This is a genomic window from Pseudomonas sp. A6 (assembly GCF_052367875.1).
GTDB lineage: Bacteria > Pseudomonadota > Gammaproteobacteria > Pseudomonadales > Pseudomonadaceae > Pseudomonas > Pseudomonas citronellolis.
Genome location: NZ_CP198970.1, coordinates 4442882 through 4556198 on the forward strand (window position 1 = coordinate 4442882; position 113317 = coordinate 4556198).

Sequence of the window (113317 nt, forward strand, 5' to 3'; positions counted from 1 at the left end):
ATCGTCCAGGGCGCGCAGAAGGTCCGCGTCGGCCAGCAGGTCAAGACCCTGGACGCGCAGCTGACCGCGCAGAACGACGCGCGCGACTGAGGACCCGCCATGGCACGCTTCTTCATCGACCGGCCCATCTTCGCCTGGGTGCTCGCCATCCTGGTGATGCTCGGCGGCACCCTGGCCATCTTCCAGCTGCCGCTGGCCCAGTACCCCAGCATCGCGCCGCCGCAGATCCGCCTCAGCGCCACCTACACCGGCGCCTCGGCCAAGACCATGGAAGACTCGGTGACCCAGGTCATCGAGCAGCAGATGACCGGCCTGGACGGCCTCACCTACATGTCCTCCAGCAGCAGTTCGGCGGGCAGCGCCAGCATCACCCTGACCTTCGACGCCGGCACCGACATCAACACCGCGCAGATGCAGGTGCAGACCAAGCTGGAGCAGGCCAAGGCGCGGCTGCCCGACGAGGTGCAACAGCAGGGCATCGAGATCCGCAATTCCTCCAGCGACTTCCTGATCATCCTCTCGCTGGTCTCGGACAACCCCGAGGTCGGCGCCACCGACATCAGCGACTTCATCGCCAGCACCCTGTACGACCAGGTCAGCCGCGTCAGCGGCGTCGGCGAGGTGACCACCCTGGGTTCCAGCTACGCCATGCGCATCTGGCTGGACCCGGACAAGCTCAAGCAATACTCGTTGATGCCCTCGGACATCAGCAGCGCCCTGCAGGCGCAGAACGTCGACACCTCCGCCGGCCAGCTCGGCGCCCTACCGGCGCGCCCGGGGCAGCAGCTCAACGCCAGCATCAACGCGCGCAGCAAGCTCAAGACCGCGGCGCAGTTCCGCGAGGTGGTGCTCAAGTACGCCAGCAACGGCGCCGTGGTGAGCCTCGGCGACGTGGCGCGGGTGGAGCTGGGCAGCGAGAGCTACGACGTGGTCGCCGAGCACGGCGGGCGCCCCTCCGGCGGCCTGGCCATCAGCCTGGCCACCGGCGCCAACGCCCTGGACGTGGCCGAGGCGGTGCAGGCCAAGGTGGCCGAGCTGCAGCAGTTCTTCCCCAGCCGGCTGCAGCTGCGCGCCGAGGTGGCCTACAACACCGCGCCCTTCGTGAAGATTTCCATCGAGGAGGTGGTCAAGACGCTGTTCGAGGCCATCGCCCTGGTGGTGCTGATCATGTACCTGTTCCTGCAGAACCTGCGCGCCACGCTGATCCCGGCGATCGCCGTGCCGGTGGTGCTGCTGGGCACCTTCGGCGTGCTGGCGCTGATGGGCTACTCGATCAACACCCTGACCATGTTCGCCATGGTCCTGGCCATCGGCCTGCTGGTGGACGACGCCATCGTGGTGGTGGAGAACGTCGAGCGGATCATCGCCGAGCGCGGCCTGTCGCCACGGGAGGCCACGCGCGAGTCGATGGGCGAGATCAGCGGCGCGCTGGTGGGCATCGCCGTGGTGCTCTCGGCGGTGTTCGTGCCCATGGCCTTCTTCGGCGGCTCCACCGGGGTGATCTACCGGCAGTTCTCGGTGACCATGGTCGCCGCCATGACGCTGTCGGTGCTGGTGGCCATGACCCTCACCCCGGCGCTGTGCGCCACCCTGCTCAAGCCTGGCCACGGCCAGCCGCGGCACGGCTTCTTCGGCTGGTTCAACCGCAACTTCGAGGCCGGCTCGCGGCGCTACCAGCGCGGCGTCGGCAACCTGCTGGCGCGGCCCGTGCACGCGCTGGCGGTCTACGCGCTGGTACTGGCCGGCGTCGGGCTGATGTTCCACAAGCTGCCCACCGCGTTCCTCCCCGAGGAGGACCAGGGCATGCTGATGATGCAGATGACCCTGCCGGTGGGCGGCACCGACGAGCGCCTGCAGGCGGTCACCCGCCAGGTGACGGACTACCTGCTGCAGCAGCCGGAGGTGGACTCGGTGCTCACCGTGCGCGGCCTGGGCAACGGCGGCAACGCGCAGAACAGCGGCCGCGGCTTCATCAAGCTCAAGGACTGGAGCCAGCGCCAGGGCGAGGCGCACAGCGCGGCGGCGGTGGCGCGGCGGGCCAACCGGGCGCTGGCCGGGATCATCGATGCCGACGTCTTCGTCATCGCCCCGCCGGCCATCCAGGGCCTGGGCGAAAGCTCCGGCTTCGACGTCGAGCTGCAGGACCTCGCCGGCCTCGGCCACGCCGAGCTGCTGGCGGCGCGCAACCGCTTCATCGAACTGGCCCGCCAGGACCCGCGCCTGGCCAACGTGCGCGCCCAGGGCCTGGAAGACACCCCGCAGCTGGACCTGCACATCGACGACCGCAAGGCCGGCGCGCTGGGCGTGGCCGCCAGCGACATCAACGACACCCTGAGCGTGGCCCTGGGCGGCAGCTACGTGAACGACTTCCTCGACGCCGGGCGGGTGAAGAAGGTCTACCTGCAGGGCGACGCCGACAAGCGCATGCAGGCCGAGGACATCGGCGACTGGTACGTGCGCAACGACCAGGATGCCATGGTGCCGCTGGCCACCTTCGTCAGCACCGGCTGGAGCACCGCCTCGCCGCTGCTGGAGCGCTACAACGGCTTCGGCGCCTACGAGATCGTCGGCGAGCCGGCCGCCGGCGTCAGCTCCGGCGACGCCATGGCCGCGGTGCAGGCGATCATGGCGCAGCTGCCCGAGGGCATCGGCTACGCCTGGACCGGGCAGTCCTACCAGGAACGCCTGGCCGGCAACCAGGCGCCGCTGCTCTACGCCATTTCCATCCTCTTCGTGTTCCTTTGCCTGGCGGCGCTCTACGAGAGCTGGTCGGTGCCCTTCGCGGTGATGCTGGTGGTGCCCCTGGGCATCCTCGGCGCCCTGGCCCTGACCGGCCTGCGCGGGCTGTCCAACGACGTCTACTTCCAGGTCGGGCTGCTGACCACCGTGGGGCTGGCGGCGAAGAACGCCATCCTCATCGTCGAGTTCGCCAAGGAAGGCTACGACCGCGGCCAGGACCTGCTCGCCGCGACCCTGGAAGCGGTGCGCATCCGCCTGCGCCCGGTGCTGATGACCTCGCTGGCCTTCATGCTCGGCGTGCTGCCCCTGGCGCTGAGCCAGGGCGCCGGCGCCGGCGGGCGCCAGGCGATCGGCACCGGCGTGCTCGGCGGCATGCTCGCGGCGACCCTGCTGGGCCTGTTCTTCATTCCCCTGTTCTACGTGCTGGTGCAGCGCCTGGTTGCGCGCCGTGCCCCAGCCACCGTCGAAGGAGACGCCTGATGCGCACCTCCCCTCTTCCCTTGCTGCTGGCCCTGCTGCTGGGCGGCTGCGTCAACCTGGCGCCGGACTACCAGCGCCCCGCCGCGCCGGTGGCGGCGCAATGGCCCGGCGCCGCGCCGGCCGGCGCCAGCCAGGCCGACGTCGACTGGCGCGAGTTCTTCGTCGACGCCCGCCTGCGCGACACCGTGGCCCGCGCCCTGGCCAACAACCGCGACCTGCGGGTGGCGGCGCTGAACGTCGAGTACCAGCGCGCGCAGTACCGCATCCAGCGCGCCGAGCTGTTCCCGGCGGTCTCGGCCAGCGCCGAGGGCACCCGCCAGCGCGCCCTCTCCGACGGCACCACGGCGGTCAGCAGCCAGTACAGCGTCGGCCTGGGCGTAAGCAGCTACGAGCTGGACCTGTTCGGCCGCCTGCGCAACCTCAAGGACGCCGCCCTGGAGGACTACCTGGCCCTGGAGCAGACCCGCCGCAGCACGCAGATCAGCCTGGTGGCCGAGGTGGCCAGCGCCTGGATGACCCTGGCCGCCGACCAGCAGTTGCTCAAGCTGGCCAGCGACACCCACGCCAGCCAGCAGAAGACCTACGAGCTGGTGCAGCGCAGTCACGGCCTGGGCGGCGAGTCCGGGCTGAGCCTGGCGCAGGCGCGCAGCACGGTGGAATCGGCGCGCGCCGAGGTGGCCAGCTACGCCAGCCAGGTCGAGCAGGACCGCAACGCCCTGGAACTGCTGGTGGGCGAACGCCTGGCCGACAGCCTGCTGCCGGGCGACACCGGCCTGGACGCCGCGCTGCTGGTGACGGTGCCGGCGGGCCTGCCGTCGAGCCTGCTGCAACGCCGCCCCGACGTGCTCGCCGCCGAGCACACGCTCAAGGCGGCCAACGCCGACATAGGCGCGGCACGCGCGGCCTTCTTCCCCAGCGTGAGCCTGACCGCCAGCGGCGGCAGCGCCAGCGGCGAGCTGTCCGGGCTGTTCAAGTCCGGCAGCCGCGCCTGGAGCTTCGCCCCCTCGATCAGCCTGCCGATCTTCGACGCCGGCAGCAACCAGGCCGGCCTGGACGCCGCGAAGATCACCCGCGACATCGACGTGGCCAACTACGAGAAGGCCCTGCAGACCGCCTTCAGCGAAGTGGCCGACGCCCTTTCCGTGCGCAGCCACATCAACGAGCGCCTGGACGCCCAGCGCGAACTGACGGCGGCCACCGACAAGAGCTACGACCTGTCGCTGGCGCTGTACAAGCAGGGTTCGGACAGCTTCCTGGAAGTGCTGGACGCACAGCGCTCGCTGTATTCCGCGCAGCAGACGCTGATCAGCCTGGAGCTGGCCGAGCAGGTCAACCGTGTCACCCTCTATAAAGTCCTGGGCGGCGGCTGGCAGGGCTAACGATCTGCTGCGCGTCGGCATAACTGCGTTAGAAACAGGCGAGGAATGCTCATTCAGCGGCCTGGACTCCGCTTCCTCGCCTGTTTCTGCCTTGTTCTGCTCTAGCTCGCGAGATCGTGAGTAGCTCTCTTAAAACAGGCGCGGCAACTCGATGCGCACCAACAGCCCGCCGCCCTCGGCGGGCTCGGCGCTGATCCGCCCGTGGTGCAGTTGCACCGCGCGGCTGGCGATGGCCAGGCCCAGGCCGAAGCCGTCGGGGCCGGCGTCGGGGCCGCGCTCGAAGGGTTCGAAGATGCGCCCCAGGCGGCTCTCGTCGACGCCCGGGCCGTGGTCGCTGATGCACACCACCAGGCGTTCGCCGCCCTCCACCAGGCTCGCGCCCACGCGCACCGCGGTGCCCGCCGCGGTGTAGCGCACGGCGTTGCGGATGACGTTCTCGAAGGCCCGGTAGAGCAGCTCCTCGTGGGCGCGGCCGAGGAACGGCTGCTCGGCTACAAGGCGCACCTGGCAGCCCTTGCCCGCCGCCTCGAAGCGGGCGTCCTCGACGATCTGCGCCAGCAGCTCGACGACGTCCAGCAGGCGGTATTCGCCACTGTCCTGGCGCGACTGGGCCCGCGCCAGGGTGAGCAGTTGCTCGATCAGCTCGTCCATGCGCCGCGACTCGCGCTCGATGCGCTCCAGCATGCCGGGCTGCCCCGGCGCCTGCCGCAGCAGGCCGATGGCGGCGCTCATCCGCGTCAGCGGCGACCGCAGCTCGTGGGAGATGTCGTGCAGCAGGTGCTGCTGCGCCTCCACCAGCGCCTTGAGCTGCCCGGCCATGCGGTCGCAGTCCTCGGCCAGGTCGACGATCTCGTCGCGACGGCGCCCCAGGCGCGGCTTGACGCGCACCTCGAAGCGGCCCTGGGCGACCTGGCCCATGGCCTGGCGCAACCAGGCCAGCGGCCGCGCCAGGTACTGGCTGAGCAGCAGGGCGAAGAGCGCGCTCATCAGCATGCCGGTGAACAATGGGCCCAGGCTGCGCGGCGGCGGCGCCTGGTCGAGGGTGGTGGCGGCCGAGGCGCGCAGTAGCAGGCGATGGCCGTCCTGGCTGGTGACCGCCTGCTCGAAGCGCACCTGGGCCACGGCGCGCCCGGCCAATAGAGCGCCCTGGGCGTCGTAGAGGCCGACCTGGACGTCCGGCTGCTGCGGCGACACCTCCAGCAGCTGGCGCCCCGCCGCTTCGCCGAAGCGCTGCAGCAGGCGCACCTCGGTGGCCAGCAGCGAGCGCAGCGCCGGGGTGTCGCCGCGCAGCTCGTCGAACATGAAGGCGCCGGCGCCCACCAGGAAGGTCAGGCTGTTGGCCAGCCAGAAGGCCAGGAACAGCTTCCAGAACAGCCGCCCGCGCTTCATTCGACGATCAGCAGGTAGCCCATGCCACGCACGCTCTGGATCCAGCTGCTGCCGTCGGCGCGCGGGCCGAGCTTCTGGCGGATGCTGCTGACGTGCACGTCGATGCGCCGGTCGTAGCGGGTCAGCGGGCGGCCCAGGGCGTCCAGCGACAGGTCCTGCTTGCTGACCAGTTGCCCGGCCCGGCGCACCAGCACCTCCAGCAGGCTGAACTCGGTGCCGGTCAGCTCCAGCGGCTGGCCGTGCCACAACGCCTGGCGCTTGCCGGGCCAGAGCGCCAGGGCGCCGCTGCCGACGGCCTCCGGCGCGCTGCCGAGCGGCACCTGGGGCTGCACCCGGCGCAGGATGGCGCGTAGCCGCGCGACCAGCTCGCCGGGCGAACTGGGCTTGGGCACGTAGTCGTCGGCGCCCAGTTCCAGGCCGGCAATGCGGTCGATGTTGTCGCCCCGCGCGGTCAGCAGCAGGACCGGCACCTGGCTGCGCACGCGAATGCGCCGCAGCACCTCGATGCCGGACAGGCCCGGCAGCATCACGTCCAGCACCACCAGGGCGTAGGCGCCGCCCAGGGCCTCGGCCTCGGCCTCCTCGCCAGTGCCCACCGCGGTGGCCTGGAAACCCTCGCGGGCCAGGTACTGGCTGAGCATCTCGGTGAGTTCGCGGTCGTCGTCGACCAGCAGTACGGGAATCATGCAGGGCACGCGGTTCAAGGCCTGGAGGGCGCAATGATCCCTTCCGCGGGGGCGCCCTGTCACCGCCGCATGGGCAAACTTTACACATCTTTACCCTGGGTTAACCGCGCCGAACACAGCCCGCTCTTATCCTCATCGGCCGCCAACCCGGGCCGGGCGGCAGCGCCCGGACGATCGCCGTGCGAACCGTCCGCGCCCCCTGCCACCGCCTGTCTGGAAGTCACGATGCGCCCTACCCGCCTGCTGTTCCCGATCCTGCTGTTCAACGCCGCCCTGGCCCACGCCGCAGGCTTCAAGATCGCCGACATCCGCGTCAACGGCCTGCAGCGCGTCTCCGCCGGCAGCGTGTTCGCCGCCCTGCCGCTGAACGTCGGCGACCAGGCCGACGACCACGCCCTGGTGGAAGCCTCGCGCTCGCTGTTCCGTACCGGTTTCTTCCAGGACATCCACCTCGGCCGCGACGGCAACGTGCTGGTCATCGACGTGGTCGAGCGCCCGTCCATCTCCGGCATCGAGATCGAAGGCAACAAGGCCATCAGCACCGAGGACCTGATGAAGGGCCTCAAGCAATCGGGCCTGGCCGAAGGCGAGATCTTCCAGCGCGCCACCCTCGAAGGCGTGCGCAACGAGCTGCAGCGCCAGTACGTGGCCCAGGGCCGCTACTCGGCCACCATCGAGACCCAGGTGACCCCGCAGCCGCGCAACCGCGTGGCGCTGAAGATCACTGTCAACGAAGGCACGGTGGCGGCCATCGCCCACGTCAACGTGGTCGGCAACACCGTGTTCTCCGACGAGGACCTGACCGGCCTGTTCGAGCTGAAGGAAAGCAACTGGCTGTCGTTCTTCAAGAACGACGACAAGTATTCCCGCGAGAAGCTCTCCGGCGACCTGGAACGCCTGCGCTCCTACTACCTGGACCGCGGCTACATCCACATGGACATCGCTTCCACCCAGGTGTCCATCACGCCGGACAAGAAGCACGTCTACATCACCGTCAACATCAACGAGGGTGAGAAGTACAAGGTCCGCGAAGTGAAGCTGACCGGCGACCTCAAGGTGCCGGAAGAGGAAATCAGGAAGCTGATGCTGGTCGAGCCGGGCCAGGTGTTCTCGCGCAAGGTGATGACCTCCACCTCCGACCTGATCACCCGCCGCCTGGGTAACGAGGGCTACACCTTCGCCAACGTCAACGGCGTGCCGGAAGCCCATGACGACGACAAGACCGTGTCCATCACCTACGGGGTCGACCCGGGCAAGCGCGCCTACGTCAACCGCATCAACTTCCGCGGCAACACCAAGACCGAAGACCCGGTGCTGCGCCGCGAGATGCGCCAGATGGAAGGCGGCTGGGCCAGCACCTACCTGATCGACCAGTCCAAGCAGCGCCTGGAGCGCCTGGGCTACTTCAAGACGGTCAACGTCGAGACCCCGGCCGTTCCGGGCACCGACGACCAGGTGGACGTCAACTACAGCGTCGAGGAGCAGGCCTCCGGCTCGCTCAGCGCCAGCGTCGGCTTCTCCCAGAGCGCCGGGCTGATCCTCGGCGGCTCCATCAGCCAGAGCAACTTCCTCGGCACCGGCAACTACACCAGCATCGGCCTGACCCGCTCGGAGTACCAGACCAAGTACAACTTCGGCTTCACCAACCCCTACTTCACCACCGACGGCGTGAGCCTGGGCTACAACCTGTTCTACAGCAGCACCGACTACAGCAAGTACTACGACGACGATGACGAGGTGTCATACTACTCCCTCGACAGCTTCGGCGCCGGCGTCAGCATCGGCTACCCGATCAGCGAGACCTCGCGCCTGACCTACGGCCTGACCCTGCAGCACGACGCCGTCAGCCCCGGCACCTACAGCGCCGACGAGATCTACGACTTCATCGAGCGCGAGGGCAAGAGCTTCAACAACCTCAAGGCCTCCATCGGCTGGTCCGAATCCACCCTGAACAAGGGCGTGCTGGCCACCCGCGGGCATTCCCAGAGCCTGACGCTGATGGCTACGGTGCCCGGCAGCGACCTGTCGTTCTACAAGCTCGACTACAGCGCCCAGCGCTTCGTCCCGGTCACCGACCGCACTTCGCTGCGCCTGCACACCAGCCTGGGCTACGGCAACGGCTACGGCTCCACCGACGGCCTGCCCTTCTACGAGAACTACACCGCCGGCGGCCTGGGCTCGGTGCGCGGCTTCAAGGACGGCACCCTGGGCCCGCGCAGCACCCCGGCCACCGGCAACTACTCCAGCGCCGGCCAGGCCTACTACTCCGACCGCGACGCCGAGGTGTTCGGCGGCAACATCCTCATCGCCGGCGGCGTCGAGTACCTGTTCCCGCTGCCCTTCGTCAAGGACCAGAGCCAGCTGCGCAGCACGCTGTTCTGGGATGCCGGCAGCGTCTTCGCCGACAAGTGCTACCTGTCCACCACCCAGGGCTGCGGCAACGTCAGCCTCGACCAGATGGCCATGTCTGTGGGCGTCGGCCTGACCTGGTACAGCCCGCTGGGCCCGCTGAGCTTCAGCCTGGCGACGCCGCTGAAGAAGCCCGACGGCGCCGAGACCGAAGTGTTCCAGTTCTCCCTCGGGCAGACCTTCTGAGGCGCGCAATTACCCGCCTTTACCCCGGCTTAACCCAAGTTCACAGTCGCCTTCCCTATGCTGGCGGCACCTGTTCCGGCGGCCGCCCCGGCCGCCGCCCTGCCACTCAGAACCCGGGACGACCATGGGCCAGACCGACCCCACCGCGCTGCTGGAAGAAGTGCCGCAGCAACTGCTGCACGACGTGCAGCGGCAACTGGCGCGCATCCTCGGCGCGCACTTCACCGCCACCCTCGCCGGCAGCGGCGGGCGCAACGGCGCCAGCCACTACCACCTGGCCATCCGCCACGCGCCCAGCGGCCTGTCGGTGGAACACCAGGGCACGGTGGCGCCGCCCTTCATCGAGGAGCTGTTCGCCCTCGCCTGGCGCATGAAGGCCATGCTCGAATCCGCCGAACTGCAACGCCTGGACAAACCCGGCCCGGTACGCCGCCTGGCGTGGATCAGCGAACTGGTCTGCCCGGCGGAACTGCAAAAGGTAGCCGCCAGCCTCTACCCCTCGGCCCGGGTGCTGCTGCCCCAGGGCTGAGCGACAGCGAAACCCATCACCACAACCGCACGGGCGAGCACGGCTCCTCGTAGGAGCGAGCTTGCTCGCGAACGGTGCTTACCGGCGGCAGCTGTGTTTCGGGTTGACCCCGCCCCCTCACCCCAGCCCTCTCCCGGAGGGAGAGGGAGCTGTCCGGCGCGAGGGGGAAGTTTGGAGTCATCCTGATACTCCTCACTCCCCCGTCGTTCCTGCGCGGGAGCGTAGGGCGTATAACCGTTCGCGGTTATACGCCGTTGGCTGGGGCACCGATGCCATCGTGACTGTAGGAGCGAGCTTGCTCGCGAACGGAGTTTCCTGGTGGCGTAGGTGCTAGGGTTAAGAGCGCCCTCTCCCCAGCCCTCTCCCTGAAGGGAGAGGGGGCGTTTGGAGTGAAGGGAGAATCCTGAGTCAGCCTGAAACTCCTCCCCCCGTCATTCCCGCGAACGCGGGACGCGGCTCCATCGCGAACAGCGCTTGCGCTGGCCCGAAGGGGAATAACCCAGAGACTGCTAGGTTCGCGAGCAAGCTCGCTCCTACGAAGAACCATTCCGGGCGACTTCGAAGTGGGCGCGGAAGACGGTTTCCACAATCAGCCATTGACCATCGATGCGCCGGTAGCGGTCCTGATAGAACCCACCCAACTGCCGCGTAGCGCCGGTCTCGCCGTCGCAGTTCTGATAGTGCAGCGCCCAGCGCGCGCAGGCGTTGTCTTCATCTTCCAGCTCGATTTCCGGATTGGCCGCATGGTGCAGGTCGATCACCCGCGGCACGCAGGCCAGTTCGCGGTACAGCGCCAGGAACGGCTCACGACCATGGAAGGTGCCCAGCGGGCCGTAGTCGATCAGCACCGCACCGCTGGCGAAGCAGGCGCGGATGGCGTCCACGTCCTTCAGGTCGCAGGCGTTGAGGTAGCGGTGCTTCAACAGGCGGATGGCCTCCAGCGCCTCCAGGCGCGCGACGCGTTGCTCCAGGCTCATTCCGGCCTCCGCTCCAGGTTCATCTCGCCCCAGTAGGCCTTCATCGAACGGATGCGGCCCTGGGCGTCGAATTCCATCACGTCGATCACATGGATGCTGCACGGCTCGCCGTTCCAGTTCAGATCGACGCGGAACGGCATGGCGCCGCAGCCGTTGCCGGTGACGCGCACCGGCCCGGTGAGCTGGGCGCTGGCCTCGGCGCGGCCCAGGCCCTCGCGGTAGAAGCGGGCGATGGCCTGCAGGCCCTGCAGCGGCGGCGACCCCACCGGGTCCTCCACCACCGCGTCGTCGGCGTACAGCGCGAGGATGCCGTCGATGTCGCCGGCGTCCACCAGTTCCACGTAGCGCGCCATGCGCCGGCGGATCAGCTGCGCGTCCATCAGGCCACCTCGAACAGCGCCGCGGCGCCCATGCCGCCGCCGATGCACATGGTCACCACCACGTAGCGCACGCCGCGTCGGCGGCCCTCGATCAGCGCGTGGCCGACCATGCGCGCGCCGGACATGCCGAACGGGTGGCCAATGGCGATGGCGCCGCCGTTGACGTTCAGGCGCTCGTCGGGAATGCCCAGCTTGTCCTGGCAGAACAGCACCTGGCAGGCGAAGGCCTCGTTGAGTTCCCACAGGCCGATGTCGTCCACCTTCAGCCCGTGGCGCTTGAGTAGCTTGGGCACGGCGAACACCGGGCCGATGCCCATCTCGTCGGCATTGCAGCCGGCCACCGCCAGGCCGCGGTAGATGCCCAATGGGCGCAGGCCGCGGCGCTCGGCCTCGCGGGCTTCCATCAGCAGCGACACCGAAGCGCCGTCGGACAGCTGCGAAGCGTTGCCGGCGGTGACGAAGCGCCCCTCCCCGCTCCACTGGCCGCCCTGCCACACCGGCTCCAGGGCCGCCAGGCTCTGCAGGCTGGTGTCGGCGCGGTTGCATTCGTCGCGCTCGATCAGCACCGATTCGTGGCGGCTTTCGCCGGTTGCCTTGTCGACCACCAGGCGCTGCACCTGCAGCGGCAGTATCTCGTCGGCGAACAGACCGTCGCGCTGGGCGGCGGCGGTGCGCTGCTGGCTGCGCAGGGCGTAGGCGTCCTGGGCCTCGCGGCTGATGCCGTAGCGCGCCGCGACTATCTCGGCGGTCTCGATCATCGGGATGTAGGCCGCCGGGTCGCGCTCCAGCACCGCGCGGGATTGGTTGCGGTAGGCGTTCTTGTGCTTGTTCTGCACCAGCGAGATGGACTCCAGGCCGCCGGCCACGGCGATGTCCAGCTCGTTGCAGGCGATGGATTTCGCCGCCAGGGCGATGCTCATCAGCCCCGACGCGCACTGGCGCTCCACGGCCATGCCGGCCACGCTCGACGGCAGGCCACCGGCGATGGCACACAGGCGCCCGAGGTTGTAGGCCTGGGTGCCCTGCTGGGCGGCGGCGCCGATGATCACATCCTCCACCTCGCCCGGCTCGACGCCGGCGCGGCGCACCGCCTCGGCCACCACCGCGCCGCCCATGAGGGGCGCCTCGGTGTCGTTGAAGGCGCCGCGGAAGGCCTTGCCGATGGCGGTGCGGGCGGTGGAGACGATGACGGCTTCTCTCATGTGCGATTCCTCGGGTTGTTGTAGGAGCGAGCTTGCTCGCGAACCGTTGCCGCTGCGGGGCCGGGGTTCGCGAGCAAGCTCGCTCCTACGAAGAGCCCCTTACGCGGGGTAGTAGCGGCTGATGGTGTCCACCACGCAGCCGGGGCGGTCTTCGCCGTCGATCTCGACGCTGACGCGGATGGTCGCCTGCACCGCGCCCTTCACCGCCTCGGCGGCGACCAGCTCGGCGCGGCCGCGGACCCGCGCGCCGGCCTTCACCACGTTGGGGAAGCGCACGCGGTCGCAGCCATAGTTGACGCCCATGGCGATGCCGCGCACCTCGACTATCTGCGGCAGGAACAGGTTGACCAGCGCCAGCGTCAGGTAGCCGTGGGCGATGCAGGCGCCGTAGGGGCCGCTCGCCGCGCGCACGGGGTCGACGTGGATCCACTGGTGGTCGCCGGTGGCCTCGGCGAACCGGTCGATGCGCGACTGTTCGACGCGCAGCCACTCGCTCTCGCCCAGGGTTTCGCCGACGCAGGCCAGCAATTGTTCGGGGTGTTCGAAGACGCGTGGCACGTCAGGCCCTCTGGCTGGAGACCGAGAGCACTTCGCCGGTCATGTAGGAGCTGTAGTCGCTGGCCAGGAACATCATCACGTTGGCGATCTCCCAGACTTCCGCGGCGCGGCCGAAGGCCTCGGTGGAGGCCAGCTTGTCCAGCAGTTCCTGGGGCGCGGATTTGCGCAGGAAGTCGTGCAGGGCGATGCTCGGGCTAACCGCGTTGATGCGGATGCCGTGTTCCGCCGCCTCCAGCGCGGCGCAGCGGGTCAGCGCCATCACTCCGGCCTTGGCGGCGGCGTAGTGGCTCTGCTCCTTCTGCGCGCGCCAGCCGAGCACCGAGGCGTTGTTCACGATCACCCCGGCGCGGCGTTCCATCATGTGCGGGAGCATGGCGCGGGTCATGCGCATGGTGCCGGTGAGGGTCACGTCGAGCACGCGATTCCACTCTTCATCGGTCATCTCCACCAGCGTGCGGGAACCGCCGAGGCCGGCGTTGTTGATCAGCACGTCGACGCCGCCCAGGCGCTCTTCGGCGGCGGCCACCAGGGCGCGCACCTGGGCCTCGTCGGTGACGTTGCAGACCTGCCCGTGGACCGCCTGCAGCCCGCAGGCCTGGCGGATGCGCTGCACCGCCTCGGCCAGGCGGCCTTCGTGGATGTCACTGACCATCAGCGCCCGGCAGCCTTCCTCGGCGGCGCGCAGGGCGGCGGAGAAGCCGATGCCGGCGCCGGCGGCGGCGGTGATCAGCACCGACTTGCCGCGCAGCAGGCCACGGCCGGATACGTATTCGGGTTTGAGCATCGTTGTCACTCCTGGCGGGGCGTCTTGGGTTCGCGGGGCAGGCCGAGGGCGCGCTCGGCGATGAGGTTGCGCTGGATCTCGTTGCTGCCGCCGTAGATCGTGTCCGAGCGACTGAACAGGAACAGGCCCTGCAGGCGGTTCAGCGCGTAGGGCGCGCCGTCGAGGATTTCCGCCTCGGCGCCGAGCGCGTCCATGGCCAGCTTGCCCAGGCGCGCGTGCCAGTCGGCCCAGCACAGCTTGTAGATCAGCGCCTCGCGGCGCAGGCTGCCGTCCTGGGCGCCGGAGAGCATGCGCAGCGAGTTGTAGCGCAGCACCTTGAGCCCGCCCCAGGCCTCGGCCAGGCGCTGGCGCAGCAGCGGGTCGCGGGCGGCGCCGTTGGCGCGGGCGACGCGGATGACCTCGTCCAGTTCATTCTGGAACTGCATCTGCTGGCCGAGGGTGGAAACCCCGCGCTCGAAGCCCAGCAGCGCCATGGCGATCTTCCAGCCGTCGCCCGGCGCGCCGAGCAGGTTGTCGGCGGCGGTCTCGGCGTCGTCGAAGAACACCTCGTTGAACTCCGAGGTGCCGGTCAGCTGCTCGATGGGCCTCACCGTGATGCCCGCCTGGCGCATGGGCACCAGCAGGAAGGCCAGGCCCTGGTGGCCGACGCTGCCCGGCTCGCAGCGGGCGATGACGAAGCACCAGTCGGATTCGTGGGCCAGGGAGGTCCAGACCTTCTGCCCGTTGATCTTCCAGACGTTGCGTGCGGCGTCGAAGGTGGCGCGGGTCTTCACCGCCGCCAGGTCGGAGCCGGCGCCCGGTTCGGAATAGCCCTGGCACCAGAACTCGCGGCCGCTGACGATGCCCGGCAGCAGGCGGCGCTTCTGTTCGTCGCTGCCGAAGGCGGCGATGGTCGGTCCGGCCAGGCCTTCGCCGATGTGGCCCATGCGCCCGGGGCCGCCGGCGCGGGCGTATTCCTCGTGGAAGATCACCTGCCGATTGATCGACAGGCCGCGCCCGCCGTGCTCCTTCGCCCAGCCGACGCAGGTCCAGCCGCCCTCGGCAAGCTTGCGTTCCCAGGCCTTGCGCTCCTCGGGGAACGAGTGTTCGTCGCCGGGCCCGCCGCGAAAGCGCAGCGGCTCGAATTCGCCGCGCAGGTTGTCCGCCAGCCAGGCGGCCACTTCGGCGCGGAAGGCTTCGTCGGCGGCATCGAATCCGATCTTCATGGGCGTTCCTCCAGGATGGCCGCGGCGATGCGCTCGCGGTGCCAGGCCGGGCTGCCGAACAGGCCCTCGCCGGCGCGGGCGCGCTTGAAATACAGGTGCGGGTCGTACTCCCAGGTGAAGCCGACGCCGCCGTGCAGCTGGATGGATTCGGCGGCGCAGTGGAAGAAGGCTTCCGAGGCGTGGGACTTGGCCACTGCGGCGGCCAGCGGCAGTTCGGCGGCCAGCGCCGGATCGTCCTCCTCCAGCACGGCCTGGGCCACGCAGGCGGCGTAGTAGAGCGCCGAGCGGGCGCATTCCACCTGCAGCATCATGTCCGCCATGCGGTGCTTGAGCGCCTGGAAGCCGCCCACCGGGCGGCCGAACTGGCGGCGCTCCTGGGTGTAGGCGACGGTGAGATCGAGGGCCTGCTGAGCGCCGCCGACCTGCTCGGCGGCCAGGGCCACGGCGGCCAGTTGCAGGACCTTGTCCAGCCGCGGCCAGGCGCCGCCGGCCTCGCCCAGCAGGGCGTCGGCGGGCAGGTACAGGCCGCTCAGTTCGATTTCCGCCAGTTGGCGGGTCTGGTCCAGGGTCGGCAAGGCGCGGCGTTGCAGGCCGGCGCTGGCGGCGGGCACGGCGAACAGGCTGACGCCCTCCTCGCCCTGGCTGCCCGGTCGGCGTGCGGGAATCAGCAGCAGGTCGGCGCTGTGGCCGTCGAGCACCGGGCGCAGGCGGCCGTCGAGGACGAAGCCGTCGCCTTCGGCACGCGCCTGCACCTGCACGGCACCGGCCGCGGGCGCGCCTTCGGCGCCCAGGGCCAGGGTGGCGCCCAGGCTGCCTTCGGCCAAGCCGGGCAGCCAGCGTGCCTGTTGCGCATCATTGCCGAGCACGCGCAAGGCGCACACGGCCAGGGCGCAGGCGAAGAACGGCAGCGGCGCCAGGCGCCGGCCCAGTTGTTCCTGGACGATGGCCAGCTCGACGAAGCCCAGCCCCAGGCCGCCATGGGCCTCGGGCACCAGCAGGGCCTGCCAGCCGAGTTCGTCGCGAACGCGCTGCCAGAGCGCCAGGTCATGCCCGCCGGCGGCCATGGCCGCGCGCACGGCGCTGGAGGGTGAAGCATCGGCGAGGAAGCTCTCCGCGCTGTCGCGGATCATCTGCTGCTCGTCGGTGAAGGCGAATTCCATGGGAAGCGGCCCTGTCGGTTCGGATGGCCGCAGTCTGGCGGGAGTCGGTGCGAGGGGAATCGTCCGAATGGACGTGGGCAGGAAAAGCCAGGGAACAACGGTACCTGTAGGAGCGAGCTTGCTCGCGAACCGGCCTCGCAGCGGGGCTGTTCGCGAGCAAGCTCGCTCCTACGAAAAGCGGCAGCGGCGCCGGAGTCAGGCGCCGTAGACCTTCTGGGGCGGGGTGGCGCGGTCGATGAGGGCGTCGACCGCCTCGCCGATTTCTTCCGGCAGCCAGCGCGCGCCCTTGTCGCGTTCCGGGCCGCGGCGCCAGCCGTCGGCGATGGAGAGCTTGCCGCCTTCCACTTCGAACAGCCTGCCGGTGACGTGCTGCGAGGCTTCGCTGACCAGCCAGGCCACCAGCGGCGCGACGTTTTCCGGGGCGAAGTGGTCGAAGCCCGCTTCGGGCTTTTTCATCACCTCGGCGAACACCTGCTCGGTCATGCCGGTGCGCGCCGCCGGGGCCAGGGCGTTGGCGGTGATGCCGTAGCGCGCCAGCTCCGCCGCCTGCACCAGGGTCAGGGCAGCGATGCCGCCCTTGGCCGCCGAGTAGTTGGACTGGCCGATGCTGCCCTGCAAGCCGGCGCCGGAGCTGGTGTTGATCAGGCGGGCCTGGACCTTGGCGTCGGCCTTGACCTGCTCGCGCCAGTGGCGCACGGCGTGGCTGGCGATGCAGAAGTGGCCTTTGAGGTGCACGTTCATCACCGCGTCCCAGTCGGCCTCGGTGAGGCTGGCGAACATGCGGTCGCGGCAGATGCCGGCGTTGTTCACCACCGCGTGCAGGTCGCCGAAGGCGGCGATGGCGGCCTGGACGATCTCGCCGGCCTCGGCGTAGTCGGTGATGTCGTGGCAGTCGCCGATGGCGTTGCCGCCCTGGTCGCGGATCAGCGCCACCACGCCGGCGACGGCTTCGCGGTTGATGTCGTTGACCACGACGTTGGCGCCTTCGGCGGCCAGGGCCAGGGCGTAGGCGCGGCCGAGGCCGCCTCCGGCGCCGGTGATGATGACGGTGCGGGATTTGCAGAGGGGCATGGGGTGTACTCCTGGAATCAATGCGGTAAGTCTCTGGGTTCCCGCGTTCGCGGGAATGACGGGGGAACCAATATCCGGGCGTCATTCCCGCGAACGCGGGAACCCAGTGAACCGCTACAGCCGTTCGATAATGGTCACGTTGGCCTGGCCGCCGCCTTCGCACATGGTCTGCAGGCCGTAGCGGCCGCCGCTGCGTTCCAGTTCGTGGAGCAGCGTGGTCATCAGCCTGGCGCCGGTGGCGCCCAGAGGGTGGCCGAGGGCGATGGCGCCGCCGTTGACGTTGGTGCGCTCGTGGGGGTAGCCGGTCTCGCGCAGCCAGGCCAGGACCACCGAGGCGAAGGCCTCGTTGATCTCCACCCGGTCGATGTCGTCCAGGCGCATGCCGGCCTTCTTCAGCGCGTATTCGGTGGCCGGGATGGGCGCGGTGAGCATCCACACGGGGTCATCCGCGCGCACGCTGAGATGGTGGATGCGCGCGCGTGGCGTCAGGCCGTAGCGCCTAAGGGCGCGTTCGGAGACGATCAGCAGCGCGCTGGCGGCGTCGCAGGTCTGGCTCGACACGCCGGCGGTGACGCGATCGCAGCCGAACAGGCTTTCCAGCTCGGCCATCTTCGCCAGGCTGGTATGGCGCGGCGTCTCGTCATGCTGCACACCGGCCAGCGGGACTATCTCGCGGGCAAAGCGGCCTGCCTCGATGGCGCGCAGCGCGCGCTGGTGCGACTCCAGCGCGTAGGCTTCCAGCGCTTCGCGCCCAAGGCCCCACTTCTCGGCGATCATCTGCGCCGAGCGGAACTGGCTCGGCGGCGTGGCGCCGTAGCGCTTCACCCAGCCCTCGGAGCCGCTGAAGGGGTCGCCGAAGCCCAGCGGCTCGGCAGCGGTCATGGCCGAGGAAATCGGAATCTGCGTCATGGTCTGCACGCCGCCGGCCACCACCACGTCCTGGGTGCCGCTCATCACCGCCTGGGCGGCGAAGTGCACGGCCTGCTGCGAGGAGCCGCACTGGCGGTCCACGGTGGTGCCGGGCACGCCCTGGTCGAGGCCGGCGGCCAGCCAGCAGGTGCGGGCGATGTCGCCGGCCAGCGGGCCGATGGTGTCGACGCAGCCGAAGATGACGTCGTCGTAGTCCGCGTCGGGGATGCCGTTGCGCTGCACCAGTTCGCGCAGCACGTGGGCGCCCAGGTCGGCGGCATGGATGTGCGCCAGGCCGCCCTTGCGCTTGCCGGTGGGCGTGCGCAGGGCGTCGACTATGTAGGCTTCTGCCATTTCGCTCTCCTCAGCGGCCGAAGGTGTGGCCGGCGCCGGCCTGGACAGCACCGGCGAACAGCGCCTGGCACAGCCGCGCCTTGTGCAGGCTGCGGTCGCCCCAGACCTTGTCCAGGGCCCAGGCGCGCTTCATGTACAGCTGCAGGTCGACCTCCCAGGTGTAACCCATGGCGCCGTGCACCTGGATGGCGTTCTTCGCCGCCAGCTGCGAGGCCTCGGCACAGGCCAGGCGCGCCTGGGACACGTGCAGCGCGGCCAGCCGGTGGCCCTCGGCGAGGGACTGCGCGGCGCGGTACAGCGGACCCTTGGCGAATTCGATGAGCACCGCGACGTTGGCCATCAGGTGCTTGACCGCCTGGAAGCTGCCGATCGGCTTGCCGAACTGCTTGCGCTCGAAGCTGTAGTCCACCGCCAGGTCGACCATGCGCCGCGCCAGGCCCAGCTGCTGCGCGGCGCAGGCCAGGGCGCCGCGCTCGAAGGCCGCGCTCCACAGGGCGCGGGCCTGCTCGCCACGGGCGACGCAGGTGGCGGCGGATGGCGTCCAGGCCACGGCGAACAGGCGCCGCGCCGGGTCCAGCACCGCGTTGCCGGTGAGCTGCACGGCCTCGCGCGGCACGGCGTGCACTTCATCATGGCTGCCGAGGATCAGCAGGTCGGCGACGTGGGCATCGGCCACCAGCAGGTTGTCCGGGTGCCCCACCGCCAGGCGCGCGCGGCCTTCGGCGATGCGCCCCAGCCAGTCGGCCTTGAGCGCCTCGTGCTCGTCGCCCAGGGCGGCCAGCAGCGGCGCGCCGACCAGCACGGTGTCCAGCAGCGGTTCGGCCAACGCCGCGTAGCCGCATTCCTGGGCCGGCAGGACCCAGTCGGTTTCGTCCAGGCCCAGGCCGCCGTAGGCCTCGGGCAGGTTGAGGGCGGTCAGGCCCAGCTCGGCCAGTTGCGCCCAGAGTTCGTCGCTGCGCCCGCTGTCGCCGGCCCACAGCTCGCGCTGGCGCTCGGGGGGCACCTGGTTGGTGAGGAAGGCGCGCACGCTGTCGTGGAAGCGCAGCTGGTCGTCGTTGAAGGTGAAGTCCATGGCCATGCTCCTCAGGCGCGCGGCATGCCGAGCATGCGTTCGGCGATGATGTTGCGCTGGATTTCGTTGGTGCCGGCGTAGATCGGCCCGGCCAGGGAGAACAGGAAGCCGTCCAGCCAGCGCCCCACCTCGCCCGCGGCGGGCGCGCCGGGCAGCAGTTCGGCGCGGGCGCCGAGGATGCTCAGGGCGGTGTCGTGCATGCGCTGGTCCAGCTCCGACCAGAAGATCTTGTTGGTCGAGGACTCCGCGCCGATGCGCCCGCCCTGCTGTAGGCGCGAGGCGGTCATGTAGGTGCTCAGGGTGTAGGCCTCGGCGTCGAGCCAGGCGCGCATCACCGCCTCGCCGATGGCCGGGTCGCGGTCGGCCGCCTCGCGGTTGTCCAGGTACAGCTGCAGCAGGCGCCGCGCGGTTTCCTGGAAGCGCGCCGGCGAGCGCAGCATCAACCCGCGCTCGAAGCCGGCGGTGGACATCGCCACGTGCCAGCCCTGGCCTTCGCCGCCCAGCACGTTCTCCACCGGCACCCGCACGTCGTCGAAGAAGATTTCGGCGAAGCCCGGCAGGCCGTCGAGCTGGGCGATGGGGCGGATGGTGATGCCGGGGCTGTCCAGCGGCACCAGGATGAAGGTCAGGCCGTGGTGGCGGCTGGAGGCCGGGTCGGTGCGGAACAGGCCGAACAGCCAGTCGGCCCAGACCGCGCGGGTGGACCAGGTCTTCTGGCCGTTGATGACGAAGTGCTCGCCGTCGCGCTCGGCGCGCGAGCGGATGGCCGCCATGTCGGAGCCGGCGCCCGGTTCCGACCAGCCCTGGGCCCAGACGTCCTCGCCGCGCGCCATGCGCGGCAGGAAGCGGGCCTTCTGCGCCTCGCTGCCGAACTCCATCAGCGTCGGGCCGAGCAGGAAGATACCGTTCTGGTTGACCCGCCCGGGCGCGCCGGCGCGGTAGTACTCCTCCTCGAAGATCAGCCACTGGATCAGGTCGCAGCCGCGCCCGCCATAAGCCTCCGGCCAGGTGACCATGCCCCAGTGGCCGTCGTGCAGGCGTGCCTCCCATTCGCGGTGCAGGCGGAAGCCTTCCTCGGTGTCGTAGGAGGGCAAGGGGCGCTTCGGCACGTTGGCCGCGAGCCAGCTGCGGACCTCTTCGCGGAAGGCCTGTTGTTCGTTGTTGTAGTTCAGGTCCATGGGCTGTCGCCTGCGGTCAGTTGAATTGCGCTTCGCGCTTTTCCACGAAGGAGTCGCGCGCTTCCTGGGAGTCCAGCGAGCGGTAGGCCTCGAGGGTGAAGCCCTGCTCCCAGCGGTACTTGTCTTCGAGGTTGCCGTCCTCGATGCCGGTCAGCGCTTCCTTGGCCAGGGCGATCATCCGCGGGCTCTTGGCGGCGATCCTGCGCGCCACCTCCAGCGCCGCCTCGCGCAGTTTCTCGCGCGGCACCACGCGCTCCACCGCACCCAGGCGGTAGGCCTCGTAGGCGTCGATGGGCTCGCCGGTGAAGTACATGTGGCGCACCTTCTGCACCGGGAACAGGCGCTGCAGGTGGGCGCCGCCGCCCATGGCGCCGCGGTCCACCTCGGGCACGCCGAAGCTGGCGCATTCGCTGGCGACGACGATGTCCGCCGCGCCGCACAGGCCGATGCCGCCGCCGAGGACGAAGCCGTGCACGGCGGCGATCACCGGCTTGGGATTGCGGTGCACGGCCTTGAAGCTGTCGTAGTTGCCCTTGTTCACCGCCACGATCAGGTTGCCGTCGGCGGCCAGTTCCTTGATGTCGACGCCGGCGCAGAAGCCGCGGCCCTCGGCGCGGATGACGATGACCCGCACCGCGTCGTCGCGGCCCAGGCGTTCCAGCGCCTCGGCGATGGCCGCCCAGCCGGCGCAGTCGAAGGCGTTCACCGGCGGGCGGTCGAACACCAGCTCGGCGATGTGCTCGTGGATGTCAACGCGAAACGGTGGCATGGCGGTTCTCCTGGGACAGTTGCGGGTCTACCCGGCGGGCCAGCTCGGCGAGCCGCGCCCCGGCCTGGGCGACGATGGTCTGGATGATCTCGGCGCACGGCGGGCGGGCGGCGAGCAACGCGGCGACCTGCCCGGCCGGCAGCACGCCGTCCTGCGGCTGGCCGTCGACCATGGCCTTCTGGATCACCATGGGCGCGTTGGCCGCCAGCAGCGCCTGGCTCAGGCTCAGCTCGCCGCGCTCGCGCAGGGCCTGGAGCATCTGCCCCCAGCCGATGCCGGACAGGCGCCGGTAGGCCAGCGCGCAGTGCAGCGCCAGGCGCAGGCGGCGCAGCGGGCCGGCGGCCTCCAGGGCATTGAGCAGTTCGTTGCGGATCATCCGCTGCGGCAGGCCGTCGAGGGCGCGGCTGACGATCACCGCCGCCGGGTCCTTCACGCCCAGGTAGCGCGCCAGGGTGGCCTCGGGCACCGGGCTCTCGCGGCTCATCAGAAAGCGCGTGCCCATGGCCACGCCCTCGGCGCCCAGGGCCAGCGCAGCCACCAGGCCGGCGCCGTCGTGGAAGCCGCCGGCGGCCACCACCGGCACCTGCACGGCCTCGCGCACCTGGGCCAGCAGCAGCGAGGTCGGCACCGAGCCGGTGTGCCCTCCGCCCTCCCCGCCCTGTACGGTGACGATGTCGGCGCCCAGCTCCACGGCCTTCCGCGCGTGCTTGAGGGCGCCCACGGTGGGCATGCAGACCACCCCGGCCTCCTTCAGCCGGGCGATCAGCTTCGGCCCCGGCGAGCGGCTGTAGCTGACCGCGCGCACGCCGTGGCGCAGCACCAGCTCGACGATCTCGCCGGCGTTGGGCTGGTACATGTGGAAGTTGACGCCGAACGGCTGTGCGCTCAGCGCCTTGGTTTCGAGAATCGCCGCCTCCATGCGCTGCGGCTCGATGGTCGCCCCGGCGAGGAAGCCGAAGCCGCCGGCGTTGCCGGTGGCCGCCACCAGGCGCGGGTCGGCCACCCAGCCCATGGCGGTCTGGATGATCGGGTAGCGGCAGCCGAGCAGGCGGCTGACGCGGGTGCTCAGGTCCGCGCTCATCGGCCGCCCTCCGCCGGCTCGCGCTGGGAGCTGGCCATGGCGCGGGCGTCGTAGCCGCCCAGGCGGTCGCCGGAGACCAGCTCGTTGTGGGCGTGGGCGAAGTGGTGCAGGCCGAACACCATGTCCATGGTGGCGCGCTTGCCCATCAGGTCCTCGGCGTTGTTCACCGCCTGCTTGGCCAGCTGCAGGCCCAGGCGCGGCATTTCGGCGATGCGCCGGGCCATGTCGAGGGTCACGTCCGGCAGCACGTCGCGCGGCACCACCTTGTTGACCATGCCCAACTGCCAGGCGCGCTCGGCCGGCATGCGCTCGCCGAGGAAGAGGAATTCCTTGGCGATGCGCGGGTTCAGTTCATGCACGTGGGCGAAGTACTCCACCCCGGGGATGCCCATGCGCACCACCGGGTCGCGGAAGTAGGCATCGTCGCTGGCGACGATCAGGTCGCACACCCAGGCCAGCATCAGCCCGCCGGCGATGCACGCGCCCTGCACCATGGCCACGGTCGGCTTGGGCATCTCGCGCCAGCGCCGGCACATGCCCAGGTACACCTCCTGCTCGCGGGCGTAGAGGAACTCGCCGCCGGGCTTGTTGACGTGGTCGTACCACAGGCTGGCGCGCTCGAAGCTCTGGTCGACGTCGCGCCCCGGGGTGCCGATGTCGTGGCCGGCGGAGAAGTGCTTGCCGGCCCCGCGCAGGACGATGACCTTGACCGCGTCGTCGTCGCAGGCGCGGCGGAAGGCCGCGTCCAGCGCGTAGGTCATGCGCGAGTTCTGCGCGTTGTGGTACTCGGGGCGATTCATGGTGACCAGGGCCAGCGGGCCCTGCACCTCGTAGAGCACGACTTCCTCGTTCATGGCCGTGCTCCTGCGGCGCGGCGGTCGCCCGGCGGGTCGTCCTTGAGCTGGCGGGCGCGCAGGTTGTGCGGGTCGAGGCGGCGGATGAGTTCCAGCTGCTGCGCCGTGGGCGCTGCGGTGGTCGGAATCCGTGCCGGCAGCGCCAGGTCGAAGCCGGTGTTGTCCAGCACCTGGGCCAGCTCCACGCCGGGGTGCAGCGAGCGCACGCGCATCTGCCGCTGCGGGCCCTGGAAGTCGAGCACGCAGAGGTCGGTGACGACCAGGCGGATGTCGATGTCGTCCAGCGTCCAGCCACGGGCCAGGCGCGCCGGGTTGTAGCCCACCGAGGCGACCATGTCGACCTCGCCCTCGACGAACACCCGGCGGCTGTGCGCCGGCACGAAGAAGGAGTTGGCGTGGCTGATGGAGTTGCCGGGGAAGCCGCGCACCCCGAGCATCTGCGCCTTGGGCCGGGCGTAGTCGCCGATGCAGGAGATGTTCGCCTGGCCGAAGCGGTCGACCTGGGTCGGCCCCACCAGCGCGTGGCGGCGCCCGCCCCAGACGTTGTCGAAGATGCGCGAGAAGCCCATCCAGCTGTCGAACTTGGGCACATAGCCGTTGCGCGCGCCCAGCGGCACCGGCTCGCCGACCATGAAGGCCTCGGAGTCGGTCATCAGCAGGTCGCGGTTGCAGCTCTGCATGGCCAGGGAAGCGGCCAGCCGGGGGATCACCCCGATGCCGCTGGCGAGCACCTCGCCGTCGTCGCGCCAGCACTCGCTGGCGGCGCTGATCAGCAGTTCGGCGAGGCTGTAGGAAGCGTTTGCGTCAGTCATGGTTCGGCCTCGTCAGAACACCGGCAGGGGCAGCTTGCGGAGCGCGTCGAGCCCGCCGACCTTGTCCAGGTAGGCCGCCTCGCCGTCGCGGATGAATTCGTCGTAGTAGCGCTGCCAGCCGCCCTCCTCCTGGGCCGAGGCGTTGTAGCGCTGCAGGTGCGCCACGTCGAAGCCGTACAGCGGCGCGCAGGCGCTGGGGTGGGCGCCGCCGGGGATGTGCGCCACGCCGCGGGTGAGGTTGCGCTCCCAGAACACCTGGCGCGCGGCCTGCGGGTTGGCGTGGAAGTATTCGGGCTCGACCAGCTCGTCGCAGCTCGCGTAGGTGTTGGCGGCGGCGCGGGCGAAGAGGTCGTCCATGTAGTGGTCCGGCCCCTCGATCTGGCAGACGCCGCGGGCGTCGGCGCGGTCGACGTGGAGCAGCGCGGCGTCCAGCTTCAGCGCCGGCATGGCGACCCAGTCGCGGCCGTCGGCGTAGGGCGAGGCCACCAGTTTGATCTGCGGGTTGTGCGTCAGCACGTCGGTGCCCAGGCCCACCGCGGTGGGGATGAAGGGCACGTGCATGGCCGCGGCGCGCAGGCCCAGCAGCAGCATGCCTTCGTCGATCTCCATCACCTCCAGCTCGCCGGCCTGGCGCGCCTTGCGGAAGTACGGCTCGAGCGGGATGAAATCCAGCGAGACGAAGGCGAACACCAGCTTCCTGACCTTGCCAGCGGCGCAGAGCATGCCGACGTCGGCGCCGCCGTAGGCGACGATGGTGAGGTCCTTGAGGCCTGAGCGGAGAATCTCGCGGACCAGGGCCATGGGCTTGCGCCGCGGGCCCCAGCCGCCGATGCCGATCGTCATGCCGTCGCGCAGCTGGGCGACCACCTCGGTGGCCGTCATGCGTTTGTCCATGCTGCGCTCCTTACTGCCGGCCGACGCTGAAATCGTGGCCCCAATGGCTGACCACGGTGCTTTCGAAGGGGGTGTGCGCCTGCCAGTCCACCTCCAGCCCGCCGTGGCCGTACTCGATGTCGAAGCCGCCGGGGCTGCGCATGTAGAAGGACACCATCTGGTCGTTGGTGTGCTTGCCGAGGGTGGCCGACAGCTGCACGCCCTGGGCGTGCATGCGGTCCAGCGCGCGGCCGACGTCGTCGAGCGCGGCGGTTTCCAGCATCAGGTGCACGCAGCCGCTGGGGATCGGGCATTCGAAGATCGCCAGGGAATGGTGGCGGGCGTTGTTGCAGTGCATGAAGTGGATGCGCTTCTCCGGCTCCTGCGGGTCGGGGGTGAAGCGCACCTTCATCAGGTCGGACAGGCCGAAGCCCAGCACCTGCTCGTAGAAGTCGCGGCAGCGCTCGAAGGCCGGCGCCGGCAGCACCACGTGGCCCATGCCCATGGCGCCGGTGACGAAGCCGCTGACGCCCACCGGCGAGACGAAGGGCCTGAAGTCCTGGCAGGGGCCCCAGAACAGCTCGTGGCGGTTGCCGTCGGGGTCGCGGAACAGGGCGACTTCCTGCACCTTGCGCAGCGCGCAGTCGGCGGCGCTGCCGCGCTCGACCTCCACGTCGGTGCGCTGCAGCTCGGCGATGGCCTGCTCGAAGGCGGCCTTGCCGGCCACCTCCCAGCCGCTGGCGCCGTAGCCGTCACGCTCGTCGCGCAGCACCAGCACGCGGTAGCGGCGCTCGTCCATCTTCAGGTACAGCGCGTCCTCGGGGGCGGCGTCGTCCACCATCATGCCCAGCACCTGGCCGGCGTAGCTGCGCCAGCGCTCCAGGTCGCTGGCCAGGACGGTCACGTAGCCCAGTCCTCGGATATCCATGGGTGCTCTCCTCATCGTTGTCGCGGGCCCGCCGCAGGGGCCACTGGTGATGGGGATTCAAACAGCGCCGGGCAGGCCCAACATCGTCCGATGGGACTAGCGCGAAAGCGGCGCCCGGCGGGGCCTGCGCGCGCCCGTCCGGCGCAGCGCCGGACACACCGCGTAGGCCCCTGGCCATCTAGGCCGAACGGACGATTCGATGCCCCGGCGGCGCGTCCATGCTCGCCCGCAAACAACAACGAGCAGCCCCGAGGCGCCCATGAACGCAGCCACCTCCCCGGCCCGGGATCCGTTCGCCCGCGCCGGCATCAGCGCCGCCGCACTGAGCGAACTGCTCGACCTGGTCTACCGCGGCCCCCTGGAAAGCACGCCCTGGGCCAGCCTGCTGGAAGCCCTGCGCCAGCGCTGCAGTGCCAGCTTCGTCACCCTGGTGCTGCGCAACCCCGACCACCAGCGCCCAGGGCTGATCGTCAACGCCTCCGCGCACGGCCCGCACCTGCCCGGCGAGCCCTCCTACAGCGAGCACTACTACGCCATCTGCCCCTTCCTCGACTGGCCCGCCGGGCAGGTCGCCAGCGCCGACCGGGTGCTGGGCACGCCGCAGTGGCTGGGCCACGACTTCTACCGCCACTACCTGGCGCCGCTGGACCTGCGCTACGTGCTGGTGGCGCGGATGCTCAGCGCCGGCGGCATGCACTGCGCGCTGTTCGCCTGCCGCGACCACGCCGGCGAGGATTTCAGCGAGGCCGACCTGGCCCTGGTAGAACTGCTGCTGCCGCACCTGCAGCAGGCGGTGGACCTGCACTCCACGGTGGACCAGCTGGAATCCGAACGGCGCCTCTACGCCCTGACCATCGACCGCCTGCTGGTGGGCACCGCCATCCTCGACACCCACGGCCGCCTGCTACGCTGCAACGGCGCCGCCCAGAGCCTGCTGGACAGCCGCGACGGCCTGGAATGCCGGCAGGAGCGCCTGCAGGCCTTCGCCCGCCAGGACAACCGCAACCTGCAGAGCGCCATCCAGACCGTGCTGCAGCGCCGCGAGCGCGACGACGAGGTGGAAGTCCTGGCCCTCACCCGACCCAGCGGCGGCATGCCGCTGAACTTGCTGCTGCGGCCCATCGCCCTGCACCACGAAAGCCGCGGCGACGCCCGCCAGCCGGCGGTGGCGGTGTTCATCCGCAACCCCGCCGACTCGCCCCAGGCCTCGCGCACCCTGCTGCGCAGCCTGTTCCAGCTGACCCGCAGCGAAACCGAAGTGGCCATGCAGATGATGGACGGCCTGACCCTCGACGAAACCGCCGACGCCCTGGGCGTATCGCGCAACACGGTGCGCGCGCACCTGCGCGGGGTGTTCGCCAAGACCGGCGTGACGCGCCAGGCGGAGCTGGTCAAGACGCTGCTCAACAGCGTCGCCTCGCTGGCCTGAACGGGCGGTTCAGAAGATCGACAGGTCGTAGCCGGCGATCAGGCGCACCTCGTCCACGTCCCGCGCCCGCCGCACCGCCAGTCAGAGGTCGCCGATCCGCGCCAGCTCGCGCTGCAGCCCGTCGCGCTCCAGGCTGGCGAAGGGCAAGGCGAAGAAGGCCCGGCAGCGTCGCTCGATGTGCGCCAGGGTGGCGCGGAAGGCGTCGTCCAGCTGCGCTTCGTCGCCCTGCGCCGTGGAAGGGTCCTCCAGGCCCCAGTGGGCTTTCAGCGCCGGGCCGAAGTACAGCGGGCAGGCTTCGCCCGCGGCCTTGTCGCAGACGGTGATGACGATGTCCGGTGGGTTGTCCGCGAAGGCGTCGTTGCCCTTGCTGCTCAGGCCTTCGGTGGCGATGCCGGCACGCTCCAGCGTCGCCAGGCTGCGCGGCAGCACCTGTCCGCCGGGAAAACTGCCGGCGCTCACCGCCTCGAAGCCTTCCGGGGCCAGGTGGTTGAACAGCGCTTCGGAAAGGATGCTGCGGCAGCTGTTGGCCGTGCACATGAACAGGACTCGCATGCAGAACTCCTCCGCTTCGTGGCGGACGTCAGAGGCTCAGGCGCAGCGCCAGGGCCGAGAGGGTGACGAGCAGGACCGGCAGGGTCAGCAGGATGCCGACCCTGAAGTAGTAGCCCCAGGTGATGCGGATGCCCTTGCGCGCCAGCACGTGCAGCCAGAGCAGCGTGGCCAGGCTGCCGATGGGGGTGATCTTCGGCCCCAGGTCGCAGCCGATGACGTTGGCGTAGATCATCGCCTCGCGGACCACGCCCTCGGCGGCGCTGGCCTGGATCGCCAATGCGCCCACCAGCACGCTGGGCATGTTGTTCATCAGCGACGACAGCGCCGCCGACAGCAGGCCGGCGCCCAGGGCCGTGGCCCACACGCCCTGCCCCGCCAGGCCGTCCAGCAGGCGGGTGAGGAAGTCGGTGAGGCCGGCGTTCTTCAGGCCGTAGACCACCAGGTACATGCCCAGGGAGAACACCACCACCTGCCAGGGCGCCTCGCGCAGCACCCGCCGGGTGGAGATCACATGGCCGCGGGCGGCGACGGCGAAGAGCACCGCCGCGCACAGCGCCGCCACCGCGCTGACCGGGATGCCCAGCGGCTCCAGGGCGAACAGCCCGAGCAGCAGCGCCAGCAGCATCCAGGCACCGACCGCGAAGGTGGCCGGGTCGCGGATCGCCTCCCGCGGCGCCGGCAGTTGGTCCACGGCATAGCGCTGCGGCAGGTCGCGGCGGAAGAACAGGTACAGCGCCAGCAGCGTCGCGGCGACGCTGGCCAGGTTCACCGGCACCATCACCGCGGCGTACTCGGCGAAGCCCAGGCCGAAATAGTCGGCGGAAACGATGTTCACCAGGTTCGACACCACCAGCGGCAGGCTGGCGGTGTCGGCGATGAAGCCGGCGGCCATGACGAAGGCCAGGGTCGCCGCCGGCGAGAAGCGCAGCGCCAGCAGCATGGAGATGACGATGGGGGTGAGGATCAGCGCCGCCCCGTCGTTGGCGAACAGCGCGGAAACGGCGGCGCCCAGCAGCACGCAGAAGGCGAACAGGCGCCGACCGCTGCCGCCCGCCCAGCGCGCCACGTGCAGCGCCGCCCAGGCGAAGAAGCCGGCCTCGTCCAGCAGCAGGCTGATGACGATGACCGCGATGAAGGTGGCGGTGGCGTTCCAGACGATGGCCCAGACGGTGGGGATGTCGTGCAGCGACACCACGCCCAGGGCCAGGGCGACCAGCGCGCCGGCGCTGGCGCTCCAGCCGACGCCCAGCCCCCTGGGCTGCCAGATGACGAGGACGAGGGTGAACAGGAAGACGGCAGCGGCGAGCAGCATCGAGGCGGGTTCCGGGAGGGGTTCAGCAGCAGCTGGCGCGCACGGGGCGGCCATCCATGTCGCGCAGGCGGGCGGCGCTTTCCTTCAGCCAGTCGGCGTTGGCCTGCAGGGTGACGCGCAGCACCTCGTGGACCCAGGCGGGCAGCGCCGGGTTGAGGCGGTAGTACACCCACTGCCCCTGGCGGCGGTCGAGCAGCAGCCCGGCAGCGCGCAGCTGCGCCAGGTGGCGGCTGACCTTGGGCTGGCTGTCGCCCAGCGCGCACATCAGCTCGCAGACGCACAGCTCGCCCTGCTCGGCGATCAGCAGGGTGGCGCGGGCGCGGGTCTCGTCGGCCAGGCACTTGAAGACTTCGGGGGGCGCGATCATCGGGGGCACCAGAACATATGGAAAGTCGAATATACGGATTTCCATATGTGAAAGACAACTCCGGGCGCGCCTTCAAACGCCCCCGGCGGTTGCCGCCGAGGGCCCCCGCCTTATGTCAGGCCAGCAGGTCTTCGTAGAAGGCCCCGTAGGGCTTGTGCGGGTGGGCGATCTGGATTTCCAGGATCCACAACCCGCCGTTGGGGTGCTCGGCGTAGTCGCCCAGGTCGCCGGCGCGGTAGATGGCGTGGGGGAAGTCGCTGACGCGGTGGCCCTTGATGTCCAGGTTGAGCTTCCAGCCCAGCGCCTCGGCCTGGGCATGGGCGAAGTCGTACAGCGCCACGCCGCTGCAGCGGGTGTCGCGCCAGTGCGCCTCGACGCGCTGGAACAGCTCCTTGGCCGCCGCCGCGCAGGCCGCCATCTCGGCGTCGTCGCCGACCACGAAGGTAGCCCCGGCATCGCCTTCGTGGCCGCGCCAGACCACGCCCATGTCGATGAAGAAGATGTCGTTCGCGCCCAGCAGCGGGTCGCCGTCGGAGCGCTGCTTGAAGGTCTTCAGGGTGTTGGCGCCGAAGCGGATCAGCAGCGGGTGCCAGATGCGCTGCATGCCCAGCTCGGCCAGCACCTGCTTGCCGATGGCGGTGGCCTCGGACTCGCTCATCCCCGGGCGGATGGCCGCGGCGATGGCGTCCACGGCCTCCCAGGTGCGGGCCTGGGCGTATTTCATCAGTTCCGGCGCATAGTTCGCGCCCACGGCTTCCTTGGCGTACACGGCGGTATTCATTCGGGCAGTCTCTGCGGAGTCCTCGGGATTTCGGCGTATAGAGTTCTACATAGCGATAGCCGAATGCAACTGTCGTCGCGGGTGCCGGATTTCCAGCCGATCGGAGATTGCCTGCAGGGACAGGCGCCTGTAGGGCGTATAACGCTCCGCGTTATACGCCGCTTGGCCGTGGCTCCGGGGCGCTTCGAATCCGGCCCCGGAGCGGACGGTGGGTCGTGGTGTGGCGGCGTACAACCGCGAACGGTTGTACGCCCTACGGTGCCATGGGTATCGCTCCGGCAGGTGGTTGGCGTCGCTGGGGACTCCTGTAGGGCGTATAACGCTCCGCGTTATACGCCGCTTGGCCGTGGCTCCAGGGCGCTTCGAGTCCAGCCCCGGAGCGGACGGTGGGTCGTGGTGTGGCGGCGTACAACCGCGAACGGTTGTACGCCCTACGGTGCCACGGGTATGGCTCCGGCAGGTGGTTGGCGTCGCTGGGACTCCTGTAGGGCGTATAACGCTCCGCGTTATACGCCGCTTGGCCGTGGCTCCGGGGCGCTTCTAATCCAGCCCCGGAGCGGGCGGTGGGTCATGGTGTGGCGGCGTACAACCGCGAACGGTTGTACGCCCTACGGTGCCGTGGGGTATCGCTCCAGCAACTGGTTGGCGAGGTGTTCCAGGTGTTCGTCGTCGAGGTGGTTGATGCCGGCTGCGCGGGCCCGTCCGCCGCCGGTGGGGAACGCGCGGCAGAAGGCGTCGGCCGGCAGTTCGGCGGCGGCCGGCACGCGCAGGCTGAACAGCCAGCCGCCGCCGGCCTTGGCGCTGAGCAGGCCGATGGCATGGCCCGGCGCGCGGCTGGCCAGCTGGTTGGCCAGCACCCCGCTCACCCGCCGCGCCCAGGCCTCGCCCGGCAGGCGGTAGAGCAATGCGCCCGGGCCTTCGCGCCAGGGGCGCTGGCCTTGCGCCAGGGCCATGTCGGCGGCGTAGCCGGCGCGCAGGGTGGCGAAGCTCGCGCTGTGGCGCACGAAGTCCAGCGGCTCGGCGTAGGGCCGCAGTTCCTCGGCCAGGGCCAGGGGCTCGAAGTGCAGGTCGGCCAGGCTTTCGCCGTAGGCGTTGTAGTTGAGCAGCAGGCCCAGTTCCTCCAGTGCCGCCACCTCCTCCGCCGCCAGGCCGTGGCGCTGCGCCAGGGCCCGCGCCGGGCCGGCCAGGCCGTCGCCGAAGGCTGCGGCCACCGCCCAGCGGTGGTGGCGGCCCTGCAAGTGGCGGTCGACCAGGATGCTGGTGCAGACGTCGGCGGCGGTATCGATGAAGGACTCGAAGGCCGGGTGCGCGGGCAGCTCGCCGGCGTGGTGATGGTCGAAGTAGCGCACGCGGGCGCCGGCCTGCAGCAGGCGCAGGGCGGGCTCGTGGTTCTGCGAGTGAGAAATGTCCAGCACGGTGACGCGCTCGCCGGGGCCGGCCTGCACCCGCTGCAGCAGGGCGATGTCGCGCTTCACCCCGCTGACCAGGCGCGGCGCCGCGCCCAGCTCGCCGGCCAGGCGCAGTTGCTGCAGGGCGCAGAGGCCGTCGGCGTCGCCATTGAAGGCGCAATGTTCGAGCATGCCGGCGCCCTCAGGCCATCAGCTCGCCGCCATTGGCGTCGAGCTGCGCGCCGTTGATCGCGCTGGCGTAGTCCGAGGCCAGGAACAGCGCGGCACGGGCGCATTCCTCGTCGCTGCGCATACGCCCGCCGGGGATGCCGGCGCTGAATTCGGCGCGCACCTGCTCCTCGCTCACGCCACGCGCGGCCGCCGTCTGGCGCACTACCGCCTGCACCGGCTCGCCCCACATCCAGCCGCAGGCCAGGGCGTTGACGCGCAGGCCGTGCACCGCCTGTTCGCTGGCGAGGTAGCGCACGCTCGCCGCCAGCGCGCCCTTGGAGGCGGAATAGGCGGCGCCGCCCTGGTAGGGCTTGCGCACGCCCAGGGTGTTGATCATGACGATGGCCCCGGCGCGCTGCGCCTGCATCGGCGGCAGCACCGCGCGGGTCATGTTCAGCGAGCCGAGCAGGTTGACCTCCAGGGCTTCGCGCAGCGGCGCGTTGTCGCCCTCCTCCACGGCCTGGAAGCCGCCGTGGGAGAAGGCGCTGTTGATCAGTGCGTCGATGCGCCCGAAGCGCGCCAGCGTGGCCTGGGCGAAGGCCTTGCAGGCCTCGGCGTCGGTGATGTCGGTGGCCAGGCGCAGCACCTGGCAGTCCGGCGCCAAGGCCTGGATGCGTTCTTGCGCCTCGGCCAGCCGCGCCTCGCTGCGCGCGCCTATGGCCAGGGCGCGGGCGCCTTCGCGGGCGGCCTCCAGGGCCAGCTTGATGCCCAGCCCCGGGCCGATGCCCGAGACCATCACGACCTTGTCCTTGAGCAGCATGTCTTTTCTCCTGTGAGCTTTTGTGGGGGCGGATTCAGGCGCCAAGGTGGCGCGCGCGGTATTCGGCGTAGTCGCGGCGCAGGCGCTCGTCGTCGAGGCCGAAGCGCTGGGCGTCGTACTGGTGGCTGGCGCGCTTCTCGCGGCCGTTCTCCGCCAGCCAGCGGGCCATGGCCGAGCGGGTGGCCGGGGTGAGCTCGAGGCCGGCGAAGCGGTAGATGCGCTCGACCACGGCGAGCGGATCGCCGAGGGTGTCCTCGAAGCGCACGTCGAGGAAGCGCCCCGCCGGCATGCCCTCGCGCACCGCCAGGGTGTGGCGCAGGGCCCGCGCCATGCGGCTGTTCCACTGCTCGCCGACGGCGCGCGGGTCGGCCGCGTCGCTGTACAGCTGCCAGAGCGTATGGATGAAGCTGGCCAGCGACGGGATGGTCTTGCCCGGCTCGCGGTGGGTGAGCACCACCTGGGCGCGCGGGAACACTTCGAACAGCAGTTCCAGGGTGTGCAGGTGCTGCGGGCTCTTCAGCAGCCAGCGGCGGCCGGGGGCGATGCCGCGGCGGGCCTGCTGCCATTGCAGGAACTGCAGGCTGCGCTTGAGGTAGCGGTAGACCTGGGCCTGGTCCTGGCGGTCGAGCCAGGCGGTGTAGCCCGGCACGTTGACGTAGGAGTCCATGGCGCAGAGGAAGGAGTGCTCCATGAGCATGAATTCCTCGTCGGGCTGCTCGGCGTCCAGCGGGTGGATGGCCAGCAGTTGCGGGAGGAACTCGACCATCCCCGCCACTTCCGCGCGGGCCCGCTCGATGCGCTGCGTCGGCCGCTCCACGGCCTCGCCGGGCAGCGGCGCCGGGTAGCGGGTTTCCCACCACTGCGCCTTGCTGAACTGCGCGTCCACCGCCAGGGTGCGCTGCAGCAGCGTGGTGCCGGTGCGCGGCAGGCCGACGATCACCAGCGGGTCGTCGATGGGCTGTTCGAGGATTTCCGGATGGCGCTTGCAGTAGTCCTCCAGCACCAGGCGGTTGACCAGTTGCGCCAGCAGCTTCTCGCGCAGCAGCACGCGGCCCTGCTCGGAAAGCCGGGCCTCGTCGCGCAGGGCCGTGGCCAGCACGTCCAGGGCCTCGCGGTAGTCGCCGGGGCCGAAGTCGTCGAGGCCGCCGGCGCGGGCGCTGGCTTCGGCCAGCAGGCAATGGGCGGAGAAGTCGTTCATGGCGCCAGTTCCTTCAGGTCGGTGAGCTTGACCACGCGGGTGCCCGGGTGCACCGGGCGCTGCGCGCCGACCCAGCGCAGGCAGAGGGTGCCGTGGGGGTGGCCGGCGGTTTCCAGCCAGTTGGGCAGGCCCGGGTCGCGGGCGCTGAGCACCAGGCGCACGCCGCCGTTGGCGTCCAGCTGCGCCGAGTGCTTGTTCAGGCAGATGCGGTGGTAGCGGTAGTCCAGCGACTCCATCCAGTAGTTGTTGATCTGCAGGTTCCAGAAGTCGCACTCGGGAACCTGTTCCACCTCGATCAGCAGCGCCTCGTCCTCGGCCAGCGCCCAGTACGAGTGGTAGTAGAAGATGTTCGGGTCGCCGCCCACCGCCTGGCACAGCGCCTGGTCCGCCGGCGGCAGCCGGTTGGCGTGGGCCTGGTAGCCCTGGGCCCAGTCGGCGAACAGCCGCGCGGTGTTCTCGACGAAGCCGGCGGCGCGCTGCAGGCCCTGCTGCAGGCGCTGCGGGTCCAGCGGCTGCGGTGCGCTGCCGGCGTCCAGGCGCTCGATGCGCAGCTGAGCCGGCTGCTCGCTGGCGCGGTCGAGGAAGGTCTGGCGGACGATCAGCGCATTGCTTTCCGGCTCCAGGCGCAGCCAGTTGCCGCTGGCCGGCGGCTGCTGGGAAAGGATCAGCTCGAAGCGACCGTCGGCGTCCAGCTGCAGTTGCCCGGCGTCGATGAAGCCGGTCTGGATCATCCTGCCGTCGGTCTCGTAGCCGCCCTTCTGGGTGCCGAAGCTGAGGTAGGCGACGCTGCCGCGGGTGCCGCTGACGCGGTAGCGCTGCGTGCCGTTGAGGCGGGCGTAGCGGTACAGGTTGTCGGGGTTGTCGGCGCCGATCTTGGCGGTCTCGTGGGACGGGGTGATGAAGCCGGGGAAGTCGGCGTCGGCGAACTCCAGGTGCATTTCCAGGGCGATGCGCAGCAGGCGCGTCAGGTAGCGGAAGCCTTCGGCGCGGGTCTGCGCGTCGGCCGGGGCCTCGGCGCGCAGTATCTGCTCGCCGCTGCGGCGCAGTTGCTCGCAGAAGCGCGTCCAGCTTTCGCCGCTGACAACCTCCTGCTCGATGGGGTCGGTGGGCATGTCGGTCTCCTCCAGTGGGCCTGGGCAGACCTTAGGGAGGAGCCGGCGGCGGATTCTTCGTCCGCTCGGACGAGGAGCGCGCCGGCGAATGCGCCGAGCATCGGGGCGAGCGCGCCGCGCGGTGCGGCGCACGCACCTGGAGCACACCCATGAGTACGCAGAAGAACCTGGTCCGCTCGCTGACCGTGGACATCGCAGCGCCGGCCGAACTGGTCTGGTCGGTGCTGGTCGACCTGCCCCGCTACCCGCAGTGGAACCCCTACACCGTCAAGGTCGAGTCGAGCCTGCGCCTGGGCGAGCCGGTGAACCTGTTCCTGCCCGATCCTTCCCGCCCCGGCGAGCTGCTGCACGTGGTCGAGCAGCTCGCCAGTTTCGAGCCGCCGCGCCTGCTGGCCTGGGAGATGCACGCCAGCGCCGGCAACCCGGACGCCGCGCGCCGCGAGCAGCTCATCGAGAAGACCGGCCCGCAGAGCTGCCGCTACCACACCACCGACCAGTTCCTCGGCGCCACCGCCGATGCGGTCATGGCCAACCACGGCGCCTGGGTCAAGCAGGGCTTCGACGCCGTGGCCCTGGCGCTGAAGACCCACGCCGAGGCGTTGCACGGGGCGGAGGGCTGAAACGGGCCGTCGCGGTTTTTTCGTCTGCTCGGACGAAGAAGCCGCGACGGCGCATTACCTACCGTGGCGCCATGCCGGAGAGAAGTCCGGCCGAACACGAGGAGGTAACCGATGTTGACTCATCTGCAATGGCTGGAAGCGGAAAGCATCCAGATCATCCGCGAAGTGGTGGCCGAGTGCGAAAACCCGGTGATGCTCTACTCCATCGGCAAGGACAGCGCGGTGATGCTGCGCCTGGCGATGAAGGCCTTCGCCCCCGGCAAGCCGCCCTTCCCCCTGCTGCACGTGGACACCACCTGGAAGTTCCGCGAGATGATCGCCTTCCGCGATGCGACCGCGCGGCGCCTGGGCCTGGAGCTGCTGGTGCACGTGAACCCGGAAGGCCTGGCGCGCGGCATCAACCCGTTCGACCACGGCTCGGCGCTGCACACCGACGTGTGGAAGACCCAGGGCCTGAAGCAGGCGCTGGACCAGTACGGCTTCGACGCGGCCTTCGGCGGCGCGCGGCGCGACGAGGAGAAGTCGCGGGCCAAGGAGCGGGTGTTCTCGATCCGCTCCGAGCAGCACCGCTGGGACCCCAAGCAGCAGCGCCCGGAACTCTGGCGCCTGTACAACACGCGCAAGCGCAAGGGCGAGAGCCTGCGGGTGTTCCCGCTGTCGAACTGGACCGAGCTGGACATCTGGCAATACATCTACCTGGAACAGATCCCCATCGTGCCGCTGTACTTCGCCGCCGAGCGCCCGGTGGTGCGCCGCGACGGCACCCTGATCATGGTCGACGACCCGCGCCTGCCGCTGCGCGCCGGGGAAACCCCGGAGCTGCGCAAGGTGCGCTTCCGCACCCTGGGCTGCTACCCGCTGACCGGCGCCATCGACAGCGACGCCGACGACCTGCCGGCGATCATCCGCGAGATGCTCGTCAGCCGCACCTCCGAACGCCAGGGCCGGCTGATCGACAGCGACTCGGCCGGCTCCATGGAGAAGAAGAAACAAGAGGGGTACTTCTGATGAACGCCATTCCCGCGGCCCTGGGCGACGACCTGCGCCCCTACCTGGAACAACAGCAGCACAAGCAGCTGCTGCGCTTCATCACCTGCGGCAGCGTCGACGACGGCAAGAGCACGCTGATCGGCCGCCTGCTCTACGAATCCAAGGTGCTGTTCGAGGACCAGCTCGGCCAGTTGGAGGCCGACTCGAAGAAGCTCGGCACCCAGGGCGAGGCACTGGACTTCGCCCTGCTGGTGGACGGCCTGGCCGCCGAGCGCGAACAGGGCATCACCATTGACGTGGCCTACCGCTTCTTCGCCACCGACAAGCGCAAGTTCATCGTCGCCGACACCCCCGGCCACGAGCAGTACACCCGCAACATGGTCACCGGCGCCTCCACCGCCGACCTCGCGGTGATCCTGGTCGACGCCCGCCAGGGCCTGCTGGTGCAGACGCGCCGGCACAGCTACCTGGTGTCGCTGCTGGGCATCCGCAAGGTGGTGCTGGCGGTGAACAAGCTGGACCTGATGGGCTACTCCCAGGAAGTGTTCGAGCGCATCGAGCGCGACTACCGCGCCTTCGCCGCGCAGATCGGCCTGGACGACATCCAGTGCATCCCGCTCTCGGCGCTGTGCGGCGACAACATGCTCGAACCCAGCCCGAACACGCCCTGGTACCAGGGCCCGAGCCTGCTGCAGCACCTGGAAAGCGTGCCCCTGGAGGAGTCGCGGCAGAGCAGCGCAGCCTTCCGCCTGCCGGTGCAGTGGGTGAACCGGCCGAACCTGGACTTCCGCGGCTACAGCGGCAACATCGCCGCCGGCAGCATCCGCGTCGGCGAGCGCATCCGCGCCCTGCCCTCGGGCAAGACCAGCGTGGTCAGCGGCATCCTCGGCGCCGCCGGCGAGCAGCAAGAGGCGGTCTGCGGCCAGGCGGTGACCCTCACCCTGGAAGACGAGATCGACATCAGCCGCGGCGACCTCATCGCCCTGGCCGACGCCCCGCCGGAGGTGGCCGACCAGTTCGAGGCCACCCTGGTGTGGATGGACGAGGACGCCCTGCTGCCGGGCCGCCCCTACCTGATGAAGATCGGCACCCGCACCCTGGGCATGAGCTGCACCGCCCTCAAGCACCGGGTCGACGTGAACAGCCTGGAGCACCTGGCCGCGCGCACCCTGGAGCTGAACGAGATCGGCGTGTGCAATCTCGACCTGGACCGCCCCATCGCCTTCGATGCCTACGCCGACAACCGCGACACCGGCGGCTTCATCGTCATCGACCGGCTGAGCAACCGCACGGTGGGCGCCGGCATGCTGCACTTCGCCCTGCGCCGCGCGCAGAACGTGCACTGGCAGGCCATCGACGTGAACCGTGACGCGCATTCCGCACTGAAGGGCCAGGCGCCTCGGGTGCTGTGGTTCACCGGGCTGTCCGGGGCCGGCAAGTCGACCATCGCCAACCTGGTGGAACGCCGGCTGCACGCCCTGGGCAGGCACACCTACCTGCTCGACGGCGACAACGTGCGCCACGGCCTGAACCGCGACCTGGGCTTCACCGAGGCCGACCGGGTGGAGAACATCCGCCGGGTGGCGGAGGTGGCGAAACTGATGCTCGATGCCGGGCTGATCACCCTGGTCTCGTTCATCTCGCCGTTCCGCGCCGAACGCGACATGGCCCGGGCGCTGGCCGGCGAAGGCAACTTCCTGGAGATCTTCGTCGATGCGCCGCTGAGCCTGGCGGAGCAGCGCGATCCCAAGGGGCTGTACCAGAAGGCCCGGCGCGGGGAGCTGAAGAACTTCACGGGTATCGACTCGCCCTACGAGGCGCCGGAGGCGCCGGATATCCATGTCGATACGCGGGTCGAGTCGGCGGAAGCGGCGGCGGAGCGGATAGTGGACGTGTTGCTGAGGGGGTAGGTTTGGTGGGATGCCGAGGCCCGCTCCCCTGCCCGGGGAGCGGGCCTTTGTTTTTCGTAGGAGCGAGCTTGCTCGCGAATGGTGTGTGCCTGGGGCTTTGGGGTTGGGCTTTGGAGCGCCCTCACCCTTCAGGGCGGGGCGCGCAGCCGAGGGCTGGGGAGAGGGGGCTCTCAGACCTGGCACCGATATTCCAGCCAGCAGCCGAGAATCGCGGACAGAGTCTCCTACGGTTCCAGGGAGCACGGCTTTTCGTAGGATGGCGTTGAGCGAAGCGATACCCATCACCACGACCGCATGGGTTTCGCCAAGGCTCAACCCATCCTACGAAAAGCGCCCCGGCGCAGCCGGCAAGACGTTGCTTCTACAGGGAAGCACCACCGTAGGAGCGGGCCCTGCCCGCGATTCGCGCGCAGGGCGCGCTCCTACATGGGAATGACCTACCCCAACGCCATCTCCCGCAACGCCGCCTTGGTCACCTTCCCTGCGGCATTCAGCGGCAGCGCGTCCAGCACCATCGCGCGGCGGGGCGCCTTGTAGTTGGCCATGCGCTCGCGGCACCAGGCGAGGAAGGCGTCGAGGTCTATCGCCTGGCCCGGGGCCGGCAGCAGGAAGGCCATGGCCACCTCGCCCAGGCGCTCGTCGGGGATGCCGACCACCGCCGCCTGGGCCACGCCCGGGTAGGCCAGGATGGCCTGCTCGATCTCCGCCGGGTACACGTTGAAGCCGCCGTTGATGAACATGTCCTTGAGGCGGTCGGTGATGCGCAGGTAGCCGCGCTCGTCGAGCACGCCGACGTCGCCCGTGTGCAGCCAGCCCTCGGCGTCTATCGCCTCGGCGGTAGCCTCGGGGTTGTTGAAGTAGCCGCGCATCAGGTTGTAGCCGCGCACCACCACCTCGCCCGGCTGCCCCGCCGGCACCGATTGGCCGAGGGCATCCACGCAGCGCACTTCCACCTCGGGGAAGGCGCGGCCGCTGGTGGTGGCGATGGTTTCTGCGTCGTCGCCGGGGCGGCAGATGGTGACGAAGCCGCAGGTCTCGGTGAGGCCGTAGGCGGTGACTATGGTCTGGAAGCCCAGCTCGCTGCGCATGCGCCGGACCATTTCCACCGGCACCGAGGCGGCGCCGGTGACGGCCACGCGCAGGGAGCCCAGGTCATGCTCGCCGCGCTGCGGATGGGCCAGCAGCGATTGATAGAGAGTCGGCGGACCGGGCAGCACGGTGACGCGCTCGCGCTCGATGCGCTGCAACAACAGCGGCACGTCGAACACCGGCTGCGGCAGGATGCAGCAGCCGCGCATCAGCGCCGCCAGCCAGCCGGCCTTGTAGCCGAAGCTGTGGAAGAACGGGTTGACGATCAGGTAGCGGTCGCCCTGGCGCAGGCCGACCATCTCGCTCCAGTCGCGCACCAGGCGCAGGTTCTGGCCGTGGGCGGTCATCACGCCCTTGGGCTTGCCGGTGGTGCCGGAGGTGAACAGCAGGTCGCACAGGTCCTCGGCGGTCAGCGTCGCCTCGCGCTCCTCCAGCTGCGCCTCGCTCACCTGCCCGGCCAGGGCCAGGAAGGCCTCCCAGCCCAGGCAGCCGTCGCGCTCGCCGCGCAGTATCACCCGGTGACGCAGCGCCGGCAGCGCTTCGCCGGCGAGCTGCGCCGGGTAGTCGGTGCCGAGGAATTCGCCGATGACGAACAGCGCGCTGGCGCCGCTTTCGCGCAGCACCAGGCCGGCCTCGGCGCCCTTCATGCGGGTGTTCAGCGGCACCAGCACGGCGCCCACGCTCTGCAGCGCGGTGGCCGCGACTATCCATTCCCAGAGGTTCGGCGCCCACAATGCCACCCGCTCGCCATGGCCGACGCCCAGCGCCAGCAGCGCCCGCGCGGCGCGGCGGCGCAGGCCGTCGAGCTGGCGGTAGCTCAGGTGGGTGGCGCCGTCCTCGATGGCCGGCTGGTCGCCATGGGCCGCCGCCGCGGCGGCCAACAGCTGGGGAATGGTCGGGGCGCAGAGCACAGGGGTCATGGCGGGTAACTCGCGAGCGAAAGCGGAAAAGGGCCGGCGCGCCGCCGGCCCGCTGGCGGCAGGCTCAGGCCTGCGGCGGGGCGAAGCGGCGGCCGGCGGAGAAGCCGCCGTCGACGGCGATCATCTGCCCGCTGACGAAAGAGGCGTCGTCCGAGGCCAGGAACAGCGCGACCTTGGCCACCTCCTCCGGCTGCCCGGCGCGGCACAGCATGTGCTGCGAGGCGAAGAAGGCGTGGAAGGCCTCCTGCTCGCGGACCATCTGCGTCATCGGCGTCTCGATCAGTCCCGGGCAGAGGCCGTTGACGCGCACGTTGGCGTGGCCGTAGTCGATGGCCATGGAGCGCGTCAGCTGGTTGATGCCGCCCTTGGCCACGTTGTAGGCGGTGTTGCCGTCGCAGCCCTGCAGGCCGAAGATCGAGCCGATGTTGATGATCGAGCCGCCGCGCTGGGCGACCATCTGCGGCAGGGCGTGCTTGCTGGTGAGCATGCTGCCGGTGAGGTTGATGTCCAGCACCCGCTGCCATTCGCTGGTGGGCGAGCTGGTGACGCTGCCCTGGCTGGCCACGCCGGCGGCGTTGACCAGCACGTCGAGGCGGCCGTGGCGCGCGACGACCTCGCCCATCACCTGCTGCACGTTGGCTTCGTCGCGCACGTCCAGGGCCATGAACAGCCCGGGGAACTCCGCCGGCGCCTGGCCCACGTCCAGCCCCACCACCTGCGCGCCCTCTTCGGCGAAGCAGCGGGCGCAGGCCAGTCCGATTCCCGATGCCGCGCCGGTGACCACCGCGACCTTGCCTTGCAGTCGATTCATTCGCACACCTCTGCTTGTTGTTGTCGGTTTGCCGTGCGCCGGAGTCTAGCGGGGCCCCGGCGGCCGGAGATCGTCCGATGGGACTAGCCGGCACGCAAGGGGCGGCGACCGTTCGGCGAAGGGCGCTGGCTATTTTCGCCACATGGCGGTAACTTTCCGCCATATGGCAAAAACCAGGAGTGCCCGCGCCATGAGCCTCGGCAACGACAACCGCTATCGCCTCCCCCAGGACCCGGACCAGCCGCTGCGCCTGCTCTACGGTGACAAGGGGCCGCACGCCAGCAGCGTGTTCGAGGTGCACGAGATGATCGAGCGCGGCCTGCCGTCGGACGTGGTGATCGCCTTCGCCGAATCCATGGAGCTGGACCGGCAGGCCTTCATCAAGCTCATCGGCATGTCCGAGCGCACCCTGCAGCGCCGCCTCAAGCACCCCGAGCCGCTGTCCGCCGAGCAGAGCAGCAGCGCCTGGCGCCTGGCCAAGGTGCTCAGCCGCGCCGAGGAAGTGCTAGGCTCGCGCCGCGCCGCGGTGGACTGGCTGATGGCCCCGGCCCTGGGCCTGGAAGGCCATGCGCCGGTCGACCTGCTGACCACCCAGGTCGGCTTCGAACTGGTGGACGACTTCCTCACCCGCCTGGACTACGGGGTCTACTGATGCAGCCACTGCCAGGGACCGGCGAGCTGTACCTCTGGCGCCTGGACCGGCGCGAACATGCCGACGGCTGGGACAGCGGCATCGGCGCCGAACTGGCCGGCGGGCGCTGGAACTCCAAGGGCGTGCGCGCCGTGTACGCCAGCGCGGACGCCGCCACGGCCATTCTCGAGGTAGCGGTGCACAAGGGCTTCCCCGCGCTGGACCGGGTGCCCCACGTGCTGACCTGCGCACGCATCCTCGACCCCGCCCGGGTGCTGCGCGTGGAGCCGGGCAGCCTGCCGAACCGCAACTGGCTGGTGCCCGGCATCCCCAGCCACGGCCAGCAGGTGTTCGGCAACGAACTGCTCGCCGCCCACCCGTTCATCCTCATCCCCTCGGCGGTGGTGCCGCACGGCTGGAACCTGCTGCTCAGCCCGGCCCTGGCCAAGGGCGCCTACGAGCTGGTCAGCCAGGAGGCCTTCGCCCTGGACACCCGGCTCAACCCGCCGGCGCCCTGAAAAAAGAGCCCGGCCGAAGCCGGGCTGCAACGGGGCGGCACAGCCCCACACTCGAGAACGACCTCTTCAATCCGGGAAGCGCACCCGCACCTCGCGGCTGCCGGCGCGGCCCTGGCAGGCGAGGGTCCAGCCCTCGGCCAGCTCGGCGGCGCTGAGCACGTCGTTGCGCGGCAGCAGCACCTCGCCCTGCTCCACCTTGCACATGCAGGCGCCGCAGTAGCCTTCCTCGCAGGAAGCCGGCGGCGCCAGCCCGGCCTTGCGGCAACTTTCCAGCAGCGTCTCGCCCGGCGCGCAGGGCACCTGGTGCTCGGCGCCGTCCAGGGCCACCACCAGGCTTTCCACGGCAACACCGCCATCGGGCAGTTCGACGGCCGCCTGCTCGTCCGCATCCGGCGGCGAGACGAAGCGCTCGACGTGGATGCGCCCCGGCTCGACGCCGGCCTGCAGCAAGGTGCCTTCCACCGTGTCCATGAATGGCCCCGGCCCGCAGATGAAGCATTCGGCGTGTTCCCAGCCGCGCAGCAGGTGGCGCACGTCGCTGGCGGCGAGAAAGCCCTGCAACTCATCCAGCACGTGGATCACCTGCAGCCGCTCGCCGTATTCGCGCACCAGTTCGCGCAGGGCCTCGCGGAAGATCACCGAGGCCGCGTCGCGGTTGGCATATACCAGGCGGATGCGGCAGGCGCGGCTAGCCAGCGCCTCGCGCAGGATGGAGAACACCGGGGTGATGCCCGAGCCGCCGCCGAACAGCAGCAGGTCACGCTCGTCGCTGCCCAGGTGGAAGTGCCCGGCCGGCGGCAGCACTTCCAGTTCGTCGCCGGCGCGCACGCTGTCGTTCATCCAGTTCGACACCCGGCCGCCGGCGACGCGCTTGACGGTGACCCGCAGCGCGTCGTCCAGGCCCGGGGTGCTGGACATGGAATAGCAGCGGCTCAGGCGCTTGCCGTCGACCAGCACGCGGAAGCCGAGGAACTGCCCGGCGCGGTAGTGGAAACGCCCGGCCAGCTCCGCCGGCACGCGCAGCACCAGCGAGCGCGCGTCGGCGGTTTCCTCGATCACCTCGGCGACCGCCAGGCGGAAACTGCCGCCGGCGGTCGGCGCCTGCGGCGCCAGGGTCTGCGCACTGCCCATCGCCATGCTCCGTTCAGATGCCGCTGATCAGCTGGGCGTTGTCCACGCGGATCTCGGCGCCGTTGATGAAGCGCGACTCGTCCGAGGCGAGGAACAGCACCACGCTGGCGATGTCCCGCGGGGCGCACATGCGGTTCATGGGGTCGGCGTCGAGCACTTCCTGCGGGATCGGCTGGCCGCCGGCCAGGGCCTGGGTCATGGGGGTGTTGACGCCGTCCGGGTGCACGCTGTTGCAGCGGATGCGGTAGCCCTGCTGCTTGCAGTGCAGGGCGATGGAGCGGGTCATGGCCGCCACCGCGCCCTTGGACGCGGAGTAGGCGCAGAAGGCCGGCATGCCGCCCAGGGCCGCCACCGAGGACATGTTGACGATGGAGCCGCCGCCGCTCTCCTTCATCGCCGCGATGGCGTACTTGCAGCCGAGGAAGTAGCCCTCGCCATTGATGGTCTGCACCTTGCGCCACAGCTCCAGGCTGGTGTCCTCGATGCTGGCCATGGCCAGGATGGCGGCATTGTTGACCAGCACGTCGAGGCGGCCGAAGCGCTCCAGGGTGGTCTTCACCACGTGCTGCCAGTCGCTTTCGCTGGCGATGTCGTGGCGGATGAACAGCGCCTGCTCGCCGATCTCGGCGGCCAGGGCGCGGCCGGCTTCCTCGTTGAGGTCGCTGAGCACCACGCGGGCGCCCTCCGCGGCCAGCAGCAGGGCGTCCTCGCGGCCGATGCCGCTGGCCGCGCCGGTGACGATGCAGACCTTGCCTTGTACTCGGTTCATGCTTGTTTTCCTTCAGGCGGTTTCGGGGGTGGCGGCGTGCGCCTGCGCTGCCGCGTGGGCGGCGGCGCGGCGGCCGGAATACACGCAGTCGGCGATGGACAGGCCCGACACGTAGAGGTTGGAAGCGATGCCCACGGCATTGCGCCCGGCGCTGTAGAGCCCGGCGATGGGCTGCCCGGCGGCGTCCAGCACGCGGCCGCTGCGCTCGCACACGCGCAGCCCGCCGAGGGTGATGGCCGGGCAGGGATACAGCTTGCTGTCGAAGGACAGGTCCAGCGCGTACCAGGGCCCGTCGTCGAGGTCGGCGAGCATCGCCGGCGACTTGCCGAAGGCGTCGGTGTGCTCGCCGCGCGCCGCCCGGCCGTATTCCTCCAGGGTCCGGCGCAGGTTCGCCGGCGGCATGCCCAGGGCCTGGGCCAGCTGTTCCGGGGTATCGCCACGGCGGCGGTTGAACAGCAGGTTGAGCAGTACCGGCAGGCGCTGGAACGACCACACCTTGCCCGGCCCGACCTGGCGCACGGACTCGTGCAGCAGGTTGCGGTCCAGCACCAGGATGGCGCGGCCGCCCTGCTCTTCCACCATGGCGTGGCCGAGCTTGGCGCCGTACACCTCCTCATTGCAGTAACGCTCGCCCTCGGCGTTGACGATCACCCCGCGGGCCCAGGCCAGCGGCGGGTTGATGAAGCGCCAGGCGCTGACCTTGTCCAGGTGCTGCGCGGCCGCGCCGACGCCCAGGCCCAGGCGGATGCCGCTGCCGTCGCAGCCCGGCGTGCCCAGGGGCAGCCCGGCCAGGTAGCGCGGCGCGTGCTCGGCGAGCATCGCGCGGTTGAAGATGAAGCCGCCGGCGCTGAGCAACACGCCCTTGCGCGCGCGCAGCAGGATCGGCTGAGCGTGGCGCTGCTCGATACGCCGCAGCGCGGCAGTCAGGCGCTCGGCCAGCGGCGGCGCGTAGGGGTGGATGGCCGTGGCCAGGCGCCCCAGCCAGGCATGGCGGCGCGCCGCGGCGCTGCCCGGCGGCAGGCGCCAGGCCTCGACGCCGACCACCGCGCCGCTGGCATCCTGCACCAAGCGGCGCACTTCGCATTGGCTGTAAAGCTCTACGCCCTTGGCCCGCGCCGCCGCGCGCAAGGCGCCGAACAGCGCGGCGCCGGACATGCCACGGCCCTTGGTGCGATGGCCGCGCGGCGCCGGCTTGGCCAGGCTGGCATAGGCCGGCACGGCTTCGTTGCCGGAGTAATAGAGGTAGTAGCGGTCGCTGGGGTAGGAGGTCTTCTGCGGCGGCACGCTGGCCTCGTAGCGCGCGCCCTGGCGCTCCAGCCAGGCCAGCTGCTCGACGCTGCGCTGGCAGAAGTCGCGCAGGGTCTCGGCCTGCACCGCGTCGCCGACCTCCTCGCGCAGGTAGCTGAACATGGCTTGAGCGTCGTCGGCATAGCCGGCCTGCCGCTGCTGCGGCGTACCGCCGCCGGCATAGACCACCCCGCCGCTGCGGGCCGTGGCGCCGCCGCCGGTGAAGCGGTCCAGGGCCAGCACCTGCAGGCCGCGCTCGCGCGCTTCCAGGGCGGCGCAGGCGCCGGCGCCGCCGAAGCCGACCACCAGCAGGTCGGTCTCGGCGTGCCACTGCGGCGGCGCGCCCTCGGCCAGGCGCAGCGGGGCGATCGGCTGGGTGGCGGCCATGCCGGTCAGCCCGCCGCCGCCACGCTCGGCGCCTGCACGGCGACGGCGGTGGTGTAGGTGCCGTTCACGTAGATCAGCGGGGTGATCCGCGGGCTGTGGCGGATCTCGCGGATACGCCCGATGAACACCGTGTGGGTGCCGTAGGCGAAGCGCCCGTCCTGCTCGCAGATCACGCTGGCCTGGGCGTCGGCCAGGTAGGGCACGCCGCATTCGGCGGCGCGCCAGTCGCCGCTGGCGAAGCGCCCCTCGCCCTTCACCGGGCCGCTGCACAGGTGCGACAGGTGCTCCTGCTCCTGGCCGAGGATGTTCACGCAGAAGTCGGCGCCGGCCTCCAGCACGCGGTGCAGCGAGGCGGTCTTGTTCACGCAGATCAGCAGCGACGGCGGCTCGGTGGACAGCGAATCCACCGCGGTGGCGGACATGGCGAAACGCTCGCGGCCATCGCGGGTGGTGATGATGGTCACCGACTTGGCCAGGCGGCGCATGGCCTGGAGCATGTCGGCTTTGAGTTCGTCCTGGTTCATCGCACGGGGCCTCGCTGTAGGCGTTGTTGTGCGATGGATTCTGTGGCCGCCCCGGTGGCCCAACATCGTCCGAGGGGACTAGGCGGCCCGGCGCCGCGGCATATGGTCCGTTTGTGGGATGCGGGCGCCGCGCGGGCGTTGCCAAATGCCCGCGAAGGCCCCTGCCGCCGAGCGCCGGGGACCGAGCACAGCCCCCGCGCGGGGCGATCACAGGAGAACAACAAGATGCTCGACCAGGAACTGATCCGCCAGCGCCTGCGCCAGCGCGCCCGCGAACTGGTGCCGGTGCTGCGCGAACGCGCCGCCGACGCCGCCCGCCAGGGCCGCCTGCCCGAGGAGACGCTGCGCGACTTCCACGACGCCGGCTTCTTCCGCATCCTCCAGCCGGCGCGCTGGGAAGGCTACGAACTGGAGCCGAAGGACTTCTTCGAGGTGCAGATGACCCTCGCCGAGGGCTGCATGTCCTCGGCCTGGGTGCTGGGCGTGGTGGCCATCCACAACTGGCAGCTGGCGCTGTTCGACGACCGCGCCGCGCAGGACGTGTGGGGCGCCGACTCCAGCGTGCTGATCTCTTCCTCCTACATGCCGGTGGGCAAGGTCACCCCGGTGCAGGGCGGCTTCCGCCTGTCCGGGCGCTGGGGCTTCTCCAGCGGCAGCCAGCATTGCCAGTGGGCCTTCCTCGGCGCCCTGGTACCGCCGAGCGAGCCGGGCGGCGCGCCGGACTACCGCACCTTCCTGGTGCCACGCAGCGACTACCAGGTGCTGGACAACTGGAACGTGATGGGCCTGGAGGCCACCGGCTCCCACGACGTGCTGGTGGAAGACGCCTTCGTCCCCGAGCACCGCACCCACCGCGCCCTCGACGGCTTCATGCAGAACAGCCCGGGCAACGCGGTGAACACGGCACCACTGTTCCGCCTGCCGTTCGGGCAGATCTTCGTGCGCGCGGTGTCGTCCTCGGCCATCGGCGCGCTGCAGGGCGCGGTGGACTGCTTCATCGAGCACAACCGCGCCCGCGTCGGCGTCAACGACGGCCGCAAGATGGGCCAGGACCCCGGCGCCCAGCAGGCCCTGGCCGATGCCATGGTCTGCGTCGACGAATGCCGCACCGTGCTGCTGCGCAACTTCGAAACCATGATGCAGCGCGCCCGCGACGGCCAGGGCCTGAGCATGCCCGAGCGGGTGAAGATGCGCTACGACTCGGCCCTGGTGGCGGACAAGTGCGCCCGCGCGGCCGGCGCGCTGATGTTCAACAGCGGCGCCTCGACGATCTTCCGCGAGCACCCGATCAACCGCGCCTTCCGCGACATCCACACCGGCCGCGCGCACGTCGCCAACAGCCCGGCGAAGTACGCCTGGAACCTCGGCGGCGTGAGCATGGGCGCGGACTCCACGGACTTCTTCCTCTGACGAAACGGCTTCGTAGGATCGGTTGAGCCCGCTGCCCCGGCGATGGGTATCGCTTCGCTCAACCCATCCTACGTTGTCCCCGATTCCGGCGTTTCGGCGTAGTCCGTTCGGGCGATTCCGCGGCGCCGGCGAACCCCGACCATGGCCTTCAGGCAGAGCCCGTCGGCCCGCCACACTGACAAGGGACGAACCCCATGAAATTCTCTCTGATCTACGAAGCGCAGACGCTGGACAGCACCCGCGAAGGCGACCGCCGCATCTTCGACGAGACCGTCGAACAGGCCGTGCTGGCCGACAAGCTGGGCTTCGACACCTTCTGGTGCGTGGAGCACACCGCGCTGACCAACTACTCGCACATGTCCGCCCCGGAGACCACGCTGGCCTTCGTCGCCGGCAAGACCGAGCGCATCGGCATCGGCCACGGCGTGGTCTGCCTGCCGCCGGCGATGAACCACCCGGTGAAGGTCGCCGAGCGCATCGCTACCCTCGACCTGCTGTCCCACGGCCGCGTGCACTTCGGCGTGGGCAAGGGCGGCACCCAGCAGGAGGCCGGCACCTTCGGCTACGACCTGGCCACCCTGCAGCCGCAGATCGACGAGGCCATGTACCTGATCCCGAAGATGTTCGTGCAGGACGAGATCGAGCATAACGGCGACTTCGTGAAGATCCCCAAGCGGCCGATCCACCCCAAGCCCTACCAGGACCCGCACCCGCCGATGTACCTGGCCTGCACCAACACCGAGTCGCTGAAGAACGCCGGCGGCCGCGGCATGGGCGCGCTGGTGCTGGGCTTCGGCGGCCCGGAGGAGATCGCCAAGAAGGTCGCCGTGTACCACGAGGCCTGGGACACCCGTGAGGCGAAGAACCAGGTCGGCTTCCGCCCCAACCGCCACATCGCCGCGCTGTGCCCGGCCATCGTCCTGGACGACAACGAGCAGGCCCGCGCCATCGGCATCCGCGGCCAGCGCTATTTCATGGAATCGCTGGCCTACTGGTACGCCGGCGGCGAGCGCCCGGACCCGGCCAAGTGGCAGGACGACACCTTCGTCGACGGCAACGGCCAGGCGGTGATCCGCTCGCGCTTCGCCTCCGAGGAAGTGACCGTGGACTTCTCCGACCCGAGCATGGCGATGATGAACCCCAACCACGCCTACGGCACGGTCAACGACTGCATCGGCTACGTGCAGCGGCTGATCGACGCCGGCGCCGACGAGATCCTGTTCATCTGCCAGATGGGCACGGTGCCGCAGTGGGCGCAGCTGGAAACGCTGAAGAACATCGGCGAGAAGGTCATCCCCTACTTCCGCAACAAGCAGCAGGCCGGCTGACCGCCAAGGGCATCGTTCCCCTTCGACGGGCCTCCATGAGGCCCGTCCTTCTTCCGGCGGCCTGCCATACTCTCCGGCATGACCCACGCCACCTTCCGCTTCTACGAAGAGCTAAACGACTTCCTCCCCGCCGACCGCCGCCGGCGCGAGTTCGCTTGCGCCTGCCCGCCGGCGGCCACGGTCAAGCACATGATCGAGGCCCTGGGCGTGCCGCACACCGAGGTCGAGCTGGTGCTGCTCAACGGCGAGTCGGTGGGCTTCGAGCGCACCCTGCTCGACGGCGACCGCGTGGCGGTGTACCCGGTGTTCGAGCGCCTGGACATCAGCCCGTTGCTGCGCGTGCGCGCCCGGCCGCTGCGGGTGCTGCGCTTCGTCGCCGACGCACACCTGGGCGGCCTGGCGGCGCTGCTGCGCATGAGCGGCTTCGACACCCTCTACCACAACGCCTTCGACGACGGCGAAATCGCCGAGATAGGCGCGCACCAGGGCCGCATCGTGCTCACCCGCGACCGCGAACTACTCAAGCGGCGGATCATCAGCCGTGGCTGCTACCTGCACGCGCGCAAGCCGAGGGAGCAACTGGGCGAACTCTTCGAACGGCTGGACCTGGCGCGCAGCGCGCGGCCGTTCAGCCTGTGCCTGCGCTGTAACCATCCCCTGCGCGAGCTGCCGGCCGAGCAGGCGCGGCCGAAGGTGCCGGCGAAAGTGGCCGAGCGGCATAGCCGCTTCCTGGCCTGCGACCAATGCCAGCGGGTGTTCTGGGAAGGCTCGCACTGGCGCAGCATGCAAGCGCTGCTGGAGCCGTTGTTGCAGGAATCGTAGGGCGTACAACCGTTCGCGGTTGTACGCCGTTTGACCTTGGCTGCCGGCCCACTCGATTCCGGGCTTGGCGTGACCCGGCATTCTCCCAGGCTCGACCATGGCGTAGCCGGTGAGATGGGTGTAACGGCGTATAACCGCGAACGGTTATACGCCCTACGGTTCCCGCGTTCGCGGGAATGACGAGGTATCAGGATGGTGCCTGTCCTCCTGACCACTCAGGACAGCCCCCTCTCCCTTCAGGGAGAGGGTTGGGGAGAGGGAACGGAGTCAAGCCAAAACACAGCAGCCACCGGGTAACCCCATTCGCCCCCAATCCCCTTCAAACCACCCTGGCCGGATGCTGCACCCGCGGCGCCCCCAGCTGCTCACGCCACGACGGCGGCTGGCGACCATCGGCCTCACAGATGCCATAACGCAACGCCAGCTCTGCACTGACCAGCGTCTGCCCGGACAGCTTCATCAGCTCAGGATCATCCAGCAACGCCTGGATGATCCGCCCATTGAACTGCGGCGTCTCGGCCATCGCCAGGAAGGCCTCGTACTGCTCGGCGCGGGCCTGGCCGGCGATGGCGGTGCGCTCGGTCAGTTGCGGGCCCAGCCACAGGGAGACCGTCGCCACCCGGCTGTGCTCGAAGTCGATGGCCATGTCCGCCGCCAGCTTGTCCACCCCGGCCTTCTGCGCGCCGTAGGCCGGGCCGTGCATGTAGCAGCCGGCGCCGAACGAGGAGACGAAGGCCACCAGCGCCCCGGGCGCCTTCAGCAGCAGCGGCGCGGCGTGGTAGCTGGCGACGTAGGCCGAACGCAGGCCGACGTCGAGGATGTCCACCAGGTCCAGCGGCTTCTCCCAGAACGGGCCCGGGTCGATCAGTTGCTCGTGGATGAAGGCCACGTTGTTCACCAGCAGGTCCAGGTGCCCCTGCTCGGCCTCGATGCGCTGGAACAGCGCGCGCACCTGGGCATCGTCGGCGTGGTCGCACTGCACGGCGATGCCCTTGCCGCCGGCCGCGTCGATGGCTTCGGCGGTCTCGTGGATGCTGCCGTGCATCACCTGGCCGCGCAGGGTGGCGCCGCCGGACTGCAGCGAGCGACCGCTGACGTAGACGGTCATGCCGGCGGCGCCGAGGGCCTCGGCGATGCCCTTGCCGACGCCACGGCTGGCGCCGGTGACCAGGGCGATGCGGGGAGTCTGATCAGGCATTGTGCTGTGCCTCCTTCTTGCTGGCGCGGGCCTGCCCGGCCCGCTGCTGGATGTGCTCGGCGGCGAGGAAGCCGAAGGTCATCGCCGGGCCGAGGGTGGAGCCGGCGCCGGGGTAGGTCGCGCCCATCACCGAGGCGGCGGAGTTGCCGATGGCGTAGAGGCCGTCGATGGCGCTGCCGTCCTCGCGCAGCACGCGGGCGTGCACGTCGGTGAGCAGGCCGCCCTTGGTGCCGATGTCGCCGGCGTCGACCTTCACCGCATAGAACGGCGCCTTGAGCAGCGGCGCCAGGCAGGGGTTGGGCAGCACGTGGGGGTCGCCGTAGTAGCGGTCGAACAGCGACTCGCCCTTGTGGAAGTCCGGGTCCTGGCCCAGCACCGCGTAGCGGTTGAAACGCTCCAGGGTGCGCGCAAGGCCCGCACCGTCCACGCCGATCAGCGCGGCCAGTTGCTCGATGCTGTCGGCCTTGTGGTAGTAACTGCGCAGGTGCTTCGGCACTCGGCTGTCGGGCTGCGCGTAGCCGGGCAGCAGCGCGCCGCAGGGGTATTTGCGGCGGAACTCGGCGTCGAACACCATCCAGCAGGGCACGCTGCGCGCAGCCTCGCTGTCATGGGCATACATGGCGTAGACGATGTCGGTATAGGGCGCGGCCTCGTTGACGAAGCGCTGGCCGGCGGAGTCCACCAGCACGCAGCCCGGCAGGGTGCGTTCGACGAACAGCGCGCGCTGCTTCTCCTCGCCCTCGACGCAGGTGGTCGGCGCCCACCAGCTGTGCCCCATCAGCGCGGTGGCCGCGCCCAGCACCTGGCCGGCGCGGATGCCATCGCCGCTGTTGTATGGCGGGGTGGCGCTCCATTGCGCCTGCGACGGTTGTGGGTGGTACTGGCTGCGCATCGCCTGGTTGCGCTCGAAGCCGCCGGCGGCGATCACCACGCCTTGCCTTGCGTGGATGCGCAAGGTGCGGCCCTCGCGCTGCAGCTCGGCGCCGACTACCCGGCCGCCCTCCTCCACCAGCGCCTGCAGCGAGGTGTCCAGCCACAGCGGCACCCGGCGGTCGAGCAGCGAACGGCGCAGCGCGGCGACAAGGGCGTTGCCCAGGGTGAGGAAACGGTCGCGCGGCGAACGCAGGCGCCCGCCCAGGTCGCGCCAGTAGCGCCAGAGGATGCGCAGGGTCAGGCCGACCCAGCCGGGGCCGCGGCACAGCAGCACCCGCGCTTCCTTCATGGTCATGCCGATGCGCCCCATCATCAGGGTGCCCGGCGAGGGCGCGCGCAGGCGGGCGAATTCGTCGCCCAGCTCGCGGGCGTCGAACGGCAGCGGGTCCATGGAGCGGAAGCCCGGCTTGCCGCCGGCCACCTCGGGGTAGTAGTCGGCGTATTCCGGCTGCGCCTCGAAGCGCACCCGGCTGTTGGCCTCCAGGTATTCGACCATGCGCCGGCCGTGCTCGACGTAGGCCTCGACGCGGCCGTCGTCCACTGCGTTCTGGCTGACCGTGCGGATGTAGCGCACCGCTTCCTGCGCCGAATCCTGGCCGCCGAGGGCGGCGATGCGGTGGTTGCAGGGTATCCAGATACCGCCGCCGGACACCGCCGAAGTGCCGCCGTAGCGGTCGCTCTTTTCCACCAGTAGCACGTCCAGGCCCAGGTCGCGGGCACGCAGCGCGGCGGTCATGCCGCCGGCGCCGCTGCCCACCACCAGGACGTCGCATTCATGGTCCCACTCGCGGCTCCGCTGGCCGCTCGCCCTTGCGTTCATGCGCTTTTCTCCGGGAGCTGGCGTGGGCCACGCCCACGCTCGAGCGCCGATTCTTCGCGCAGCCCGCGGGGCCGGTCATCGTCCGATGGGACTAGCGCCAGAGCGGCCCGCCCACGTCCCGCCGGCTTAGTCCCTTCGGACGATGTTGGCGCGGCCGGGTGACCACATAGTCAGCCCCGCCACCCTCCCGCCAACACAGTTCCCGGGCCTGGCCGGACGTGCCTGCCCGAGCAGAGGACGAGATGACAAGAATAAGAAACGCCTTCCAGCCGTTGCCCCTTGCCCTCGCGATCAGCGCCACCGGCCTGTTCCTGGCCGGCCAGGCGCAGGCGCTGTCGTACCAGCTCAACGATGACCTCAAGGTCAACTGGGACACCACCGTCAGCTACAGCCTGGCCTGGCGTACCGAGAAGCGTGCCCACGCGCTGTCCAACGGCGGCGCCAACCCGGCCATCGCCAACGGCGACGACGGCGACAACGCCTTCGACCGCGGCAGCCTCATCAACAACCGCGCCAGCTTCCTCACCGAGGCCGACTTCCGCTTCCGCGACGACTACGGCCTGTTCGTCCGCGCCACCGGCTTCTACGACGACGTCTACCACCGCGGCAACGACAACGACACCGGCACCTCAAACTGCTTCGCCGGCGGCCGCTGCTCCAAGCCCGACGAGTTCTCCGGCGACACCCGCGACCAGGCCGGCGACGACCTGCGCCTGCTCGACACCTACGCCTACGGCACCTGGAACCTGAGCGGCCACACCCTCAACGCGCGGGTGGGCAACCAGGTGGTGGCCTGGGGCGAGAGCCTGTTCAACGGCTTCGGCATCTCCGGGGCGATGAGCCCGGTGGACGCCACCAAGGCCAACACCCCGGGCATCGAGATCAAGGAGCTGTTCCTGCCGGTGGGCCAGGTGTTCGCCCAGTACGGCCTGACCGACGACCTCGGCCTGCAGCTGTACTACCAGTACCAGTGGAAGCGCAACGAGCTGACCCCGGTCGGGCACTTCTTCTCCACCACCGACTACATCGACGAGGGCGGCTTCAACGACTCCACCGGCCAGCAGCGCCGCCTGGGCGACGACACCCCCGGCAACGGCGGCCAGTACGGCGCGGCCCTGACCTACACGGTGGAGCAGCTGAACAACACCGAGTTCGGCCTGTACTACCTGCGCTTCAGCGACCACAGCCCGCAGCTGGACTTCCTCACCGACTGGAACACCGGCGCCTACCGCGCGCGCTTCTACGACGACATCCACCTGTACGGCGCCAGCTTCTCCAGCATGCTCGGCGACACCAACGTCAGCGGCGAGATCAGCTACCGCGACGGCCAGCCGGTGCTGGTCGACACCGGCCTGACGCCGCAACCGGTGCGCGCCAAGGTGGCCCAGGCGCTGGTGTCATTCATCCACTCCTACGGCACCCTGCCCTTCGCCGACAACACCACCCTCACCGGCGAGGTCGGCTACAACCGCGTGATGGACAACGACAAGACGCCCAGCTTCAACGTCTTCGTGCCCACCGCCGGCGGCATCGTGCCGATCACCACGCCCAACACCGACAAGCTCTACTACGACCGCTCCGCCTGGGGCTACACCCTCAGCGTGTCGCTGGACTACAACAACGTGTTCAACGGCTGGGACCTGAGCGTGCCGATCGTCTTCAGCCAGGCGGTCAACGGCAACTCGTCCATGCCCGGCAGCTTCGGCATGGGCGAAGGCGACGACCGCTTCGCCGTCGGCACCACCTGGCGCTACCTGAACAACTTCACCCTCGAAGCCCGCTACAACATGTTCCTCGGCAACCCGAGCGAAACCACGCTGGCGGACCGCGACAACCTTTCGCTCACCGCGAAATACAGCTTCTGACCCAGCCGGAGGAGCCAGACCATGAACCACAAACCCTATCTGCTACCCCTGCTGCTGTCCGCCGGGCTCGCCTGCCTGGGCGGCCAGGCGCAGGCCAAGGTCAGCCCTGAAGAGGCCGCGCGCCTCGGCCAGGACCTGACGCCCATGGGCGCCGAGAAAGCCGGCAACGCCGACGGCAGCATCCCCGCCTGGAGCGGCAAGTGGCGCGGCGCACCGCCACAGGTGAACTACACCCCGGGCGACCGCTACGCCGATCCCTATGCCGACGAGAAGCCGCTGTTCGTCATCACCGCGCAGAACATGGAGCAGTACGCCAGCCGCCTCACCGATGGCGAGCGCGCGCTGTTCAAGCGCTACCCGGCGACCTTCCGCATGCCCGTCTACCCCTCGCACCGCGACTTCCGCATGAACGAGAAGGTCGAGGCCAACATCAAGGCCAACGCCACCAGCGCCGAGCTGGTGGAAGGCGGCAACGCCGTGCGCAACGCCTTCGGCGCTTCGCCCTTCCCCATTCCCCAGAACGGCTACGAGCTGATGTGGAACCACGCCCTGCAGGCCCGCGCCAACAGCGAGGAGGCGGTGTACGACCAGGCGGTGATCTACTCCAACGGCAACCAGGCGCTGCAGACCGTGCACTACCAGATCCTCGCACCCTGGTGCGACCCCAAGGGCTCGCTGCAGAACTATGACGGCGGCATCATGAGCCACTTCATGATCACCACCTTGAAGCCGGTGCGTTCCAAGGGCGAGATCATCGGCGGCAACGAGTTCTTCGACCCGGTGGCCAGCCCGCGGCAGAGCTGGCAGTACCTGCCCGGCACGCGCCGGGTGCGCCGCGCGCCCACCGTCGGCTACGACACCCCGACCGGCGCCGGCGGCTTCCGCACCATCGACGAGGACCGCCTGTTCAACGGCGCCCCGGACCGCTACGAGTGGAAGCTGGTCGGCAAGAAGGAAATCTACATCCCGTACAACAACTACAAGCTCGACGACCCGAGCGTGAAGTACTCGCAGCTGCTCACGCCCAACCACATCAACCCGGACTACATGCGCTACGAGCTGCACCGCGTGTGGGTGGTGGAAGCGACCCTCAAGCCCGGCGCACGGCACATCTACGGCAAGCGCACGCTGTACCTCGACGAGGACAGCTGGTCTGCCGCCCTGGCCGACAACTACGACAACCGCGGCCAGCTGTGGCGCACCAACATGCAGACTTCGGTCTACGCCTACGACATCCAGGTCAACCAGGCGCGGGTCGCGCTGTTCCACGACCTGATCGCCGGCTCCTACCTGGCCGACCGCATGGCCAACGAGCAACAGCCGCCGCAACTGAACACCGCCAAGTACGACGACAACTACTTCACCGCCGCCAACATGCGTAAGCTCGGCCAGTAAGGCCACCCCGAAGCCCGCGCGGACAACCGCGCGGGCTTCGTCTTTTGCAGAAGGTCCTTTGTACGAGGAAAATCCCATGCGACCACTCCTGCGCACCGCCATCGCCCTCGCCGGCCTGGGCCTGGCCGGCAACGCCAGCGCGCTGAACATCCTCCTGACCAACGACGACGGCTGCCGCGCGCCGGGCATCGCCGCGGTCTACCAGGCGCTGAGCGCCGCCGGCCACCAGGTCACCCTGGTCGCGCCGGACACCGACAACAGCGGCATAGGCGCGGCCAGCGTGGTGCTGCCCGGCCAGGCCCTGGCCATCCAGCGCCTGGCCGACCGCCAGTACTGCGTCGGCGCCCCGGCCGGCTACGCGCTGCCGGCGGGCAAGAACATGGCCATCGGCACCCCGGTGGACGCGGTGAACGTCGGCCTCGACCTGCTGCTCAAGGACAACCCGCCGGACCTGGTGGTCTCCGGTAGCAACTTCGGCGACAACGCCGGCCCGCTGATCCAGCTGTCCGGCACCCTCAACGCCGCGCTCTGGGCCATGCGCCGCGGCGTGCCGGCCCTGGCCGTGTCCACCGCCATCGACCTGCCGCTGATGCAGCGCGACCAGAAGGCCGCCCTGCAACGCACCCTCGACGCCCAGGCCGACAGCGCCCGGCTCGCCGTGCGCGTGCTCGACCGCGCCCTGGCCAGCGGCCGCGCCGCCCGGGAGCGCTGCAGCAGCGGCAAGGACAAGGCCGCCTGCAAGCTGAACCTGCTGGGCCTGCCGGCGGGCCAGGGGCTGAACCTCAACTACCCGGCGCGCCAGGCCGCCGAGGTCCGCGGGCTGGTCTACGCGCCGGTCAGCGACTGGTCGCCGATCGTCTTCGCCGTGCAGGGCGACAAGGACGGCGCAAGGGTGAACCTGGCGCGGCCGAGCGAGCCGAACGAACGCCAGCGCAAGGAGGATGCCTTCCTGCTGACCCAGGGCTACGCGGTGCTGAGCGTGGTGGGGACGGACCTGAATGGCAGCGGCGACGGGGAGCGCCGGGCGGAGGGGTTGCTGGAGGGGGTGAAGCCCTGAAAGTGGTGTTTTTTAGGTGCTCGTCTGGGGCATGGTGTTTCGGTATGAGTCCGCACCCTCACCCCAGCCCTCTCCCTGAAAGGAGAGGGAGCTTGGTCGTGCCGGCGGGGAGCATGGCCTACGCCGGATACTTCGCGCTTGCCGGCTAACTGTGGAGTACCCACGCACGCCGAACGGTCCCCTCTCCCTCCGGGAGAGGGTTAGGGTGAGGGGCGGGCGCAACCCCGCGCTCCGTCCTATGGCCAAGGTCAAACGGCGGATAACGTGGAACGTTATCCGCCCTACGCAAAGGTCAAGCCTGGCGTAGGGCGTATAACCGTTCGCGGTTATACGCCGCTACACCTGCCCCGCCGGCAACGCCTTGGCCGAATCTGGGAGGATGCAAGGGGGCCTCTGGTCCTTGGGTGCCAAGCCTTGCGCCGGAGCGGAATCGAAGTCCGTAACCCTCTCCCCAGCCCTCTCCCTGAAGGGAGAGGGAGCTTGTCCGTGCCGGCGGGAAGAATGGCCTACGCCGGGTACTTCGCGCTTTCCGGCTAACTGCGGAATAACCACGCACTCCGAACGGTCCCCTCTCCCTTCAGGGAGAGGGTTAGGGAGAGGGAGCGGAATCGCCCCGGAACACCACTGCCACAGGTGACTCCCATTCGCGAGCAAGCCCAAACCTCAACGCAACGGCGTCCCCACCCAAAGCACCTGCGTCACCTGCCCCTGGTGGAACTGGTCGAAGTTGTCGTCGGACACCAGCACCAGGCTGCGCCGCCCGTCCGCCGTGCGCGGCCCCCAGGCCATGCCCTCGAGCAGGTCCAGGCGCGGCAGGCGCAGGTCGGCGAAGTCCAGCAGCAAGTGCTTGCGCCCCGGGCGGAAGTCCGCGCCGGCCAGGCGCGAGATGTTCAGTACGTCGCTCGCGCCGTCCAGGTCCAGCTGGTACAGGCGCACCCGCGATTCCATGCGCCCGCCGCCGCGGATCAGCACCACCCGCTCCAGCACCAGCAGATGGCCGTCGTCCAGCGCGAGGATTTCCGACACGCTGTCCAGGTCGCGCGGGTGGCTGCTGTCCGCCGGCAATGGGTCGAGCGGGTAGGCCACCTGGCGCAGCGCCCTGCCCTCGCGGTCGAGCTGGGTGAAGCGGGCGTAGGCGCCGCTCTTGCGCGTCGGCGGTTCGCCGTCCTGGTACAGCGGGCCCTCCATGGCCAGCCACAGGCTGGCGCCGTCGGCGGCGAAGCTCAGGCCCTCGAACGAGAGGTTGTCGCGCACGCCGTTGGCCGCGAACATCGCCGGCAACGCCAGCACCCGCAGCAGGCTGCCGTCGCGGGTGGCCTGGCGCAGGCTGGGCGGCACGCCTTCACCGGGGTTGCCTTCGCTGGTGTACCAGAGGCTGCCGTCGCGCGGGTCGATGCGCAGCGACTCGAAATCCGGCACCTCGCCCGGCGCGCCGCCGGCGTGGCGGGTCTTGCTCGGGTAGAAGGAGCCGTCGGCCTGGCGCCAGAGGATCACGTCCTCCAGCTTCACCGCCTTCGGCCCCACATCCAGCCAATAGGCCCGCGCCGGGCCGTGCTCGGAAGTGTCGTCGCTGATCGCCAGGAAGCGCTGCGAACGGCTGTCGTAGTCGATGCCGGACAGGCCGCCGACAGTGGTGTACTGGAAGCTCTGGCGCAGCGCCAGGCGCTGTTCGCCGAGCAGCGCCCAGCCGTCGGCGGCGCTCGTCTGGGCCGCGCCGAGGGCGGCGAGCAGGGTCAGGCCGGGCAACAGGCGCCGGCCGTGGCCGAGGTTCATCGGCAACTCCTTGTGCTGGGGATTCAGGCGTGGGCGGCGAAGCTGTCCGGCTGGTTCAGCACGCAGCGGATGCCGCCGGGCAGGGCCATGCTGGCCACGCACTGGTTGCAGTGGTTGCAGCCGTTCGCGTAGCCCTCGCCGCGCTCGCGGACGTTGCGCACCAGGTCCGGGTCGCGCAGCAGGGCGCGGCCCAGGGCGACGAAGTCGAAGCCTTCCTGCATGGCCCGCTGCAGGCTGTCGCGGGTGCTCACCCCGCCCAGGTACACCAGCGGCATGTCGGTGGCCTGGCGCACCCGCCGGGCCTGGTCGAGGAAGTACATCTCGGCGTAGGGCGAGCTGGCGAACAGGCGCCCGCCGAACCACTTCATGGCGGTGCGCTGCAGCGGGTTGCGCTCCAGCGGGATCATCCGCTGCAGCGGGCTTTCGCCGCGGAACAGGTACATCGGCGAGCGGCTGGTGAAGCCGCCGCTCATCACCAGCGCGTCCAGGCCATGCTCGGCCAGGCGCTGCGCGGCACGGCACGACTCGTCGATCTCCAGGCCGCCGGCGAAACCGTCGCTGAGGTTGAGCTTGGCCAGGATCGGGAAGCCCTCGCCCACCGCCTCGCGCACCGCCGCCAGCACTTCCAGGGGCAGGCGCAGGCGGTTGTCCAGGCTGCCGCCGTAGGCGTCGCTGCGGCGGTTGGTGGCCGGCGAGATGAACTGGCTGAGCAGGTAGCCGTGGCCCATGTGGATTTCGATGGCGTCGAACCCGGCGCGCTTCACGAAGGCCGCGGCGGCGCGGTATTCGTCGAGTGTCTTGCGGATGTCGGCGCTGCCCATGGAGCCGGCGAAGGGCACCCCGCTGAACAGCCCGTACTGGTTGATGCAGGCGCTGGGCCCGCGCGGGCGCGGGATGTTCAGCGGCCGGGTGCGGCTGAAGAAGCCGCAGTGCGCCAGCTGCGCCGACAGCGCCCCGCCCTCGCGGTGTACCGCGTCGGCCAGTTGGCGCAGCTGGGTGAAGATGCCTTCGTGCATCCACATCTGGTCGGGGAAGGTCAGACCGTCCGGCGAAACGCCGCAGTAGGCCACGGTGGTCAGCCCGACGCCGCCGCGGGCCATGCGCGCGTGGTGCGCGGCCAGCTCGGCGCCGGGCACCCCGCCGGGGCACATGCCTTCGAAGGTGGCGGTCTTGATCACCCGGTTGCGCAGGCCTAGCCCGGCCAGGCGGGTGGGGCTCAGCACCTTGTCCAGCGCGTCTTGCGGGGTCATCTCAAGCCTCCTGGGCGGTGAAGGGGACGAACTCGGCGACTTCCAGCTCGAAGCCGGACACCGCCTTGTAGGCCACCGGGAAACTCATCAGGCGCATCCTGCGCACGCCCAGGTCGCGGAGGATCTGCGCGCCGACGCCGAGGGTGCGCTGAGGGAAGCGCGGCGGCTGCAGGCGCGGCCCCTGGGCCAGCTGGTCGAGGATGGCGGCGGCGCTTTCCTGCTGCGCCAGCAGCACCAGCACCCCGCGCCCCTCGGCGGCGATGCGCGCCAGGGAGCGGTCCAGGTTCCATTGCTGCGGCCCGCGCGGCGGCTCGCCGGCAAGCAGGTCGCGCAGCGTCTCCACCGCCTGCACGCGCACCAGCACCGGCTGCGCCGGGTCGACCTCGCCACGCACCAGGGCCAGGTGCAGCACGTCCTTGAAGGCGTCGTGGTAGGCGCACACGCGGAACGGGCCGTGGCGGGTGTCGATGCGGTACTCGGCGCTGCGGGCGATGGTGCCCTCGTGGAGGATGCGGTGGTGGATCAGCTCGGCGATGCCGCCCACCGGCAGGCCGTGGCGCAGGGCAAAGGCGCGCAGGTTTTCGCCGCGGGCATTCTCGCCGTCCTCGTCGAGGATGCCGGCCAGCAGCGCCGCCGGCTGCAGCCCGGCCAGGCGCGCCAGGTCGCAGGCCGCCTCGGCGTGGCCGGCGCGGCTCATCACCCCGCCGGGCAGCGCGCGCAGCGGGAAGACGTGGCCGGGGCTGACCAGGTCGGCCGGGCCGCTGGCCGGGTCCACCGCCACCTGCACGGTACGCGCCCGGTCGGCGGCGGAGATGCCGGTGCTGATGCCCCGCGCCGCCTCGATGGAGACCATGAAGCCCAGCCCCTCGCCACGCGGGCCGGCTGTCATCGGGCTCAGGCCGAGGGCGCGGCAGCGCTCGTCGGTCAGGGCCAGGCAGATCAGCCCGCGGGCCTCGCGGGCGAAGAAGTTCAGCGCGGCGTCGTCGATGAATTCGGCGGCCTGCAGCAGCATGCCGTCGCCCTCGTCGTCCTCGCCGTCGACCAGCACCACCGGCTGGCCACGGCGCAGCGCCTCGATCAGGTGCAGGGGGCTGTCCAGGGCCATGTTCGCCTCCTCAGGCCAGGGCGTCGCGCAGCCAGGCCGCGGCTTGGTTCAGGTAGCCCTCGGCGCGTGGCGCATAGGGCGCGAAGCTGGCGAAGCCGTGCAGCATGCCCTCGGCGCGCACCAGGCGCACGTCGGCGCCGGCGGCGCGGGCACGTTCGGCGAAGGCCTCGCCCTCGTCGCGGAGAGGGTCATGGGAAGCGCTCAGCAGCAGCGTCGGCGGCAGCCCGCCGAGGTCGTCGGCGTGCAACGGCGAGGCCAGGGAATCCAGCGGCGCCGGCCACTGGCCCAGGTACTGGCGCCAGAACCAGTGCATCATCTGCGCTTCGAGAAAGTGGCCCTTGGCGAATTCGCCATAAGAAGCGCTGGCGCATGCCTGGTCGGTCACCGGGTAGAACAGGCACAGCGCCCGCGGCCGCGGCCCGCCGCGCTGGCGCAGCAGGCGCGCGGCGGCGATGGCCAGGTTGCCGCCGGCGCTGTCGCCGGCCAGGGCCAGGCGCTCGGCGTCCACGCCCAATTCGGCGGCGCGCGCCACCAGCTCGCAGGTGGCCTGGTAGCAATCCTCCGGCGCCGCCGGGAACGGCGCTTCCGGCGCCAGCCGGTAGCCCACCGAGGCCACCGCCGCGCCCGTGGCCAGGGCCAGGCGGCGGCACAGGTCGTCGTGGGTGTCGAGGTTGCCGGCGACGAAGCCGCCGCCGTGGAAGAACACCAGCAGCGCCAGGCCGTCGGCGGCGCTGGGCCGGTACAGGCGCGCCGGCAGCTCACCGGCCAGGCGCAGCTCGCGCACCTCTTCCAGGGCCAGCGGCGCAGAGCCCAGGCCCTGGTCGGCGAAGCCGCGGTAAGTGGCGGCGTCGAGCCGTTCGAAGTCCAGGGCGAAGGCCCCGGCTAATTGGTCCAGAAGGACCTGCATGTGCGGATCGAGGGCCATGTTCGCTCCTTATACGTCGGCCAGCAGGAAGACCGGGTTGGTCTCCTCGACAATGCTTTGCGTGCGCGCCTGCAGCGCCGGCTTGAAGTCCGGGTGCGGCAGTATCCAGAAGCGCTTCTCGTCGATGGCCCGGAACACCAGGGCGGCCAGTTCGTCCGCCGGCATGCCCTGGCGGATGCTGCGCTCCAGCTGTTCGCCCAGTGCCGCGCCGGCCATGCCGCCGGCCTGGTCGGAGGCCATGATGCGGCTGGCCACCGGCCCCGGGCAGAGCACCGAGACGCCCACCGGCGCGCCCAGGGCGGCCAGCTCGTGGTGCAGCACTTCGGAGAGCGCCACCAGGGCCTGCTTGGTCACCGTGTAGGCGGCCAGGAAGGGGCTGGCCAGCAGGCCGGCCAGGGACGCGGTGTTGACGATGTGGGCCGGGCGGCCCTGGGCCAGCAGCCCCGGCACGAAGGCACGCAGGCCGTTGATCACGCCCAGCAGGTTGATGTCGAGCATGCGCCGCCACTGCGCCTCGCTGAGTTCCCAGCTGGCGCCGGTCTGCATCACCCCGGCGTTGTTGAACAGCAGGTCGATGCCGCCGAAGCGCGCCAGCGTCTGCTCGCGCAGCGCTTGCAGGTCGGCCTCGCGGGCCACGTCGGTGACCTGCGCCAGCACCTCGCAGCCCTGCTCGCGCAGCTGCCCGGCCAGGGCCTGCAGGCCCGCCGCGTCGCGGTCGGCCAGGGCCAGGCGCATGCCCTGCCCCGCCGCGTGTTGCGCCAGGCCGCGGCCGATGCCGCTGGCGGCGCCGGTGATCACGGCCACCTGGCCTTGTCGCTCGCTCATCGCTGCTCCGTTTGTCGTTGTTGTCGGTTCGGCTGGCGCTGTTATCGCCGGGCGGGCAGCGCGGGACATCGTCCACCCGGACTAGGGCGCCCTCCTCGTCCGTTCAGACGATGCCGCAGCCGCTCTGGCTTGCAGAATCCGCAGGAGGCCTCTGCCGCCACCCACCTTCTGCCTGCGGCAACCTGATGGGAGAACAACAATGAGTACGCTGCACCGAATCGAAGCCCGGCCCCTGCAGGATCGCTACGCCCGCGGCTGGCACTGCCTGGGCCTGGCCAGCCAGTACCGCGACGGCAAGGCGCACCGCCTGGATGTCTTCGGCACCCGCCTGGTGGCCTTCCAGGGCGAGGACGGCGAGGTGCACATCCTCGACGGCTACTGCCCGCACATGGGCGCCGACCTCAGCGAAGGCTGCGTGGAAGGCAACGGCCTGCGCTGCCCGTTCCACGAATGGCGCTGGGGCGCCGACGGCGTGTGCAACGACATCCCCTACGCCAAGCGCATCCCGCCGCGGGCGAAGATCAAGTCCTGGCCGGTGCTGGAGCAGAACCGCCTGCTGTTCGTCTGGAACGACCCCGAAGGCAACCCGCCCATCGCCGAGCAGGCCATCCCGCGCATCGACGCCTGCTACGACGACGCCTGGGCCGAATGGGAGATGGCCGAGCTGAAGATCGAGACGAACTGCCGCGAGCTGGTGGACAACGTCTCGGACATGGCGCATTTCGACAGCGTGCACAAGGCGCCCATCGACGAGTTCAGCAACCACTTCGAAGGCCACCTGGCGGTGCAGGTGATGCGCGGCCGCAGCGCGCGCCTGTCCGGCGACAGCGAGCTGCGCACCGTGGCCACCTACTACGGCCCGGCCTACCAGATCACCGAGATGACCGGCGCCATGGACGGCCAGTTGATCGAGTCGATCCTGCTCAACTGCCACGTGCCCATCGACCAGAACAGCTTCACCCTGCGCTACGGCGTGCTGGTGAAGAAGCTCCCGGGGCTTTCCGACGAACAGAACCGCGCCATGGCCCAGGCCTACGTCGAGCAGGCGCGCCTGGCCTTCTACGAGGACGTGGCCATCTGGCACAGCAAGACCCGCGTCGACAACCCGCTGCTGTGCGACGGCGACGGCCCGGTGTACCAGCTGCGCAAGTGGTACGAGCAGTTCTACACCGACGTCGCCGAGCTGCCGGCCGGCCTCGCCGACCGCAAGGACTTCATCGTCCGCGCGCGCCAGGCCGAGCCGGCCTGAACCGCCCGTCCCCAGCCTTGCGGGGACGGATTGCCTTTTGCGGAAAGCGCCGCGTACTCTCAGCGGCGCTTTCCAGAACAACAATAAGAAACGGTTCAATCGATGGCACAGTCGCTCACCCTCGAGCAGTTCAGCGGGATGCTCGGCAATCTCTACCAGGGGCCCCTGGAAGCCACGCCGTGGCAGTCCTTCCTCAACGAGCTCAACCAGTTCTTCGAAGCCAAGTACGTCACCTTCATCCTGCGTCCGCCCAGCGACCAGAACGAAGGCCTGATGGTCAACACCAACGGCAGCTCGGCCGAAGTGGTGGCCTCGTACAACCAGTACTATTTCAACCTCGACCCCTTCGTCGACCTGCCCAGCGGCCAGGTGGTGATCCTGGATGAGTTCGTGCAGCGCGACGAGTGGCTGAACTCGGAGTTCTACCGCAACTTCCTCGAACCGGTGGGGGTGTTCCACATCCTCGGCGCCGACATCCGCACCGCCGACGGCGCCCTGTGCCGCATCCGCGTCAGCCGCGGCATCGAATCGCCGGGCTTCAGCCACGCCGACAAGGCCCTGCTGGCGCACTTCGTGCCGCACCTGGAGCGCTCGGTGGCGCTGCACACGCAGATCAACCGCATCGAGACCGAGCGCAACCTCTACGCCGGCGCGGTGGACCAGTTCGCCGTGGGCACCATCATCCTCGACGAGAGCGGCAAGATCCTGCAGACCAACCAGGTGGCCGAACACCTGCTGCGCGAGAAGGACGGCCTGAAGATCAGCGGCGACAGCCTGCAGGTCGGCACCCCGCGCGACTGCCAGGAGTTCCGCCGCCTGGTGAAGCAGGCCCTGCAGTCGCAGAAGGGCGCGCAGCCCTCGGTGGTGGAGGCGATGCGCGTGCAGCGCCCCTCCGGCCGCGCCGACCTGGGCATCATCGTGCGCTCGGTGCCGCTGAGCGAATGGAACGAGGGCAAGCACTGCCCCTCGGTGGTGATCTTCGTCAGCGACCCGGAGCAGGAATCCCGCGCGCCGCAGGAGATCGTCAAGGCGCTGTTCGACCTGACCCCCGCCGAGGCCCAGCTGGCCATGCTGCTGGCCAACGGCCTGACCCTCGACGAAGCCTCGGAGGAACTGGGCATCAGCCGCAACACGGCGCGCGCGCACCTGCGCTCGACCTTCTCCAAGACCGGGGTGACGCGGCAGACCATGCTGGTGCGCCTGATCCTGCGCAGCGTGGCCACCCTGGGCTAGTCCGAGCGGACGATTTGCCGGGCCCGCGCGGCGGTTAGCGTAACCCCGGACAGCAACCGCCGCATGAGGTCCACTGCCATGGTGAAAGTCGCTCCGCTACTGATCGCCTTCGTCTTCGCCGCCAGCCTCGCCGGCGCGCACCTGATGCTGCGGGTCCACGAGCAGTCGCAGCAACTGGCCCAGCTCAACGCGCGGCTGAGCGCCGGCGTGCCCTGCATGCCCGGCGGCGTGATGCGCCTGCTGCCCTGAGCTACCTGGCGAACAGCTGGCCGATGTCCTTGAACGCCTTGAACTCCAGGGCGTTGCCGCAGGGGTCGAGGAGGAACATGGTCGCCTGCTCGCCCACCTGGCCCTTGAAGCGCACGTAGGGCTCGATCACGAAGCGCACGTCGAACGAGCGCAGGCGCTCGGCCAGCGCTTCCCACTGCTCCCAGTCCAGCACGATGCCGAAGTGCGGCACCGGCACGTCGTGGCCGTCCACCGGGTTGCAGTGGGCATTTTCCTGGGACGTGGTGCGCGGGTGCTCGTGGATCACCAACTGGTGGCCATAGAAGTCGAAGTCCACCCACTGGTCGCTGGAGCGGCCCTCCTCCAGGCCGAACACCTCGCCGTAGAAACGGCGGGCGGCGGGCAGGTCGTGGACGGGGATGGCGAGGTGGAAGGGGCGAAGGCTCATGGGTGGCTCCTGGCGTCGACGAACAGGGATCCGTTCATGCTAGGACTGCCTGGCGCCGAACGCACCCGTGCGGCCGCTTGATTTTGGCCATTGGCTGGAGTGACTCACCGCCTGGCCACAAGACCTGCCGACATAGATCAAAAATAAATTAATAAAGAATAATTAAGTATTTCTTGTTCTAAGAAGAGCCCGGCTAGGCTAGCCCCATCCTTCACCGCAGTTCCCTGAGGAGTCGCCATGGACCGCACCGACAACGTCATCGACCTCGCCCGCTACCGCACGCGCCGCCAGGCGCGGCGCATGGCCGAGCTGATGTGGGCGATGTACGCGAGCCGCGCCGGCTTCGGCGCCGCCCAGTGGGTGCAGCAGCAGCGCGACAACGGCATCCGCGAGGCCTGAACGTGGGCCTGCCGCTTTCCACCGATGCCACCGAGGCGGGCCTCGAAACCGCCCCGGCGGCGGCCGACGACCCCATCGGCCAGCGCGTGGCCCACAACCTGCTGCGCCTGCGCGGCAAGCGCAACCTGTCCCTGGACGGCCTGGCCCGATTGTCCGGGGTGAGCCGGGCGATGCTGGCGCAGATCGAATCCGGGCGCAGCGTTCCCTCGATCAAGGTGCTGTGCAAGATCGCCCGGGGCCTGAAGGTCTCGGTGGCGGCCTTCCTCGACGACCGCGCCTTCGACGGCGTGGCCCTGCTGCCGGCGCGCGAGAGCAAGCGCCTGGTCAGCGGCGACGGCGCCTTCGTCAGCCGCGCGCTGTTCCCCTTCGACGTCTCGCGCCAGGTGGAATTCTACGAACTGCGTCTGGCCGGCCTGGCCATCGAGCACTCCGCCGGCCACGCCCCCGGCACCCAGGAGAACCTGGTGGTGGCCCAGGGTGTGCTGGAAATCGCGGTGAACGAAGAACGCTTCCTGCTCGGCACCGGCGACTCCATCCTGTTCTACGCCGACCAGCCGCACAGCTACCGCAACCCGGCCGACAGCGAGGCCGTGGCCTACCTGGTGAGCACCTACGCCGAACGCCTGGACTGAAGCGGCGGCACAAAGCAAAAGGCCCGGCGGGTTTCCCCACCGGGCCTTTCTCGTTCAGCGCGCCGCGGTCAGCAGGTGCAGCACATCATCGGCATGCCGTTGCAGCTCATCATCATCGGCATGCCGCATTCCATCATCTTGTTCATCAGCATGCAGCAGTTCTTGAACATCTCCATGTTCATGCCCTGCATCGGCATCATCTTGCACATCATGGCGTCGCCCTGCATGGAGCACTCCATCATGCACTTCATCGACGGCATGGGCATGCCCATCATCATCGGCATCATGTTCATCATGCCCATCATCGGCATCATCGCCATGCCGGTCTGGGACATGCACATCATCGACATGTTGCCGCAGTGCATCATCATCGGCATGCCGCAGTTCATCATCATCGCCATCATTTCCGCATTGTTGCGGAACATGGCCGCGTCCATGCCCATGGCCGGCATCATCTTGCACATCATGCCGTCGTCCTGCATTTCGCACTGCATAGTCGCCATCATCATCGGCATGCCCATCATGGGCATCATCGGGTTGGCATTCATCGGCATCTGCATTGCATTCATCATGGTGGAACTCCCTGAACTGGACGGAATGGGTAACTGCTGATGGGGCCGATTCTAGGGAGGCCGGCGAGCCGGACAAGCTGGCGGCCCAGCGCCGGTTCGCTTCGCCCGCCACGACGAAAAGCCCGGTGCCGCGGAGCCTTTCGGCGTGGTGATGACGGATTCGACGTCATGGCAGATGCCGCGGATCAAGTGGCAGGGAAAACAGAAACATGGATATGCACTTGAGTGCTTAGCAAATAACCGTAGTGAATAAACAATCTAAGCCCTTCCTCAAGGACGACTGCCGATGCCCCGCCACATCAATCCCGACCATTACCTGGAAACCCCGACGGGCCGGGTCTACACCGCCGAACGCAACGCCGCCGCCTGGGCGCAGGCCCATGCCGAGCTGGAGCGGACGCTGGCCACGGAGGTGCCGGGCACCACGCTGTACCTGGTGATCGGCCTGCAGGGCGCCGGCAAGACCGCCTGGATCGAACGCCAGGCCGCCACGCTGGGCGAACGGGCCTGCTTCTTCGATGCCGCGCTGCCCGGCGCCCGCCATCGCCAGCCGCTGCTGGACATCGCCCGGCGCCACGGCGTGCCGGTGGTAGCGGTATGGCTCGACACGCCGCTGAGCGTGGCGCTGGCGCGCAACCGCCGGCGGCGCGCGGATCACCAGGTGCCCGAGATCTCGATCCGCGCGGTGCACGAGCACTTCGAGGCGCCCCGTGCGGACGAAGGCTACGCGCAGGTATGGGTAGTCCCTGCGGCCGCCAACAAGGCCTGCCCGGTTCTGGTCCGCCAGCGCGAACGGCTGGAGGTACTCGCCTTCCGCCATCCCTTGGCCGGCCTGCAACTGGTCAAGGGCAGCATCGAGCCCGGCGAGGCATCGGGTGCCGCGGCGCTGCGCGAGCTGGCCGAGGAAGCCGGCATCCTCGACGCGCGGCTGGGCGCCGACCTGGGCACCTGGTTCTCCGAGCACGCCGGGCAGGACTGGGCCTTTCACCTCTGCCACAGCCCACGCGAGTTGCCCGACGCCTGGACGCACCATTGCGACGACGATGGCGGCCTGGACTTCGCCTTCTTCTGGCATGCCCTGGACGCGACGCCGGGGCCACAGTGGCACCCGCTGTTCCGTGATGCGCTCGGCTGGCTGCGCGAACGCGCCACGCTGCTCTCGCCCCTGGGCAACGAGGCCTAGGGCACCGCCGGAACTGTTCAGCCAGCAACAGCGAATCAACAAACTGCCCGCCAGCCGACACCCGCGGATACGGCGGGCAGCGCCACAAGGCGCCATCCGCCGCGCAAAGCCCCTCTGGCACAGCACTTGCTCCGCAGGCAGCACCCCGGCCGGCACCCGCCGGTCCCCTCCATTCGAAAAAGACTCCCCGCCACGCGTGCACCCACGGGGCCCTGCCCCTTTCGACGATGGCAACGAGGACACATCATGAGTCTGGACATCTTCTGGTTCTTGCCCACTTCCGGCGACACCCGCTACCTGGGCCATTCCGACAGCGGCCGCCCGGCGACCAACGAATACATGCGGCAGATCGCCGTGGCCGCCGATCAGCTCGGCTACGACGGACTGCTGATCCCCACCGGCGCCAGCTGCCTCGACCCCTGGGTGACCGCCGCCAGCCTGGTGCCGGTGACGCGGCGCATCAAGCTGCTGGTGGCGCTGCGCACCTCCCTGGGCAACCCCACCGCCTCGGCGCGCCAGGCGGCCACCCTCGACCAGGCCAGCGGCGGCCGCCTGCTGCTCAACGTGGTGCCCGGCGGCGACGCCACCGAGCTGGCCGCCGACGGCGTCTTCTATTCCCACGACGAACGCTATGAGGCCTCCGACGAGTTCCTCGGCATCTGGCGGCGCCTGCTCGGCGGCGAAACCGTCGACCACGACGGCAAGCACCTGCAGGTGCGCGGCGCGCAGAACTTCTTCCCGCCCGTGCAGAAGCCCTACCCGCCGCTGTACTTTGGCGGCTCCTCGCCCGCCGCCCACGAGCTGGCGGCCAAGCACGTGGACGCCTACCTGACCTGGGGCGAGCCGCCGGCGGCGGTGGCCGAGAAGATCGCCGACGTGCGCCAGCGCGCCGCCCGCCATGGCCGCACGGTGCGCTTCGGCGTGCGCCTGCACGTGATCGTCCGCGAGACCAACGAGAAGGCCTGGGCCGCCGCCGAGGAACTGATCAGCCACCTGGACGACGCCACCATCGCCGCGGCCCAGGCCAACTACGCGAAGATGGATTCCGAAGGCCAGCGGCGCATGGCCGCGCTGCACGGCGGCGACCGCAAGCGCCTGGAAGTCGCGCCCAACCTGTGGGCCGGCGTCGGCCTGGTGCGCGGCGGCGCCGGCACCGCGCTGGTGGGCGATGCGCAGACGGTGGCGGCGCGCCTGCTGGAATATGCGGCGCTGGGCGTGGACAGCTTCGTGCTGTCCGGCTACCCGCACCTGGAAGAGGCCTACCGCTTCGCCGAACTGGTGTTCCCGCTGCTGCCGGGCAAGGGCCGGGTGACGGTGGAGGGCGTGGTCACCGGCGGCGCCTTCGACGTGCGCGCGGGGCAAGGCAAGGAGCACGCGGCCTGATCGCGCCTCGACGAGCGTAGGCGCCCGCCCGGGCGCGGGGGGCTATCCTGAAGCGGTGACCTTCAGGAAAAGACGAGGAGAGAGCTATGAGCGACCATCCATCGTCCCCGCCCGGCCCCGACTTCGCCCAGGGCGTGCCCCTGGCGGACGTCGTCGAAGGCAGCCCGCTCGCCGGCCACGTCGGCGGCGAAGCGGCGCTGCTGGTGCGCCAGGCCGGGCAGCTGTACGCCATAGGCGCCACCTGCCCGCACTACGGCGCGCCCCTGGCCGAGGGCCTGGTCGACGGCGACACCCTGCGCTGCCCCTGGCACCACGCCTGCTTCCGCCTGCACGACGGGCGCCTGCTCGCCCCGCCGGCGCTGGACGACCTGCCGCGCTGGCAGGTGGACTGCCGCGACGGCAAGGCCTACGTCGGCGCGCCCCTGCCCGCTGCCCCGGCGGACCTGCCGGCCGGTGCTCAGGCACCGGCCTCGGTGGTGATCATCGGTGGCGGCGCCGCCGGCAACGCGGCGGCCCTCGGCCTGCGCCACGAGGGCTACGACGGGCCCATCACCCTGCTCAGCGCCGACCCCGCCGCGCCCTACGACCGGCCCAACCTGTCCAAGGACTACCTGGCCGGCAGCGCCGACCCCGCCTGGCTACCGCTGCGTTCGGCGGACTTCTATACCAGTCAGCGCATCGAGCTGCGCTGCAACACCCGCGTCAGCCACATCGACACGGCGCACAAGAAGCTGACCCTGGCCAACGGCGAAGAGCTGGACTACGGCGCCCTGGTGCTGGCCACCGGCTCGGCGCCGGCGCGCCTGGACGTGCCCGGCGCCGACCTGCCCCACGTCCGCGTGCTGCGCAGCCTCGCCGACTGCGACGAGCTGATCGCCCGCTGCGCCACGGCCCGCCGCTGCGTGGTGGTGGGCGCCGGCTTCATCGGCCTGGAAGTGGCCGCCTCGCTGCGCAGCCGCGGCCTGGACGTGCAGATAGTGGCGCCCGGCGCGCGGCCCATGGAGAACGTCTTCGGCGAAGCCCTGGGCGACATGCTCCGGGCCCTGCACGAGGCCCATGGCGTGGGCTTCCATTTCGGTGCCGGGGTCACGGCGATCGAGGCGCAGCAGGTCAGGCTGTCCACTGGCGGCACGCTGCCGGCGGACCTGGTGGTGATCGGCATCGGCGCCCGCCCCGAGCTGGAGCTGGCCCGCGACGCCGGCCTGAAGCTGGACAAGGGCGTGCTGGTGGACGCCTGGCTGCGCACCAGCGCCGCGGACGTCTACGCCGTGGGCGACATCGCCCGCTGGCCGGACGCCCGCAGCGGCGACGCCATCCGCGTGGAGCACTGGGCGGTCGCCGAGCGCCAGGGCATGACCGCGGCGCGCAACATCCTCGGCCACCAGCAGCGCTTCACCGCCGTGCCGTTCTTCTGGACGCAGCAGTACGACGTCGGCATCAACTACGTCGGCCACGCCGAGCGCTGGGACCGCATCGACGTCGACGGCGACCCCGCCGCCCACGACTGCCGGGTGACCTACTGGCGCGACGGCAAGGCGCTCGCCGTCGCCACCGTGGGGCGCGACCGGCAGAGCCTGGAGGCCGAGGCTGCCTTCGAGCAGCAGACACCCGGCTGACGACTGGCCACCATCGCAAAGCGACCCGCCATGCAAGGACAGGCCCACCTATGAGATAATCCGCGGCCTGTCCGGCATGTCCCCCGCCCTTCAAGCGCAAAAGCCTGGACATCGCGTCCAGATGCTGCCCTTCGCGCACGTCCGCTGGATTCCCCCGGCGCCCATGTCAACGGGCCCGGAAAGCCAACATTGGTATCGAATCGGTATCGGCCCGCTGCCAGACCGGCCCAGCGGCTCGCCAGTCATTGATAGGTAAAACTTTGATTTCCACAGCGAACATCACCATGCAGTTCGGCGCCAAGCCGCTGTTCGAGAACGTTTCCGTCAAGTTCGGCAACGGCAACCGCTACGGCCTGATCGGCGCCAACGGTTGCGGCAAGTCCACCTTCATGAAAATCCTCGGCGGCGAGCTGGAGCCCTCCTCCGGCCAGGTCATGCTGGAAAACGGCGTGCGCCTGGGCAAGCTGCGCCAGGACCAGTTCGCCTACGAGGACTTCTCGGTGATCGACACCGTGATCATGGGCCACGAGGAGCTGTGGAAGGTCAAGGCCGAGCGCGACCGCATCTACTCGCTGCCGGAAATGAGCGAGGACGACGGCATGGCCGTGGCCGAGCTGGAAGTGCAGTTCGCCGAGTTCGACGGCTACACCGCCGAATCCCGCGCCGGCGAACTGCTGCTGGGCCTAGGCATTCCCCTGGACCAGCACTTCGGCCCGATGAGCGCCGTGGCCCCGGGCTGGAAGCTGCGCGTGCTGCTGGCTCAGGCACTGTTCTCCGACCCGGACCTGCTGCTGCTCGACGAGCCGACCAACCACCTGGACATCAACACCATCCGCTGGCTGGAAAACGTCATCACGGCGCGCAACAGCACCATGATCATCATTTCCCACGATCGTCACTTCCTGAACAGCGTCTGCACCCATATGGCCGACCTGGACTACGGCGAGCTGCGCCTGTTCCCGGGCAACTACGACGAGTACATGACCGCCGCCGAACAGGCCCGCGAGCGCCTGCTGTCGGACAACGCCAAGAAGAAAGCGCAGATCGCCGAGCTGCAGACCTTCGTCAGCCGCTTCTCGGCCAACGCCTCCAAGGCCAAGCAGGCCACCAGCCGCGCGCGCCAGATCGACAAGATCCAGCTGGAAGAGGTCAAGCCGTCCAGCCGCGTCAGCCCGTTCATCCGCTTCGAGCAGTTCAAGAAGCTGCACCGCCAGGCGGTGACCCTCGAGAAAGTCAGCCAGGGCTTCGACGGCGTGCCCCTGTTCAAGAACCTGAGCCTGCAGGTGGAAGCCGGCGAGCGCATCGCCATCATCGGCCCCAACGGCATCGGCAAGACCACCCTGCTGCGCACCCTGGTCGGCGAGATGCCGCCGCAGGCCGGCGAAGTGAAGTGGACCGACAGCGCCGACGTCGGCTACTTCGCCCAGGACCACGCCGAGGACTTCGAGGACGACTACAACCTGTTCGACTGGATGGCCCAGTGGACCCAGGGCGGCGAGCAACTGGTGCGCGGCACCCTCGGGCGCATGCTGTTCTCCAACGACGACATCAAGAAGTCGGTGAAGGTGATCTCCGGTGGCGAGCAGGGGCGCATGCTGTTCGGCAAGCTGATCCTGAAGAAGCCCAACGTGCTGCTGATGGACGAGCCGACCAACCACCTGGACATGGAGTCCATCGAGGCGCTCAACCTGGCCCTGGAGAACTACCCGGGCACGCTGATCTTCGTCAGCCACGACCGCGAGTTCGTGTCCTCCCTGGCCACCCGCATCATCGAGCTGTCGGAGAACGGCGTGACCGACTTCAGCGGCAGCTACGACGACTACCTGCGCAGCCAGGGCGTGATCGTCTGATGCCACCCGCAGGGGATGCCGCGCCGGCATCCCCTTCCCCTCCCTTCCCGCAACGCCCTTCCCCACCGTCGATCCGCCGCCCCGCACGCCTGCGAAATTGGCGCGTACCCTGCAAGGATGTCCGCACCGCGGCGGCCGGCCGCGCCCAGGCGCCCGGCAACGCCCGTTCCAGAGGCTGCGTTGGGGGTGGAGAGCACCATGTTGGGGCGATTCGTCTGTTGCGTTGTGCTACTGATCTTCTCACTGGCGGCCGGCGCCGAAACGCTGAACGTCGGCTTCCATCGCCTGACCCTCGACGACCCGCTGGACCACCAGCCGATGCGCGCCATCGCCTTCTACCCGACGCGGGCGCCAACCGCCCCCACCACCCTCGGCCTGTTCACCCTGCCGCTGGCCGAGGAAGCCCCGGCGGTGGCCGGGCGCCATCCGCTGCTGGTCATCTCCCACGGCAACGGCGGCACTCCGCTGGCCCTGCGCGACCTGGTGCTGGCCCTGGCCCGGCGCGGCTTCGTGGTGGTCACCCTGCTGCACCCCGGCGACAACCTCCACGACCAGAGCCGCCTGGGCGCCCTGAGCAACCTCTACGGCCGCCCGCTGCAGGTTTCCGAAGCCATCAGCGCCGCCCTGGCCGACGAGCGCCTGGCGCCGCTGCTCGATCCCCGGCGCATCGGCGTGATCGGCTACTCCGCCGGCGGCGAGACGGCGCTGATCCTAGCCGGCGCCCAGCCACGCCTGGAGCGCCTGCGCCGCTACTGCACGCAACGCCCGGACGACCGCGACGCCTGCAGCGCCGGCGGCGAACTGCTGGCCGACCGCAACGACCTGGCGCCCATGGCCGACCCGCGGGTGGGCGCGGTGATGCTGCTGGCGCCGCTGGGGCTGATGTTCGGCAGCCGCGAACTGGCCGACGTGAACGTCCCGGTGCTGATCTACAGCGGCGACGCCGACAAGGTGCTGGACTGGACGCGCAACGCCGCCGCCCTGGCCCGCAAGCTGCCGCGCAGCGCCGACTTCCACGTGCTGCTGGGCGCCGGCCACTTCGTCTTCATGGCCCCCTGCAACGAAGAGGAAACCGCCGCCACCCCGGGCCTGTGCAAGGACGCCGAAGGGGTGGACCGGGTGGCCATTCATCGCCACCTGATTGGTGATGCACAGCGCTTCTTCGACGAGGCGCTGGAGCCTGAGCAAGTGCAGGCGATGTTGCGCTGAGGTTTGTCGCGGGGGGTGGTGTGGTTTGTAGGAGCGAGCTTGCTCGCGAAGGGTGTTCTGTCGGAGGGGCTTGATGTGGCTTAGTGTGGTGATGGGTATCGCTTCGCTCAGCCCATCCTACGGGGCTTTCCTGGAACTGTAGGAGCGGGCTCTGCCCGCGAATCGCGCGCAGGGCGCGCTCCTACATGGGAATGGCGCGGGTGGGGCAGCGTAGGAGCGGATCTCATCCACGAACCGCGCCGGAACATCCGGCCATCGCGGACAAGGTCCGCTCCTACGCCCGTGCTTCCTGTAGGAGCAACTGTCTTGCGCCGAGGTGCTCTTCGTAGGATGGGTTGAGCTTGTGTTCTGCCGGGACACATAGGTAACGCCTGTCGGGACACATGGGTAACGGTTTCCCATGGTCACTCCGGCTGCCTGAGGTCGACCTGCCGGACCGTTTTGTTGATGAAAATGATGTCGAGTACGCCATCCTCCTTGGCGGGGCGGATGGCGACTCGCTCACCCGCCAGACCTTCGCTGACGAATACCATTCGGCCATCGAGGCGAATCTGGCCCTTGGTATGTACCGTCAGCACCCGCTCTCCGGGCTCGTACTCCACTTCCAGCAACTTTTCCGGGTATGGCCTGGGGCTGCTCCGGTAACGCGTCAAGGGCGGCTTCTGGCCCAGCGCCTGATGCGGACGTTGCTGATTGTACTGTTCCAGCCAGCGGTCCATACCCGCCTGGCATTGCTCCAGGGTGCGGAAGTGCGCGTCGTGCAGCAGCTCGCGCTTGAGCGTCTGATGGAAGCGTTCGAGCTTGCCTTGGGTCTGCGGATGGTGAGGCCGGCTGTGTCCGACCTTGATGCCCAAGCGCATCAACCAGACTTCCAGAGCCGAGAGGCCGCCGCGACGGGTTGAGCCCCAGGGTGGGCCGTTGTCGCTGGTAATGCGCCGGGGCAGGCCATAGCGCCGGAATACCCTGATCAGTTGTTGGCGGACCGTTTCACGCCGCTCGTCAGCACAGGCCGCCAGGCACAGGGCAAAGCGTGAGTGGTCATCGAGCAGCGTCAATGGATGGCAATGCTGGCGCTGGCCGAACAGCGCAAAGTGCCCCTTGAAGTCCATCTGCCAGAGGTCGTTTGGCGCCTCGTGCTCGAAGCGCGATGTCGCGGCAGGGCCGGCGTCGGCCCCATAACGCAACGGCCGGCCATGCCGGCGCAGAATCGCATCGAGCGTGCTGTGATGCGGACGTGCAGACTCGTCACCCGACATCAGGCTGCGCAGTTTGCGGCCGCCCCAGGCGGGATAGGCCTCATGCAAGGCCAGGACAGCGTGCTCCAGGTCCTCGCTGCTACGGCGGGGGCAACTCAAGGGACGCCGGGACTTATCCAGCAATCCCGGTTCGCCTTGCTCTTGGTAGCGTCGAAGCCACTTGTAGGCTGTTTTCGGACTGATCTCGAAGCGCCGGCACAGCTCCCGCACGTTGGCATCAGGCTGTTCTGCCAGGAGAACGAACTCATATCGACTGGACACAGGTGTGCACTCCTTCCACGGCATCGCTCGATCTCCCGATACGGCAATTCCGTGATCCTAAATGCGTTACCTATGTCTCCCGACACCTGTTACCCATGTCTCCCGGCAGAACACTTGCGATACCCATGCTGCCGTGGTGATGGGTATCGCTTCGCTCAACGCCATCCTACGAAAAGCCGTGCTTCCTGGCACCGTAGGAGCGGACTCCGTCCGCGATTCTCTCAAGCCCTACGACCACCCATACCGCCGCGCGAACCACCCCTTCACCGCCTGGGTCAGCCCCATGTAGCCCAGCAGGATCGCCACCAGCCACGGCCAGTAGCCCGGCGGCAGCGGCTGCATGTGGAAGTAGCGCGCCAGCGGTCCCATGGGCAGGAAGATCGCCAGCGCGCCGATGCCCGCGGTCATCGCCAGCAGCGGCCAGGAGGCGCGGCTCTGCAGGAAGGGGATGCGCCGGGTGCGGATCATGTGCACCACCAGCAGCTGCGAGAGCAGCCCCTCGACGAACCAGCCGGACTGGAACAGCGTCTGGTGGGCCGGGGCGTTGGCGCCGAATACGTGCCACAGCACCAGGAAGGTGGTGATGTCGAAGATCGAACTCAGCGGCCCGAAGAACACCATGAAGCGCCCCAGGCCGTCGGGGTTCCATTGCTGCGGGCGGCTCAGCTGTTCGGCGTCCACGCCGTCGAAGGGGATGGCGATCTGCGAGATGTCGTACAGCAGGTTCTGCACCAGCAGCTGCATCGGCAGCATCGGCAGGAACGGGATGAAGGCGCTGGCCACCAGCACGCTGAACACGTTGCCGAAGTTGGAGCTGGCGGTCATGCGGATGTATTTGAGCATGTTGGCGAAGGTGCGCCGCCCTTCCACCACGCCCTCCTCCAGCACCATCAGGCTCTTTTCCAGGAGGATCAGGTCGGCCGCTTCCTTGGCGATGTCCACCGCCGAGTCCACCGAGATGCCGATGTCCGCGCTGCGCAGCGCCGGGGCGTCGTTGATGCCGTCGCCGAGGAAGCCCACCACGTGGCCGCGCTCGCGCAGCACGCGGACCAGGCGTTCCTTGTGCGTCGGCGTCAGCTTGGCGAACAGCGTGGTGCGCTCGGCCAGTTCGCCCAGCTCGGCGTCGTCGATATCGTCCAGCTGCGGGCCCAGCAGCACGCCGTCGACCTGCAGGCCGACGTCGCGGCAGACCTTCAGCGTCACCCGCTCGTTGTCGCCGGTCAGCACCTTCACCGCCACGCCGTTGGCGGCCAGGGTGCGCAGGGCCGGGGCGGTGGTTTCCTTGGGCGGGTCGAGGAAGGCGATGTAGCCGTCCAGGCACAGCCCCTGCTCGTCGGCCAGGCCGTAGGTGTCGCGGTTGGTCGGCAGTTCGCGGGTGGCCACCGCGACCACCCGCAGGCCGTCCTGGTTGAGCGCCTCGGCCACCGCGCGGATGCACGCCAGGCGTTCGCCGGTCAGCGGTTCGACACGCTCCTGCTCGCGCACCGAGGCGCACACCGCCAGCACTTCCTCCAGGGCGCCCTTGCAGATCAGCAGGTGGTGATCGTCGCGTTCGCTGACCACCACCGACATGCGCCGGCGGGCGAAGTCGAAGGGGATTTCGTCGACCTTGCGGTAGCGGCTATCCACCCGCAGCGCCTGGCGCAGTTCCACGTGCTCGAGCACGGCCACGTCCAGCAGGTTCTTCAGCCCGGTCTGGTAGTGGCTGTTGAGGAAGGCCAGCTGCAGCACCCGGTCCTCCACCTCGCCGAAGGCGTCGGTGTGGCGTTCCAGGACGATGCGGTCCTGGGTCAGGGTGCCGGTCTTGTCGGTGCAGAGGATGTCCATGGCACCGAAGTTCTGGATGGCGTCCAGGCGCTTGACGATGACCTTGCGCCGGCTCAGCGCCACCGCGCCCTTGGCCAGGGTCGAGGTGACGATCATCGGCAGCATTTCCGGGGTCAGGCCCACGGCGATGGACAGCGCGAACAGCGCCGCCTGCAGCCAATCGCCCTTGGTGAAGCCGTTGAGCAGCAGGACGATGGGCGCCATCACCAGCATGAAGCGGATCAGCAGCCAGCTGACCTTGTTGACCCCGGCCTGGAAGGCGGTGGGCGTGTGGTCGCTGGCGATCACCCGTTCGGCCAGGGAGCCGAAGTAGGTCTGCGCGCCGGTGCCGACTACCACCGCGCGGGCCGAGCCGCTGACCACGGTGGTGCCCATGAAGCACAGGCTGTCGCGCTCCAGCGGGTTGCCCTGGCGGGCGTCGCGGACCTGGGCGAACTTCTCCACCGGCAGCGACTCGCCGGTGAGCGCCGCCTGGCTGACGAACAGGTCCTTGGCGCTGAACAGGCGAACGTCCGCCGGCACCATGTCGCCGGCCGACAGCCACAGCACCTCGCCGGGCACCAGCTGGCGGATCGGCACCTCCAGGCGCTGCGCCGCGCCCTGCCCGCCCTCGGGGTAGCGGAACACGGTGGCGGTGTTGCTGACCATGGCCTTGAGCTGCTCGGCGGCGTCGTTGGAGCGTTTCTCCTGGACGAAGCGCAGCAGCGTGGAAATGCCCACCATGGCGCCGATCACCACCGCCGCCGCGCTGTCGCCGGTGAACATGGAGACCAGCGCCAGCACGCTGAGCAGCAGGTTGAAGGGGTTGCAGTAGCACAGCCACAGGTGCCGCCACCAGGGCATCGGGCGCTCCTGGTCGACCTCGTTGAGCCCGACGCTGTCGCGGCGCTCGGCGGCCTCGGCCTCGCTCAGGCCCTCGCGGCGGCTGCCCAGGCGCTCGAACAGCGCCTGCGGCTCCAGCACCGACCATTCCAGCATGCCCTGGGCCAGTTGCGCCGGCGCCTGGCGCCCGGCCGCCGAGCCGCGCAGCAGGTCGAGCAGCACCAGCCGGCGCAGCTGCCGGGCGGGCAGGCCCTTGTTGAGGAACTCCAGCAGGTGGGTCCTGATCTGTTCGAAACGCATGACGACTCCCCGATCACTGCCGCCCTGACCAGCGGCAGCGGGAGTCTGCAAGGGGTTCCTTAAGACGCCATGAAGACGGGAGAGCCTGCTCACGATCTGCTGCGCGTCGGCATAACTGCGTTGAAAGCAGGCGAGTGATGCTCATTTAGCGGACTAAACTGCGCCCCCTCGCCTGCTTTCGCCTTGTTCTGCTCTAGCTCGCGAGATCGTGAACAGGCTCTACAGGCTCTTTAAAAGTCGCGCTTGTAGAAAATATCCAGCGAGCTGGCCAAACCGCTGGCGGCCTCCAGGTAGACCTTCTTGCTCAGCAGGTAGCGCAGGGCGATGGTGTTGGCCGGTTCGAACACGCCCACGCCGTAGCGCAGGCTCAGGCGCTCGGAGAGCTGGCCGCTGGCGACCACGCTGGTGCTGGTACCGGTGCCTTCGGTGCCCAGTTCGAAGTCCTTGATGCCCAGCTGCTTGGCCACCTCGCCGGTGATCGGCGCGCTGCCGGCCAGGCCCAGGGCCAGGGCGGCCTCGCCGAGCATGTTGCTGTCCTCGCCGGTGGACAGCGGGCGGCCCATGACCAGGTAGGACAGCGCCTGCTCCTGGCTCATCGCCGGTTCCGAGAACACTTCGCTGCGCGGCTGCTCGGCATTGCCGGTCAGGCGCAGGCCGGCGATCACGTCGTCGACCTTGCGGATCGCCTCGATGTCCAGGTACGGCTGGTCGATGGGGCCGGCGAACAGCAGGCGCGCGCGGCGGATGCTGAGTTTCTGCCCGTAGGCCCGGTAGCGGCCCTTGTTCAGGCTCAGCTCGCCGCGGGTGTCCATGTCGTCGCCGATGTGCACCTGGCCGGCCAGCTCGGCGCTCAGGCCGAAGCCGCTGAAGGTCAGCTTGTCCTGGCCGACAAGCACGTCCACGTCCATGGCCAGGTGGGGGCCGCCCTGCTCCCTGGGCGGCGCGCCGACGATCAGGGTGTCGTCGGAGAGCTTCACCGTCGAGGGCGGCAGCTGGCGGATGACGATGGCCCCGCGCGGCACCTGCACCTTGCCGGAAACGCTGAGCTTCTGGTCGGCCATGCGCAGCGCCAGGTCCGGGGTGACTTCGAGGTTGGCGTAGGGCTCGACGCTCACCGGCAGGTCCGTGCCGCGCACCGCCAGGTCCATGTCCAGGCCCTGGCTCCAGGCCAGGTAGCCGCCCAGGCTGCCGTTGCCCTTGTCGCCGCCGCTCCAGGTGCCGCTGAGGTCGACGCGCTCGCCGGCGATGCGCGCCAGCACCTGCAGGTTGGCCAGGCGCGTCGGCAGGTCGCCGCCGGACAGCTCGCCGCCGGAGAGCCGCAGTTCACCGTCCAGGCGCGGCTGCATGAGGCCGCCGGAAATGCGCCCGTTGCCGTCCAGGCGGCCCTTGAGCGTCTCGACCATGGGCACGAAGGGCCGCGCCACCGCCAGGTCCAGCCCGGCGAGGGTGAAGCTGCCGCTCAGCGGCTTGTTCTTCGGCCGCGGGTCGAGCACCGCCTGGGCCTCCAGGGTGCCGAGCTTGTTGCCGTGGAACTGCAGGCTGCTGTCGATGCGGGTGGGCGTCAGGCGGCTTTCCAGGCGCAGGCTCTGGTAGGGGAAGTCGAGCCACTGGTCCTGCTCTTTCAGGCGCAGGGTGCCGGCGCCGGCGTCCAGCAGGATGTTGCCGTTGGGGCCGCGGGCCGGCAGGTCGAGCTTGACGTCGCCGTTGAGCTTGCCCTGCCAGGCGAAGTCCTCGGGCAGCCAGCGCGCCAGGCTGTCCAGCGGGAAGTCGCGCAGTTGCCAGCGCAGCTGCGGCTCCGGCAGCAGGCGCTGCTCGCCGCCGCAGAGGCTGGCCGGGCCGGAGGCCCAGCAGTGCGCGCCCAGGTTCAGGCGGCCGTCGGCCAGGCGCTCCAGGCGCGCCGGCTGTTGCAGGCGCCAGTCCTGGCCGCCGCTGTGGATTTCGCCCTTGGCCAGGCGGCCGCGCCAGTCGCGGCCGTTCCAGCTGCCGTCGAAGCCCAGCGCCAGCACCAGCGGGCGACCTTGCAGGGACAGGTCGAGCTGCTGGCGTTGCAGGTCGCCCTGGCCGCTGGCCTTGAACTGGCCCAGGCGCGTGTCGCCGGCGCGCACGCCGTCGGCCAGCAGCTCCAGGCGGCCGCGCTGGGCGGCGTCGAGGCGGGCGCTGAGGTCGAGGCTGCGCACGCCGTTGTCCTGGAAGGCCAGGCGCTGGCCCTTGAGGCTCAGCTCGCCCTGGGGCGCATTGAGACTGCCGGCCAGGTCGAGGCGGCCGTTCAGCTGGCCCTGCAATTGCGGCCAGAGCTGGCCCAGGCGCGCCAGGGCGATGTCCAGGCGCCCGGCCAGGCGCTGGTCGAGGCTGGCCTGGCCACTGATGCGGTTGTCGCCCAGGCGCAGTTCCAGGCCGTCGACCTTCCAGTTCTGGCCCTCGCCGTTGGCGATGGTCTTGAAGACCGCCGGCTGGCCGCGCAGGCGCCCTTGCAGGTCGAGGTTGGCCTGCACGGCGAGCACACCGTTCTTGAAACTGCCCTGGCTGCTCAGCGGCCCGCCGAGCTTGCCCGGCAGTTCGGCGACCCAGTAGGCCGGGTCGAAGTCGCTCAGCTTCAGTTGCGCATCCCAGGCCAGGGTGTCGGCGAACTTCAGGCCCAGGCTGCCCTCGGCCTTGCCCTGCCCGGCGACCAGTTGCAGCGACGGCAGGTGCACCTCGGCGAGGTTGCCGGACACCGGGCTGCTGAGCTGGAAGGCGCCGGCCGGGCCGCTGAGTTCGGCGGCGAAGTTGCCCAGGTAGGCCTCGTCGCGGTATTGCAGGTCGGCTTGCAGGCGGTGCATGGAGACCGGCGGCGGCTCCATGGGGTACAGGCGCAGCCAGGGGAAGTCCAGCCAGTCCAGCTTGGCGTCGGCGGCGAAGCCGTCCTGCCAGTCGAGGCGGCCGCTCAGGCCCAGGCGCTGTTCCGGCGCGGCGATGAGGTTCAGCGCGGCGATGTCCGCACCCTTGGCGTCGACACGCCCCTGCAAGGCCAGGGCGACGTCGCCGCCCTCCCCCGGCAGCACGGCCGAACCATTGATGCGGTAGCCGGCGGCCAGGTCGCCCGCCGCTTGCAGCTGCACCTTGTTCAGCACCAGGGTGTCAGGCAGGTCGGCCGCGCCGCGGAAGCCGTCGGCGCTGATCTTCGCGCTGGCCGGCAGGTTCTCCGCCAAGGGTTGCAGGTCGCCGCTCAGGTGGCCTTGCAGGTAGCCGCTGCTGTCGGCTTCCAGCAGCAGGTGGCCGAGCAGTTCGCCCTTGGCCTGCAGCTTCAATGCCCAGGGCTGCTCGCCGGGCGCCGGCAGGCGCAGGCTGCCCTGGGCCTGCAACGGCCAGTTGCCCTGCGGGGTGAGCAGGCCGCTCAGGTCTACGGCCAAGTCACCGCGGGCGGCCTTGAGCACGTCGATGTGCAGGCCGTCGGCTTCCCAGTGGGCGCTGGCCTGGACGTTGCTGACCTGTTCGTTGCCATCGAGCAGGAAGCTGCCCAGGCGCACCTCGCCCAGGCGCACAGCCAGCGGCAGTTTCAACGCCGGCAGCTGGATCGGCCCCTCGCTGGGTTCCGCTGGCCCCGGCGCCAGGCGCAGCTGCACGCGCTCGACGATCAGGCGGTCGATGCACAGCGCGCCTTGCAGCAGGCAGGCGGGCGACCAGGCGAACTGCGGCCGCTCGACCTCCAGCTCGGTGGCGCCGTCGCTCCAGGCCAGGCGCTCGGCCTGCCAGGCGCCGCCCAGCCGGCCGGCATAGCCCTGCACCTGCAGGCCCGGCACCAGGCCCAGGGCCCAGCGGCTGCCGGCCTCGCTGCCGAGGATGGCGGCCAGCGCCACGGCCAGCAGCAGGATCAGGCCGAGCAGCGCGGCCACCAGGTATTTCAGCAGGCGCTTCACAGCTCGGGCCCCATGGAGAAGTGGATGCGCCAGCCACCGCCCTCGTCCAGGCCATCGGCCAGGTCCAGGCGCAGCGGCCCCACCGGCGACACCCAGCGGATGCCGAAGCCGACGCCGGTCTTGATCGAGGGGAAGTCCAGCGAGTTGAAGGAGTTGCCCTGGTCGATGAAGGTCGCCAGGCGCCATTTTTCGGCCAGCGGGTACTGGTATTCGACGCTGCCGGCGACCATGTAGCGCCCGCCGATGCGGTCGCCCTGGGAGTTCTTCGGCGACAGCGTCTGGTAGTCGTAGCCGCGCACGCTCTGGTCGCCGCCGGCGAAGAAGCGCAGCGACGGCGGGATGCTCGAATAGTCGTTGGTGGCGATGAAGCCGACCTGGGCGCGGCCGAGCAGGCGGTGGCCGCCGGCGAAGGTGGTCAGGCCCTTGGCCATGGCGCTGACGTGGGCCAGGTCGGCGTCGGCCAGCAGGCCCTCCTTGGCCACCTTGGTCTCCAGTTGCAGGCGGTAGCCCTGGTGGGGGTCGACCTTGTTGTCGGCGTGCAGGATGGAATAGCCGAAGCCGGGCATGAGGAAGCTGCTGTTGCCCGAGTCGTCGCCCAACAGGTATTCCTCGTGCAGCCAGCCCAGGGAGAACGAGCGCTGCCAGCCGCTGGGCAGCTTGCGCAGCCATTCGCCGCCGAGGGTGAACTGCTTGCTCTCGGTGTCCACCAGGTCTTCGTTCTGGTAGCCGGTGGTGAAGCGCAGCTTGTCGGTCAGCGGCGGGTCCAGCGGCACCTCGTACCAGGCGCCGACGTTCTGCCGCGGCCCGGAGACTTCGGCCTCGGTGCCCAGGCTGTGGCCCTGGGGGTTGACCCAGTGGCGCGTCCAGCTGAACTTGGCGCGCGGCCCCACGTCGGTGGAGAAGCCCAGGCCGACGCCGAGCGAGCGCGGCTTGCGCGCGGTGAGGTGGACCGCCACCGGGATGCTCGCGCCCTTGGCCTGCAGCGGCGAGGCGTCGACGCGAACGCCGTCGAAGTAGCCGCTGGACTGCAGGGCCTGGTTGAGGTCGGCGATGAGTTCGGAGTCGTAGGCCTCGCCCTGCCGGAAGGGCACCATGCGCCGCAGCAGTTCCTCGTCGAAGGGGTAGTCGCCGCTGAAGCTGACCGCGCCGAGGGCGAAGCGCGGGCCGCTGGCGTAGACCAGCTCGATGTCGGCCACCCCGGCCTCGGGGTCGACGCGCAGTTGCTGGCGGGTGAACTGGCCGCGGAAGAAGCCGAAGCGCGAGGCCTGGTTCTGGATCAGCCGCTTGGCGTCCTCGTAGGTGCCGTGGTTGAGCTGCGCGCCGGGCTTCAAAGTATCGCCGCCGGGCACTCGGAAGCTCTTCAGCTTAGCCGCCGGCCCCTCGATGCGGATGTCGACCGTGCGCAGCTTCACCGGCTCGCCGGGCGAGACGTCGATGCGCAGGCGCGGGTTCTTGGCGTCGCCACGCACCCGCGCGCGGATGCGCGCCTGGTAGTAGCCCAGCGCCTGGGCGGCCTGCACGGCCTGCTGCTGGACCGTGCGACGCAGGCGTCGCAGGGCGGTTTCGTCGCGCCCTTCCACGCTGCCCACATAGGCCTCGATATTGGCCTTGAGCGCAGAGTTGGCGGGGTCGATACGTACGTCGAGCTGGCTTTCCGCTGCCACTGCCGCGCCGATCCAGCACAGCAGGCCCATCAGCGCTAGCCGAATCGTTCCTTGGAGTCTCATGGCGCGAGATGCTAGCACGATGGCCGTGACAATCCAGCGCCGCGGCCCCTGGGCCGCGGCTTTGCGCGATGGCGAGGGGCTATCAGCCCTCGCGGGCCAGGCGCGCTTCCGGCTGCGGATTGGGGTGGAACAGCACGTGTTCGCGCAGCGGCCCCAGCGCCACTTCGCCTACCTCCTCGTAGCCGTGGCGGCGGTAGAAATCCAGGTAGCGGGCGTTGCCGGTGTCCAGCACCAGGCCCTGGGAATCCACGTCGTCGACACACCAGGCATGCAGGGCGTCGAGCAGCTGTTCGCCGAGGTGGCGGCCCTGGAATTCCGGGTGCACGCCCAGCAGCGGCAGCACGTGGTAGGGCCCCGGCGGCAGGCAGCCGAGCACGGCCTCGTGGTAGGCCAGGTAGCGCCGCGTGCAGCGGAAGCCGGTGGTGAGCAGCATGCGCATGCGCCAGGCCCAGCTGTCGGTGATGTCCAGGCGGCGTTGCGGCGGGGCGATCAGCGCCACCGCCACCAGGCGCTCGTCGATCACCAGGCCGAGCACCGGCAGGTCTTCGGACAGGTGCCGGTTGGTCAGCTCGCGCACGGTGGCGCGCACCCGCTGGTCGAAGCCGGGGCGGTCGCTTTCGAACAGGTAGGCGAAGGTCGGCTCGTGGCGGTAGGCGTGGTAGAGCAGCGAGCGGATCTCCCGGGCGTAGGAATCGCCCAGCAGGCGGACTTCGGCGAGCGTCTCAGGCATGCGGACACCTCTTGTTATCGTGTTTGGGCCCAGAGCCGAACCCTAGCAGCGCCGCGCCCGCACCGCCAGCGAACGCAGCCGGGCCGTCGCGGCATTTGCCGCTGCCGGCGCCAGCGGCTAGCATCGTCACTTTGCCCAGGACGCTGCGGATGAAAATCGTCTCTTTCAATATCAATGGCTTGCGTGCCCGCCCCGCCCAACTCAAGGCGATCGTCGAGACGCACCAGCCCGACGTCATCGGCCTGCAGGAAACCAAGGTCGCCGACGACCAGTTCCCCCGCGAAGAGATCGAGGCCCTGGGCTACCAGGTGCACTTCCACGGCCAGAAGGGCCACTACGGCGTGGCCCTGCTCTCGCGCCAGGCGCCGCTGGAAATCCGCTACGGCTTCCCCAACGACGGCGAAGACGCCCAGCGCCGCTTCATCTGGGGCACCTTCGCCGATGCCGACGGCCAGCCGATCACCGTGATGAACGGCTACTTCCCCCAGGGCGAGAGCCGCGAGCACCCGGTGAAGTTCCCGGCCAAGGAGCGCTTCTACGCCGACCTGCAGCAGTTGCTGGAAAGCCAGTTCAAGCCCGAGCAGCGCCTGGTGATCATGGGCGACATCAACATCTCGCCGGAAGACTGCGACATCGGCATCGGCGAGGAGAACCGCAAGCGCTGGCTGCGCACCGGCAAGTGCAGCTTCCTCCCCGAGGAGCGCGAGTGGCTGGGCAAGCTCAAGGCCTGGGGCCTGGTGGACAGCTTCCGCCAGTTGCACCCGCAGGTGGACGACCGCTTCAGCTGGTTCGACTACCGCAGCCGCGGTTTCGAGGACGAGCCCAAGCGCGGCCTGCGCATCGACGTCATCCTCGCCTCCGAGGCGCTGCGCCCGCGCCTGGCCGACGCCGGCATCGACTACCAGATCCGCGGCATGGAAAAACCCTCCGACCACGCGCCCATCTGGCTCAAGCTGAGCTGATCAGCCAGCGGCGCGCGCCAGCCAGTCGGCCAGCGCGCGCTGCAGTCCGGCTAGCGCCGCGTCGGCCTGGCCCAGGCGCGCTTCCAACCCCTCGCCGTCGCCTTCGCAGATTCTCTGCAGGGCGCGGCAATGCCCTTCCGCCTCGGCGGCGCCGATGATCGCCGCAGCGCCGGCCAGGCGGTGCGCCAGGTCGCCCAGCGCCTTGCGGTCGCCACGGCTGCGGGCCTGGTGCAGCTGCTCGATGTCGCCGGCATTGGCCTGCGCCAGGGTCCGCACGAACTCCCGCGCCGCCTCGCTCTCCAGCGGCTGCGGGCCGAACAGGCCGCGCAGGTCGAAGGTCGCCTCGGCGGCCGGCTCGGCCAGCCCGGCCGGCGCCATGCGCTGCGCGCCGGCCAGCGCCTGGGCCAGCATGTCGAGGGTCAGCGGCTTGAACAGCACCTGGTCCATGCCGGCGTCGCGGCAGCGCTGCACTTCTTCCTCCTGGGCGTTGGCCGTGGCGCCGATCACCCGGCAGCGCCGCCGCCCTTGCTCCCGCTCGTGGGCGCGGATGCGCCGGCTCAGCTCGTAGCCGTCGACGCCGGGCATCCGGCAATCGCTGATGACCGCATCGAAGTCGCCGGCCAGCCAGGCCTGCCAGCCCTCCTCGCCGCCAGCCGCCAGGGTGGCGCTGTGGCCCAGGTGCGCCAGTTGCTGGTGGAACACCATGCGGTTGGCCGGGTGGTCGTCCACCGCCAGCACCCGCAGCGTGCCCGTGGCGCTGGCGCTGGCGCCCGGTTGCGTGGCGTCCGGCGGCGCCTCGGTGAGCGCCAGCGGCAGGCGCACGCTGAAGCAGGAACCTTGGCCGGGCTCGCTGCGCAGGCCGAAGGCGCCGCCCATCAGCTGCACCAGGCGCTGGCTGATGTGCAGCCCAAGGCCGGTGCCCTGGCGGCTGGCGCCCTGCTCCACCTGGACGAAGGGCTGGAACAGCCGGGCCTGGTCCTCGGCGGAAATGCCGATGCCGCTGTCGATCACCTCCACCAGCAGTTCCAGGCGCTCGCCCTGGCGCTGGGCGCTGGCCCGCACGCGCACGCCGCCGCGCTCGGTGAACTTCACCGCGTTGTTCAGCAGGTTGAACAGCACCTGCTTGAAGCGCAGCGCATCCAGCAGCACCCAGTGGTCCAGCTCGCCCTCGGTTTCCAGGTCCAGGCCCAGGCCCTTCTGCGTGGCCAGGCCGGCGAACAGCGCCACCGCGCCTTCGATCTCGCGGCGCAGCAGCGCCGGCTGCGGCGTGGAGTCGATGCGCCCGGATTCGATGCGTGCCAGGTCCAGCACGTTGCCGATCAGCATCAGCAGGGCCCGCGCGGCGTCCTGCGCCACCTCCAGGGCCTCGCGGTCGAGCACGCCGCCGCGGGCCTTTTCCAGCACCAGTTCCTGCAGGCCGACGATAGCGTTCATCGGCGTGCGGATCTCGTGGCTCATGGTCGAGAGGAACTGGCTCTTGGCGGCGCTGGCCTGGTCCGCGCGCTGCCGCTCGCGCTCCAGCTGGTTGATCAGTTGCTGGCGCTCGGTCAGGTCGACCCAGCCACCGATCACGCCCTGCACCACGCCGTCGCCATCGTGCTGGGCCACCGCCCAGTGGTAGACATAGTGATCGCCGTCGCGCAGGCGCAGCACGTAGTCGCCCGGCGCCGGCATCTCGCCGTCGGTCACCTGCTGGCGGTGCACCTGCATCAGGCGCTCGGCCTCCTCCTCGGGGAACCAGCCCAGCTCGCCGATGGCCTTGCCCAGGCAGTCCTCCAGGCGCGCATCGAACATGCGCAGCATGGCCTGGTTGCAGAGGTCCAGGTGGCCCTCGCGGTCGAGGCGGTAGACCGGGTTGGGCAGCGCCTCGATCAATTCGTTGAGCAGCCCCACCTGGGCGCCCAGGCGCCGCTCGGCGCGCCGCGTGCGCAGCACCTGGCGGTTGAGGTAGAAGCCCCAGACCAGCGACAGTAGCACCAGCGCGCCGGCCAGCGCGGCGCCGCTGAGGATCGCCTGGCGGTGCTCGGCCCAGAAGTCGCCGCCGCCGGAGGCCAGGCGCGGTTCCCAGCGCCGCACCAACTCGGCCACCTCCTCCGGGTCCACCGACAGCTGGGCCTTCTCCAGGATGGAGTAGAGCTCCGGCTGGTCCGGGCGCACGCCGATGCTGAAGGGGGTGCTCAGGTCTTCGAGTATGCCGGCGACCTTGAGGCTGTCCTTGAACTCGCCGGCGATCAGCGCGCGGGCGCTGAACAGGGTGCTGACGGCCGCCGCGCTGCGCTGCTCGGCCACCTCGCGCAGGGCCAGGCGCTGGTTGTCCGCCGACTCCAGGCGGGTGTCCGGGTAGCGCTCGATGAGCGCGCGGTTGAGGTAGGGGTCGATGGCGATGGACACGCGCTTGCCGGCCAGGTCGTGGAGGTCGTGGACGGCCGCCGCGTCCTTGCGCATCACCAGGAGCATGGTGGCCCGCAGGTAGGGCGGCAGCAGCGCCAGGCCCTCGTTGCTCGGCGGCACCACCGGCGTCAGCCAGGCGCGCCCGGCGTGCAGCTCACGGAACACGTCGGCGTAGTCGTCCACCGCGGCATAGGCGAAGCGCAGGCCGGAGCGCTGGCCCAGCAGGTCCAGGTAATCGCGGGCGATGCCGCTGACGCGCCCGTCGGCGTCGGCCTGGGCCAGCGAGCCGCTGTGGCGGTTGACCACCACCGGCACCCGCGGGTGCTCGGCCAGCCAGCGGTTTTCCCGCGGCGTCAGCACCACCCGCTGGCCGCCCAGGCGCAGGCGCTCGCCGGCGCTCCAGCGGCGCAGGATCTCCTCGTTGCGCTGCACGTCGATGCGCGCCAGGCCGCGGTCCACCAGGCCGAGCAGGCGCTCCTCGCCGGGCCGCATGAGGAAGCCGAAACCGGCGCTCTCCAGCGGCGCGAAGTTGTCGATGCGCAGGTTGAACAGGTAGTTCATGTTGATCAGGTAGTGCACCGACAGCGCATCGCCGAGCATGCCGTCGACGTTGCCCAGGCTCAGCGCCTCCAGGGCCCGCAGCGGCGAGGCGAAGAGCAGGACGCGGCTGTTGGGATAGGCCGCCTGCACCTGGGCCAGGCGCAGGTAGTCAGCCACCAGCGCAAGGGTGGTGCCGGGGCGGCTGGCGTCGAACGGGCGGGCATCGTCGCTGACCAGCACCGGCTGGTCCTGCAGGTAGGCGCGGCTGAGCAGCAGGCCGCGGGCCTCGGCCTCGCTGGCGGTGCCGCCACAGACCATGTCGATCTCGCCCTTGCGCAGCGCCTCGAGCGCCGCCTCCCGCGAGGGGTAGGCGTAGACGCGCTGGTAACCGCCGGCCAGCAGCCCCAGGTAGTCGGCGCTGACGCCCTCCAGGCGGCCGCCGCCGACGATCTGCAGCGGCGGCCGGTCGACCTGCGCCACGCCGACGCGCAGCGGGCCGCGCTGCGCCAGCCAGTCACGCTCGGCGGGGCTCAGCCAGCTATTGGGCATGTGCGCGCTGTAGCCGGAGAGGGTCAGCGGTTGCAACGGCGGCTGGTCGACGGCCAGGGCCGGCGCCGCGCCCAGCAGCAGGGCAGAGCAGAGGATGAGGCCGCGTACTGGGGACATGGCGCTCCTTGCGGGAATGGCTCGGCAGCCCGGACGGACCGCTGCTGAATGACTATAGCCAAAGCGGCGGCGCCCACCCGGCGCGCCCGCAAGGCCCGGCGTCACCGCACTGAAACCTTGCCCGCCTATGCTCCCGGCCTCGTCCGCAACCGCCCTGGAATCACCGATGCCGCACTTCACGCGCCACGACAAGGACGCCTGGCCCGTCACCCTCGCCTGGCTGATCATCGCCTTCGTCTGCTACGCCCTGCCCTGGCACGCCTTCGCCGCCCTGCCCGCCGCCCCGGAGGGCCAGCCGGTGCTGCGCATCCAGGGCTCCAACACCATAGGCGCGCACCTGCTGCCGGAACTGGTGAAGGGGCTGCTGCTGGAACAGGGCTACAAGGCCATCCTCGCCGAGCCCGGCCAGGCGCAGAACGAAACGCGGGTCCGCGCCCGCGACGCCCAGGGCCGCGACGTCGTGGTGGAGATCGCCGCCCACGGCAGCAGCACCGGCTTCGCCGCGCTGAAGGACGGCAGCGCCGAGATCGCCGCCGCCTCGCGGCCGATCAAGGACGCCGAGGCCGCGGCCCTTTCCGCCTCGGGCAACCTGCGCGGCGCCAAGGCCGAACAGGTGATCGGCATCGACGGCCTGGCCATCGTCGTGCACCCGGACAACCCGCTGCGCGAGCTGACCACCGCCCAGCTGGCCCAGGTCTTCGCCGGCGAGGTGAAGACCTGGGAAGATCTCGGCGGCCGCGGCGGCGCCATCCACCTGTACGCCCGCGACGACAACTCCGGCACCTTCGATACCTTCAAGGAACTGGTGCTGGCCAGCCAGGGCAAGGCCCTGGCCGCCTCCGCCCAGCGCTTCGAATCCAGCGACGCGCTGTCGGCCCAGGTCGCCGCGGACCCGCAGGGCATCGGCTTCGTCGGCCTGGCCTCGGTGCTCAAGGCGCGCGCCCTGGCCATCGCCGACGGCGAGTCGCGGGCGATGCTGCCCTCCCCCGGCAGCATCGCCACCGAGGACTACCCGCTGTCGCGCCGCCTGTACCTGTACATCAAGCCCAACGAGCGCAACCCCTGGGCCCAGGCCCTGGTGCAGTTCGCCCAGGGTGACCGCGGCCAGGCCCTGGTCAGCGGCAGCGGCTTCGTCGGCCAGCGCGTGCAGGCCATGCGCGTGCAGCCCGCCGAGGGCATGCCCGAGCAGTACAAGGCCCTGGCCCGCGAGGCCCGGCGGCTGTCGCTGAACTTCCGCTTCCACGAGGGCAGCGCCACCCTGGACAACAAGGCCCAGCGCGACGTCGAGCGCCTGCTGGCCTACCTGCGCCAGCACGACAAGCTCGACGGCAAGGCGGTGCTGGTCGGCTTCGGCGACGCCCGCCAGGACCCGACCCGCGCCCAACTGCTGTCCAAGCTGCGGGCCATGGCGGTGCGCCGCGAACTGGCCAGGGAAGGCGTGGTCTTCCACGGCATCGAGGGCATGGGCGCGGCCCTGCCGGTGGCGGCCAACGACGACCAGGAAGGCCGGGTGAAGAACCGCCGCGTGGAGGTCTGGGTGTACTGATCCAGGACAGCCCAAGGCGCTCGCCCCTGGTCTAGGCTGTTACTGTAGGAGTGAATAGGTCGTAGGAACTTGTTACTTTCCCCCGCTTGCCTCGCGACCCTGCTCTGCTATTTTTCCCGCCGTGACGCCGGGCCCCTCTGACGGTCGCTGACCGCCATGTCGGAGTCACTTTCGACAACGACAGCAAGAGAGGGCCCGCATGGCACCCCTATTGGATTTCCTCAACACCCCCTTCCTCGGCACCGCCGCCTGGTTCTGGCTTCTGTTCCTGGCCATCGTCATCCTCCTCCTGTTCCTCGACCTGGGCGTGCTGCAGCGCGACCACCACGAGATCGGCGTGCGCGAGAGCCTGCTGCTCTCGGCCGGCTACTTCAGCTGCGGCCTGGCCTTCGGCGGTTTCGTCTGGTACGAGTTCGGCGCCACCAGCGCCATGGAGTACTACACCGGCTTCCTGGTGGAGCAGTCGCTGTCGATGGACAACGTGTTCGTCATGGCGATGATCTTCGGCTTCTTCGGCATCCCCCGCCGCTACCAGCACCAGGTGCTGTTCTGGGGCATCCTCGGCGCCATCGTCATGCGCGCCATCATGATCGGCCTGGGCGCGGCGCTGGTCAGCGAGTTCGAGTGGATCATGTACGTGTTCGGCGCCTTCCTGCTGTTCAGCGGCGTGAAGATGCTGCTGGTCAGGCACGAGGAAGAACCCGACCTGGCCAACAACCCGGTGCTGCGCTTTTTGCGCAAGCACATCCGCGTCACCGAGCAGCTCCACGAGCACCACTTCTTCGTGCGCAAGCCGGACGCCTCGGGCAAGCTGGTGCGCTTCGCCACCCCGCTGTTCCTGGCGCTGATCCTGATCGAGCTGGCCGACGTGGTGTTCGCGGTGGACAGCGTGCCGGCGATCTTCGCCATCACCAAGGACCCGTTCATCGTCTACACCTCGAACATCTTCGCCATCCTCGGCCTGCGCGCCCTGTACTTCTCGCTGGCGGCGATGATCCACCGCTTCGTCTACCTGAAGTACGCCCTGGCCCTGGTGCTGGTGTTCATCGGCGCGAAGATCTTCGCCCACGGCTTCATCGGCAAGGTTCCCGCCGTGCTCTCGCTTGGGGTAACCTTCGGCCTGCTCGCTGGTGGCATACTGCTGTCACTGCTCAAGACGCGCAAGGCAGGCGAGCAGGAGCTGGAAATCGTCAGCCGGGAGACCCTGCATGCAGGACGAGGTGAAGATCGAGGCCATTGAAGTCCAGGGCCGGCCCTGGTGGCTGGTGCGCCTGGGCCGCCGCGGCCTGCGCTTTTCCCAGGAATCCCTGGCCCGCGCCTTCGCCGCCCAGTTGCATGTGCGCCGCCAGTGGTGGCAGCAGCGCGGCGAAGACGAACCCAACGAACGCACCTGAGCCCCCGCCCGCCGCCGGCGGGGCGCTCGCAGCGGCGCTAGTGGCTGCGCCGACCCTTGAGCACCTTGACGATCTCGCCGATCAGGTTCACCACCAGCACCCGCTCGCTTTCCGCCAGCTCCTGAAGCAGGTCGCCGATGGCCTCGGCCTGCTCGGCGACGTCGATCGAGTCCTTGCGGAAGAGGTCGCTCAGCGGGCATTCGAGGATTTCCGCGATCTGCCCCAGGCGCTGCAACGTCGGCGATATCACGCCGTTCTCCATGCGGCTGATGGTTTCCTTCTCCACCCCTATCCCCTCTGCTATCTGTGCCTGCGTCAGCCCCTTGGCCCTGCGGCGGTTGGCGATGGCTGCGCCGACTTCATGGACCACGTTCCGACCTTTCATGCGAATTGACCTCATACATCATCCGATATAACGCCTCAAGCCATTTTCAGGGGAGCTTGCGTGCGGCTGAAGGACGCATGACGTCTACAAATGTTTCTTAATAGATCATTGACTAATTGACTTTCCTTTTCACGGGAGAACAGGATAGGGCTGATTGCCATCACTTCGCCCCCATGGCGCAGCCGGTCCGATGGTGGTTTGCCACGAAAGGAAGTCCGCAATGTTGTCCAAGCTGAAAATACGCACGGGAATGCTCATCGTCCTGGCCGCCCTGGCCGCCGCCCTCCTGCTTTCGATCTTCACCGGCTGGAACAGCGCCCGCAGCAGCGACCAGCAGATCCAGTCGCTGAACCGCGTGGCGGTGGAGCGCAACAACCAGTTGCAGAAAGCCTACGCACGCCTGCTGCGCGCGCGCATCGCCATGGCCGGCGCCTTCCTCGAAGCGCGCGCCGGCGATGCCGACAAGGCCCGCGTCAGCGTGCAGCGCAGCGAGGAACTGTTCCGCGAGGCCGGCGAGAGCTTCGCCCGCTTCAGCCAGTCCAATGGCGAGGAGGCGGACTGGCAGGCCCAGGGCAAGGCGCTGCAGGCGGCCTTCAACGACTACAACGCGGTGCTGGTGGAGCAGATGCAGGTGCTGCGCGCCGGCTCGGAGAGCGGCTACATCCAGAGCAACCTCAAGGCGCGCGAGGCCAACGACCGCCTCGACCAGGCGCTGCTGGCCTTCGAAAGCCGGATCGAGGCGCACGCCCAGGCGGTGATGCTCGACGCCCACCAGCGCTACGCCATGGCGCGCGTGGAAGCCATCGCCCTGGCCAGCCTGGCGGTGCTGCTGCTCGGCGCCTGCTGGTGGTTCATCGCCCGTTGCGTGCTCGCCCCGCTGCGCGAGGCCGGCGAGCATTGCGACCGGCTGGCGCTGGGCGACCTGCGCCAAGGCATCGCGGCCGGCGCGGACAACGAGATCGGCCAGTTGCTCGGCGCCCTCGGCCACATGCAGGACGGCCAGCGCGGCATGCTCAGCGGCATCTCCGCCTCGGCCAGCCGCCTGGCCGCGGCCGCCGAGGAGCTCAGCGCGGTGACCGAGGACGGCAACCAGGGCCTGAGCCAGCAACACCGCGAGCTGGAACAGGCGGCCACCGCCGTCACCGAGATGACCAGCGCGGCCGAAGAAGTGGCGCGCAACGCCAGCGCCACCTCGGAAACCTCCCAGGCCTCCAACCAGCTCGCCCAGCAGAGCCGCAACCAGGTGCGCACCACCCTGGAGGAGATCGGCGCCATGGCCGACGGCATCCAGGCCGTGGCCCAGCACGTGCAGACGCTGGAGGCCCAGGCCAACGGCATCGGCAAGGTGCTCGACGTGATCCGCGCGGTCTCCGAGCAGACCAACCTGCTCGCCCTCAACGCCGCCATCGAGGCGGCGCGCGCCGGGGAAGCCGGGCGCGGCTTCGCGGTGGTCGCCGACGAGGTGCGCACCCTGGCGCACCGCACCCAGGACTCGACCCAGGAAATCGAGCAGATGATCGAGGAAATCCAGCAGGGCACCGGGCGCGCCGTCGAATCCATGAACGAAAGCGCCCAGCGCTCGCGGGCGACGCTGGAACGCACCCGCGCCTCGGGGCAGACCCTGGAGCAGGTGTTCGAGACCATCGGCCAGATCAGCGAGCGCAACCTGGTCATCGCCAGCGCCGCGGAGGAACAGGCCCAGGTGGCCCGCGAGGTGGACCACAACCTGCTGAACATCCGCGACCTGTCCACCCGCGCCGCGGCCGGCGCCCAGCAGACCAGCGCCGCCAGCCACGAGCTGTCGCGCCTGGCGGTGGAGCTCAACGACATGGTGCTGCGCTTCAAGCTCTAGCCCCGTTCCTCGACCACCAGGCCGGAGTGCAAGCATGCCGATCCGCAGTATTCCCGACCTCCCCCGGATGCTCTCCGAAGCCCTGGAGCATGCCGAGACCGCTCTTTGCATCAACGACGACGGGCAGCGCCTGCTGTACTGCAACCGCGCCTTCGGCCGGCTGCTCGGCCATGCCCCGGAAAGCCTGGTGGGCCGCCCGTTCGACGAACTGGTGGACGCGCAGCCGGCGGCCAACGGCCGCGTGGAAGCCCTGGTGCGCTGCCATGACGGCCGGCGCATCTGGTGCGGCATCGCCAGCACCGGGCTGAACCGCGCCACCGGCGAGCCCGACCTGCAGCTGCTGGCGCTCACCGAGATCACCCAGTCGAAAATCCACGAGGTGCTGCTGGACCGCCTGCTCGAAGGCATGGCCCGCGACGAGCCGCCGGAACACCTGATGGAAGCTGCCTGCCTGGAGATCGAACGGCTGCTGCCGCGGACCAGCGCCTCGGTCCTGCGGGTGAACGCAGGCCGCCTGCACCCGCTGGCCGGGCCGAGCCTGCCGCCCGCCTACCTGCAGGCCCTGGACGGCCTGCCCCTGGGCGACGGCCCGGGCAGCGAGGGCGCCTGGGCCGGCGAGGTCGAGCGCCATCCGCTGTGGTCCGCCTACCGCCACCTGCTGCCGCCGGAGCTGCGCAGCTGCAGCATCACGCCGATCCGCTCCAGCGCCGGCCAGCTGATCGGCAGCTTCGTCTGCTACGGCCGGGGGGAACAGGCGCCCTGCGCGACGCAACAATGCCTGCTGGACATCTGCACGCACCTCTGCGCGCTGGTGCTGGAGCGCGACCAGGCGCGCACGCGCATCCACCAGCTCGCCTACTACGACGACCTCACCGGCCTGCCCAACCGCCACCTGCTGCAGAACCTGGCCAGCGCCGAACTGGCCGGCGCCGCCGCGCGCCGGCAGGGCCTGGCGGTGCTATACATCGGCCTGGACCGCTTCCGCCAGATCAACGATTCCTTCGGCCGCCCCTCCGGCGACGAGCTGCTGCGCACCATCGCCCGGCGCCTGCGCCAGGCCTGCCGCGACGAGGACCACGTCGGGCGCCAGACCAACGACGAATTCGTCGTCCTGCTGCCGGGCTGCGACCGCGCGGCGGCCGGCGTCCACCTCTCCCGCCTGAAGGCCGCCCTCGACGCGCCCTGGCGCGTCGCCGGCGCGCCCCACAACCCGTCGGCGAGCATCGGCATCAGCCTGTTCCCGGAGGATGGCGAGGACTTCCAGAGCCTGCTGCGCCATGCGGCGATGGCGATGAACCAGGCCAAGGGTAAAGGCAAGGGCCGCGGCGGCCAGGTGTTCTTCAGCGAGGAACTGGAGCGCCTGGCGCAGGAACGCGTGGCGCTGGAGAGCGCCCTGCGCGAAGCCCTCGCCAGGCAGCGCCTGCACCTGAACTACCAGCCGCTGGTGGACATCCGCGCGGGCCGCCTGCGCGGCGCCGAGGTCCTGGCCCGCTGGCACCACCCGCAGCTGGGCAACATCTCCCCGGAGCGCTTCATCCCCCTCTCCGAGGAATGCGGGCTGAGCATCGAACTGGGCCGCTGGGTGCTGCGCGAAGCCTGCCGGCAACTGGCCGAGTGGCGCCACGCGGGCCTGCAGGTGCCGGAGATATCGGTCAACCTGTCCGCCGGCGACTTCCAGGACCCGCAACTGCCCGTCGCGGTGCTGCGTACATTGGAAGAGCACGGCCTGCACGGCACCGACCTGACCCTGGAAATCACCGAAAGCGCGCTGATGGAAGCCGACAGCGACACCCTGGGCGTGCTCGACCAGTTGCACGAACTGGGCATCCGCCTGTCCCTGGACGACTTCGGCACCGGCTACTCCAGCCTGGCCCGGCTGAACCGCCTGCCGGTGCAGGAACTGAAGCTGGACCGCAGCTTCGTCCGCGACCTGGAGAGCAACAGCACCAGCCGCACCCTCAGCGACGCCGTGCTGAACATCGGCCGGAGCCTGGGCATGACGGTGGTCGCCGAGGGCATCGAGAACCCCGAGCAACTGCGCATCCTCGAAGCCCAGGGCTACACGGTGGCCCAGGGCTACCTGCTGTCCCCGCCGCTACCGGCCGAAGGTTTCGCGGCCTGGCTGAAGGCAAGGCAGGTGGCGGGGTGATTCTGTAGGAGCGAGCTTGCTCGCGAACCGGGCAGTCACTGAATTCCCGCGTTCGCGGGAATGACGAGGGGGAAGGATGGTGCCTGACCTCCAAGCCACTCAGGACAGCCCCCTCTCCCTTCAGGGAGAGGGTTGGGGAGAGGGCGCTCTCAACCCCAGCACCTAAGCCACCGGGGAAACCCCGTTAGGCTGCGGCGTATAACCGCGAACGGTTATACGCCCTACGTTTCAGGATGACTCTGGATTCACCGCCCACTCCGAACGGCCCCCTCTCCCTCCGGGAGAGGGCTGGGGTGAGGGCGCTCTCAACCCCCAGCACCTACACCACCGGGGAAACCCCGTTAGGCTGCGGCGTATAACCGCGAACGGTTATACGCCCTACGTTTCAGGATGACGCCGGATTCACCGCCCACTCCGAACGGCCCCCTCTCCCTCCGGGAGAGGGCTGGGGTGAGGGCGCTCTCAAGCCCAGCACCTACGCCACCGGGAAACCCCGTTCGCGAGCAAGCTCGCTCCTACAAAAAACCGCCCGAACGAGGTCCACACACAAAAACGCCGCTTCCCCTTCGGAGAAACGGCGTTCCCGTGACCCACATGGGGCCTCAGCTACCAACCGGCACTCACTTGCCCATGTACTTGCCGATCTCGTACTTGCCGATGGCCATGCGGTGCACTTCGTCCGGGCCGTCGGCCAGGCGCAGGGTGCGCTGCATGGAGTACCAGTAGGCCAGCGGGAAGTCGTTGGAGACGCCGGCGCCGCCGTGGATCTGGATGGCGCGGTCGATCACCTGCAGGGCGACGTTGGGCGCCACCACCTTGATCTGGGCGATCTCGCTCTGGGCGATCTTGTTGCCCACGGTGTCCATCATGTACGCGGCGTTGAGGGTCAGCAGGCGGGCCTGGTTGATCTCGATGCGCGAGTTGGCGATGTGGTCGATGTTGCCGCCAAGGCGCGCCAGCGGCTTGCCGAAGGCGGTGCGGCTGGTGGCGCGCTTGCACATCAGTTCCAGGGCGCGCTCGGCCATACCGATGGAGCGCATGCAGTGGTGGATGCGGCCCGGGCCGAGGCGGCCCTGGGCAATCTCGAAGCCACGGCCTTCGCCCAGCAGCACGTTCTCGTAGGGCACGCGGACGTTCTCGAAGAGCACCTCGGCGTGGCCGTGGGGCGCGTCGTCGTAGCCGAACACCGGCAGCGGGCGGAGGATCTTCACCCCGGGGGCGTCGCTGGGCACCAGGATCATCGAGTGCTGCTGGTGGCGCGGCGCGTCCGGGTTGGTCAGGCCCATGAAGATCATCACCTTGCAGCGCGGGTCGCAGGCGCCGGAGGTCCACCACTTGCGGCCGTTGATGACCCACTCGTCACCGTCGCGCACGGCGTTGGCCTGCATGTTGGTGGCGTCGGAGGAAGCCACGCCCGGCTCGGTCATGGCGAAGGCGGAACGGATTTCGCCGCGCAGCAGCGGCTCCAGCCAGGTGCGCTTCTGTTCCTCGCTGCCGTAGCGGACGAGGGTTTCCATGTTGCCGGTATCCGGGGCCGAGCAGTTGAACGGCTCGGCGCCGATCAGCGAGCGGCCCATGATCTCCGCCAGCGGGGCGTATTCCATGTTGGTCAGGCCGGCGCCGTATTCGGACTCGGGCAGGAACAGGTTCCACAGGCCCTCGGCCTTGGCGCGGGCCTTGAGGTCCTCCATGACCTGGGTCGGCTGCCAGCGGTCGCCTTCGGCTACCTGTTGCTCGAAGACGCTCTCGGCGGGATAGACATAGGCTTCCATGAACGCGGTGACGCGTTCACGCAGATCCTGGACCTTGGCGGAATAGGCGAAATCCATGGGGGCTACCTTCTGGCAGGGGTTTGTCTTGTGTCGAGGAAGATGCTAGAACAGGCAGCACGATTTACCTAGCCTATTATCCGAATCAATGAACATTCATAACCCGCATGATGGTCCGCCATCCCGGGTATGATCCGGCCACAACAATGACAAGCGGAGCCACGGGATGAACCTGAACAAGGTCGACCTGAATCTGTTCATCGTCTTCGATGCCATCTACACCGAAGCCAACCTCACCCGCGCCGGGCAGATCGTCGGCATCACCCAGCCCGCGGTGTCCAACGCCCTCGCCCGCCTGCGCGAAACCTTCAACGACCCGCTGTTCGTGCGCACCGCCCAGGGTATGGTGCCCACGCCCATGGCGCAGAACATCATCGGCCCGGTGCGCAACGCCCTGCAGCTGCTGCGCGTGTCGGTGCAGGAAAGCCGCACCTTCACCCCGCAGCAGGCGAGCAAGACCTACCGCATCAGCATGACCGACCTCACCGAGGCCATCATCCTGCCGCCGCTGTTCCAGCGCCTGCGCCGCCAGGCGCCCAACGTGCACATCGAGAGCTTCCTCTCCAAGCGCCGCGAGACCACCAAGGAACTGGCCGCCGGGCGCCTGGACTTCGCCGTGGACGCGCCGCTGAACACCGACCCGCAGGTGCGCCACGTCAAGCTGATGGAAGACCGCTACGTCTGCGCCATGCGCCACGGCCACCCGCTGGCCAAGCCGAAGCTGAGCCTGGAGGAGTACCTGTCGCTGACGCACATCCAGATCTCCAGCCGCCGCAGCGGCCTGGGCTACATCGACCTGTCCCTGGGCAAGATGGGCCTGCAGCGCAAGATCGCCCTGCGCTCGCAGCACTACCTGATGGCCTCCAACGTGGTGCAGCAGACCGACATGGCGGTGACGGTGCCCGAGCGCTTCGCCCGCCACCACAGCCTGCACTACGTGGACCTGCCGGTGAGCGACGTGCCCAAGCTGGAAACCCACCTGTACTGGCACGAGAGCACCGACCAGGACCCAGCCAACCGCTGGATGCGCGAGCAACTGATCGAGCTGTGCCAGCAGGTCACCGCCCGCGAGGCGCGGGAAGCGCAGCAGTCCTGAAGCCCCTGGAGCCGCCGGCAACCTCGACGCCCGCCGCCCCCCCCAAACGCGCATTGTAGGGCGTACAACCGTTCGCGGTTGTACGCCGTCGCCCCACGCACCATAGGCCCGGTAGTGCCGATTTCGTAATCGGCCAGGGTTTCCGGAACCCCGCCGCGCGAGAACCGGCCACGGTGAGGCGGCGGATAACCGCGAACGGTTATCCGCCCTACGCCCCCGGTAACACCTCTCCCGCCCCTGCCCCCCTTTCCCCCTATCCAAGGTCGGGCCGGCCCTCGCTTGGCCGCATTTCACCGGGCCATGGCCGGATCGGACCTCTCCCTTGTCCGACAATCCTTCCAACAATTACATCAACCAATGACACATTCACCGTGTCAGGCCCTCCGCCCCGCCGGCGCCACTGCCTGTCCATGCCGCCGCCGGGGCTCGTCGAACAACAACAAGGAGTCGCCCATGAACGTCCAGACCGAACCGCTCCGCGCCCACTTCCCCGTCCGGCGCATGGATTTCAGCTTCACCGAGACGCCGAAGTACTGGTGGGACGATCAACCCTTCATGTCGCACTTCATGAACAACCTGTCCTCGCTGTTCCCCTATGGCGAGAAGTTCTTCGTCGACAGCGTGCGCGCCGTGCGCGACCGCATCCAGGACCCGCAGCTGCAGAAGGACGTGTCCGCCTTCATCGGCCAGGAAGCCATGCACTCCAAGGAACACGCGGCCTACAACGAATACGCCGAGGAACACGGCATCGACCTGGAACGCCTGGAGCTGCGCATCAAGCACCTGCTCGGCGCGATCAGCAAGGTCACCACCAAGAAGCAGGACCTGGCCATCACCTGCGCCCTGGAGCACTTCACCGCGACCATGGCCGAGCGCCTGCTGCGCCGCGAGGACCTGAGCACGCAGATGCGTTCGCCGAAGATGTACAAGCTGTGGATGTGGCACGCCATCGAGGAGAACGAGCACAAGGCGGTGGCCTACGACGTCTACCAGCAGGTCTACGGCGGCTACTTCACCCGCACCGCGGTGATGCTGCTGACCACGGTGATCTTCCTCGGCGTGATCGGTGGCTTCCAGATCCACCTGCTGCGCCGCGACCGCCAGCTGTTCAACTGGCGCAGCTGGAAGCACGGCCTGGTCACCCTGTTCGGCCTGCGCAACGGCTACTTCACCCAGCTCGTGCTGCCCTGGCTGGACTACTTCCGCCCCGGCTTCCATCCCTTCGACCACGACACCAAGACGCTGGAGAAGTACTGGAAGGACAAACTCGACTTCGCTGGTTGAGCCGCCCCTTCACCTGTAGGAGCGGGCCCTGCCCGCGAATCGCGCGCAGGGCGCGCTCCTACAGGTGCAGCCCGGCTTCTCGTAGGAGCGAGCTTGCTCGCGAACAAACCCCGCAGCGGAATCTGTTCGCGAGCAAGCTCGCTCCTACGAAGAGCAGCTCGGCGCGGGCGGCTCTACACCCCCAACGCCTGCAACACCGCCGCCCCGGTGAACAGCAGCAACACCTGCCGCTCCGCCAGCGCGCAGACCTCGCCCCGTTGCCCTTCCGGCAATTCCAGGTAATCCAGCGACAGCTGGAACAGCTGCCGGCTGATCAGCCGCGACAGCTGCGCCACCTCCTGCGCCGGCACCTCCGGCAGCAGGCGGAACAGGGCGATGTCCTCGGCCATGTCGGCGCCGAAGTCGTCCATCACCTGGCCCAGCGCCTCGCGCAGCACCGCCGAGGGGCCGTGCAGTTCGCGCACGCCGATGATGAAGGCCTCGGGGTGGCGTTCGACGAAGTCGAAGAACAGCCGCACCGTCTCCTCGCACACCCGCTGGCCGCGGGCGAAGTCCAGGCCCAGCGGGGTGGCCGCCGCGCCGCCCGCCGCCGGCGCGCGCCCGGCCGCCTCGCGGCGCAGTTCGCGCAGCGGCTGGCGCAGCTGGGTGGCGATGTCGCGGATGATCGCCAGGCCCAGGTCATCGACGTCGGCGAAGTGGCGGTAGAAGGTGTTGGGGTTCAGCCCGGCCTCGCGGGCCAGTTCGCGCAGGCCGATGCTGCTCAGGCTGCGCCGGCTGGAGGCCAGGCGCAGCGCCGCCTCCATCAGCAGGCGCTTGCCCGGTGCATCCTGGCGTTGTGTTACCGCGTCCGGTTCCAGACTCATCCTTGCCCCACCTCGCCCACCCTAAAGATTGGTTGCCCGCGAAGTATACAGATGTCTACATTGGCAGCACGTAGACAGTTGTATACGCCTGCACACAAGCATAACAGGAGCCAGGTAAATGGGAACTCAACCTAAGACTGCCGCGGTCAGACACTGCAAGGTGGCCATCATCGGCACCGGTTTCTCCGGCCTGGGCATGGCCATCCGCCTCAGCCAGCAGGGCGAGGACGACTTCCTGCTGTTCGAGAAGGACGCCGGCGTCGGCGGCACCTGGCGGGTCAACAACTACCCCGGCTGCGCCTGCGACGTGCAGTCCCACGTCTACTCCTTCTCCTTCGAGCCGAACCCGGAATGGACGCGCATGTTCGCCCGCCAGCCGGAAATCCGCGGCTACCTGGAGAACTGCTGGAAGAAGTACCGCCTGGAAGGCCGCACCCTGCTGAACACCGAGATCCAGCGCCTGGAATGGGACGAGGCGCGCGACCTCTGGCACCTGCACGACGCCGCCGGCAACCACTACACCGCCCAGGCGGTGGTCTCCGGCATGGGCGCCCTGTCGATCCCCTCGCCCCCCGACCTCAAGGGCCTGGACAGCTTCAAGGGCCACGCCTTCCACTCGCAGCACTGGGACCACGACTACGACCTGAAGGGCAAGCGCGTGGCGGTGATCGGCACCGGCGCCTCGGCCATCCAGTTCGTTCCGGAAATCCAGCCGCTGGTGGCCAGGCTGGACCTCTACCAGCGCACCGCGCCGTGGATCCTGCCCAAGCCCGACCGCGCCATCAGCGACAAGGAGCGCGCGCGCTTCAAGCACTTCCCGCTGGTGCAGAAGCTCTGGCGCGGCGCGCTCTACAGCATGCTCGAAGGCCGCGTGCTGGGCTTCACCTTCGCGCCCTGGGCGATGAAGATGATCGGCAAGCTGGCGGTGCGCTACATCCACCAGCAGGTCAAGGACCCGGAACTGCGCCGCAAGCTGACCCCGGACTACACCATCGGCTGCAAGCGCATCCTGATGTCGCCGAACTACTACCCGGCGCTGGCCGCGCCGAACAGTTCGGTGATCACCGACGGCATCCGCGAGGTCCGCGAGCACAGCATCGTCACCGCCGACGGCCAGGAGCGCGAGGTGGACGCGATCATCTTCGGCACCGGCTTCACCGCCAACGACCCCATTCCCCGCGGCACCGTGTTCGGCCGCGGCGGCGTGGACCTGCTGGACACCTGGCCGCAGGGCCCGGAAGCCTACAAGGGCACCGTCACCCGCGGCTTCCCCAACCTGTTCTTCCTGATGGGCCCGAACACCGGCCTGGGCCACAACTCCATGGTCTACATGATCGAGTCGCAGATCGCCTACGTGCTCGGCGCGCTGAAGCTGATGCAGCGCCGCGAGCTGCTCAGCCTGGAGGTCAAGGAAGACGAGCAGCAGCGCTGGAACCTCAAGCTGCAGCGCGGGCTCAACCATAGCGTGTGGAACACCGGCGGCTGCAAGAGCTGGTACCTGCACCCGGTGAGCGGGCGTAACTGCACCCTGTGGCCGGGCTTCACCTGGCGCTTCCGCCTGCTCACCCGCAGTTTCGACGCCGCCGCCTATCATCTGAAGGCCAGGCCGTTCGAGGAAACCGCAGTCACCCAGCAACCCCGCGCCGAGGAGGTCCCGGCATGAAGTCCTTCGAGAACAAAGTCGCCGCCATCACCGGCGCCGGTTCCGGCATCGGCCGCGCCCTGGCCCGCGAGCTGGCCTCGCGCGGCTGCCACCTGGCGCTGGCCGACGTCAACGCCGCCGGCCTTGAGGAAACCCGCCAGGCCCTGGCCTCCTACGGCGTGCGCATCTCCACCGAGGTGGTCAACGTCGCCGAGCGCGAGCAGGTCCACGCCTGGGCCGACAAGGTGGTGGCCGAGCACGGCAAGGTCAACCTGGTCTTCAACAACGCCGGGGTGGCCCACGCCGGCACCGTGGAAGGCAGCGAGTACGAAGAGTACGAGTGGATCACCAACATCAACTTCTGGGGCGTGGTGTACGGCACCAAGGCCTTCCTGCCGCACATCAAGGCCAGCGGCGAAGGGCACGTCGTCAACGTCTCCAGCGTGTTCGGGCTGTTCTCGCAGCCGGGCATGAGCGCCTACAACGCCACCAAGTTCGCCGTACGCGGCTTCACCGAATCGCTGCGCCAGGAGCTGGACATGGAAGGCGGCGCGGTCTCGGCCAGCTGCGTGCACCCCGGCGGGATCAAGACCAACATCGCCCGGACCGCGCGGATGAACGACAGCCTGGCCAAGGTCACCGGGCAGAACGCCAACGCCGCGCGCCAGCAGTTCAACGACCAGTTGCTGCGTACAACCCCGGACAAGGCTGCCCAGGTGATCATCCGCGGCGTGGAGCGCGACGCGCGGCGCATTCTCATTGGCGCGGATGCACATGCCATCGATGTGATGCTGCGGGTGTTGCCGGTGTGGTATCAGAAGGTGGTTACCGTCAGCATGCGTTTGGCGGCGCGTTTTGCGCCCAAGGGCAAGGCGCGGCCGGAGGGGTATGAGGCCAAGTAGGGGGTGGTGAAAGGAGAAGCCTGCTTCTTGGAGCGGGCTTTTTTCTTGATGGGTATCGCTTCGCTCAACGCCATCCTACGGGGTACATTGCTCTTCGCTCTTCACTCTTCACTCTTCGTAGGAGCGAGCTTGCTCGCGAACAATGGCGTTTCCCGGCGGCTGCGGTGTTTGAGGTTGACTCCGCTCCCTCTCCCCAACCCTCTCCCTGAAGGGAGAGGGGGCTAGTCCGTGCCGAGAGAAGGAATGGTTTCAGCCGGAAACCGTTGGAGTTACCGGCTGACTCCAGAACACCGAACTCTGCCCAACGGTCCCCTCTCCCTTCAGGGAGAGGGTTGGGGAGAGGGGCGTGGTTGAACCACACACCAGCGCAGCCAGGTAACTCCATGGGTTCGCGAGCAAGCTCGCTCCTACAAACAGCCCGCCCCCTTAGAGCCCCATCTGCTTGGCGATGATCTCGTTCATGATCTCCCGCGTCCCCCCACCGATGGAGAGAATGCGGTTATCGCGATACAACCGCTCCACCAGGCTCTCGCGCATATACCCCATGCCACCCAGCAGTTGCACCGCGTCATAGACCACCCGATCCGCGACATCGGTGGCGAAGTTCTTGGCCATGGAGATTTCCTTCACCACGCTCTTCCCGGCAGCCATCTTCGCCGCCTGGCGGTAGGTGAACTCGCGGGAGACCTCGACCTGGGTGGCCATCTCCGCCAGGCGGTGCTTGAGCACCTGGAACTTGCCGATGGGCTTGCCGAAGGCTTCGCGCTCGGCGCTCCATTTCAGGGCTTCCTCCAGGGCCAGTTGGGCGGTCATGTTGGCCATGGTGGCCAGGGCCAGGCGCTCGCTCTGGAAGTTCGCCATGATGCAGGCGAAGCCCATGTTCTCCATGCCGATCAGGTTTTCCGCCGGCACCTTGCAGTCGTCGAAGAACAGCTCGGCGGTGTCCGAGGCCCACCAGCCCATCTTCTTCAGCTTGCGGCCCACCGTGAAGCCGGGCGTGCCCTTCTCCACCAGCAGCAGGCTGACGCCGCCGTAGCCTTCGCCGCCGGTGCGCACCGCCACCGTGTAGTAGTCGGCGCGCACGCCGCTGGTGATGAAGGTTTTGCTGCCGGTCACGCGGTAATGGTCGCCGTCGCGCGCGGCGCGGGTCTTCAGGCTGGCCACGTCGGAGCCGCCGGAGGGCTCGGTGACCGCCAGGGCCATGATCTTCTCGCCGGCCAGCACCTGCGGCACGATGCGTTCGCGCAGTTCCGCGCGGCCCCACTTGAGCAGCGGCGGCAGGCCGATGTCCAGCGAACCCAGGCCGGCCACCAGGCCGCCGGAGCCGCTGCGCATCAGTTCCTCGCTGGCCGCCAGCTTGGCGAACAGGTCGCCCTCGTGGCTGCCGCCGTAGGCTTCGGGGTAGCCGATGCCGAGGATGCCGGCCTCGCCGGCCTTGCGGTAGAGCTCGCGGGGGAACTCCTCGGCTTCTTCCCAATCGGCGATGTGCGGGAGGATTTCCCGCTCGACGAAGCGCCGCACCGAGTCGCGGACCAGGCGGTGGCTGTCGTCGAAGTATTCGGTGAATGCGGACATGGCGGGCCTCCAGGCGGGTTGCCTGAAAACTTACCGAGCGCTTGCTTGGTTTTCAAGGCGAGACTTGCGCCATCGCCTGGGCCGTTTCGGCCCGATGCCTCTGGACTAGACGATCGGCCGGCGCCCGGCCAGGGCGTGGGCCAGGGTGCCGCCGTCCACCAGCTCCAGCTCGCCGCCCAGGGGCACGCCGTGGGCGATGCGGCTGAGCACCAGGCCGCTGCCGGCCAGCAGTTGGGCGATGTAGTGGGCGGTGGCCTCGCCTTCCACCGTGGGGTTAGTGGCGAGGATGATCTCGGCGAAGCTGCCGGCCTTGATCCGCGCTTCCAGCTCGGGAATGCCGATGGCCTCCGGGCCCAGGCCGTCCAGCGGCGAGAGGTGGCCCTTGAGCACGAAGAAGCGTCCGCGGTAGCCGGTCTGCTCCACCGCGAACACGTCCAGCGGGCCTTCCACCACGCACAGCAGCGAGTCGTCGCGGCGCGGGTCGGCGCACTGCGGGCACAGCTCCTCCTCGCTCAGCGTGCGGCACTGCTTGCAGTGCCCTACCCCTTCCATGGCCTGGGTCAGCGCCTGGGCCAGGCGCAGGCCGCCCGTGCGATCACGCTCCAGCAACTGCAGCGCCATGCGCTGGGCGCTCTTCTGCCCCACCCCGGGGAGAATGCGCAGGGCGTCGATGAGTTGGCGGATCAGCGGGCTGAAGCTCATGGGGGAACCGGTCTCGGGATTCAGGAAGGGATGAACGTCGTAGGCACAACTATCTTGCCGGCTGCGCCGAAGTGCCTTTCGTAGGATGGGTCGAGTTTACGAAACCCATGCGGTCGTGGTGATGGGTATCGCTTCGCTCCACCCATCCTACGGGGCTGGAGGAGTTCCGGGGCGACCAGAGGGTACTCAGGACAAGGCGCGAGCGGTGTCGGACAGCGGAGTTTACTTCAGTAAATGAGCATGTCCGGCATCGCTCGCAACGCAGTCATGGGTGCCCGCTGGGCGGCACCTTCACCTTAGAAGGGCATCTTGAAGCCGGGGGGCAGCTGCATGCCGGCGGTCATGCCCGCCATCTTCTCCTGGTTGTTCTGCTCGATCTTGCGCACGGCGTCGTTCACCGCGGCGGCAATCAGGTCTTCGAGGATTTCCTTGTCTTCCTGCATCAGGCTATCGTCCAGGCTGACGCGCTTGACGTCGTGCCGGCCGGTCATCACCACGCTCACCAGGCCGGCGCCGGACTGGCCGGTGACTTCGGCGTTGGCCAGCTCTTCCTGCATCTTCTGCATCTTTTCCTGCATCTGCTGGGCCTGCTTCATCAGGCCGGCCATGCCACCTTTCATCATCTCGATCACCTTTTGTCGTTCAGGGTTGGTTGGGCGCCGGCCTTCAGGCCTTCGCCGCCAGGGGTTCGATGGTACCGGTGCGGACCACCGCGCCGAACTGCTGGCGCATCTGCAGCACGTACGGGTCCGCCTCAATGGAGCGCTCGGCCTCGCGCTGGCGCTCGGCACGCTTGCGCGCCGCGGCCTGGGCGGGGGTTTCCTGCTCGGGCTTGTGGATGGTCACTTCCAGCGTCAGGGTGCGCCCGTGGTACTGGCTCAGCGCGTCGTTCAGGCGGCGCTGCTGGGTGGCGTTGTACAACGCGCTCTGCCCCGGGTCCAGGTGCAGGTGCCAGGTGTCGCCCTCCACCGCGACCAGGGTGCAGTTGGCGCCGATGCTCGCGGTCAGGCCACCCAGGCCCAGGCGTGGGAACAGGTCCAGCCACTCGGCGGCGAGGCCCGTGGCCGGCAGGGCCGCCGGTTCCGGTTCGGGCTCGGGTTGGGCGCTGGCCTGCGACTCGTCGCCGCCTTCCAGGTAGCTGAGCGAATCCATGTCGACTTCATAGTAGTCCTCGGCCGGCGGCGGCTCTTCGTCGCGGTCGTCGTCCTCGCTGTCGGCCATGGCGATAGGCGCCGGTTCGGGCGCCGCAATGGGCTCGGGCGCCGGCGCAGGTTCGGGCTCGACCGGCGGCTGCACGGCGGCGGCCGGCGCGGCGGGTTCTTCCCAGGGCAGGTCGACGACGGGCGCCGGTTCAGCCACGGCGGCTTGCGCTTCGACTACGGGCACCTCGACGGGCGCGACCTGCGGGGCGGGCTCGACGGGTGCCGGCGCGGCCTCGACGACAGGCGCCGGCGCAGGTTCGGGCGCAACCTCTGCCACCGGAGCCGGAGCCGGAGCCGGAGCCGGAGCCGGAGCCGGAGCCGCCACAGGCTGCGGCGCGGGTGCCGGCTGGGCAACGGCGGCGGGCACGGTGGACACCACCGGCACGCTCGCCACGCTGGCAGCGGCTGCCGGCGCCGCAACGGCGGCGCCGGCCACTGGGTTGCGGTTGGAATCAGCCGTGGCCGTGCTGATCCCCAGGTCCTTTAGCGGTGACCTCGGTGGCGCCCCGCCATCGGCCGGGCGGAAGGCCAGCATGCGCAGCAGCACCATCTCGAAGCCGCTGCGCGGGTCCGGCGCCAGGGGCAGGTCGCGGCGGCCGATCAGGCCCATCTGGTAATAGAACTGCACGTCCTCGCCGGGCAGCGCCCGGGCCAGGGCCAGCACCTTGTCGCGGTCGCCCTGGCCGTTGTCGACGGCGTCCGGCAGCACCTGGGCGATGGCCACGCGGTGCAGCACGTTGAGGATTTCGGCCAGCACCCCGCCCCAGTCCGGGCCCTGTTCGGCCAGGTGGCGCACGGCGTCCAGCAGGGCCCGGGCGTCGCCTTCGAGCAGCGCGTGGAGCACGCCGTAGACCTGGCCGTGGTCGAGGGTGCCGAGCATGGCGCGCACGTCGGCGGCCAGCACCTTGCCCTCGCCGAAGGCGATGGCCTGGTCGGTCAGGCTCATGGCGTCGCGCATGGAGCCGTCGGCGGCGCGGCCGAGCAGCCACAGGGCGTCTTCCTCGAAGGGCACGTTCTCGGCGCCGAGCACGTGGCTCAGGTGCTCCACCACGCGTTCCGGCGGCATGTTCTTCAGGCTGAACTGCAGGCAGCGCGAGAGGATGGTCACCGGCAGCTTCTGCGGGTCGGTGGTGGCCAGCAGGAACTTGACGTGGGGCGGCGGCTCTTCGAGGGTCTTGAGCAGGGCGTTGAACGAGTGCGAGGAGAGCATGTGCACTTCGTCGATCAGGTAGACCTTGTAGCGCCCGCGGCTCGGCGCGTACTGCACGTTGTCCAGCAGTTCGCGGGTGTCCTCGACCTTGGTGCGGCTGGCGGCGTCCACTTCGATGAGGTCGACGAAGCGGCCCTCATCGATCTCCCGGCACACCGAGCACTGGCCGCAGGGGGTGGAGCTGACGCCGGTCTCGCAGTTCAGGCACTTGGCCAGGATGCGCGCGATGGTGGTCTTGCCCACGCCGCGGGTCCCGGTGAACAGGTAGGCGTGGTGCAGGCGCTGGTTGTCGAGCGCGTTGATCAGGGCCTTGAGGACGTGGGTCTGGCCGACCATTTCGCGGAACGAACGCGGACGCCATTTGCGGGCAAGAACCTGATAACTCATTGAAATCCATCGCGGCTGGTAGGCGGAAGTGGGCTAATCCTAGCGAAGAGGACCGGAAATTGCACCCGATGCCGGGCCAGGCTTGGCAAGAACCCTCCGAAACAGGCATTGTGTCCTGCTTCCGCACGTCCGGAGCCCGAATGCGCGCACTCCTCCCCGCCCTCCTGCTGGTCGCCGGCCTGGCCCAGGCCGATCCCCGGCAGCTGAGTTTCTCGGTGATCGAGGGCTGGGCCATGCCGCTGGCGCAGGTCGAGGACGGCCAACTGACCGGCGGTATCCTCTTCGAGCTGTTCACCCGCACCGCGGACAAGGTCGGCATGGCCCCGTCCTTCCATATCCTGCCGCGGGCCCGGGTGGAACAGGCCCTGCACAGCCACAGCATCGACGTGCGCTGCTACATCGCCCCGGCCTGGCTCAGCGAGGAGTTCCGCGACTACCGCTGGAGCGTGCCGCTGATGACCCAGCGCGATCTGCTGGTGGCCCGGGAGCGGGCCCCGGTGGACGTCGCCACGCTGGCCGGGCAAAGCGTCGGCACCGTCCTCGGCTACGCCTACCCCTACCTGCAGCTGTCGTTCGCCAGCGGGCGCCTGCACCGCGACGATGCACGCAACCAGGAGCTGGTGCTGAAGAAGCTCGAAGCCGGGCGCTACGACTATGCGGTGTCCAGCGAGGTGGCGCTGAACTGGTTCAACCTCCAGCGGCCGGCCGAGCACCGCCTCTACCCCGCAGCCAAGCTCGACCAGGCCGAACTGGGCTGCATGGTCCTGGACGATCCGCAACTGCCGACCCAGGCGGTGCTCGACGCCCTGGCCGAGCTCAAGGCCTCCGGGGAAATCGAGCGCATTCTCGATCACTATCGCTGACGGTTGTGCGCCACACGTCATGGTCGGGCCTGGCGTAGGGCGAATAACGCTCCGCGTTATCCGCCGTTTGGCCTTGGCCGAACCCTGCTCGAGGGCGAGCCTGAGCATCCTTGTAGGGAGCGCCAGGGTCGGCCATGGCGTTGGCGATGAGGGAGGTGAAGCGGCGTACAACCGCGAACGGTTGTACGCCCTACGCTTCCGGGGCCACCGCTATGCGGGCTTCGCCGCGGCGGATCCACTCGGCGTAGCGTGCCGGGATGTGGCCGTGCACCGCGCCTGCGTTCACCGTGGCGGCGTAGTCGCAGACCGCCTGTTCGCCCTCCCCTTCGCGGCGGTACAGGGTCCAGCGCACCCGGCTGCCCTCGGCCAGGGTGCAGGGCAGTTCGAAGCGTGGCGAGCCTTCGGCGTAGCCGACGTGGAAGTCGTCCGGCATAGGCCCGCCGGGGAAGCCGGCGGCATCGAGGAAGCCGAACATCGAGTCGTGCTGCAGCAGGCTGCGCCGCGCGTAGGGCCAGACGTAGCGGCGCAGGAAGTGCTGGTCGGCGAAATGCCGCGAGGCCAGCGGCTCGGCGAAGAACAGCCGGGCCAGCTGCGCCAGCGGCGGCAGTGCCCCGCCGACGACGCCCCAGAGCCCGGCCAGCAGCAGTTCGGTATGGGTGCCGTTGTCGCGCAGGGCGTGGAAGTGCCTGTCGCTGGCCAGCCATTGGGCCACCGCCTCGGCCTCGCGCTCGCTGATCACCGAGTCGGCGTCGCGGAACAGGATGCGCTGGGCCTGGGCATCGTCCAGGGCGAGGAAGCGCCACATGGGCCCCGGCCACTGGCACGTGGCCTCGTCCACGCGCACCACCTCGCCGCCGTTGTCGAGCAGGCGGCGGACGATGGCCTCGGGCACGCTGTCGTCGATATAGAAGCGGCAGGTCCAGTGCGGGTAGATGCGCGGCTGCTCCAGCACGTTGAGCACCGCCGTCTCGCAGTACTTGGCGCTGGCGCCGAACAGCGAGAAGGCGATGACGTTGCGCTCGCAGGTGGCGGCGCTGGGCGGTGGCGGCAATGCCGGCAGGGCATGGGCGATCGGCGGTTCGACGCCGAACTGGCGCTCGCGCAGGCTCAGCGCGTGCAGGCCGTGGCGGCGCACCTGGTCCCACTGGCGCAGGGCGCAATGGGCGTGGGACAGGGCGTCGAACAGCGCCAGGCTGTCGCCGCCGGCGGCCAGGGCGCGGCCGGCATGCTCGATGGCCTCCTGCCAGCGCTCCAGCTTGATGCAGTTCACCGCCGCGTCGGTCCAGGCCACCGCCAGCTGCGGCCAGCGCCGGGCGGTCTGCAGGCACAGTTGCAGGGCCTGCTCATGCCGGCCCTGGGCGTAGAGGGCGCTGGCGCGCCGGCCGGCGGCCTCGACCTCGCGGCGCTCGCGGTAGCTGGGCGTACGTTGCTTGGCCATGGTTGCCCTCCTCAGCGTTCGCGCAGCGCTTCGCGGGCGCGGTTGAGCGGCTTGGTCAGGTAGTCCCAGACGGTCTTGCTGCCGGTGTGCACGTCCACCGTGGCGACCATGCCGGGGAAGATCGGGAAGCTCCTGCCTTCCTTGTTCTGCAGCGAGTCGGTCTCGGTGCGCACGAACACCCGGTAGTAGTACTGGTCGCGGCGCACCTCGTCCTGGATGGTGTCCGGCGAG

The 113317-nt window shown here is 69.6% G+C and carries 94 protein-coding genes and 2 pseudogenes (2 of these 96 cut by a window edge); 39 read left to right on the top strand and 57 right to left on the bottom strand.

What is annotated here, in order from left to right; translation table 11 throughout:
- The 3 genes in view from ACTWJ5_RS19525 to ACTWJ5_RS19535 are tightly spaced (at most 9 nt apart) and all read left to right on the top strand, a layout consistent with a single transcriptional unit that may run on beyond the window.
- Positions 1–90 carry the 3' portion of an efflux RND transporter periplasmic adaptor subunit gene (locus ACTWJ5_RS19525; RefSeq protein ID WP_444436349.1) on the top strand. Its footprint begins 1086 nt before the window's first position, so the window shows 90 of its 1176 coding nt (coding positions 1087–1176); its start codon lies beyond the left edge, outside the window; it ends in the stop codon at positions 88–90.
- Positions 91–99: 9 nt separating this feature from the next.
- Entirely contained in the window at positions 100–3219 is a 3120-nt protein-coding gene (locus ACTWJ5_RS19530; protein ID WP_074981709.1) for an efflux RND transporter permease subunit, read from the top strand.
- Entirely contained in the window at positions 3219–4598 is a 1380-nt protein-coding gene (locus tag ACTWJ5_RS19535) for an efflux transporter outer membrane subunit (RefSeq protein ID WP_256511664.1), read from the top strand. Before ACTWJ5_RS19530 ends, ACTWJ5_RS19535 begins: the two co-directional genes overlap by 1 nt.
- A gap of 129 nt (positions 4599–4727) precedes the next feature.
- On the opposite strand, the gene ACTWJ5_RS19540 is transcribed toward ACTWJ5_RS19535, so the two are convergent.
- Together ACTWJ5_RS19540 and ACTWJ5_RS19545 are read right to left on the bottom strand one after the other, a co-directional pair.
- Positions 4728–5987 (bottom strand): HAMP domain-containing sensor histidine kinase, encoded by a 1260-nt coding sequence (locus ACTWJ5_RS19540; protein WP_058490055.1) that lies wholly within the window; start codon positions 5985–5987, stop codon positions 4728–4730.
- The gene (locus tag ACTWJ5_RS19545; protein ID WP_249916973.1) at positions 5984–6673 is read right to left on the bottom strand and encodes a response regulator transcription factor; all 690 of its coding nucleotides are present in this window, start codon (positions 6671–6673) and stop codon (positions 5984–5986) included. Before ACTWJ5_RS19545 ends, ACTWJ5_RS19540 begins: the two co-directional genes overlap by 4 nt.
- 225 nt (positions 6674–6898) lie before the next feature.
- On the opposite strand from ACTWJ5_RS19545, the gene bamA reads away from it, so the two are divergent.
- The gene (gene bamA / locus ACTWJ5_RS19550; protein ID WP_444436350.1) at positions 6899–9268 is read left to right on the top strand and encodes an outer membrane protein assembly factor BamA; all 2370 of its coding nucleotides are present in this window, start codon (positions 6899–6901) and stop codon (positions 9266–9268) included.
- Between the two features lie 124 nt (positions 9269–9392).
- The gene (locus ACTWJ5_RS19555; RefSeq protein ID WP_058490058.1) at positions 9393–9797 is read left to right on the top strand and encodes a hypothetical protein; all 405 of its coding nucleotides are present in this window, start codon (positions 9393–9395) and stop codon (positions 9795–9797) included.
- 533 nt (positions 9798–10330) lie between these two features.
- On the opposite strand, the gene ACTWJ5_RS19560 is transcribed toward ACTWJ5_RS19555, so the two are convergent.
- The 17 genes from ACTWJ5_RS19560 to ACTWJ5_RS19640 form a co-directional block, all read right to left on the bottom strand.
- Positions 10331–10774, bottom strand: a complete 444-nt coding sequence (locus ACTWJ5_RS19560; RefSeq protein ID WP_444436351.1) for a nuclear transport factor 2 family protein — start codon at positions 10772–10774, stop codon at positions 10331–10333.
- Positions 10771–11157: a steroid Delta-isomerase gene (locus tag ACTWJ5_RS19565; protein ID WP_116425074.1), complete on the bottom strand. Its 387-nt coding sequence runs from the start codon at positions 11155–11157 to the stop codon at positions 10771–10773. The genes ACTWJ5_RS19560 and ACTWJ5_RS19565 overlap by 4 nt, the downstream gene beginning before the upstream one ends.
- On the bottom strand, positions 11154–12356 hold the full coding sequence (locus tag ACTWJ5_RS19570; RefSeq protein WP_444436352.1) for an acetyl-CoA C-acyltransferase: 1203 nt from the start codon (positions 12354–12356) through the stop codon (positions 11154–11156). Before ACTWJ5_RS19570 ends, ACTWJ5_RS19565 begins: the two co-directional genes overlap by 4 nt.
- Before the next feature lie 99 nt (positions 12357–12455).
- A complete protein-coding gene (locus ACTWJ5_RS19575; RefSeq protein WP_253390625.1) occupies positions 12456–12914 on the bottom strand; it encodes a MaoC family dehydratase in 459 nt (152 codons plus the stop codon).
- Between the two features lies 1 nt (position 12915).
- Positions 12916–13698 carry an SDR family oxidoreductase gene (locus ACTWJ5_RS19580; RefSeq protein ID WP_116425040.1) on the bottom strand — a complete coding sequence of 261 codons (783 nt, stop codon included), beginning with the start codon at positions 13696–13698 and terminating at the stop codon, positions 12916–12918.
- Positions 13699–13703: 5 nt separating this feature from the next.
- Positions 13704–14903, bottom strand: a complete 1200-nt coding sequence (locus ACTWJ5_RS19585; protein ID WP_444436353.1) for an acyl-CoA dehydrogenase family protein — start codon at positions 14901–14903, stop codon at positions 13704–13706.
- Positions 14900–16063, bottom strand: coding sequence for an acyl-CoA dehydrogenase family protein (locus ACTWJ5_RS19590; protein ID WP_444436354.1), 1164 nt, complete (start codon positions 16061–16063; stop codon positions 14900–14902). The genes ACTWJ5_RS19585 and ACTWJ5_RS19590 overlap by 4 nt, the downstream gene beginning before the upstream one ends.
- Positions 16064–16258: 195 nt before the next feature.
- Positions 16259–17134, bottom strand: coding sequence for an SDR family oxidoreductase (locus ACTWJ5_RS19595; protein ID WP_444436355.1), 876 nt, complete (start codon positions 17132–17134; stop codon positions 16259–16261).
- A 114-nt stretch (positions 17135–17248) separates the two neighbouring features.
- Positions 17249–18397, bottom strand: coding sequence for an acetyl-CoA C-acetyltransferase (locus tag ACTWJ5_RS19600; protein ID WP_261748449.1), 1149 nt, complete (start codon positions 18395–18397; stop codon positions 17249–17251).
- 10 nt (positions 18398–18407) lie between these two features.
- Positions 18408–19469, bottom strand: a complete 1062-nt coding sequence (locus ACTWJ5_RS19605; protein WP_253390631.1) for an acyl-CoA dehydrogenase family protein — start codon at positions 19467–19469, stop codon at positions 18408–18410.
- Between the two features lie 11 nt (positions 19470–19480).
- Positions 19481–20647, bottom strand: coding sequence for an acyl-CoA dehydrogenase (locus tag ACTWJ5_RS19610; protein ID WP_074981681.1), 1167 nt, complete (start codon positions 20645–20647; stop codon positions 19481–19483).
- Between the two features lie 16 nt (positions 20648–20663).
- A complete protein-coding gene (locus tag ACTWJ5_RS19615) occupies positions 20664–21416 on the bottom strand; it encodes an enoyl-CoA hydratase family protein (RefSeq protein ID WP_253390632.1) in 753 nt (250 codons plus the stop codon).
- A complete protein-coding gene (locus ACTWJ5_RS19620) occupies positions 21397–22497 on the bottom strand; it encodes an NAD(P)H-dependent flavin oxidoreductase (protein ID WP_253390633.1) in 1101 nt (366 codons plus the stop codon). Before ACTWJ5_RS19620 ends, ACTWJ5_RS19615 begins: the two co-directional genes overlap by 20 nt.
- Positions 22494–23351: an enoyl-CoA hydratase gene (locus tag ACTWJ5_RS19625; RefSeq protein WP_074981675.1), complete on the bottom strand. Its 858-nt coding sequence runs from the start codon at positions 23349–23351 to the stop codon at positions 22494–22496. Before ACTWJ5_RS19625 ends, ACTWJ5_RS19620 begins: the two co-directional genes overlap by 4 nt.
- Positions 23348–24163 carry a CoA-transferase subunit beta gene (locus tag ACTWJ5_RS19630; RefSeq protein ID WP_444436356.1) on the bottom strand — a complete coding sequence of 272 codons (816 nt, stop codon included), beginning with the start codon at positions 24161–24163 and terminating at the stop codon, positions 23348–23350. The genes ACTWJ5_RS19625 and ACTWJ5_RS19630 overlap by 4 nt, the downstream gene beginning before the upstream one ends.
- Positions 24164–24175: 12 nt before the next feature.
- Positions 24176–25057 (bottom strand): CoA transferase subunit A, encoded by an 882-nt coding sequence (locus ACTWJ5_RS19635; protein ID WP_253390635.1) that lies wholly within the window; start codon positions 25055–25057, stop codon positions 24176–24178.
- 10 nt (positions 25058–25067) lie between these two features.
- A complete protein-coding gene (locus ACTWJ5_RS19640) occupies positions 25068–25964 on the bottom strand; it encodes a VOC family protein (protein WP_253390636.1) in 897 nt (298 codons plus the stop codon).
- A 259-nt stretch (positions 25965–26223) separates the two neighbouring features.
- Here ACTWJ5_RS19640 and ACTWJ5_RS19645 point away from each other — a divergent pair, with 259 nt between their 5' ends.
- Positions 26224–27393 (top strand): helix-turn-helix transcriptional regulator, encoded by a 1170-nt coding sequence (locus ACTWJ5_RS19645; protein ID WP_253390637.1) that lies wholly within the window; start codon positions 26224–26226, stop codon positions 27391–27393.
- 81 nt (positions 27394–27474) lie between these two features.
- Here ACTWJ5_RS19645 and ACTWJ5_RS19650 read toward each other — a convergent pair whose 3' ends face one another.
- The 8 genes from ACTWJ5_RS19650 to ACTWJ5_RS19685 form a co-directional block, all read right to left on the bottom strand.
- Positions 27475–27945, bottom strand: a complete 471-nt coding sequence (locus tag ACTWJ5_RS19650) for an arsenate reductase ArsC (RefSeq protein ID WP_069866039.1) — start codon at positions 27943–27945, stop codon at positions 27475–27477.
- Positions 27946–27973: 28 nt separating this feature from the next.
- Positions 27974–29257 carry an arsenic transporter gene (locus ACTWJ5_RS19655; protein WP_253407234.1) on the bottom strand — a complete coding sequence of 428 codons (1284 nt, stop codon included), beginning with the start codon at positions 29255–29257 and terminating at the stop codon, positions 27974–27976.
- A gap of 22 nt (positions 29258–29279) precedes the next feature.
- Positions 29280–29624: a metalloregulator ArsR/SmtB family transcription factor gene (locus tag ACTWJ5_RS19660; RefSeq protein ID WP_069866041.1), complete on the bottom strand. Its 345-nt coding sequence runs from the start codon at positions 29622–29624 to the stop codon at positions 29280–29282.
- Positions 29625–29739: 115 nt separating this feature from the next.
- Positions 29740–30405, bottom strand: coding sequence for a M24 family metallopeptidase (locus tag ACTWJ5_RS19665; protein ID WP_253407233.1), 666 nt, complete (start codon positions 30403–30405; stop codon positions 29740–29742).
- A gap of 608 nt (positions 30406–31013) precedes the next feature.
- Entirely contained in the window at positions 31014–31985 is a 972-nt protein-coding gene (locus tag ACTWJ5_RS19670; protein ID WP_253390640.1) for an acetyltransferase, read from the bottom strand.
- 10 nt (positions 31986–31995) lie between these two features.
- Positions 31996–32784: an SDR family oxidoreductase gene (locus ACTWJ5_RS19675; protein ID WP_074981661.1), complete on the bottom strand. Its 789-nt coding sequence runs from the start codon at positions 32782–32784 to the stop codon at positions 31996–31998.
- 34 nt (positions 32785–32818) lie between these two features.
- On the bottom strand, positions 32819–33982 hold the full coding sequence (locus ACTWJ5_RS19680) for a sulfotransferase family protein (protein ID WP_444436357.1): 1164 nt from the start codon (positions 33980–33982) through the stop codon (positions 32819–32821).
- Positions 33979–35094: a DUF1214 domain-containing protein gene (locus tag ACTWJ5_RS19685; protein WP_253407229.1), complete on the bottom strand. Its 1116-nt coding sequence runs from the start codon at positions 35092–35094 to the stop codon at positions 33979–33981. The genes ACTWJ5_RS19680 and ACTWJ5_RS19685 overlap by 4 nt, the downstream gene beginning before the upstream one ends.
- Positions 35095–35243: 149 nt before the next feature.
- Between ACTWJ5_RS19685 and ACTWJ5_RS19690 the strand changes: the two genes are divergently transcribed.
- The 3 genes from ACTWJ5_RS19690 (at position 35244) to cysN (ending at position 38614) form a co-directional block, all read left to right on the top strand.
- Positions 35244–35714: an SRPBCC domain-containing protein gene (locus ACTWJ5_RS19690; protein WP_444436358.1), complete on the top strand. Its 471-nt coding sequence runs from the start codon at positions 35244–35246 to the stop codon at positions 35712–35714.
- 111 nt (positions 35715–35825) lie between these two features.
- A complete protein-coding gene (gene cysD / locus ACTWJ5_RS19695) occupies positions 35826–36722 on the top strand; it encodes a sulfate adenylyltransferase subunit CysD (RefSeq protein ID WP_074981652.1) in 897 nt (298 codons plus the stop codon).
- Positions 36722–38614: a sulfate adenylyltransferase subunit CysN gene (gene cysN / locus ACTWJ5_RS19700; protein WP_444436359.1), complete on the top strand. Its 1893-nt coding sequence runs from the start codon at positions 36722–36724 to the stop codon at positions 38612–38614. Before cysD ends, cysN begins: the two co-directional genes overlap by 1 nt.
- A gap of 437 nt (positions 38615–39051) precedes the next feature.
- Here cysN and ACTWJ5_RS19705 read toward each other — a convergent pair whose 3' ends face one another.
- Both ACTWJ5_RS19705 and ACTWJ5_RS19710 read right to left on the bottom strand, forming a co-directional pair.
- Entirely contained in the window at positions 39052–40623 is a 1572-nt protein-coding gene (locus ACTWJ5_RS19705) for a FadD3 family acyl-CoA ligase (RefSeq protein WP_444436360.1), read from the bottom strand.
- Positions 40624–40687: 64 nt separating this feature from the next.
- Positions 40688–41434: an SDR family NAD(P)-dependent oxidoreductase gene (locus tag ACTWJ5_RS19710; RefSeq protein ID WP_074981645.1), complete on the bottom strand. Its 747-nt coding sequence runs from the start codon at positions 41432–41434 to the stop codon at positions 40688–40690.
- Positions 41435–41624: 190 nt separating this feature from the next.
- On the opposite strand from ACTWJ5_RS19710, the gene parS reads away from it, so the two are divergent.
- Positions 41625–42086, top strand: coding sequence for a type II RES/Xre toxin-antitoxin system antitoxin (gene parS / locus ACTWJ5_RS19715; protein ID WP_074981643.1), 462 nt, complete (start codon positions 41625–41627; stop codon positions 42084–42086).
- Complete coding sequence (locus tag ACTWJ5_RS19720; protein ID WP_116425018.1) at positions 42086–42583, top strand: RES family NAD+ phosphorylase; 498 nt, start codon at positions 42086–42088, stop codon at positions 42581–42583. Before parS ends, ACTWJ5_RS19720 begins: the two co-directional genes overlap by 1 nt.
- A 66-nt stretch (positions 42584–42649) precedes the next feature.
- Here ACTWJ5_RS19720 and ACTWJ5_RS19725 read toward each other — a convergent pair whose 3' ends face one another.
- From ACTWJ5_RS19725 to ACTWJ5_RS19740, 4 genes are read right to left on the bottom strand one after another with little or no spacing between them, the layout of a single operon-like run.
- Positions 42650–43714, bottom strand: a complete 1065-nt coding sequence (locus ACTWJ5_RS19725; RefSeq protein ID WP_444436361.1) for a 2Fe-2S iron-sulfur cluster-binding protein — start codon at positions 43712–43714, stop codon at positions 42650–42652.
- Between the two features lie 13 nt (positions 43715–43727).
- Positions 43728–44483, bottom strand: coding sequence for a glucose 1-dehydrogenase (locus ACTWJ5_RS19730; RefSeq protein WP_074981637.1), 756 nt, complete (start codon positions 44481–44483; stop codon positions 43728–43730).
- 12 nt (positions 44484–44495) lie between these two features.
- Positions 44496–46157, bottom strand: coding sequence for an FAD-binding protein (locus tag ACTWJ5_RS19735; protein ID WP_444436362.1), 1662 nt, complete (start codon positions 46155–46157; stop codon positions 44496–44498).
- A 5-nt stretch (positions 46158–46162) separates the two neighbouring features.
- On the bottom strand, positions 46163–46681 hold the full coding sequence (locus ACTWJ5_RS19740) for a flavin reductase family protein (protein ID WP_444436363.1): 519 nt from the start codon (positions 46679–46681) through the stop codon (positions 46163–46165).
- A 225-nt stretch (positions 46682–46906) separates the two neighbouring features.
- Between ACTWJ5_RS19740 and ACTWJ5_RS19745 the strand changes: the two genes are divergently transcribed.
- From ACTWJ5_RS19745 to ACTWJ5_RS19755, 3 genes are all read left to right on the top strand, one after another.
- Positions 46907–48091, top strand: a complete 1185-nt coding sequence (locus ACTWJ5_RS19745; RefSeq protein WP_074981631.1) for an acyl-CoA dehydrogenase family protein — start codon at positions 46907–46909, stop codon at positions 48089–48091.
- 194 nt (positions 48092–48285) lie between these two features.
- Entirely contained in the window at positions 48286–49419 is a 1134-nt protein-coding gene (locus tag ACTWJ5_RS19750; RefSeq protein WP_444436364.1) for an LLM class flavin-dependent oxidoreductase, read from the top strand.
- A gap of 78 nt (positions 49420–49497) precedes the next feature.
- Entirely contained in the window at positions 49498–50241 is a 744-nt protein-coding gene (locus ACTWJ5_RS19755) for a Mut7-C RNAse domain-containing protein (protein WP_074981627.1), read from the top strand.
- A gap of 319 nt (positions 50242–50560) precedes the next feature.
- Here ACTWJ5_RS19755 and ACTWJ5_RS19760 read toward each other — a convergent pair whose 3' ends face one another.
- Both ACTWJ5_RS19760 and ACTWJ5_RS19765 read right to left on the bottom strand, forming a co-directional pair.
- Complete coding sequence (locus ACTWJ5_RS19760) at positions 50561–51439, bottom strand: SDR family NAD(P)-dependent oxidoreductase (RefSeq protein ID WP_444436365.1); 879 nt, start codon at positions 51437–51439, stop codon at positions 50561–50563.
- Positions 51432–53192, bottom strand: a complete 1761-nt coding sequence (locus tag ACTWJ5_RS19765) for an FAD-dependent oxidoreductase (protein WP_253407210.1) — start codon at positions 53190–53192, stop codon at positions 51432–51434. Before ACTWJ5_RS19765 ends, ACTWJ5_RS19760 begins: the two co-directional genes overlap by 8 nt.
- Positions 53193–53434: 242 nt before the next feature.
- Between ACTWJ5_RS19765 and ACTWJ5_RS19770 the strand changes: the two genes are divergently transcribed.
- The 3 genes from ACTWJ5_RS19770 (at position 53435) to surE (ending at position 57509) form a co-directional block, all read left to right on the top strand.
- Complete coding sequence (locus ACTWJ5_RS19770; RefSeq protein ID WP_083426794.1) at positions 53435–55057, top strand: DUF1302 domain-containing protein; 1623 nt, start codon at positions 53435–53437, stop codon at positions 55055–55057.
- A gap of 21 nt (positions 55058–55078) precedes the next feature.
- On the top strand, positions 55079–56452 hold the full coding sequence (locus ACTWJ5_RS19775) for a DUF1329 domain-containing protein (protein ID WP_444436366.1): 1374 nt from the start codon (positions 55079–55081) through the stop codon (positions 56450–56452).
- 76 nt (positions 56453–56528) lie between these two features.
- On the top strand, positions 56529–57509 hold the full coding sequence (surE, locus tag ACTWJ5_RS19780) for a 5'/3'-nucleotidase SurE (protein ID WP_444436367.1): 981 nt from the start codon (positions 56529–56531) through the stop codon (positions 57507–57509).
- A gap of 663 nt (positions 57510–58172) precedes the next feature.
- On the opposite strand, the gene ACTWJ5_RS19785 is transcribed toward surE, so the two are convergent.
- Genes ACTWJ5_RS19785 through ACTWJ5_RS19805 form a run of 5 tightly spaced genes read right to left on the bottom strand, consistent with a single transcriptional unit; the run spans position 58173 to position 63387 of the window.
- Positions 58173–59282: an esterase-like activity of phytase family protein gene (locus ACTWJ5_RS19785; protein ID WP_444436368.1), complete on the bottom strand. Its 1110-nt coding sequence runs from the start codon at positions 59280–59282 to the stop codon at positions 58173–58175.
- Between the two features lie 23 nt (positions 59283–59305).
- Entirely contained in the window at positions 59306–60532 is a 1227-nt protein-coding gene (locus ACTWJ5_RS19790) for an oxidoreductase (RefSeq protein ID WP_444436369.1), read from the bottom strand.
- Position 60533: 1 nt separating this feature from the next.
- Positions 60534–61637: a 3,4-dihydroxy-2-butanone-4-phosphate synthase gene (locus tag ACTWJ5_RS19795; RefSeq protein ID WP_249917013.1), complete on the bottom strand. Its 1104-nt coding sequence runs from the start codon at positions 61635–61637 to the stop codon at positions 60534–60536.
- 10 nt (positions 61638–61647) lie between these two features.
- Positions 61648–62562 carry an alpha/beta hydrolase gene (locus tag ACTWJ5_RS19800; RefSeq protein WP_444436370.1) on the bottom strand — a complete coding sequence of 305 codons (915 nt, stop codon included), beginning with the start codon at positions 62560–62562 and terminating at the stop codon, positions 61648–61650.
- Positions 62563–62571: 9 nt separating this feature from the next.
- Entirely contained in the window at positions 62572–63387 is an 816-nt protein-coding gene (locus tag ACTWJ5_RS19805; protein WP_256511716.1) for an SDR family NAD(P)-dependent oxidoreductase, read from the bottom strand.
- A 199-nt stretch (positions 63388–63586) separates the two neighbouring features.
- Here ACTWJ5_RS19805 and ACTWJ5_RS19810 point away from each other — a divergent pair, with 199 nt between their 5' ends.
- The 3 genes from ACTWJ5_RS19810 to ACTWJ5_RS19820 all read left to right on the top strand — a co-directional run bounded on the left by ACTWJ5_RS19810 (position 63587) and on the right by ACTWJ5_RS19820 (position 66118).
- Complete coding sequence (locus ACTWJ5_RS19810) at positions 63587–64636, top strand: Rieske 2Fe-2S domain-containing protein (RefSeq protein WP_249917016.1); 1050 nt, start codon at positions 63587–63589, stop codon at positions 64634–64636.
- Between the two features lie 102 nt (positions 64637–64738).
- The gene (locus ACTWJ5_RS19815; RefSeq protein WP_116425004.1) at positions 64739–65869 is read left to right on the top strand and encodes a helix-turn-helix transcriptional regulator; all 1131 of its coding nucleotides are present in this window, start codon (positions 64739–64741) and stop codon (positions 65867–65869) included.
- Positions 65870–65947: 78 nt separating this feature from the next.
- Positions 65948–66118 carry a hypothetical protein gene (locus ACTWJ5_RS19820; protein WP_261748416.1) on the top strand — a complete coding sequence of 57 codons (171 nt, stop codon included), beginning with the start codon at positions 65948–65950 and terminating at the stop codon, positions 66116–66118.
- A 1-nt stretch (position 66119) separates the two neighbouring features.
- On the opposite strand, the gene ACTWJ5_RS19825 is transcribed toward ACTWJ5_RS19820, so the two are convergent.
- Complete coding sequence (locus ACTWJ5_RS19825) at positions 66120–66545, bottom strand: VOC family protein (protein WP_249917017.1); 426 nt, start codon at positions 66543–66545, stop codon at positions 66120–66122.
- Positions 66546–66782: 237 nt separating this feature from the next.
- On the opposite strand from ACTWJ5_RS19825, the gene ACTWJ5_RS19830 reads away from it, so the two are divergent.
- Positions 66783–66944: a hypothetical protein gene (locus ACTWJ5_RS19830; protein WP_249917018.1), complete on the top strand. Its 162-nt coding sequence runs from the start codon at positions 66783–66785 to the stop codon at positions 66942–66944.
- 8 nt (positions 66945–66952) lie between these two features.
- Positions 66953–67576, top strand: coding sequence for a helix-turn-helix domain-containing protein (locus tag ACTWJ5_RS19835; protein WP_249920130.1), 624 nt, complete (start codon positions 66953–66955; stop codon positions 67574–67576).
- 68 nt (positions 67577–67644) lie between these two features.
- On the opposite strand, the gene ACTWJ5_RS19840 is transcribed toward ACTWJ5_RS19835, so the two are convergent.
- Entirely contained in the window at positions 67645–68148 is a 504-nt protein-coding gene (locus ACTWJ5_RS19840; protein ID WP_009619475.1) for a hypothetical protein, read from the bottom strand.
- 286 nt (positions 68149–68434) lie between these two features.
- On the opposite strand from ACTWJ5_RS19840, the pseudogene ACTWJ5_RS19845 reads away from it, so the two are divergent.
- From ACTWJ5_RS19845 to ACTWJ5_RS19870, 6 genes and pseudogenes are all read left to right on the top strand, one after another.
- A pseudogene (locus ACTWJ5_RS19845) lies at positions 68435–68797 on the top strand (AAA family ATPase); the annotation flags it as partial.
- Positions 68798–68923: 126 nt separating this feature from the next.
- Positions 68924–69331 carry an NUDIX hydrolase gene (locus ACTWJ5_RS19850; protein WP_444439625.1) on the top strand — a complete coding sequence of 136 codons (408 nt, stop codon included), beginning with the start codon at positions 68924–68926 and terminating at the stop codon, positions 69329–69331.
- 246 nt (positions 69332–69577) lie between these two features.
- Complete coding sequence (gene ssuD, locus ACTWJ5_RS19855; protein ID WP_064583543.1) at positions 69578–70714, top strand: FMNH2-dependent alkanesulfonate monooxygenase; 1137 nt, start codon at positions 69578–69580, stop codon at positions 70712–70714.
- A gap of 86 nt (positions 70715–70800) precedes the next feature.
- Positions 70801–72330 carry an FAD-dependent oxidoreductase gene (locus ACTWJ5_RS19860; protein WP_074985332.1) on the top strand — a complete coding sequence of 510 codons (1530 nt, stop codon included), beginning with the start codon at positions 70801–70803 and terminating at the stop codon, positions 72328–72330.
- 260 nt (positions 72331–72590) lie between these two features.
- The gene (locus ACTWJ5_RS19865) at positions 72591–74180 is read left to right on the top strand and encodes an ABC-F family ATPase (protein WP_074985334.1); all 1590 of its coding nucleotides are present in this window, start codon (positions 72591–72593) and stop codon (positions 74178–74180) included.
- Positions 74181–74378: 198 nt separating this feature from the next.
- Entirely contained in the window at positions 74379–75389 is a 1011-nt protein-coding gene (locus ACTWJ5_RS19870) for an alpha/beta hydrolase family protein (RefSeq protein ID WP_444436371.1), read from the top strand.
- A gap of 404 nt (positions 75390–75793) precedes the next feature.
- On the opposite strand, the gene ACTWJ5_RS19875 is transcribed toward ACTWJ5_RS19870, so the two are convergent.
- The 5 genes from ACTWJ5_RS19875 to ACTWJ5_RS19895 all read right to left on the bottom strand — a co-directional run bounded on the left by ACTWJ5_RS19875 (position 75794) and on the right by ACTWJ5_RS19895 (position 86208).
- Positions 75794–76930 carry an IS481 family transposase gene (locus ACTWJ5_RS19875; RefSeq protein WP_135499969.1) on the bottom strand — a complete coding sequence of 379 codons (1137 nt, stop codon included), beginning with the start codon at positions 76928–76930 and terminating at the stop codon, positions 75794–75796.
- 204 nt (positions 76931–77134) lie between these two features.
- A complete protein-coding gene (gene mgtA, locus ACTWJ5_RS19880) occupies positions 77135–79855 on the bottom strand; it encodes a magnesium-translocating P-type ATPase (RefSeq protein ID WP_444436372.1) in 2721 nt (906 codons plus the stop codon).
- 230 nt (positions 79856–80085) lie between these two features.
- Positions 80086–83751 carry a translocation/assembly module TamB domain-containing protein gene (locus ACTWJ5_RS19885; protein WP_444436373.1) on the bottom strand — a complete coding sequence of 1222 codons (3666 nt, stop codon included), beginning with the start codon at positions 83749–83751 and terminating at the stop codon, positions 80086–80088.
- Entirely contained in the window at positions 83748–85445 is a 1698-nt protein-coding gene (locus ACTWJ5_RS19890) for an autotransporter assembly complex protein TamA (RefSeq protein ID WP_249917024.1), read from the bottom strand. The genes ACTWJ5_RS19885 and ACTWJ5_RS19890 overlap by 4 nt, the downstream gene beginning before the upstream one ends.
- Positions 85446–85560: 115 nt before the next feature.
- A complete protein-coding gene (locus tag ACTWJ5_RS19895) occupies positions 85561–86208 on the bottom strand; it encodes a GNAT family N-acetyltransferase (RefSeq protein WP_061561340.1) in 648 nt (215 codons plus the stop codon).
- A 149-nt stretch (positions 86209–86357) separates the two neighbouring features.
- On the opposite strand from ACTWJ5_RS19895, the gene xthA reads away from it, so the two are divergent.
- Positions 86358–87170, top strand: coding sequence for an exodeoxyribonuclease III (gene xthA / locus ACTWJ5_RS19900; protein WP_444436374.1), 813 nt, complete (start codon positions 86358–86360; stop codon positions 87168–87170).
- On the opposite strand, the gene ACTWJ5_RS19905 is transcribed toward xthA, so the two are convergent.
- Positions 87171–90767 carry an ATP-binding protein gene (locus ACTWJ5_RS19905; RefSeq protein WP_444436375.1) on the bottom strand — a complete coding sequence of 1199 codons (3597 nt, stop codon included), beginning with the start codon at positions 90765–90767 and terminating at the stop codon, positions 87171–87173. It lies immediately after the preceding gene.
- Between the two features lie 166 nt (positions 90768–90933).
- Between ACTWJ5_RS19905 and ACTWJ5_RS19910 the strand changes: the two genes are divergently transcribed.
- The 3 genes from ACTWJ5_RS19910 to ACTWJ5_RS19920 all read left to right on the top strand — a co-directional run bounded on the left by ACTWJ5_RS19910 (position 90934) and on the right by ACTWJ5_RS19920 (position 93707).
- A complete protein-coding gene (locus ACTWJ5_RS19910; RefSeq protein ID WP_444436376.1) occupies positions 90934–92313 on the top strand; it encodes a substrate-binding domain-containing protein in 1380 nt (459 codons plus the stop codon).
- Positions 92314–92512: 199 nt separating this feature from the next.
- A complete protein-coding gene (locus ACTWJ5_RS19915; RefSeq protein ID WP_116424991.1) occupies positions 92513–93553 on the top strand; it encodes a TerC family protein in 1041 nt (346 codons plus the stop codon).
- Entirely contained in the window at positions 93522–93707 is a 186-nt protein-coding gene (locus tag ACTWJ5_RS19920; protein WP_009619452.1) for a hypothetical protein, read from the top strand. The genes ACTWJ5_RS19915 and ACTWJ5_RS19920 overlap by 32 nt, the downstream gene beginning before the upstream one ends.
- Positions 93708–93744: 37 nt before the next feature.
- Here the strand turns inward: ACTWJ5_RS19920 and ACTWJ5_RS19925 are convergent, their stop codons facing one another.
- Entirely contained in the window at positions 93745–94092 is a 348-nt protein-coding gene (locus tag ACTWJ5_RS19925) for a helix-turn-helix domain-containing protein (RefSeq protein ID WP_253390669.1), read from the bottom strand.
- Between the two features lie 220 nt (positions 94093–94312).
- Here ACTWJ5_RS19925 and ACTWJ5_RS19930 point away from each other — a divergent pair, with 220 nt between their 5' ends.
- Positions 94313–95944, top strand: coding sequence for a methyl-accepting chemotaxis protein (locus tag ACTWJ5_RS19930; RefSeq protein ID WP_074985355.1), 1632 nt, complete (start codon positions 94313–94315; stop codon positions 95942–95944).
- 34 nt (positions 95945–95978) lie between these two features.
- Positions 95979–98093, top strand: coding sequence for a putative bifunctional diguanylate cyclase/phosphodiesterase (locus ACTWJ5_RS19935; RefSeq protein ID WP_444436377.1), 2115 nt, complete (start codon positions 95979–95981; stop codon positions 98091–98093).
- 620 nt (positions 98094–98713) lie between these two features.
- Here ACTWJ5_RS19935 and ACTWJ5_RS19940 read toward each other — a convergent pair.
- Positions 98714–99922, bottom strand: a complete 1209-nt coding sequence (locus ACTWJ5_RS19940; protein ID WP_058489189.1) for an acyl-CoA dehydrogenase — start codon at positions 99920–99922, stop codon at positions 98714–98716.
- 166 nt (positions 99923–100088) lie between these two features.
- Here ACTWJ5_RS19940 and ACTWJ5_RS19945 point away from each other — a divergent pair, with 166 nt between their 5' ends.
- Both ACTWJ5_RS19945 and ACTWJ5_RS19950 read left to right on the top strand, forming a co-directional pair.
- Complete coding sequence (locus ACTWJ5_RS19945) at positions 100089–101018, top strand: LysR family transcriptional regulator (protein WP_261748401.1); 930 nt, start codon at positions 100089–100091, stop codon at positions 101016–101018.
- Positions 101019–101471: 453 nt separating this feature from the next.
- Positions 101472–102302 (top strand): metal-dependent hydrolase, encoded by an 831-nt coding sequence (locus ACTWJ5_RS19950; RefSeq protein ID WP_249917030.1) that lies wholly within the window; start codon positions 101472–101474, stop codon positions 102300–102302.
- Between the two features lie 173 nt (positions 102303–102475).
- Here the strand turns inward: ACTWJ5_RS19950 and ACTWJ5_RS19955 are convergent, their stop codons facing one another.
- Positions 102476–103165, bottom strand: a complete 690-nt coding sequence (locus tag ACTWJ5_RS19955; protein ID WP_009619444.1) for a TetR family transcriptional regulator — start codon at positions 103163–103165, stop codon at positions 102476–102478.
- A 78-nt stretch (positions 103166–103243) separates the two neighbouring features.
- Here ACTWJ5_RS19955 and ACTWJ5_RS19960 point away from each other — a divergent pair.
- Positions 103244–104828, top strand: a pseudogene (locus ACTWJ5_RS19960) (flavin-containing monooxygenase).
- On the top strand, positions 104825–105709 hold the full coding sequence (locus ACTWJ5_RS19965) for an SDR family NAD(P)-dependent oxidoreductase (protein WP_276215921.1): 885 nt from the start codon (positions 104825–104827) through the stop codon (positions 105707–105709). The pseudogene ACTWJ5_RS19960 and the gene ACTWJ5_RS19965 overlap by 4 nt, the downstream one beginning before the upstream one ends.
- Before the next feature lie 426 nt (positions 105710–106135).
- Here ACTWJ5_RS19965 and ACTWJ5_RS19970 read toward each other — a convergent pair whose 3' ends face one another.
- The 4 genes from ACTWJ5_RS19970 to dnaX all read right to left on the bottom strand — a co-directional run bounded on the left by ACTWJ5_RS19970 (position 106136) and on the right by dnaX (position 110785).
- Positions 106136–107284 (bottom strand): acyl-CoA dehydrogenase family protein, encoded by a 1149-nt coding sequence (locus ACTWJ5_RS19970; protein ID WP_444436378.1) that lies wholly within the window; start codon positions 107282–107284, stop codon positions 106136–106138.
- 105 nt (positions 107285–107389) lie between these two features.
- Positions 107390–107986: a recombination mediator RecR gene (gene recR / locus ACTWJ5_RS19975; RefSeq protein ID WP_074985372.1), complete on the bottom strand. Its 597-nt coding sequence runs from the start codon at positions 107984–107986 to the stop codon at positions 107390–107392.
- A gap of 296 nt (positions 107987–108282) precedes the next feature.
- Positions 108283–108609, bottom strand: a complete 327-nt coding sequence (locus tag ACTWJ5_RS19980; RefSeq protein ID WP_009619439.1) for a YbaB/EbfC family nucleoid-associated protein — start codon at positions 108607–108609, stop codon at positions 108283–108285.
- Between the two features lie 43 nt (positions 108610–108652).
- Entirely contained in the window at positions 108653–110785 is a 2133-nt protein-coding gene (gene dnaX / locus ACTWJ5_RS19985) for a DNA polymerase III subunit gamma/tau (RefSeq protein WP_444436379.1), read from the bottom strand.
- A gap of 140 nt (positions 110786–110925) precedes the next feature.
- On the opposite strand from dnaX, the gene ACTWJ5_RS19990 reads away from it, so the two are divergent.
- Complete coding sequence (locus ACTWJ5_RS19990; RefSeq protein WP_074985376.1) at positions 110926–111648, top strand: substrate-binding periplasmic protein; 723 nt, start codon at positions 110926–110928, stop codon at positions 111646–111648.
- A gap of 190 nt (positions 111649–111838) precedes the next feature.
- Here the strand turns inward: ACTWJ5_RS19990 and ACTWJ5_RS19995 are convergent, their stop codons facing one another.
- Both ACTWJ5_RS19995 and ACTWJ5_RS20000 read right to left on the bottom strand, forming a co-directional pair.
- Positions 111839–113086: a tetratricopeptide repeat protein gene (locus ACTWJ5_RS19995; RefSeq protein ID WP_444436380.1), complete on the bottom strand. Its 1248-nt coding sequence runs from the start codon at positions 113084–113086 to the stop codon at positions 111839–111841.
- Positions 113087–113097: 11 nt separating this feature from the next.
- Positions 113098–113317, bottom strand: the 3' portion of a protein-coding gene (locus ACTWJ5_RS20000) for an HlyD family type I secretion periplasmic adaptor subunit (RefSeq protein ID WP_253407171.1). It continues 980 nt past the right edge of the window; 220 of the gene's 1200 nt are visible here — the last part of the coding sequence; its start codon lies beyond the right edge, outside the window — the gene reads right to left on this strand; the stop codon is at positions 113098–113100.

Excerpts from the sequence above, each read along its gene's own strand:
- ACTWJ5_RS19530 (WP_074981709.1), top strand. The coding sequence starts at position 100 with ATGGCACGCTTCTTCATCGACCGGCCCATCTTCGCCTGGGTGCTCGCC.
- ACTWJ5_RS19535 (WP_256511664.1), top strand. The coding sequence starts at position 3,219 with ATGCGCACCTCCCCTCTTCCCTTGCTGCTGGCCCTGCTGCTGGGCGGC.
- ACTWJ5_RS19540 (WP_058490055.1), bottom strand. The coding sequence starts at position 5,987 with ATGAAGCGCGGGCGGCTGTTCTGGAAGCTGTTCCTGGCCTTCTGGCTG.
- ACTWJ5_RS19545 (WP_249916973.1), bottom strand. The coding sequence starts at position 6,673 with ATGATTCCCGTACTGCTGGTCGACGACGACCGCGAACTCACCGAGATG.
- bamA (WP_444436350.1), top strand. The coding sequence starts at position 6,899 with ATGCGCCCTACCCGCCTGCTGTTCCCGATCCTGCTGTTCAACGCCGCC.
- ACTWJ5_RS19555 (WP_058490058.1), top strand. The coding sequence starts at position 9,393 with ATGGGCCAGACCGACCCCACCGCGCTGCTGGAAGAAGTGCCGCAGCAA.
- ACTWJ5_RS19560 (WP_444436351.1), bottom strand. The coding sequence starts at position 10,774 with ATGAGCCTGGAGCAACGCGTCGCGCGCCTGGAGGCGCTGGAGGCCATC.
- ACTWJ5_RS19570 (WP_444436352.1), bottom strand. The coding sequence starts at position 12,356 with ATGAGAGAAGCCGTCATCGTCTCCACCGCCCGCACCGCCATCGGCAAG.
- ACTWJ5_RS19580 (WP_116425040.1), bottom strand. The coding sequence starts at position 13,698 with ATGCTCAAACCCGAATACGTATCCGGCCGTGGCCTGCTGCGCGGCAAG.
- ACTWJ5_RS19585 (WP_444436353.1), bottom strand. The coding sequence starts at position 14,903 with ATGAAGATCGGATTCGATGCCGCCGACGAAGCCTTCCGCGCCGAAGTG.
- ACTWJ5_RS19590 (WP_444436354.1), bottom strand. The coding sequence starts at position 16,063 with ATGGAATTCGCCTTCACCGACGAGCAGCAGATGATCCGCGACAGCGCG.
- ACTWJ5_RS19595 (WP_444436355.1), bottom strand. The coding sequence starts at position 17,134 with ATGCCCCTCTGCAAATCCCGCACCGTCATCATCACCGGCGCCGGAGGC.
- ACTWJ5_RS19600 (WP_261748449.1), bottom strand. The coding sequence starts at position 18,397 with ATGGCAGAAGCCTACATAGTCGACGCCCTGCGCACGCCCACCGGCAAG.
- ACTWJ5_RS19605 (WP_253390631.1), bottom strand. The coding sequence starts at position 19,469 with ATGGACTTCACCTTCAACGACGACCAGCTGCGCTTCCACGACAGCGTG.
- ACTWJ5_RS19610 (WP_074981681.1), bottom strand. The coding sequence starts at position 20,647 with ATGGACCTGAACTACAACAACGAACAACAGGCCTTCCGCGAAGAGGTC.
- ACTWJ5_RS19615 (WP_253390632.1), bottom strand. The coding sequence starts at position 21,416 with ATGCCACCGTTTCGCGTTGACATCCACGAGCACATCGCCGAGCTGGTG.
- ACTWJ5_RS19620 (WP_253390633.1), bottom strand. The coding sequence starts at position 22,497 with ATGAGCGCGGACCTGAGCACCCGCGTCAGCCGCCTGCTCGGCTGCCGC.
- ACTWJ5_RS19625 (WP_074981675.1), bottom strand. The coding sequence starts at position 23,351 with ATGAACGAGGAAGTCGTGCTCTACGAGGTGCAGGGCCCGCTGGCCCTG.
- ACTWJ5_RS19630 (WP_444436356.1), bottom strand. The coding sequence starts at position 24,163 with ATGACTGACGCAAACGCTTCCTACAGCCTCGCCGAACTGCTGATCAGC.
- ACTWJ5_RS19635 (WP_253390635.1), bottom strand. The coding sequence starts at position 25,057 with ATGGACAAACGCATGACGGCCACCGAGGTGGTCGCCCAGCTGCGCGAC.
- ACTWJ5_RS19640 (WP_253390636.1), bottom strand. The coding sequence starts at position 25,964 with ATGGATATCCGAGGACTGGGCTACGTGACCGTCCTGGCCAGCGACCTG.
- ACTWJ5_RS19645 (WP_253390637.1), top strand. The coding sequence starts at position 26,224 with ATGAACGCAGCCACCTCCCCGGCCCGGGATCCGTTCGCCCGCGCCGGC.
- ACTWJ5_RS19650 (WP_069866039.1), bottom strand. The coding sequence starts at position 27,945 with ATGCGAGTCCTGTTCATGTGCACGGCCAACAGCTGCCGCAGCATCCTT.
- ACTWJ5_RS19655 (WP_253407234.1), bottom strand. The coding sequence starts at position 29,257 with ATGCTGCTCGCCGCTGCCGTCTTCCTGTTCACCCTCGTCCTCGTCATC.
- ACTWJ5_RS19660 (WP_069866041.1), bottom strand. The coding sequence starts at position 29,624 with ATGATCGCGCCCCCCGAAGTCTTCAAGTGCCTGGCCGACGAGACCCGC.
- ACTWJ5_RS19665 (WP_253407233.1), bottom strand. The coding sequence starts at position 30,405 with ATGAATACCGCCGTGTACGCCAAGGAAGCCGTGGGCGCGAACTATGCG.
- ACTWJ5_RS19670 (WP_253390640.1), bottom strand. The coding sequence starts at position 31,985 with ATGCTCGAACATTGCGCCTTCAATGGCGACGCCGACGGCCTCTGCGCC.
- ACTWJ5_RS19675 (WP_074981661.1), bottom strand. The coding sequence starts at position 32,784 with ATGCTGCTCAAGGACAAGGTCGTGATGGTCTCGGGCATCGGCCCGGGG.
- ACTWJ5_RS19680 (WP_444436357.1), bottom strand. The coding sequence starts at position 33,982 with ATGAACGACTTCTCCGCCCATTGCCTGCTGGCCGAAGCCAGCGCCCGC.
- ACTWJ5_RS19685 (WP_253407229.1), bottom strand. The coding sequence starts at position 35,094 with ATGCCCACCGACCCCATCGAGCAGGAGGTTGTCAGCGGCGAAAGCTGG.
- ACTWJ5_RS19690 (WP_444436358.1), top strand. The coding sequence starts at position 35,244 with ATGAGTACGCAGAAGAACCTGGTCCGCTCGCTGACCGTGGACATCGCA.
- cysD (WP_074981652.1), top strand. The coding sequence starts at position 35,826 with ATGTTGACTCATCTGCAATGGCTGGAAGCGGAAAGCATCCAGATCATC.
- cysN (WP_444436359.1), top strand. The coding sequence starts at position 36,722 with ATGAACGCCATTCCCGCGGCCCTGGGCGACGACCTGCGCCCCTACCTG.
- ACTWJ5_RS19705 (WP_444436360.1), bottom strand. The coding sequence starts at position 40,623 with ATGACCCCTGTGCTCTGCGCCCCGACCATTCCCCAGCTGTTGGCCGCC.
- ACTWJ5_RS19710 (WP_074981645.1), bottom strand. The coding sequence starts at position 41,434 with ATGAATCGACTGCAAGGCAAGGTCGCGGTGGTCACCGGCGCGGCATCG.
- parS (WP_074981643.1), top strand. The coding sequence starts at position 41,625 with ATGAGCCTCGGCAACGACAACCGCTATCGCCTCCCCCAGGACCCGGAC.
- ACTWJ5_RS19720 (WP_116425018.1), top strand. The coding sequence starts at position 42,086 with ATGCAGCCACTGCCAGGGACCGGCGAGCTGTACCTCTGGCGCCTGGAC.
- ACTWJ5_RS19725 (WP_444436361.1), bottom strand. The coding sequence starts at position 43,714 with ATGGGCAGTGCGCAGACCCTGGCGCCGCAGGCGCCGACCGCCGGCGGC.
- ACTWJ5_RS19730 (WP_074981637.1), bottom strand. The coding sequence starts at position 44,483 with ATGAACCGAGTACAAGGCAAGGTCTGCATCGTCACCGGCGCGGCCAGC.
- ACTWJ5_RS19735 (WP_444436362.1), bottom strand. The coding sequence starts at position 46,157 with ATGGCCGCCACCCAGCCGATCGCCCCGCTGCGCCTGGCCGAGGGCGCG.
- ACTWJ5_RS19740 (WP_444436363.1), bottom strand. The coding sequence starts at position 46,681 with ATGAACCAGGACGAACTCAAAGCCGACATGCTCCAGGCCATGCGCCGC.
- ACTWJ5_RS19745 (WP_074981631.1), top strand. The coding sequence starts at position 46,907 with ATGCTCGACCAGGAACTGATCCGCCAGCGCCTGCGCCAGCGCGCCCGC.
- ACTWJ5_RS19750 (WP_444436364.1), top strand. The coding sequence starts at position 48,286 with ATGAAATTCTCTCTGATCTACGAAGCGCAGACGCTGGACAGCACCCGC.
- ACTWJ5_RS19755 (WP_074981627.1), top strand. The coding sequence starts at position 49,498 with ATGACCCACGCCACCTTCCGCTTCTACGAAGAGCTAAACGACTTCCTC.
- ACTWJ5_RS19760 (WP_444436365.1), bottom strand. The coding sequence starts at position 51,439 with ATGCCTGATCAGACTCCCCGCATCGCCCTGGTCACCGGCGCCAGCCGT.
- ACTWJ5_RS19765 (WP_253407210.1), bottom strand. The coding sequence starts at position 53,192 with ATGAACGCAAGGGCGAGCGGCCAGCGGAGCCGCGAGTGGGACCATGAA.
- ACTWJ5_RS19770 (WP_083426794.1), top strand. The coding sequence starts at position 53,435 with ATGACAAGAATAAGAAACGCCTTCCAGCCGTTGCCCCTTGCCCTCGCG.
- ACTWJ5_RS19775 (WP_444436366.1), top strand. The coding sequence starts at position 55,079 with ATGAACCACAAACCCTATCTGCTACCCCTGCTGCTGTCCGCCGGGCTC.
- surE (WP_444436367.1), top strand. The coding sequence starts at position 56,529 with ATGCGACCACTCCTGCGCACCGCCATCGCCCTCGCCGGCCTGGGCCTG.
- ACTWJ5_RS19785 (WP_444436368.1), bottom strand. The coding sequence starts at position 59,282 with ATGAACCTCGGCCACGGCCGGCGCCTGTTGCCCGGCCTGACCCTGCTC.
- ACTWJ5_RS19790 (WP_444436369.1), bottom strand. The coding sequence starts at position 60,532 with ATGACCCCGCAAGACGCGCTGGACAAGGTGCTGAGCCCCACCCGCCTG.
- ACTWJ5_RS19795 (WP_249917013.1), bottom strand. The coding sequence starts at position 61,637 with ATGGCCCTGGACAGCCCCCTGCACCTGATCGAGGCGCTGCGCCGTGGC.
- ACTWJ5_RS19800 (WP_444436370.1), bottom strand. The coding sequence starts at position 62,562 with ATGGCCCTCGATCCGCACATGCAGGTCCTTCTGGACCAATTAGCCGGG.
- ACTWJ5_RS19805 (WP_256511716.1), bottom strand. The coding sequence starts at position 63,387 with ATGAGCGAGCGACAAGGCCAGGTGGCCGTGATCACCGGCGCCGCCAGC.
- ACTWJ5_RS19810 (WP_249917016.1), top strand. The coding sequence starts at position 63,587 with ATGAGTACGCTGCACCGAATCGAAGCCCGGCCCCTGCAGGATCGCTAC.
- ACTWJ5_RS19815 (WP_116425004.1), top strand. The coding sequence starts at position 64,739 with ATGGCACAGTCGCTCACCCTCGAGCAGTTCAGCGGGATGCTCGGCAAT.
- ACTWJ5_RS19820 (WP_261748416.1), top strand. The coding sequence starts at position 65,948 with ATGGTGAAAGTCGCTCCGCTACTGATCGCCTTCGTCTTCGCCGCCAGC.
- ACTWJ5_RS19825 (WP_249917017.1), bottom strand. The coding sequence starts at position 66,545 with ATGAGCCTTCGCCCCTTCCACCTCGCCATCCCCGTCCACGACCTGCCC.
- ACTWJ5_RS19830 (WP_249917018.1), top strand. The coding sequence starts at position 66,783 with ATGGACCGCACCGACAACGTCATCGACCTCGCCCGCTACCGCACGCGC.
- ACTWJ5_RS19840 (WP_009619475.1), bottom strand. The coding sequence starts at position 68,148 with ATGATGAATGCAATGCAGATGCCGATGAATGCCAACCCGATGATGCCC.
- ssuD (WP_064583543.1), top strand. The coding sequence starts at position 69,578 with ATGAGTCTGGACATCTTCTGGTTCTTGCCCACTTCCGGCGACACCCGC.
- ACTWJ5_RS19860 (WP_074985332.1), top strand. The coding sequence starts at position 70,801 with ATGAGCGACCATCCATCGTCCCCGCCCGGCCCCGACTTCGCCCAGGGC.
- ACTWJ5_RS19870 (WP_444436371.1), top strand. The coding sequence starts at position 74,379 with ATGTTGGGGCGATTCGTCTGTTGCGTTGTGCTACTGATCTTCTCACTG.
- ACTWJ5_RS19875 (WP_135499969.1), bottom strand. The coding sequence starts at position 76,930 with ATGCCGTGGAAGGAGTGCACACCTGTGTCCAGTCGATATGAGTTCGTT.
- mgtA (WP_444436372.1), bottom strand. The coding sequence starts at position 79,855 with ATGCGTTTCGAACAGATCAGGACCCACCTGCTGGAGTTCCTCAACAAG.
- ACTWJ5_RS19890 (WP_249917024.1), bottom strand. The coding sequence starts at position 85,445 with ATGGGCCTGCTGTGCTGGATCGGCGCGGCAGTGGCAGCGGAAAGCCAG.
- ACTWJ5_RS19895 (WP_061561340.1), bottom strand. The coding sequence starts at position 86,208 with ATGCCTGAGACGCTCGCCGAAGTCCGCCTGCTGGGCGATTCCTACGCC.
- xthA (WP_444436374.1), top strand. The coding sequence starts at position 86,358 with ATGAAAATCGTCTCTTTCAATATCAATGGCTTGCGTGCCCGCCCCGCC.
- ACTWJ5_RS19905 (WP_444436375.1), bottom strand. The coding sequence starts at position 90,767 with ATGTCCCCAGTACGCGGCCTCATCCTCTGCTCTGCCCTGCTGCTGGGC.
- ACTWJ5_RS19910 (WP_444436376.1), top strand. The coding sequence starts at position 90,934 with ATGCCGCACTTCACGCGCCACGACAAGGACGCCTGGCCCGTCACCCTC.
- ACTWJ5_RS19915 (WP_116424991.1), top strand. The coding sequence starts at position 92,513 with ATGGCACCCCTATTGGATTTCCTCAACACCCCCTTCCTCGGCACCGCC.
- ACTWJ5_RS19920 (WP_009619452.1), top strand. The coding sequence starts at position 93,522 with ATGCAGGACGAGGTGAAGATCGAGGCCATTGAAGTCCAGGGCCGGCCC.
- ACTWJ5_RS19925 (WP_253390669.1), bottom strand. The coding sequence starts at position 94,092 with ATGAAAGGTCGGAACGTGGTCCATGAAGTCGGCGCAGCCATCGCCAAC.
- ACTWJ5_RS19930 (WP_074985355.1), top strand. The coding sequence starts at position 94,313 with ATGTTGTCCAAGCTGAAAATACGCACGGGAATGCTCATCGTCCTGGCC.
- ACTWJ5_RS19935 (WP_444436377.1), top strand. The coding sequence starts at position 95,979 with ATGCCGATCCGCAGTATTCCCGACCTCCCCCGGATGCTCTCCGAAGCC.
- ACTWJ5_RS19940 (WP_058489189.1), bottom strand. The coding sequence starts at position 99,922 with ATGGATTTCGCCTATTCCGCCAAGGTCCAGGATCTGCGTGAACGCGTC.
- ACTWJ5_RS19945 (WP_261748401.1), top strand. The coding sequence starts at position 100,089 with ATGAACCTGAACAAGGTCGACCTGAATCTGTTCATCGTCTTCGATGCC.
- ACTWJ5_RS19950 (WP_249917030.1), top strand. The coding sequence starts at position 101,472 with ATGAACGTCCAGACCGAACCGCTCCGCGCCCACTTCCCCGTCCGGCGC.
- ACTWJ5_RS19955 (WP_009619444.1), bottom strand. The coding sequence starts at position 103,165 with ATGAGTCTGGAACCGGACGCGGTAACACAACGCCAGGATGCACCGGGC.
- ACTWJ5_RS19965 (WP_276215921.1), top strand. The coding sequence starts at position 104,825 with ATGAAGTCCTTCGAGAACAAAGTCGCCGCCATCACCGGCGCCGGTTCC.
- ACTWJ5_RS19970 (WP_444436378.1), bottom strand. The coding sequence starts at position 107,284 with ATGTCCGCATTCACCGAATACTTCGACGACAGCCACCGCCTGGTCCGC.
- recR (WP_074985372.1), bottom strand. The coding sequence starts at position 107,986 with ATGAGCTTCAGCCCGCTGATCCGCCAACTCATCGACGCCCTGCGCATT.
- ACTWJ5_RS19980 (WP_009619439.1), bottom strand. The coding sequence starts at position 108,609 with ATGATGAAAGGTGGCATGGCCGGCCTGATGAAGCAGGCCCAGCAGATG.
- dnaX (WP_444436379.1), bottom strand. The coding sequence starts at position 110,785 with ATGAGTTATCAGGTTCTTGCCCGCAAATGGCGTCCGCGTTCGTTCCGC.
- ACTWJ5_RS19990 (WP_074985376.1), top strand. The coding sequence starts at position 110,926 with ATGCGCGCACTCCTCCCCGCCCTCCTGCTGGTCGCCGGCCTGGCCCAG.
- ACTWJ5_RS19995 (WP_444436380.1), bottom strand. The coding sequence starts at position 113,086 with ATGGCCAAGCAACGTACGCCCAGCTACCGCGAGCGCCGCGAGGTCGAG.